We start from the raw sequence: 113940 nt of genomic DNA, 5'->3' as shown, positions 1-113940 counted from the left end.
AGAGAACTGCACTGATGGCCCTGGCAATTTTTGATCTGGACGAAACCCTGATCCACGGCGACTGCGCCACCCTCTGGAGCGAACAGATGGGCCGGCTGGGCTGGGTCGATCCCGAATCGTTCATGCGCAAGAACAACGAACTGATGGATGCCTATAGCCATGGCAAGTTGCGCATGGAGGAGTACATGGACTTCAGCCTGGAGCCGATGATCGGGCGCACACCGGAAGAGCTCGATCATTTGGTCGGGCCCTGGGTGGAAGATTTCATCGAGCCGATCATTTTCAGTGACGCCACCAAAGCCATCGCCGCCCACCGCAAGGCGGGTGACCGCATCCTGGTGATCTCGGCGTCGGGCACACATTTGGTCAAGCCGATTGCCGACCGTTTGGGCATCGACGAGATTCTGGCCATTGAACTGGAAGTGGCGCACGGCGTGTACAGCGGCAAAACGGTTGGCACCCTGACCTACCGCGAAGGCAAGATCACTCGCTTGCTGGAATGGCTGGATGCGGAAGAGGAAAACCTGGAAGGCGCGAGTTTCTATTCCGACTCACGCAATGATCTGCCGCTGCTGCTGAAGGTGGATTTTCCGCATGTGGTGAACCCGGACCCGGTGCTGCTCGAACACGCCAAAAAAGCCGGCTGGCCAATTCACTCCTGGAAATAACCGAGACCCCATGTGGGAGTGGGCTTGCTCGTGAAGGCGGACTTACATTCAACACAGGTGTTGAATGACACACCGCATTCGCAAGCAAGCCCGCTCCCACAAGTTTCAGGTCAGGCTCTCGTCTATCACCAACACCAACTTGCCCGACACTTTATTGGTCGCCAGTTCCGCAAACGCCGCTTCGGCATCCTTGATCGGGAAGGTCCTGGCCAGTTGCGGGCTCAGGCGTCCTTCGGCAAACAGCGGCCAGACATGCTGGCTGAGATCACTGAACAGATCCGCCTTGAACTGCTCGTCGCGACTGCGCAGGGTCGAACCCAGCAATTGCACGCGCTTGGTCAGTACCTGCGCCAGATCCAGCTGCGCCTCACGACCGCCCATCAGGCCGATCAACACCCACCGGCCATCGCGGGCCAGCAGCTTCAGATTCAGCGCGGCATAGTTACCGCCAACCGGGTCGAGAATCACATCGAACGGGCCCAGGTCGTTCAGACTGTCCAGATCGCCGTTGCGCACCACCCCACCCTGCGCCCCCAGCGCTTCGCAGTATGCCAACCGCTCGGCGGAACCAACGCTGACCCAGCACGGGTTGCCAAACGCTTTGCAGAGCTGAATGGCGGCTGAACCGATTCCACTTGCTCCGGCGTGCAGGAGAACTTTCTCACCCGGCTTGAGCGCAGCCAGTTGAAACAAATTCAGCCAAACGGTCGCATAGACTTCCGGCAGCGCGGCGGCTTCGGCCAGGGACAAACCTTCGGGTACCGGCAACACGTGCCGTCCGTCGACAACCACCTCTTCGGCCATCCCACCCCCGGCCAGCAAGGCGCAGACCCGATCACCCACCTGCCAGGACGACCCCGGGCCGACCTCGCTGATCACCCCCGAACACTCAAGACCCAGTACCTGACTGGCCCCCGGCGGTGGCGGGTAAAGACCTGCCTTCTGTAACAAATCGGCGCGATTGAGACCCGCAGCCGCCACTCGAATCCGAACTTGTCCTACATCGCATGTAGGACTCGGCTCTTCAACCCACTCCACTTGACCTTCAACGCCTTGCAATGCTTTCACAGTGCCTCCATAGTGAGTCTGGACTGAGCCCGTAGCTGTAGCGCCGGGCTTTCTTGCATTTTGTGACCGGCCCTTTGTGGAACCGGCGACTTCAAAGACGGCCTAATATGCGTGATCAATTGTCCCCGCGTCGAATCAGCATGAAGCATTTTTTCCCCAGCACCGCCCTCGCTCTAATCATTGGCCTCGGTCTGTTGCCGATGTCTGCCAATTCGTTCGCAGCCAATAGCTGGGACAAGCTTCAGCCTGATCGTGACGAAGTGATCGCCAGTCTGAACGTCGTCGAATTGCTCAAGCGCCATCACTACAGCAAGCCGCCGCTCGATGACGCGCGCTCCGTGATCATCTATGACAGCTATCTCAAGCTGCTGGATCCGTCGCGCAGCTACTTCATGGCCAGCGACATTGCCGAATTCGACAAGTGGAAAACCCAGTTCGACGACTTCCTCAAAAGCGGCGACCTGAACGCCGGGTTCACCATCTACAAGCGCTACCTGGACCGCGTCAAAGCGCGTCTGGACTTTGCCCTTGTCGAGCTGAACAAAGGCGTCGACAAGATTGACTTCAACGCCAAGGAAACCTTGCTGATCGATCGCAAGGACGCCCCTTGGCTCAAGTCCACCGCCGAACTTGACGACCTGTGGCGCAAACGCGTCAAGGACGAAGTGCTGCGGATGAAGATCGCCGGCAAAGAGCCCAAGCAGATTCAGGAAACCCTGACCAAGCGCTACAAGAACCAACTGGCGCGCCTGGACCAGACCCGTCCGGAAGATATCTTCCAGGCGTACATCAATACTTTCGCCATGTCCTACGACCCGCACACCAATTATCTGTCGCCAGATAACGCGGAGAACTTCGACATCAACATGAGCCTGTCCCTCGAGGGCATCGGTGCTGTGTTGCAGAGCGACAACGACCAGGTGAAAGTCGTGCGCCTCGTGCCGGCAGGCCCGGCCGACAAGACCAAACTGGTCGCACCGGCCGACAAGATCATCGGCGTTGCCCAAGGCGACAAAGAAATAGTCGACGTGGTTGGCTGGCGCCTGGACGAAGTGGTCAAGCTGATCCGTGGTCCGAAAGGCACCGTGGTGCGTCTTGAAGTCATCCCGGCCAGCAATGCGCCGAACGACCAGACCAGCAAAATCGTCCCGATCACCCGCGAAGCGGTGAAGCTTGAAGACCAGGCAGTGAAGAAGTCGGTCCTCAAGCTCAAACAGGACGGCAAGGACTACAAGCTCGGCGTCATCGAGATCCCCGCCTTCTACCTGGACTTCAAGGCCTTCCGTGCCGGCGATCCGGACTACAAGAGCACCACTCGCGACGTCAAGAAACTGCTGACCGAGTTGCAGAAAGAAAAAGTCGACGGCGTGGTCATCGACCTGCGTAACAACGGCGGCGGTTCCTTGCAGGAAGCCACCGAGCTGACCAGTCTGTTCATCGACAAAGGCCCGACCGTTCTCGTGCGTAACGCCGATGGCCGGGTCGATGTGCTGGAAGATGAAAACCCGGGTGCGTTCTACAAAGGCCCGATGGCGCTGCTGGTCAACCGCTTGTCGGCCTCGGCTTCGGAGATTTTTGCCGGCGCCATGCAGGACTACCACCGTGCGCTGATTATCGGTGGCCAGACCTTCGGTAAAGGTACCGTGCAGACCATTCAGCCGCTCAACCATGGCGAACTGAAACTGACCCTGGCCAAGTTCTACCGGGTTTCCGGCCAGAGCACCCAGCATCAGGGCGTACTGCCGGACATCGACTACCCGTCGATCATCGACACCAAGGAAATCGGCGAAAGCGCCCTGCCTGAAGCCATGCCGTGGGACACCATCCGTGCGGCCATCAAGCCTGCGCTTGACCCGTTCAAGCCATACCTCTCGCAGCTCAAGTCCGAGCATGACGTGCGTACGGCCAAGGACGCGGAGTTCGTGTTCATCCGCGACAAGCTGGCCCTGGCGCAGAAGCTGATGACTGAAAAAACCGTCAGCCTCAATGAAGCCGACCGTCGTGCCCAGCACGCCGACATCGAAGCCAAGCAGCTTGCCATGGAAAACCTGCGTCGCAAGGCCAAGGGCGAAGAGCCGCTCAAAGAGCTGAAGAAAGAAGACGAAGACTTGATCGCGGCCGAGCCGGACAAGACCAAGCCAGAAGACGATGCCTACCTGAGCGAGACCGGTCGGATTCTGTTGGATTACCTGAAACTCAACACCGCGGTAGCCAAGCACTAAGTTGCTACTAGCAAGATGATGGCAATTTAATGCTGACGCTCTCTGGAGCGTCATCAAACAGTCATCATTCTGTCGTGAAATAAAGGACTGGGAGCCTCTTTAACCAAGAGTGCTCCCAGTCCTTTTTTTATCGCCAGAGATCGCCATGACCACAACCGAACAGCTGAGTGCCTTGAGTTCAATACTGACTCAAAGCGGTTTGCACAGCCTGTTCCAGCCGATCATCTCCCTCTCTGAACGACGAATTATCGGCTACGAAGCCCTCAGTCGCGGCCCTTCCAACAGTCCGCTGCATTCCCCCATCGCCCTGTTCGCTGTCGCCCGCCAGGCCGGTCGACTGAGCGAGCTGGAAATCGCCTGCCGTGAAAGTGCGTGCCGGCGCTTCAACGAACAACAACTGCCGGGGAAACTGTTCCTCAACGTCTCCCCGGAATCCCTGCTCGAAGCCGCTCATCAGCCCGGTCGTACCCTGCAGCTTCTGCAGGATTTCGGCATACCACCCAGTCAGGTGGTGATCGAGTTGACCGAACAAACTCCGACCGACGATTTCCAGCTACTGCAAACCGCCCTGCATCACTATCGGGCAATGGGGTTTTCCATTGCGCTGGATGACCTGGGCGCGGGCTATTCGAGTTTGCGACTGTGGTCCGAGTTGCGGCCGGACTACGTGAAGATCGACCGGCATTTCATCGATGGGATTCACCAGGATGCTCTCAAGCGTGAGTTCGTCGGCTCGATCCTGCAAATCGCCAAAGCCTCGCGGGCGCAAGTGATCGCCGAAGGCATCGAACTGCCGGAAGAACTCGCCGTGTTGACCGAGATGGGCGTCGATCTGGTCCAGGGCTATTTGCTCTGTCGACCTCAAGAACACCCGCCCCGGGATGCCCGAACCTTGATGCCCAAACACGACAGCTCCGCCGTGGCGCTGAACGATGAAGCGAGCGACCTCAGCGCCCTGCTCAACGATCAATCGGCGGTGGCCCGTGATACACCGACCGCCACGGTTCTGGAGGCGTTCCGCCGCCAGGCCAACCTGAACTCGCTGGCAGTGCTCGACGAGCAAGGCCAGCCATGCGGCATCGTCCACCGACATTCGCTCTCTGACGCCCTGCTCAAGCCCTTTGCCACCGACCTGTTTGCCCGCAAGCCGATCAGCCGCTTGATGAACGACGACTTCCTCGCCGTTGAACTGAGCCAGTCGTTGCAACAGGTCAGCCGCCTGATCACCAGCCGCGCTCGGCAGCGCATCGAGGAGGACTTCATCATCACCCTCAACGGCGGCTATCTGGGCTTGGGTCGGGTCATCGATGTGCTCAAGCTGATTACCGAATTGAAGATCCAGCAAGCCCGCTACGCCAACCCGTTGACCCTGCTACCGGGCAACGTGCCGATCCAGCAATGCCTGACGCGGTTGCTGCAACAGCAACGGGAGTCGGTGATCTGCTACGTGGACATCGACAGTTTCAAACCCTTCAACGACATCTACGGCTACGGACGCGGGGATGAAGTCCTACTGTGCCTGGCGCAATGCCTGAACGATCGCGTCGACCCGTCCCGCGACTTCGTCGGCCATATCGGCGGCGATGACTTCCTGCTGGTGCTCGGTCCGGAAGATTGGCGTAAACGTTTGAACCTGCTGCTCGACGACTTCCAGAGCCAATGTCGTCGTTTCTATCGCAGCGAACACCTGGAGGCCGGCTGTTTCATCGCGCCGAACCGTCAGGGGGTGCGGCAGGAGTTTCCATTGTTATCGCTATCCATCGGCGTGGTGCATTTACATCCACAGGCCTGTGGACAACTCGATGCCAGCCAGTTGGCGGAGATGGCGTCGCAGGCCAAACACCACGCGAAGAATGTGCCGGGGTATAGCGTGCATGTGATTGATAGTTTGGCGGTGCCTGGGCTGGAAGAGGAATTACTGGTTGGGGAACAGTGATTGATCTGACGCCTTCGCGGGCAAGCCCGCTCCCACGCTGGATCGGCTGGGTACATACAATCCGCGTGACGCAACATAACCCCTGTGGGAGCGGGCTTGCCCGCGAAGGCGTTAGCTCAAGCAACACAATTCTTCAGTGCTGAAAACTCATCAGGAAGGTCGCGCCCGCAACTGCCGGCCAAACATTTCGTCAATAAAACGCAAACGTGGCGGGAGGTTTCCCTCACGCCACGTTCGTTTGCCGCACACGCAATTGTTTAATCCACAGAACCGCGGGACGCCAACTCTTTCAATTTGAGTTCAGCCAGCGGATGCCCGGCCTTCGCGGCCATGCCCCACCATTTCGCAGCTTCAGCGGCATCCGGCGCCTTGCTCGGCGTGCCCGCCAAACTAATCACACCCACCTGATACGCCGCCTTGCCATCGCCCGCCAACGCCGCCAGGCGCAGCAAGCGCACACCTTCCTCACGCGCCCCAAGGCCGACACCACGAAAGGTCAGGATGTGGCCATAGAAGCTCTGAGCGTCGACATCACCCAGGTTCGCCATGCGTGCGAATTGGCCCTCGAGCCAACTCCAGCCGCGCGGCTGGCGCACAAACCATGACCAGTGAAACATCCTACGAGCCAACCAGTAACCGGCCCGCGCCTTGAGTCGTAAAAACACTCAGGCTTCCGCCGATTCGGGGTATTCGTATTCGAACACTCGCACCACTTCAGAGGCATGCCAGGACGCGGCTGCGACACCATCGGACGGCCCGGAGAAACGCCCCAGACGCTCGACGCATTCGAAGAAACCGGTGCGCGGCAGGCGGCTGGCGCCCTGACTGATCACCAGCGAACTGCGCAAGGGCTGTTCGGCCTTGGCGTCCAGCGCGGCCAAGTGCTCAAGGGCAGCAGTCAGGGTTTGCATAGCCGGTGTCGGGAGCTGTAGACGCTCCAGCAACGCTCGATAAGTCAGAAGATGACGCTGACGGCGCGCCTGATCCAGTTCCCCCAGCAATCCGTCCCAATGTTGACGACTGATGCGTACGCTCACGATTCATCCCTCCACCCTGGCACCGTCAATTCCCAGGCCAGGCTGCGGCGAATCGCAGCGTCGGGTTGACGCTCGCCACTTTCGATCAAGGCCAGATAAGACGGGCTGATGCCTACCGTGCGGGCTAGCGCCTCGATGGCGATGCCCTTCCCTTCGCGCAAACTGCGTAGTTGATCCAGACCCGGAAGAATCTGGTCTGGTGTGGCCGCGGGAGGCACTGTGGCCTGGCGCGGCGGTTGTTCGATGATGCCTGCTGCTTTCAGTAGAGCCTGATACTGAGCCCATGGCAGAACCGCATATTCGGGTTCGCCTTCGCGTGTGATTATCTGAATATCCATGACTTCCCCGTAGGACAACGACACTTAGCGAGTCGGCACTTTTCCCTAGAAGTGTAATCCTAACAGCGGCCAAGGTCGCGGGGGGTTTGAATATAAGGATGATCTTGAATCGGCTCAGCTTTTTTTCGGCTTTTGAAGCTTCAGCTGCTCAGGGGTGTCGGGCAGGCGTTCGACTCTGGCGAGCTTCTCCGGCACCTGCCGATTGCGCCAGGCGCGGAAGGCGTTGAGTTCGTCGTCGAGGATCTTCATCAGCCAGGCCAGTACGGCAATATCGTCCAGCATGCCGAACATCGGAAGGAAATCCGGAATGGCATCCAGCGGGCTGAGGAAATACATCAAGCCGGCCACGACAGAGATGATCGCTTTGGGGCTGATGGCCCGATATTCGCCGCGCCAGTAAGCCAGGCAAAGCGCCTGCAGCAACCGTAGATCATCCTTGAGTTTGCCAAGTCGGTTGCCCTGACTGGCACCTTTGCTGGCCACCGCGAACAGCAGTGTCGGTAAACGTCCACGGGCGAGCAGCCGTCCGGCCAGTGGCAGGAAACGTGCAAAATTCCAGGGTGCTTTCATGATGCCTCCCGCTGAAATGTTATCCACACAAGTTGTGGATAACCTTGTGAACAGACCTACTTTTCACGCCTGAAAGCCCCGTTTCATAAGGGCTCAACTCAGATCGGGCGTTTTTTACTCACATAAAAAAACCCAAGATTTCATTGACTTGGCGCTCTGGCGCGGATAGCACAGGCGCCTTCAATGGCTATGACTCCAGCCTACAGCATCCGTTCGCATTGTTTACCCGTGCCGTACGCCAGATGCAACAACGCCCCGCATAAGCGAGGCGTTGTTTTCAGAGCAGACGCTGATTACTTGGCGGCGTCGTCTTGTTTCGCTGGATCCTTGATCGCCAGCAGTTCCAGGTCGAATACCAGCACCGAGTTGGCTGGAATCGCCGGGCTTGGGCTTTGCGCGCCGTAAGCCAGCTCGCTAGGGATGTACAGTTTGTACTTCTCGCCAACGTGCATCAGTTGCAGGCCTTCGACCCAACCCGGAATCACACCGCTGACCGGCAGATCGATCGGGCTGCCGCGCTCGACGGAGCTGTCGAAAACGGTGCCGTTGGTCAGGGTGCCGGTGTAGTGAACAGTCACTACGTCGGTCGGCTTAGGCTGTGCGCCTTCGGCTTTTTTGACCACTTCATATTGCAGGCCCGAAGCGGTGGTCGTTACACCGGTTTTCTTGGCGTTGTCTTCGAGGAATTTCTTGCCGGCGGATGCCGACTCTTCGCTCATTTTGGCCATACGCTCTTCAGCACGCTTCTGCAGTGCTGCGAAGGCTTCGACCAGTTCTTCATCCTTCAGCTTCTGTTCTTTCTTGCCGACGGCATCTTCGATGCCTTGGGCTACGGCTTTGGAATCCAGATCATCCATGCCTTCCTGAGCCAGGCTCTTGCCCATGTTCAGGCCAATCCCGTAGGAAGCTTTTTGCGCCGGGGTTTTCAGCTCTACGCTGGTCTGCGAATCACAACCCGCAAGTACCAGGCTAACCAGGGCCACCGCCGCCGCCAACCGATGCTGTTTCATGCTATTTCCTTGTTCATGCGCCTAAAGGGCAATCGAGTAAAGCCGCGAGCTTATCAGGCGGCCACGACCAATGGCTACCGGCATGAGAGCAGGAAACTTCTGATAAGTTCAGGTGTTTTAACGCATTTCCGGAATAGGAGGATGAAGCTTCTGTCATCTTCACCCCACAGAGGCAAATGCCGTATCCCACAACATCTGGCGTAATGGCCACTTGCCGCACCTTTGTGGCTAGGGCATAAGAGAGCGATAAATCGACAAGGATGTTTATCTTGCGCCTCTTAATCCGCTTTCTGGTTTTGATCGCAGTGCTGCTCGGGTTGGGCCTGGCCGTCGTTCTGTACTACGTTGCCAACCCGAAACTGCCCGCCTGGTCTCCTGCGCAACAGGTGCATTACCTTGAGCAATGGAGCGCTGCCGACCGCCAGACTTATTACTTCACCCCTCAGGGCACTCAGGTCAAAGGCTTGCGCTATGACTGGTTCAACGCGCTTGAACTGCCCTTCTCCCAACAACGATTTGCCGCCCCCGACTACCTTGCGCGTTTCGGTTTTCTGATCGATCCCAACCAGAAAGCCACGCCGAACAACCCCGGTAATCTGCCGGTGGGTTTTGCCCGGCATCAGAATCCGGGCAGCCAGGATGAATTTCTGGACATCACCTGCGCCGCCTGCCACACCGGCGAACTGCGCTTCAATGGCCAGGCTGTGCGGATCGACGGCGGTTCGGCGCAGCACGTTCTGCCATCCAGCGTTCCTACGCTGCGCGGTGGCAGTTTCGGACAAGCGTTGGTAGCCAGTCTGACGTCGACTTACTACAACCCATGGAAATTCGAACGTTTCGCACGCAACGTGTTGGGCTCGGACTACGACGCTCGTCATCAACAATTGCGCAAAGACTTCAAAGGCTCTCTCGATACCTTCTTGAAAGTGGCCTGGAACGACACCCATCGCGGACTCTACCCAACCGAAGAAGGCCCCGGCCGCACCGACGCGTTCGGGCGCATTGCCAACGCCAGTTTCGGCGACGCCATTTCCCCCGCCAACTATCGGGTGGCCAACGCTCCGGTCGATTATCCGCAGTTGTGGGATATGTGGACCTTCGACTGGGTGCAGTGGAACGGCTCGGCCCAGCAACCCATGGCTCGCAACATCGGCGAGGCCTTGGGCGTAGGCGCCACTCTGAATTTCTTCGACAGCAGCGGGCAACCACTCAAGGGCGACAACCGTTATCCGTCCAGCGTCCGGGTGCGTGATTTACACCTGATCGAAGAAACCCTGCAGCGACTCAAACCACCCGCCTGGCCGGAAGAACTGTTGGGCGTGGTCGACAAATCATTGGCTGCCAAAGGACGCGCGCTGTTCACCGAGAACTGCGCGGGCTGCCACGTGCCGCGCGTGACCCAAAGCGACGGGCGATCCGTGCAGCACCTGAGAATGCTCCCGGTGGATGTCATTGGCACAGACCCGGGAGCCGCCAACAATATTGCCGACCACCGTTTCGATCTGACCGCCTTGCAGTGGGACCCGGCCGAACTGGCGCAACTTGATGTTCAATTGCATCCAACACCCGCCGAACCTCTGGATCTCAGCAAGCTGTCGGTCGCCAAAGGACTGGCCTACGTCACGGCACTCGTCGAGAACCGGGCGTATCGCGACGCGGCTATCACGTCGGCCGAACGACCGGACATGGATGGCTTCGGCCTCCCGATCGGGGTCCGCGAACTGCGTGCCTACAAGGCCCGGCCGTTGGCGGGTGTATGGGCAACGGCGCCGTTTCTGCACAACGGTTCGGTGCCGAGTATTTATCAACTGCTCTCACCCCAGGATGAACGCTCAACCACCTTCTACAAAGGCACACTCGACTACGACCCGAGGCACCTCGGCTATCGCACCGAAGCCTTTACCAACGGATTCGTATTCGATACTCGCATCACCGGCAATCACAACAGCGGCCACGAATTCCGCGCAGGCAAGCGGAGCAATGGCGTTATTGGCCGATTACTGCAACCCGAAGAGCGCTGGGCGCTGCTGGAATATTTGAAAGTGTTGGGTGGACCCCTGGAATCACAACTGCCATGACCGTCGCTCCGGCTAAAAGGACTTATCCATGTTGATCACGCTATGGCTGCGATTAGGCGCTTTCCTCGGCAAGTTGCTGCTTGGGCTGCTGGGTCTCGGATTGCTCGGCTGGGCGCTGTCCACCGCGTGGTTCGCCTGGCAGCACCGTGGACCGGTGTCGGCTGAAGAACTGATCCCCGACGGCGAAGCCGCAATGACCCAGGCCATCATCCAGACAGCCGTGCGTATCGTCGACCAGCACCGCGAAAGCACGCGCTACCTGCGCGATGCCCACGCCAAGGCCCATGGTTGCGTGAAAGCCGAGGTTCAGGTGTTGCCGGATCTTGCGGGCGAGCTGCGTCAGGGCGTGTTCAGCGAACCCGGTAAAACCTGGCAAGCAACGATGCGCTTATCCAACGGTAACGCTTACCCTCAGTTCGACAGCATCCGCGATGCTCGGGGCATGGCGATCAAGTTGCTCGATGTTCCGGGTAAACAACTGCTCGACAATCAACAGGGTCGCGGCGAACAGGACTTCGTGATGTTCAGTCATCCGAACTTCTTCGTCAGTGATGTGGCCGAGTACCGTCAGAATGTAGGTGCACAGGCTGATGGCAAAAAGCTGATGGCGTTCTTCCCGGGTTGGGACCCGCGCAGCTGGCAGGTTCGCCATTTGTTTATTGCGCTGGCGACACTGGCGCCCACCCCTGAAAGTCCGACGCAGACTACTTACTTTTCAGTTTCGCCCTACAAATTCGGTGAGGCCAATGCGAAGTTCCGCGTCATGCCCGATCCGGCAAGTTGCCCGACTTACACCCTGCCCGTGCAAAACCAGAAGTTACCGAACTTCCTGCGCAACGCATTGAACCAGCAGTTATCGACTGACCGGATGCCGGCATGTTTCGTCCTGCAGATTCAGCGGCAGGCCCCTGCCAAGTACATGCCGATCGAAGACACCAGTATCGAGTGGAGCGAACGCGATGCGCCATTCCAAACCGTGGCCCGGATCAAACTGCCCGCGCAAGACTTCGACACCCCGGCGCTGAACCTGCAATGCGACAACCAGTCATTCAATCCGTGGTTTGGCCTTGAGGCTCATCGCCCTATTGGCGGCATCAACCGGTTGCGCAAAGCCGTGTACGAAGCGGTCAGCGACTACCGACACAGCCGGAACGCCGAACAGTAAACAGGCAGAAACGAAAACAGCGCCCAGAATAGGTGAATACCCGTCAGCGAAGTGCGGAACCAGTGGGAGCGGGCTTGCTCGCGTAGACGGCGGCACAGGCAATACTGATGTCGCCTGACACACCGCTTTCGCGAGCAAGCCCGCTCCCACAGGTTTTGCGCTTAACTTGGCATTACCCTAAGAGGCAGCTTTTTCAGTGAGAGGCCAGCACAACGCCAAACCCCAGACAGCAAAAAGCCCGCATTAAGCGGGCTTTTTCCGTGGTGACCTGGCGTTCAGCGTTCCAGGTTACCGAATATGGCGCAGCGGACGGGACTCGAACCCGCGACCCCCGGCGTGACAGGCCGGTATTCTAACCGACTGAACTACCGCTGCGCGTAACATTGAAAGTAGTGGTGGGTGATGACGGGATCGAACCGCCGACATTCTGCTTGTAAGGCAGACGCTCTCCCAGCTGAGCTAATCACCCTTTACCTTCGTTGCGGGGCGCATTGTGCCACAGATTTTCATAAAGTGTTGATTTAATTGATAAATTTATCAAAAAAATCTGAAAACCAGTAAAACGACACACCCTGCAGGAACTACGGACAGAAAAAAACCCGCCTAAGCGGGCTTTTCCGTGGTGACCTGGCGTTCAGCGTTCCAGGTTACCGAATATGGCGCAGCGGACGGGACTCGAACCCGCGACCCCCGGCGTGACAGGCCGGTATTCTAACCGACTGAACTACCGCTGCGCGTAACACTGAATGCGAATGGTGGGTGATGACGGGATCGAACCGCCGACATTCTGCTTGTAAGGCAGACGCTCTCCCAGCTGAGCTAATCACCCTTCACGTTCGGTGTGGCGCGCATTCTACGGAGCGCTCCAACCTCTGGCAAGCACTTTTTTAAATAATTTTTTCAGGCCTTCCAAAGGCTTAGGGAAGGGTTGGCCTATGGCGCCACGAAGAGAATAATGCCCCCCTTTGTATAAAGGAGAGACTCACCCCATGTGGTTCAAAAACCTGCTTATCTATCGCCTGACCCAAGATCTGCCTTTTGATGCCGAGGCGTTGGAAACTGCACTGGCCACCAAACTGGCGCGTTCATGTGCAAGCCAGGAGTTGACCACCTACGGTTTCGTCGCGCCGTTCGGCAAGGGCGAAGATGCACCGCTGGTGCACATCAGCGGGGATTTCCTGTTGATCGCCGCGCGTAAAGAAGAACGTATTCTGCCGGGCAGCGTCGTGCGTGACGCTGTGAAGGAAAAGGTCGAAGAGATCGAAGCCGAGCAAATGCGCAAGGTCTATAAGAAGGAACGGGACCAGATCAAGGATGAGATCATCCAGGCCTTCCTGCCTCGCGCCTTTATCCGTCGCTCGTCGACCTTCGCCGCCATCGCGCCGAAACAGGGCCTCATCCTGGTGAACTCGGCCAGTCCAAAACGTGCCGAAGACCTGTTGTCCACCCTGCGCGAAGTGATCGGTTCGCTGCCGGTACGTCCGCTGACCGTGAAAATGTCCCCGACGGCGACCATGACTGAGTGGGTGACCACTCAGAAAGCCGCGGACGATTTCTTTGTGCTGGACGAGTGCGAACTGCGTGACACCCACGAAGACGGCGGCATCGTGCGTTGCAAGCGCCAGGACCTGACCAGCGAAGAAATCCAGCTGCACCTGAGCACCGGCAAAGTGGTCACCCAACTGTCGCTGGCCTGGCAGGACAAGCTGTCTTTCGTCCTCGACGACAAGATGGTAGTCAAGCGCCTGAAGTTCGAAGACCTGCTGCAAGACCAGGCGGAACAGGACGGTGGCGAAGAAGCCCTCGGCCAGCTCGACGCCAGCTTCACCCTGATGATGCTGACCTTCGGCGACTTCCTGCCGGCGCTGGTTGAAGCGTTGGGCGGCGAAGAGACTCCGCAAGGCATTTAAGCTGACACGCGGTTTTCATGTGGGAGCGGGCTTGCTCGCTCCCACATTTGAGCTGTGTAATTTCGGAAGATTAATAACAAGGATCAGCCCATGCGCGCACTGGCTGCATTGAGTCGTTTTGTCGGCAATACCTTCGCTTATTGGGTACTGATATTCGCCGTCGTGGCGTTCCTGCAACCGGCCTGGTTCATCGACCTGAAGGGCGCGATTGTGCCGTTGCTGGGGCTGGTGATGTTCGGCATGGGCCTGACCCTCAAACTCGAAGACTTCGCCGAAGTCGCTCGCCATCCGTGGCGCGTGGCCTTGGGCGTGGTTGCGCATTTCGTGATCATGCCGGGTGTGGCGTGGCTGCTCTGCCAGGCGTTCCACTTGACGCCGGAAATTGCTGTCGGCGTCATCCTGGTCGGCTGTTGCCCAAGCGGCACCTCGTCAAACGTGATGACCTGGCTGGCCCGTGGGGATCTGGCGCTGTCAGTGGCCATCGCCGCCGTCACCACCCTCCTCGCTCCGCTGCTGACGCCGGCACTGATCTGGCTGTTGGCCTCGGCCTGGCTGCCCGTTTCTTTCATGGAGTTGTTCTGGTCGATCCTGCAAGTGGTGCTGCTGCCGATCATGCTCGGCGTGGTTGCCCAGCGCCTGCTGGGGGATCGGGTTCGCCACGCGGTGGAGGTGCTGCCGTTGATCTCGGTGGTGAGCATCGTGATCATCGTCACGGCGGTGGTGGCCGCCAGTCAGGCGAAGATTGCCGAGTCCGGCCTGCTGATCATGGCCGTGGTGATGCTGCACAACAGCTTCGGCTATCTGCTGGGTTACTTCACCGGGCGGCTGTTCAAGTTGCCATTGGCTCAGCGCAAATCCCTGGCCCTGGAAGTCGGCATGCAGAATTCCGGGTTGGGCGCCGCGCTGGCCAGTGCGCACTTCTCGCCACTGGCGGCAGTGCCGAGCGCGCTGTTCAGTGTCTGGCACAACATTTCCGGGGCTCTGCTCTCGACTTATTTCCGTCGGATGAGCGAGAAAGAAGATCGGGAAATAGCGGCTCGGCAGGCTACCGACTGATCCATAAACTTGATCCCCAGGTTAATGATGGGCACTATACTGCGCAACGCGAGGACGACCTTGCGGCTCGATCGAGTCATTAATCTGGGGACGACCCCGTCAATCGATGGAGGTCATTCATGTCCTGGATCATTCTGTTTTTCGCCGGCCTGTTCGAAGTGGGCTGGGCCGTCGGCCTGAAATACACCGATGGTTTCAGCCGCCCTCTCCCCACCGCATTGACCGTTGCCGCCATGGCCATCAGCCTTGGCCTGCTGGGCCTTGCCATGAAGGAACTGCCGCTGGGTACGGCCTATGCGATCTGGACGGGTGTGGGTGCCGTCGGGACGGTGATTGCCGGGATCATTCTGTTTGGTGAATCCATGGCACTGTTCAGGCTGGCCAGTGTGGCATTGATCATTGCCGGGTTGATTGGGCTCAAGATCAGCGCTTAAGCCTCAGTCGCCTTCGCGAGCAAGCCCGCTCCCACACTCGATTTGTGAACGACACAAAAACAATGTGGGAGCGGGCTTGCCCGCGAAGGGGCCATCAAAGACAACGACTATCTAACGGTCCCACGCAAATCCCCCACCAACGCCTGCAACTTAGCAGGCTCCGCCACCTCCACGGCGACCGCCGGCCCCGCCACCAACGTCACCCGCGACCACAACCGACGAAACATTCCCTTGCCCGGATCGCGGCTAAAGAAACTCCCCCACAACCCCTGCAAGGCCAACGGAATCACCGGCACCGGTGTCTCTTCGAGAATCCGCCTCACACCGCCCTTGAACTCGTTGATCTCGCCATCAGCCGTCAACTTGCCCTCAGGGAAAATGCACACCAATTCGCCGTCCTTCAGGTACTGGGCAATCCGGGTGAAGGCCTTTTCGTAAATCTGAATGTCTTCCTGACGTCCTGCGATCGGAATCGTCCCAGCCGTGCGAAAGATGAAGTTCAGCACGGGCAGGTTGTAGATTTTGTAATACATCACAAAGCGAATCGGCCGACGCACCGCGCCACCAATCAACAACGCATCAACAAACGAAACATGGTTGCAAACCAGCAGCGCCGCGCCTTCATCGGGAATCAGTTCCAGATTGCGATGCTCCACGCGGTACATGGAATGGCTGAGCAGCCAGATCATGAAACGCATGCTGAACTCGGGGACGATCTTGAAGATGTAGGCGTTGACGCCGATGTTCAGCAGCGACACCACCAAGAACAACTGCGGGATCGACAGTTCGACCATGCTCAGCAGGACGATCGACACAATCGCCGAGACCACCATGAACAGCGCGTTAAGAATATTGTTGGCAGCGATCACCCGCGCCCGCTCGTTCTCGGGGGTGCGCGACTGGATCAACGCATACAGCGGCACGATATAGAAGCCGCCGAAAATGCCTAGGCCGAGGATGTCGATCAACACCAGCCAGGTGTGGCCAAAACCGAGAATCTCGGTCCAACCATGGCCCTCAACGCTGACCGGAATTCCGCCGGAATGCCACCACAGCAACAACCCAAATACCGTCAGGCCAAAAGAGCCGAATGGCACCAGGCCGATTTCCACTTTGCGTCCGGACAGTTTCTCGCAGAGCATCGATCCCAGTGCGATACCGACCGAGAACACCGTAAGAATCAGCGTCACCACGGTTTCATCGCCGTGCATCCACTCCTTGGCATATGCCGGAATCTGCGTCAGATAAATCGCCCCGACAAACCAGAACCACGAGTTACCGACAATCGAGCGCGACACTGCCGGGGTTTGCCCCAGGCCCAACTTCAAGGTGGCCCAGGACTGGCTGAAGATGTTCCAGTTCAGACGCATTTCCGGCGAAGCGGCCGCAGCCCGTGGGATGTTGCGACTGGCCAGGTAGCCGAGCACGGCAATCGCGATGATCGCTGTGGAAACAACGGGGGCGTAATGACTGGACGACATCATGATCCCGGCACCGATGGTCCCGGCGAGGATCGCAAGGAAAGTGCCCATTTCCACTAGCCCGTTGCCACCCACCAACTCCTCTTCGCGCAGGGCCTGGGGCAGGATCGAGTATTTCACCGGCCCGAACAGCGCCGAATGAGTGCCCATGGCGAATAGCGCCAGCAGCATCAGCGACAGGTGATCGAACATGAAGCCGACAGCGCCCACCGCCATGATGGCGATTTCGCCAAGCTTGATCAGACGGATCAGCGCGTCCTTGGCGAATTTTTCCCCGAACTGACCGGCCAGCGCCGAGAACAGAAAGAACGGCAGGATGAATAGCAACGCACACAGGTTGACCCAGATCGAACGGTCACCGTCGATCGTCAACTTGTACAAAATGGCGAGGATCAACGACTGCTTGAAGATGTTGTCGTTGAACGCACCGAGGGACTGCGTAATGAAGAATGGCAGGAAGCGCCGGGTGCGAAGCAAGGTGAACTGTGAGGGGTGACTCATCTTCCGTGTGTCCCTGAGTTTGGGTAGAGAGTGGCTTGGATACAGTGATTGGAATATCAGATGTCGATCCAGGCCACACATTACCTAATCTTTGCAGGTTTACTTCTTTAATCCTGCTATGCACGGCGACACAAACAACTCTCCCCGCCAGGCACCCTGCACAGTCCGTTTGGCGACGATCAGCCACATCACCGCCAGCAACGCCACCAGTGCGCAGCCGAAGACACTGAAAAATGTCAGGTGCAACGTGCCGGCCAGTTTCAACGTCGCCAAAGCATAGACGCCCAACGGGAAGGTGAACCCCCACCAGCCCAGGTTGAAAGGAATGCCGGCGCGCAAGTAACGCACGGTGATCAGCACCGCGATCAGCATCCACCACAGGCCAAAGCCCCACAACGTAATCCCGGCCACCAGCCCTATTCCAGCGGCGATTTCACCCATACCTGGCAGGCCGTTGGCAGCAAAGATCGCCGGCGCTTCGGCACCAAGCAACAACATGCCCAGCGCACCGGTACCGATCGGGCCAAGTGCAAGCCAACTGGAAGCCGCCATGTTTTCGTGGGGCAATTTATGCAAGGCCATGCGCAGCAGCAGAATAGTCAGAATGCTGAACGCTACCGGTAGGGAAAATGCCCAAAGCACGTAGCTTGTCACCAACACCACCAGTTGCGAGTGGGCATCGGCCAGGTGCGGTGCCAGCAGCCCGCCACTGGCCGCCGCCACTTCGGCGGCCACCACCGGCAGCAGCCAGACGGCCGTCATCTGGTCAATGCTGTGCTCCTGACGGGTGAACATCATGTAGGGAATCAGCACGCCGCAGGCGAGAGACATCGCCACATCCAGCCACCACAACACCTCGGCGACCTGTATCACCCCTTCCCCCCAACGCGGCAGACCAAACAACAGAACACCGTTGATGATCGTCGCCAGGCCCATGGGGATGGTGCCGAAGAACATCGAGACCGTGGAGTGCCCGAAAATCCGCCGAGCCTCATCGAAAAACAGTATCCAGCGCGCCGCGTATACGGCCGTGAACAAAACGAACAAAAGGATATTGAACAGCCAGAGCGCTTCGGCAATCCCGTACAAAACGGGACTCGCCACAGGCAACTGCGCGAGCGCCAACGCAAGCACGCCGGTGCCCATGGTGGCGGCAAACCAGTTGGGCGTGAACTGGCGAATGACTTCGCGTGGATGCTGCAAATGAGTGAAAGGTTTAAAACCGCCTGCGGCGTTGTTGGGGCATGTCATGGCGAACTCCTGTCCTCTGGTGAGGTGGAATTCATGGTAGATCTGAATCGAATATCTATATAACGGGTAATATCTCTAACTGTTATCTGTTTTGCCGATATGCCTTTATACGCTTCCTTCCGACTCGATCACCAATATCCTCGCCGCGCCCAGCGGATGGGCCACATGTTCGGTGCCCACTGACGCGTAAAAAATGTCGCCGACGTCCAGCAGCGCTTCCTTTTCAATGCCTTCCTCGCGGTAACGCATCTGCACTTGGCCATCGAGCACCACGAACACTTCCTGACCGTCGTTGATGTGCCATTTGTACGGCTGATCGGTCCAGTGCAAACGCGTGGTGATGCCGTTCATATTGGCGATGTCCAGCGCCGCCCAGGCACGGTCACCGGTGAAGGATTTGCTGCGAATTATTTTCATGGTCTGTCCGTCGAAAAAACAGGCGAGGACAAGGCTAGCGGTCATCGAACATCAACGCCACAGACTTCGACAGAACGCTGACGCATCAACGCCCATAACGCACCGAGGGAAAGGAGAATCAGCACAGCGCCGTAACCATCGGTCGTCGCCACCAGGCCAAAGGTCCGCGTCAGGTTCCCGGCCAACAGCGATGGCAAGCAGAACGCCAGATAACTGAGCACATAAAACGCCGACATCAACCCCGCTCGTTCATGGGGTAACGCCAGCGGCACGATACTGCGCAAGGCGCCGAGGAAACCGGCACCGAAGCCGCAACCGGCCACCAGCGTGCCGACGAAAAACAACGGCAGGCTAGCGCTGTGCACAGCCATTAGAATCAGTGCAACGCCGGTGGGCAGCAGACTGGCGCCTATCTGCAAGACCTTGTTGGCCGGCCGATTACGCAAGGTATAGATCGCCAACGCCCCGGTTACCGTCAACACCGCCACGGTCGCACCGCCAATCAGATTCGACGTCGATCCGGTGGCCGTGCGCACCAGAGACGGCGCCAGGGAAGCGTAAAAACCACCGAGTGCCCAGGCCGCGATATTGATCGGCAACACCAGCCACAAAGCTCGACGCGCCTGGGCCGGCACATGCAAGGTCGGGCGCAGCGATGCCCAGGCTCCCGATTGACGACTGACCGTTTCCGGCAGACGCCAGACGTACAACGCTTGCATCACAAACAGCGTGAGCAGCACCCAATAGGTCAACTGCAACGGCAGCGGCGCAAACTCGGCCAACAATCCGCACCCCATGGCGCCCGCCGCCATGCCAAGCAACGGCGCGACACTGTTGATCAGCGGCCCTTGCTGACGATCGGTGTCCAGCAACGCAGCACTCAAGACGGCAGTGGCCATCCCCGTCGCAAATCCCTGAAGCACCCGCGCACTGATCAACCAGGCGACGCTGTCGGCATTGATAAACAGCAACATTGCCAGCATGTTCAGCAACACGGCGGTAAAAATCACCGGTTTGCGCCCCAGGTAATCCGAAAGCGAACCGACCGTGAGCAGCGCCGCCAGCAAGCTGATGGCATACACGCCGAAAATCAGGGTCAGGGTCGCGGCCGAGAACTGCAGGTGTTCCTGGTACAAGTGATACAACGGCGTCGGCGCGGTGGAAGCAGCGAGAAAACTGAGCAAGGTGATCGCCAGAAACCACAGCGTGGGACGGTTTGAACGAGCATTGGACATAAGCATACTCCGCAAAAGCTAACTTTTTGCTTTTGCGGAGTGTGCTACTGGCTTGCACTTAAAGCAAATTCTTTGTGTTAAGGTCCGATACATGGCTTTTCAGGACCGGACTTGCCCAGCAGCAATCACCGGCGCGATACAGGAAACAAGTAATGACAGCTCCCACTTTACGCCCCGGCGGCCGCAGCGCCCGGGTGCAAGAATCGGTTCATTCGGCCGTACGCGCGCTCCTTGAAGAGCAGGACCGCACCACCGTGACCGTGCCGCAAATCGCCACGCGCGCGGGGGTCACGCCATCGACCATTTACCGGCGCTGGGGCGATTTGTCCGCGCTGCTGGCCGACGTTGCCCTCGCGCGTATGCGCCCCGACAGCGAGCCGGCCAATACTGGCAGCCTGCGCGGTGACGTGCTGGCCTGGGCCGAGCAGTATCTGGACGAAATGAGCTCTGAACCCGGCCGCAATATGCTGCGCGATGTGCAATCGAGCACCACACCGGGCTTTTGCGTGACGATCATTGGCGGGCAGTTGCAGACGATTCTGGATCGCTACCCCGATCAGCCCAAGCCGAGCATTGATCGGCTGATCAACCTGCTGGCGGCGCCAACGGTGTTTCGCATTCTGTTTTCGCCGGTGCCGTTGGAAATTGAAGAGTTGCATCGGTTGATCGAGATTGCGTTGAGTCCGTAAGGCCGCCTTCGCGAGCAAGCCTGCTCCCACATTTGATCTGTGTTCACCTGGGTCCAATGTGGGAGCGGGCTTGCTCGCGAAGAGGCCCGCCCAGACACCAAAAAATTTAACTGACAACCAACCCGCGACACCCCGCCACGCCACGACCTTGGTCGACACTGACTAACTCGGGCGGTCGTGCGAGACTGTCTGACCGGGAGGGAGTCCCGGGTGTCTTTTGTCTGGAGTTCCCATGTCGCTGTCCAGCGGGCTGATCGCCGTCGTCGCCCTGGCCTATATGGCCATTCTGTTCGCCATCGCCTTCTACGGCGACCGTCGCAGTGCGCCGTTGCCGCCGCGGGTGCGTGCCTGGGTGTACAGCCTGTCGCTGGCGGTCTACTGCACCAGCTGGACCTTCTTCGGCGCCGTGGGCCAGGCCGCCGAACAACTCTGGTCTTTCCTGCCGATCTACCTCGGGCCGATCCTGCTGCTGGTCTGTGCGCCGTGGGTTCTGCAAAAAATGGTGATGATCAGCAAACAGGAGAACATCACCTCCATTGCCGACTTTATCGCCGCGCGTTATGGCAAATCCCAGTCGCTGGCGGTGGTCGTGGCGTTGATCTGCCTGGTCGGCGTGCTGCCTTACATCGCCTTGCAACTCAAGGGTATCGTGCTCGGGGTTAACCTGCTGATCGGCGCCGGTGCCGACGCCACGGGCACGCGTGCCCAAGACACGGCGCTGGTCGTGTCGCTGGTGCTGGCGTTGTTCACCATCGTCTTCGGTACCCGCAACCTCGACGCCACGGAACACCACCGCGGCATGGTGCTGGCGATTGCATTCGAGTCGCTGGTCAAGCTGTTCGCGTTTCTCGCCGTCGGCGCGTTTGTCACCTATGGCCTGTACGACGGTTTCGACGACTTGTTCAACCAGGCCATGCTGGCACCCCGCCTGGAACAGTACTGGAAGGAAACCATCAACTGGCCGTCGATGGTGGTGCAGACCGGTGTGGCGATGATGGCAATCATCTGCCTGCCCCGGCAGTTCCACGTGACTGTGGTGGAAAACATCGACCCCCAAGACCTACGGCTAGCCAAATGGGTGTTCCCGGCTTACCTGGCGTTGGCGGCGTTGTTTGTAGTCCCAATCGCTCTCGCCGGTCAGATGCTGCTGCCCAGCTCGGTGCTGCCGGACTCTTTCGTCATCAGCCTGCCGCTGGCCCAATCCCACCCTGCCCTCGCGATGCTGGCATTTATTGGTGGCGCATCGGCAGCGACCGGCATGGTGATCGTCGCCAGCGTGGCGCTGTCGACCATGGTCTCCAACGACATGCTGTTGCCGTGGTTGCTGCGCCGGAACAACGCCGAGCGGCCGTTCGAAGTGTTCCGCCAGTGGATGCTCTCGGTGCGCCGGGTGAGCATCGTGGTGATTTTGCTGCTGGCCTATGTCAGCTATCGCCTGTTGGGCTCGACCGCGAGTTTGGCAACCATCGGCCAGATCGCCTTCGCCGCCGTGACCCAACTGGCCCCGGCCATGCTCGGCGCGCTGTACTGGAAACAAGCCAACCGTCGAGGCGTGTTCGCCGGCCTCGCTGCGGGCACGTTCATCTGGTTCTACACCCTGATCCTGCCCATCGCAGCCAACAGCCTCGGTTTGTCCCTGAACAGCTTTCCGGGCCTGGCCTGGCTGCACGGCAACCCGCTGGACCTGCCGATCACCCCGTTGACCCAAGGTGTGGTGCTGTCGCTGGCAGGCAACTTCACGCTGTTTGCCTGGGTGTCGGTGCTGTCGCGCACTCGGGTTTCGGAACACTGGCAGGCCGGTCGCTTTATCGGTCAGGAAATCAGCGCTCGCCCCAACTCACGTTCAATGTTGGCGGTGCAGATCAATGATTTGCTGGAACTGGCCGCGCGGTTCGTCGGTGAAGAACGGGCCCGTCAGAGCTTCATCCGCTTTGCTTACCGTCAGGGCAAAGGCTTCAACCCGAATCAGAATGCCGACGGTGAATGGATCGCCCACACCGAACGTTTGCTGGCCGGTGTTCTCGGCGCTTCGTCGACACGTGCGGTGGTGAAAGCCGCCATCGAAGGTCGGGAGATGCAACTCGAGGATGTAGTCCGAATCGCCGACGAAGCGTCGGAGGTGCTGCAATTCAACCGCGCGCTGTTGCAAGGCGCGATCGAGAACATCACCCAGGGCATCAGCGTGGTCGACCAGTCTCTGAAACTGGTGGCCTGGAATCGTCGCTACCTGGAACTGTTCAACTATCCGGACGGCTTGATCAGCGTGGGTCGACCGATTGCCGACATCATTCGCTACAACGCCGAGCGCGGCCTGTGCGGCCCCGGCGAAGCCGAAGTGCATGTCGCCCGCCGACTGCACTGGATGCGCCAGGGTCGCGCCCACACCTCTGAGCGCCTGTTCCCCAATGGGCGGGTGATCGAGCTGATCGGCAACCCGATGCCGGGCGGCGGCTTCGTCATGAGTTTCACCGACATTACTGCGTTCCGCGAAGCCGAGCAGGCGCTGACCGAAGCCAACGAGGGCCTGGAGCAGCGGGTCACCGAGCGAACCCACGAACTGTCGCAACTCAACGTTGCCCTGACCGAAGCCAAGGGCACTGCCGAATCGGCCAACCAATCGAAAACCCGTTTCCTGGCTGCCGTCAGTCATGACTTGATGCAACCGTTGAACGCGGCGCGGCTGTTCTCGGCCGCCCTCTCCCACCAGGACGACGGATTGTCCGGTGAAGCGCAGAAACTGGTCCATCATCTGGATTCTTCACTGCGCTCGGCCGAGGATCTGATTAGCGATTTGCTGGACATTTCCCGCCTGGAAAACGGCAAGATCAACCCCGATCCCCAGCCGTTCGTGCTCAATGAACTGTTCGACGCCCTCGGCGCCGAGTTCAAGGCGCTGGCCCGGGATCAGGGGCTGAAATTCCGCGTCAGGGGCAGCACGCTACGCGTCGACAGCGACATCAAGTTGTTGCGGAGGATCTTGCAGAACTTCCTGACCAACGCCTTCCGCTACGCCAAGGGGCCGGTACTCCTGGGCGTTCGGCGTCGCAAGGGCGAGCTGTGTCTGGAGGTCTGGGACCGGGGGCCGGGGATTCCGAAAGATAAACAGCAGGTGATTTTCGAAGAGTTCAAACGCCTCGACAGCCACCAGACCCGTGCCGAGAAAGGCCTGGGCCTGGGCCTGGCGATTGCCGATGGCTTGTGCCGCGTGCTGGGCCACACGCTACAGGTACGTTCCTGGCCGGGACGCGGCAGTGTATTCAGTGTCAGTGTGCCGTTGGCCCGGTCGCAAACCGTTATCCCGGCCAAGGTCGCCGACCTCAACGGCAAACTGCTGAGCGGCGCGCAAGTACTGTGTATCGACAACGAAGACAGCATTCTGATCGGCATGAACAGTTTGCTGACCCGTTGGGGCTGTCAGGTCTGGACGGCGCGCAATCGCGATGAATGCGCGGCACTGCTCAGTGATGGGGTACGTCCGCAACTCGCGCTGGTGGATTACCACCTGGACAATGGCGAAACGGGGACCGAACTGATGGCGTGGCTACGGACCCGACTGGGCGAGCCAGTACCCGGCGTGGTGATTAGCGCCGATGGACGACCGGAGATGGTGGCCCAGGTGCATGCGGCAGGCCTGGACTACCTGGCCAAACCGGTGAAACCGGCGGCGTTGCGGGCGTTGTTGAGTCGGCATTTGCCGTTGTAGCGCGCCAGGGTTGAGCCTTGCGGTGGCGCAACGGTCGCCCTCGCGGGCAAGCCCGCTCCCACAGGGATCTTGTGAACACCTCGAATCCAATGTGGGAGCGGGCTTACTCGCGAAGCTTTTCGGCTACTCCGGCAACTCGGCCAATCCATCCACGTCGGTCATCGCCCGTTCCAGCAGATCCGCCGGCAGGCTCTTGCTGGCTCGCGCCCCGAGCAACTTGAGCTGCTCACTGCGGCTGACCAGGTTGCCCCGCCCTTCTGTCAGCTTGTTACGCGCGGAGCTGTAGGCCTTATCCAGTTGCTGCAAGCGATTGCCGACTTCATCCAGATCCTGAATGAACAACACGAACTTGTCGTACAGCCACCCGGCGCGCTCGGCGATTTCCCGGGCGTTCTGGCTCTGACGCTCCTGCTTCCACAGGCTGTCGATGACTCGCAACGTCGCCAACAAGGTGGTCGGGCTGACGATCACGATATTGCGGTCGAACGCCTCTTGGAACAGCGTCGGCTCAACTTGCAACGCGGCAGAAAACGCCGCTTCGATCGGTACAAACAGCAAGACGAAATCCAGACTGTGCAAACCGTCGAGACGTTTGTAATCCTTACCGGCCAGGCCTTTGACGTGATTGCGCAGGGACAGCACGTGCTGCTTGATGGCGATCTGGCCGATGGCATCGTCTTCGGCAGCGACGTATTGCTGGTAGGCGGTTAGGCTGACCTTGGAGTCGACCACCACCTGCTTGTCGCCCGGTAGATAAATGATCACGTCCGGCTGGAAACGCTCACCGTCCGGGCCTTTGAGATTGACCTGAGTCTGGTACTCACGTCCCTTCTCCAGCCCCGCGTGTTCAAGCACCCGTTCAAGAATCAGCTCGCCCCAATTGCCCTGGGTTTTTTGCCCTTTCAAGGCGCGGGTCAGGTTGGTGGCTTCATCGCTCAGACGCAGGTTCAGTTGTTGCAGCCGTTCCAGCTCCTTGGCCAGGGAAAAACGCTCCCGCGCTTCAGCCTGATAGCTTTCCTCGACGCGTTTTTCGAAAGACTGGATGCGCTCCTTCAATGGATCGAGCAACTGCCCCAGTCGCTGCTGACTGGTTTCGGCAAAGCGCTGCTCACGCTCGTCAAAGATCTTGCCCGCCAGCTCCGCGAACTGCGCACGCAGCTCGTCTCGCGAGCCTTGCAGGTCGTTGAGGCGCTGCTGATGGCTTTCCTGCTGTTCGCGCAGCTCCGCGTTGAGAGAAGCGGCCTGGGCGTCCAGGCGGCGCAACTCAGCCTCTTTGCCGGCGCGCTCGAGATTCCAGGCATGGGCGGCATCGCGGGCGTCGTCGCGTTCGATCTGCAACAGTTCGACTTCACGGCGCAGGGCGGCCAGGTCTGCTTGCCTGGCGGCGTTGGCCTGCCCCAGATCGGCGATTTCATCGCGACAGGCTTCGAGCTGGATGTTCAATCCATCCTGGGCCAGACCGGCTGTGGCCAGTCGCTCTTGCAACAGCGCAACCTCTGACTGCGCGGTGCTCGCTCGGCGCTGAAGTTGCCAGGCCAGTATCAGCAACGGCAGCGCAGCGCCCGCCAGACCGAGCAATGCGCTGGTCAAGTCCATAGCCATAGCCACTCCTGCCAATCAAATAAAGCTTGAAGGTTAACCAAGGCGTCAGGTCTTGGACAGCTCAGTCTTCGATCAGACCGAGTTCCTGCTGGGCGCGCCGATCCCCAGCGCGCGCGGCCTGACGCAAAAGGTCCTGGCCAATGCGGCGATCCCGGGCGTTGCCACATTCGCGGCACATCAACTGGCCAAGACGGCTTTGCGCGGCCACGACCCCGTCACGGGCCGGCTGCTTGAGCAAATGCCCGGCCAAGTGTTTGACGTTGACGTTTTCGCCCAGGCGCGGGCTGTCCAGCAACCATTCGGCCACGCGCATTGAGAAGCGCTTGGGCGGGGTAACACTGGAGGGTGTAGAGGTTACAGAAACTGATACTGAGCGAAACTTCATAAAGCACTGTGGGGCAGATCGGAAGGCGCGCAACTCTACTCTTTTTTTCTTACAGGTAAAGCCTAAAAAAACCCTGCACGCCCGTCCTAGAGCAAGCGCTCGGGACAATCCACAGAAGCTGTGGATAACTCAGTGGACAACCCCACTTGAACTCTCGCAAACCCCTATGGAATGGGGCTCGCAGTCAAACTGACGATTTTTTCACCAGTAAAAAAAAGCGATGTTTTTCATTGACTTAAATTTTCGTTACAGGCACCCACTATGCTTGAAGCGAAGATGACAGTGGGGTGACAACCCGCGCAACTTATGTGCACAAGTACCTTCGAGGCAGTTATATCGATGCGCTTTTTCGGCGCATTTTGTCACCTGATTCTGGGGATAAACCTGGCAAACCCATGATTCAGGCCGGACCAGGCTGGATGTACTTCGACGACCAGCGGTCGAATTTTGTGCTATTACGGCGCGGGTCTGCGGATCATGACCGTGTCCAGCCGCCAAACCGTTAGCTTTTGGCAGGCACTTCATGGATCTATTTTGCTAACACACTTCCTTTCTGCAATTCAATCCGTTAGTATCCGCGGCGTTAGTACCAAGCTGAAAGTCAATTCTGGTCGAACAAATCCCCCCGGTCTGCCTTCCCAACGGAAGCCTCCACCGACAAAGCGGGATCGACCACCTCGATGGTTTCCAGGTAAATCTTGCGTCAACACTGCCTTTGAATCGAAAGCAAAGGGTGTTGCGAAGCTCACTTACTCTGACCGAACCAACCTGCAAATTGATCAGGATCTTCACCCCGGGCCCAGAACCTTTGCCCTTGATGTGTTGCCTGCCCTCCTAAGTACCTACCTGCCAGCCCAAGCGCGCCAACTTATCAGCGCTTCAAACTGGCTGCTTTGTTCCAGTCGGGTTCTTCGTTCGACCAACGGTGGTCGGCGTCACTGGAACGTTTTAATTTTGCACGGTTCTTATCCGTGTCGCTTGTAGGAACACCCAATGACTATGTCTACTCAAATCCATACCCAGGATGCCATTCGCACCCTAACCAACGCTTTTGCACCAATGAACTGCTTGATCATGGCCGCTCGCAAAGGCTGCTTCAGCTTCACCCTGGTCAACGAACACGGTATCGCTCGTCACAGCGAACGCCTGTACCCCGATCAATACTCCAGCGCCGAGCCGCTGCAGGCCGTGATCGATCGTACCCGTCAGGCACTGGTTGCCTGATACGCCAGAAAGACTGAAAACCTCAAAAGCCCTGCTCAAAAAGCGGGGCTTTTTATTGCCCGATGTTTCTCTTTTCGCTGCACTCGCTTAAGCACAAACCGATATAACGGTTATAACTCGAAGCCGGAAATATTTTAAAAACAGGCCTTTACATCGCGAATATGACACTACACTTCAACTCAAGCGGCCAAATCCGCTTCCGGCGAGCCTGAGTCGATCCACTGCTGCCAATGCCCTTCAGGTGTCGCCGCCCATTTGATGGTTTCGAGGGTTTTATGGGTATCGCTGCCAGCGAACTGTGTCGTTATGTGATCCGTCCGACCTTGATCTACCTCGGACGCCATAGCGCAACTGCCGAATCCCTGCTGCTGGGTGTCGCCGCCAGTCAGTCAGCCCTTGGTTCCGCCCTGCATGACCGCCGTGGACACGGCCTGTACCGAATCGCCGAACCTCGCCACCAGGCACTCTGGGACCACTACCTGGCACTTGACCCGGAACGCGCGAGCCTGGTCCGCGGACTGGCCAGCCAGCATGCTTTCCTGAGTGGTCCGCACCTCGAATTGACCGTCAACCTGCGTTACGCCACCGCCATCGCCTGGCTGCTGATCGAAGAACAGAACACTCCCCTCCCCGAAGCAGACGACCTGCTGGGAATGGCCCGCATCTGGCGCCAGACCTTCCAGCCCCAAGGACGCCTGAGAGACTTCACCTCCGCCTGGCAAATCTGTGTTTCACCGCTGAATCAAGTCGCCTGCTGATCCCCCACTTTCAGAAGATCGCACAACACGTCGCGATTCTGGTCTGATTGTCCTACAAAACCGCTCTAAATCAAGGCATACAGGCTATAGCGCTGGGACGAAAATGTTGGTAATTTTCGCCCCGGTGATCACCAGGAGTTCTAATAATGAAAAAAGTAATGCTCAAAACCACCCTTAGTCTCGCCGTTGCCTTGGCATCCACCCAGATTTTCGCAGCTGGCTTTGCCATCAACGAACAAAGTATCAGCGGGATGGGTACAGGTTTTGCCGGGCGATCTTCATCTGCCGATGACGCAAGCACCATTTTTGGCAACCCTGCCGGCATGTCGCGCCTCAAGCGTGAACAAGTCACCGGCGGTGCTGCACTGCTCGACGCACACACCGACATCAGCGATGCCAGCTCCCGCCCGAACGGCGGTACCAACGACGGCGACATGGTTCCATTCATTGCCGTGCCGATGGGCTACTACGTCAAGCCTATCGATGAGCATTGGGCATTCGGTGTCGGCATCTACGCTCCGTTCGGCCTGGTGACCGACTACGAAAACGGCTTTGCCGGCCGTTATTTCGGCAGTAAGAGCGAAGTGACCGTTGTCACCGTTCAGCCAACCGTCAGCTACGCCTTCAACGACAAGGTGTCGATCGGTTTCGGTCCGACCATCAACCGCATTGACGGCACCCTCGAATCGAAACTGTCGCTGAACCCGCTCGCACCGGACGGCAACGTCAAGATCAAGGGTGACGACACCGCGCTCGGCTACAACATCGGTATCCTGGTTCAAGCCACCGACAGCACACGCGTCGGCCTGACCTACCACTCGAAAGTGAAGTACAAGCTCGAGGGCGACACCAAGGTCGACTACGCACTCCTCGGGGCCTTGGGTCAAAACCCAAGCCAGAAATACGACGCGTCGCTGGACCTGACCACTCCTGAATCGGTCGACTTCTCGGTAACTCATCAGCTGGACGACCAGTGGACTCTCTACGCAGGCAGCACCTGGACTCGCTGGAGCCGCCTGAAAGAGATCACCGTCGAAAACAGCGGCGTGCCAGCTGTCCTGAACGGTCAGTTCGGTCACATCACCGAAGATCAGAACTGGCATGACACCTGGGCTCACGCCATCGGTGCTTCCTACCAGTTGAACAAGCAATGGGTACTGCGTACCGGTCTGTCCATCGACCAGGCGCCGACCAACAACGTCGACCGCTCCCCACGCATCCCGACGGGCGATCGCAAGATTTTCAGCCTGGGCGCTGGCTGGAGCCCGACCGACGACCTGACCATCGACGTAGCGTATTCGTACCTTCGCGAGGAGTCGGTCAAGGTCAACAACAGCAACAACCGTGGCCAGAACTACAACGCCAAGTACGAAAACTATGCGAACGGCTTTGGTGTTGGCGCGACCTACCGCTTCTGATGATTCACGGCGAGCCTCAACCCTCGCCGCCTGAACTGAAAAAGCCCCGCTCTCTTGTACAGAGGCGGGGCTTTTTAGTGAGCGTCGATCAGGGTGTCGAAGCCAGGGGTTGTGAAGCCAGGGCTTTCTCCACGGCTTCGATGAACTCGGGATCGTCAGGCTTGGTCAGGCTGGAAAAATTGGCGATCACCTTGCCTTGGCGATCGACCACATATTTGTAGAAGTTCCACTTCGGTGCGCTGGTCTGCTTGGCGAGGATCTTGAACAAGTGCGTCGCACCGTCACCACGGACTTTTTGCGGTTCGGTCATGGTGAAGGTCACGCCGTAATTCACGTAGCAGACCTTGGCGGTCTCTTCGCCGTCCTTGGATTCCTGCTTGAAGTCGTTGGACGGAACGCCGATCACCTCCAAGCCCTGATCCTTGTAACGCTGATTCAGCGCCTCCAGGCTTTTGAACTGCGGGGCGAAGCCGCAAAAGCTCGCGGTATTGACCACCACCAGCGGTTTGCCAGCGAAGCGCTGGCACAGGTCGATGGATTCCTTGGCGCGCAGCTTGGGCAACGAACCTTGCAAAAGGTCCGGGCACTCTGCCGCTTGAGCCAATCCGGTAAACGCGACCAGTAACGCGGGAACTGCCAGCCAGCGCATCAGCATGTCGGTGATCCTTCAGTCATCGTCAACGTGAAGTTACTCGCCCTCGCCACCCGCTAGCAAGCACCCATGCCCAGCTGCATCAAGGCCAGCCCGCCTTGATGCCAGCCCCACCACGCCAGGCCGAGCAACAAGGCGCCGCCAGCAACAATGGCGATCCGCGGCCAGAGACTGTTCATGTCGCGCTCAACCGGGTTTCCAGGCGCGCCACGGGCTGTTCACGCACCGGCCAGTTCAGGGCGGCGGCCACTAGACTCAAGAGAATTGCTACCTGCCAGATCAAGTCATAGCTCCCGGTTCGGTCGTACACCACCCCGCCCAACCAGCCGCCGAGGAACGATCCGAGCTGGTGAAACAGGAAAACAATCCCACCGAGCATGGACAAATTTCGCACACCGAACAAGGTCGCGACGGTGCCGTTGGTCAAGGGTACTGTCGACAGCCACAAAAAGCCCATCGCCATGCCGAACAGATACGCGGTTGTCGTCGTCACCGGCGCCCACAGGAACAGCGCAATCACCACCGCTCGCAGCAGATACAGACCGGTGAGTAAGCGCGGCTTGGACATCCGCCCACCGAGCCAGCCTGCGGTGTAAGTACCAAAAATATTGAACAGCCCGATCAACGCCAGCACCGTGGTGCCGACGGTCGCCGGCAGATGCTGATCCACCAGATAGGCCGGCAAGTGCACGCCGATGAATACCACTTGGAAACCGCAGACAAAAAAGCCGAACGACAGCAGCCAGAACCCCGAATGGGAGCAAGCCTCACGCAGCGCTTCGGACAGGGTTTGTTCATGGCCGAGCACCGGTAATGGCTTGTCCTTGAGCATGCTCACCAACGGCACGATCAATGCCACCAGCAGGCCCAGCACCAGCAACGCCGCGGACCAGCCAAGCCAGCCGATCAACCCCAGCGTACCCGGCAACATGGCGAACTGGCCGAAAGAACCGGCGGCACTCGCGATGCCCATGCCCATGCTGCGTTTCTCCGGCGGCACCGCGCGTCCGACCACCCCGAGAATCACCGAAAACGACGTGCCCGACAGACCGATACCGATCAACAGGCCGGCACTCAGGGACAAGGTCACCGCCGAGTCAGACAGGCCCATGAACACCAGGCCCAGCGCGTACAGAACGCCACCGATCAACACCACTTTCGCCGCGCCGAAGCGGTCGGCCAGCGCACCGGTGAAAGGTTGGGCCAGGCCCCAGATCAGGTTCTGCAGGGCGATGGCGAAAGCGAACACCTCACGCCCCCAGCCGAACTCGGCACTCATCGGTGCCAGAAACAGCCCGAAGCCATGGCGTATACCCAGAGACAACGCAAGGATCAGCGCACTCCCCAACAGAACCCAACCGCACGTACGCCACATCGATGTCATTCTTGTTCTCCGGTAGCGGGTATATACCCGCTTAAGGTCGAACAAACCGGCATCAAGCCAGTTCGTCCAGCAACTTCAGTAAGGTTTCGCGTTTCTCGGCCCCCAGACGGTCAACCAGCCGCTGTTGCGCTGCTTCCCAGGCTGGCAAGGCTGCCGCCAGCCGCTCGGCACCGGCCTCGGTCAACCGGACGATGCGATTGCGCATGTCCTCGCCCTCGACCAGCATCACCAGGCCTTCGCCCTCCAGCACACGCAGATTGCGCCCCAGGGTGCTGCGATCCAGCCCCATCGCCTCGGCCAGGGTGGAAATGCTTGGTTGATCCAGACGCTGCAAATTACACAGCAGAGAATACTGGGCAACGTTGATCCCGAAGCCGTCGAGAGCGCCGTCATAGTGCCTGCTGACGCCACGGGCGGCGCGACGCAGGTTGATGCATAAACATTGGGATTCGAGCATGATGCGTGTATATACCCGCGGTTAAATGAATGCAAGTTTCAAAAATTATTTTGTAGGGTAGATCGCCTTCGCGGGCAAGCCCGCTCCCACAGGTTTTTTGCATTGTTCACACAATAGCGGCATACCACCACCCTACTGTGGGAGCGGGCTTGCTCGCGAAGGCGCCAGAACATCCACATCATAAATCACCTGACCAACACAAGCCCCACCAGCACCGCAGCCTCCAGCAATTCCAGCATCGCCCCCGCCGTATCACCCGTCGTCCCGCCCAACCGGCGCAGCATCACCTGTCGCAACCAAACGAATACCAGCGTCGCCAGCACCACAGCAAAAACACCACTGAAGCCAGCCATCAGCACACAAGCCAACGCACTGACCGCCAATACCTGCTTACCCGCCAAACGCGGCAAATGATCGGCCAACGCCTGCCCTAACCCACCGGCTCGCACATAAGGCGTCGTCAGAAACAGCCCCAACAGCGCAGCACGGCCAATCAATGGAACGACGATCAGGACAGCCGCGTGCTGTTGCTCGATCAATGCCACTAATGCCGCGAATTTAAGCAGCAACACCAGCACCAGCGTCACGACCGCAATCGGCCCGCTGCGAGGGTCTTTCATGATGGTCAGCGTGCGCTCTCGGTCGCCGAAGCCTCCGAGCCACGCATCGGCGCTATCGGCCAGACCGTCCAGATGCAGCGCACCGCTGAGCAACACCCAAACCGTCAGCAGCAGCGCCGCGTGAAGCAGCAACGGCGTACCGAGCAACAACCAGTTCAACGCCCACAAAATCCCGCCGAACAACAGCCCCACCAGCGGATAAAACAGCAGCGAACGACCCAGCTCTTGAGGCGCCGGCATGCCTGGCAGGCGAATCGGCAGACTGCTCAGAAATTGCAGGGCGATCCAGAACGGCAACATGGTCAAAGCGATTCCTTTAACAGTCCGCCAGCCTCGATTGACAGCGAAAACAGCGCGCCGTGACCGACTTCAACGTTGAGCAACTGCTCCCGTGGCAATCCCCGCGCCTGCGCCAGCAGCAACCGCATGACGCCGCCATGGCTGACCAGTAACACCCGCTCGCCCGCACACACATCATGCAAACGCTCAACCGCCGCCAGCACTCGCGTGGAAAAATCCTCAACCCGCTCGCCGTCGGGCGGCGTGTACGAATAAGGGTCGGCCCAGAACAATCCCAACGCCTCGGCATCGGTTTCCATCAGTGCCGCCGCGCTCTGCCCTTCCCAGGCGCCGAAGTGCAGCTCCTGCAGATCTTTATCCAACTGCACTGGCAATCCCAGTTGTGCACCGAGTTCTTCTGCGAACTGCGCACAGCGCTGCAATGGCGAACTGACCAAGCGATCCCAAGGCCCCTGCTGGATCACCGCCGCGTGCATCTGCTCCCAACCCTTTTCGGTCAGCGCATCGTCGAGACTGCCGCGCAGGCCACCGCCGAGTTCGGTTTCGCCGTGGCGTAATAGATCGAGACGCAACGTCATGCCGGGCGATCCGCCACGGCCGCTTCGGCGAAGGTCGCCATCTGCCCGTGAAGATCACAGGCCAGACGCAGCAACGGCACCGCCAACGCCGCCCCGCTGCCCTCGCCCAGACGCAGGCCGAGGTCCAGCAACGGTTCGGCGTTGAGGGTTTCCAGCACATGACGATGACCCGGCTCGGCACCGCGATGACCAAACAACAGCCACTGGCGGCACTCAGGATTCAAGCGCACGGCCACCAACGCGGCAACGCTGCAGATGAACCCGTCCACCAGCACCGCGACACCTTCCTGGGCACACGCCAGATAGGCGCCGACCAGCGCGGCGATTTCGAAACCGCCGAGGTTGAACAGGGTTTGCAACGCATCGCCACGCTCAGCGCCATGCACTGCCAAGGCGCGCTCGATAACCTGCGCTTTATGACTGACACCCGCCGCGTTCAACCCGGTTCCCGGACCGGTCAGATACACCACCGGGCAATCCAGCAGCGCACACGCCAACGCGCTGGCAGCCGTAGTGTTGCCGATGCCCATCTCACCGCCGATAAACAATTGAGCACCTGCCGCGATGGCGCGAAGCGCACTGGCGCGGCCAGCCTGCAAAGCGAGTTCGCCCTGAGCCTGAGTCATGGCCGGACCTTCGACAAAGTTCGCAGTGCCCGGCCCGATGTTCAGGTGACGCACGCCCGGCAGATTCAACGAAGGCGTAACCGTGCCAAGGTCAACCACTTCAAGGGATGCCCCGAGCTGCCGCGCCAGCACGCTGATCGCCGCACCACCGTTGACGAAGTTGTGCAGCATCTGCCCGGTGACTTCCTGGGGAAATGCCGACACCCCTTCGGCGACCACACCATGGTCACCGGCAAAAATCGCGATCCACAACTGATCCAGACTCGGTTTGACCCGTCCCTGCAACCCGGCCAATTGCACCGCCACCGATTCGAGCCGACCGAGAGAGCCGGCAGGTTTGGTCAACTGCTGTTGACGCGCCTCGGCCTGCTCGACCGCTTGGGCATCGATCGGCTGGCACGGGTTCAGCCACCAGGATTGAGTCATAACGCAGTTCCTTTCAAAGTCAGGGGCAGGCCGGCAACGGTCAGGACAACTCGCTGACAGCGTTCAGCCAAAGCTTGATGCAGCCAGCCGGCTTCATCGACATAGCGGCGAGTCAATTCGCCCAGCGGCACGACACCCATTCCGGTTTCATTGCTGACGAAAATGATTTCACCCGGCAACGATGCCAGGCAGTCCAGCAAGGCATCACGCTCGGCGATCAGGCGCTCGGTGTTGTCGAGCATCAGCAGATTGGTCAGCCACAGGGTCAGGCAATCCACCAGCAGGCAGCGTTCGGTGCTGGCGTTTTCACGAAGGATGCGGGCGAGCTCCAGGGGTTCTTCGATCAACCCCCATTCGGCTGGACGCCGGGCGCGGTGATGGGTGACCCGTTCTTTCATTTCGCCGTCAAGGGGTTGGCTGGTGGCGATGTAGGTCACTGCCAGACCACTGTCGCAGGCGAGTTTTTCAGCCAGGCGACTCTTGCCGGAGCGGGCGCCGCCGAGGATCAGTTGCAGCATGGTTCATTCCTTAAAATCTTCTGTGAGACGACTGACGCCTTCGCGAGCATGCAACCACCTCAAAACCCGCAAAGTTCACGCAACAGCCGGGTATCCAGATGCTGCTCCACCAGATCCGCCAGCCGCTCGATATCCCGCTCACGCAACCCGTGGTAATCCACTTCCTGCACATCCTGCAAACCCGCCCAGCGCAACAGCGCACTGCACGCCTCTGGCGATTCAAACAGGCCATGTAGATACGTGCCGAATATTTGCCCATCGACACTTTGCGCACCATCACAGCGACCGTCATCCAACTGCACGGCGGCGTTTTCCAGCGCCGGCCCGGTGGTCACGCCAGCATGGATTTCATAGCCGCTGACCGGTGCGTCTTCCAGCGCCAGGCGCCCGCGCACGTTGCGCAATTGCTTCTCTTCTTCGAGCTGCGTCTCGAACGCCAGCAAACCCAAACCTGCACTGGAACCCGGTGCGCCTTCGAGGCCCAACGGGTCATGCACCTGCTCGCCAAGCATTTGCAGACCACCGCAGATGCCCAATAACTTCCCGCCGTAACGCAGGTGACGAGAGATGGCGGTGTCCCAACCATTGGCTCGCAGATACGCGAGGTCACCGCGCACGCTTTTCGATCCGGGAAGAATCATCAGGTCGGCGGGAGGAATCGGCTGTCCGGGGCCGATGAATTGCAGATCCACTTGCGGGTGCAGGCGCAGCGGGTCGAAATCAGTGTGGTTGCTGATGCGTGGAAGCACCGGCACGAGCACTTTCAGCACCTGGTCGGCCTTGTCGGTCTGGCGTTGATCGATGCCATCCTCGGCTTCCAGATGCAGGTCCATCACGTAAGGCAACACGCCAATCACTGGTTTGCCGGTGCGCTCTTCCAGCCAGTCGAGGCCCGGTTGCAGCAAGGCAATGTCACCGCGAAAGCGGTTGATGATGAACCCTTTGACTCGCGCTTGTTCGGTGGACGACAGCAGTTCCAGGGTGCCCACCAGATGCGCGAAAACCCCGCCGCGATTGATGTCGGCGATCAGCACCACCGGGCAGTCCACCGCTTCGGCAAAACCCATGTTGGCGATGTCGCCGGCGCGCAGATTGATCTCGGCCGGCGAGCCTGCGCCTTCGACCATCACCAGCGGATAGGCCGCGCTCAATCGTTCATGGGAAGCGAGCACCGCTTGCATGGCGATGGCTTTGTAGTCGTGATAGGCGACGGCGTTCATCGTCGTGACGGCGCGACCATGGATGATCACTTGGGCGCCGGTGTCGCTGTTCGGTTTGAGCAGCACCGGGTTCATGTCGGTGTGCGGTTCAAGGTTGGCGGCCTGGGCCTGCACGGCTTGCGCCCGGCCGATTTCGCCACCGTCGGCGGTCACGGCACTGTTGAGCGCCATGTTCTGCGGTTTGAACGGCACCACGCTAACGCCCTGGCGCGTGGCCCAGCGACACAACGCCGTCACCAGCGTGCTTTTGCCGGCGTCCGATGTAGTGCCTTGCACCATCAATGTGGTCATTGGGATTCCTTGGCGTAGGCGTCGAACGCTTGCGCGAGACGTGTCCAGTCAGCTTCATCGGCGGGCAAGCCAAAACGCAGGCTGCTGTTGAGCGTGAACAACCGCAGCAGAATGCCGCGCCGGGCCATGAAATCATGCAGTTCTTCGGCGCGTTCGGTGGTAATCCATTGAAATAGGGCGCAACCGCCCTGGGGTTTAAAACTGTGTTGCTCAAGCAGCCGTGCCAGTCGCTCGCTGGCCACTTCGGTGCGCTCCCGTTGACGGGCATGCCCTTCGATATCCTGCAGGCAGGCTTGCCCCACGACTCGGGTCGGCCCGCTGACCGCCCATGGCCCCACTTGTTCGGCCAGTAACTTGAGCAACTTGCGCTCCGCCAGCACAAACCCTAGCCGCACACCGGCCAGGCCGAAAAACTTGCCGAAGGAACGCAGCACGACCAAACCGACCTGATGAGCAAACGGCGCCAGGCTCAGCTGCGGCGTGTTGTCCATGAACGCCTCGTCCACCACCAGCCAGCCACCGCGCTGGGCCAGTCGTGAATGCCAGTCGAGCAAGCGACTCGGGGTCAGGCTAAGGCCCGTGGGATTGTTCGGATTGACCACCACCAGCACGTCGAGGCTGTCGAGAAAGAAGTCAACTTCCTGCTCCAGCACTTCACGCACGATGTAGCCGCTGCGGCGCCAGGCTTCGGCGTGCTCGGCGTAACACGGCGACAGTACGCCGACCTTGCCGACCCGACGCAAACGCGGCAGCAACTGGATCGCCATTTGCGAACCGGCCACCGGCAGCACCTGGGCAGCACCGTAGTAATCGCAGGCCGCCTGCTCCAGACCGTCATCGGTTTCCGGCAATCGCGCCCAGGCTCGCAACGAAATGTCCGGGACCGGAAACGGCCAAGGCGCGAGGCCGCTGGACAGGTCCAGCCAATCGGCTTCGGCGATGCCGTATTCGAGCGCAGCCTTACGCAACCGCCCACCGTGCTCAAGCATAGAATTCAGCCCCCACGCAGAGAATCAGCAGCCATAACCATACGCCGCGCTGGACCAATTGCCAGCCACGGTCGATGGAGTCAGCATCCGCCGGCACGCCCTCGCCCAGTGGCGGACGCTGATGCAGTTCACCGTGATAAATCGCCGCCCCGCCCAACTCGACGCCCAACGCACCGGCGCCCGCCGCCATCACCGGGCCGGCATTCGGGCTGTCCCAGGTCGGGCCCTGTGTACGCCAGCACTTCAATGCCAGTCGGGTTTTGCCCAGGAGCGCGTAGGTCAACGCCACCAGACGTGCAGGAATGTAGTTGAGCACGTCGTCGACCTTTGCCGCCGCCCAACCGAAACGCTCGAAGCGTTCGTTGCGATAGCCCCACATGGCGTCGAGGGTGTTGCTCAACCGGTAGAGCACCACACCGGGCGCTCCCGCCACGGCGAACCAGAACAGGGCGGCAAACACCGCGTCACTGCCGTTCTCCAGGACCGATTCGGTCGCGGCGCGAGCGACTTCGGTTTTATCCAGTTCGCTGGTCTGGCGGCTGACCAGATAGCCCACGCGAGTGCGGGCTTCGTCCAGATCATCACTGCGCAAGGCTTTGGCCACCGGCTCGACATGCTCGCCGAGGCTGCGCATGCCGAGCGCGCAGTAGAGCACGAGAATTTCGACGATCCAGCCGACATAAGGCGCCCAGGAAAACGCCGTGGCCAGTAAAGTCAGCGGCAACACGGCGATCACCCAGGCGGTGACGCCATGACTGCGCCAGCCGCGCCCTTCACCGTTAAAACGTTGCTCGATGCGGTCGGCAAAACGGCCGAATGCCACCAGCGGATGCCAGCGTTTGGGTTCACCCAGCAGCGCATCCAGCGCAACCGCGGCGACACTCAATAACGCCACACTCATTGACTCACTCCCCAGTAATTCTCATACAACAATTCGCTCAGCGGCCGCGCCTGCGCCCAGCCTTCGAGCACCAGCATCGGCGCCGGATAGAATTCCTTGACCGGACCGAGGCAAAGAATCGCCATCGGCTTGGCTCCGGCGGGCAAACCCAGCAGGTCCGCCAGCGCTTGTGGCTCGAACAGCGACACCCAGCCCATGCCCAGTCCTTCGGCGCGGGAGGCCAGCCACAGGTTCTGAATCGCACAGGACAGCGACGCCATGTCCATTTCCGGCAAGGTGCGACGGCCAAAGATATGCCGCTCGCGATCGTCCATCAGCGCGGCGACCAGGACCTCGGCGCAATCGTTGATGCCTTCGACTTTGAGCTTCATGAACTCGTCGGAACGCTCACCGAGGGCTTCGGCGGTGCGGATGCGTTCTTCTTCCACCAGTCGCTGGATCTTGCCGCGCAGGGTTCGATCGCTGATGCGGATGAATCGCCAGGGCTGCATCAGGCCGACACTCGGTGCCTGGTGCGCGGCTTCGAGCAGGCGTCGCAGCAGTTCGGGTTCGACCGTACCGCCGCTGAAGTGGCGCATGTCGCGGCGCTCGGCGATCGCGCGATAAACCGCTTCGCGTTCGGCTTCGGAGAAGGCGTTGTCGGTCATGGCCTCTTCGCGAGCAAGCCCGCTCCCACAGGGTTTGGATGATCCATTGTGGAAGCGGGCTTGCTCGCGAAGGCGGCCTGAAGATCAGGCGTAAACAGCGCGGCAATCGCCGTTGGATTGGACGGAAAATAAAAGTGCACATAAGAGGCCGTCATCCGCCCCTGACGATAAACCGCCTCCGCCCCACGTCCGCCGTTAGGGCTCAAGCCTCGGGCAATCGGCTCAAGCTCTGTGCTGGTCAGGGAATGGTGATAGGTGTGCCCGCGCAACGAACCTTCAGGCAGCTCGACCGCTTGCAAGGCCAGTGCGGCAAGACGTTTTTGCATCACCGCATCCCCTGCCAGCAGACCGACCAGTTCAGCGCGAGTGCCCTCGACGTCGGTCAACGAATCGAGCAGATAAAGCATGCCGCCACACTCGGCCAACAACGGTTTGCCAGCGCCATGGTGCGCGCGGATCTCGGCCAGCATCGTGATGTTCTGTGAAAGCGCCACGTGGTGCAATTCGGGGTATCCGCCCGGTAAGTACAGGCTGTCTGCCTCCGGCAAACTTGCGTCACGAATCGGCGAGAAAAACAGTAACTCGGCGCCCATGGCCCGCAGCAAATCCAGGCTCGCGCCATAGGTAAAGGCAAACGCCTCGTCACGGGCCACGGCAATCCGTACGCCGGCCAACAAGGGCTCTGCCGCGATCACATCAGGGGCGGCGAATTCCACCGCTGGTGGCAGCGCGACCTCGCAGCTGCTGGCCAGGGCATCGGCCGCCGCATCCAGACGCACGTCCAGATCATTCAACTCGCTGGCCTGAACCAGCCCCAAGTGACGGCTCGGTAATTCGATCCCGGTTTCTCGGGACAAGGCGCCGTACCAGCGCAGGCCTTCAGTCAGGCTGCCTTCGAGCAACTGCGCGTGACGCAACGTGCCAACGCGATTGGCCAACACCCCGGCAAACGGCAAATCCGGCTGATAGCGCGCCAGCCCCAACGCCAGTGCGCCAAACGTCTGCGCCATGGCGGTGCCGTCGATCACAGCAAGCACCGGCACACCGAAGTGTCGCGCCAGGTCAGCACTGGACGGCGTACCGTCGAACAGGCCCATGACGCCTTCGATCAGGATCAGATCGGCTTCGCCCGCCGCTTCCCACAACAACCGGCGACTTTCCTGCTCGCCAACCATCCACATGTCCAATTGATAGACCGGCGCACCGCTGGCGCGCTCGAGAATCATCGGATCGAGAAAGTCCGGGCCGCATTTGAATACGCGGACCTTGCGCCCCTGATTGCGGTGCAAACGGGCCAGCGCGGCAGTCACGGTGGTCTTGCCCTGACCGGAGGCCGGCGCGGCAATTAATACCGCCGGGCAATGACGTGGTTGATTCACAGCTCAACGCCTTTTTGCGCTTTGATACCGGCCTGAAACGCGTGCTTGATCACGCCCATTTCAGTGACGGTGTCAGCCAGTTCGATCATTTCCGGTTTGGCGCCGCGACCGGTCACAACCACGTGCTGCATCGGCGGACGCGCCTGCAGATCGCTAAGGACTTGATCGAGGTCGAGGTAACCGTGTTTCAGAGCGATGTTCAATTCATCGAGCACCACCAGGCCGATGGACGGATCGCGCAGCAGTTCCTGGGACACAGCCCAGGCGGCTTCGGCAGCGGCGATGTCACGCTGGCGGTCCTGGGTTTCCCAGGTAAAACCCTCGCCCATCACATGAAATCGCACTTGCTCCGGGAAGCGGCGGAAGAACAATTCTTCGCCGGTGCTGTTGCGGCCCTTGATGAACTGCACCACGCCGCACTGCATGCCGTGCCCCAGGGACCGGGCGAGCATGCCGAAGGCCGAGCTGCTCTTGCCTTTGCCGTTGCCGGTCAGCACCAGCAGCAGGCCGCATTCATTCGGGGAGTTGGCGATGCGTTCGTCGATCACGGCTTTTTTGCGCAGCATGCGCGCCAGATGGCGTTCGTCACGATCGGGGGTATCAGTCATGGGGAGCTCTCCGTTGAGGCTGGATAACGGCGGGCAGGCACAAGAATAGACGGCAAGAAGCCTGGCATCGCCCACCGTGATGCCGCTGGATGAATCAGGCCGGTCTCCGGGCTCATGAGCGGCGTTAAGCCTGACTGCGCGCCTTCCCATGTCGACAGTCGACACAGTGGCTCAAGGCGCAATCTTTACTCATTTACCGTTGCGGGGGCAGCGTCGGGATCATGACTCTTCGTCGCTTGAAGATAGCCACTCACCGACTTCCCTGTTTCACTCTGTCGACCTCAGCCACAGAGCACCTGAAACAAGCCGCGAAGGTTAGAGGGTTGGGGGTGGAGCGTCAATTGAAGACAGGACGTCGCTGAGTGAATAACTGCCGTCGATCACCTGATTGATGTCAATCTTGTGCCACACTCTCGGCAGTGATATCAAAGAGCCACAAACCTACACCACAATAACAAGGGTAAGCCACATGCAAGGCATGATCATCAGCAATCCGAAGCTGGAATTCCTGCGCCCGGTGCTGGAACGCTGGTTTGACTGTATCGACCGTTACAACGCCGTTCGCGGTGATAACGACACGCCTTACTGGTTCGACGAAAAAGCCAACCTGGGCCTGCTCTCCGCCGCAGCCTGGATGGCGGAAATGGTCACGCTGCAACAATCGCCGACCCGCAAACAGACCGAAGAAGGCGAGCGTAACAGCCGTGCCGACCTGTTTATCGCCACTGCCGAACAACGCGCTTACCTTCAAACCACACAGCGCTGGCCACGGGTCAACAGCCTGAACCTGACCCAAGCCCTGGTCGACATCACCAGCGACGCGAAGAGAATCAGCTACGCCAGCGACCTGAAACTGGGCTGCCTGTTCGTCGCACCGCAAAAAGCCCAGCAAAGCGCCACACCGGAAGAGCTTCAGGACATGGTCGACGACCTGCAAAAGGAAAATTCCTGCGCGGTGGCCTGGTATTTCCCCTACGCCTACCGCAAGTTGCGCAACGAAGCCGGCAACTACCACCCCGGCATCGCCGTGCTGATCAAGGAAGCCCGCGGCTGACCGGTTGAACCATCGCGTCTTCATGCTTCTCTATTGATCAGGTCACTGCATTCATAGGGAAGATCAGCATGCGCAAGCCTCAGTTCGTTTTTGTTATCGCGCTCGCCGGAGGGCTCGCCGCCTGTGGTGAAACCTCCAGCCTGCAAGTCTCCGACGGCACCGGACCGTCGCCCAAGCTGCCAGAACCGAACAAGACCCTGATCCCGACGGTGAACATCGCCCCGGCGATCGGCTGGCCGGACGGCACGAAACCCACCGCCGCCACAGGGACTCAGGTGGCGGCATTTGCTGAAGGCCTTGATCACCCGCGCTGGCTCTACGTGCTACCCAACGGTGACGTGTTGGTCGCCGAAACCAACGCACCGCCCAAACCCGATGACGGCAAAGGCATTCGCGGCTGGGTCATGGACAAAGTCATGAGCCGCGCAGGGGCCGCCGTCCCCAGTCCGAACCGCATCACACTGTTGCGGGACAAAGACCACGACGGCATCGCTGAAACCCGCACGGTGTTCCTGGAAAACCTCAACTCGCCTTTCGGCATGACCCTGGTCGGCAATGACCTGTACGTCGCCGACACCGACCGCTTGCTGCGTTTCCACTATGAAAATGGCGATACGGCGATCAAGTCGCAGCCGATAAAAGTGGTCGACCTGCCGGGTGGGACGCTGAATCACCACTGGACCAAAAACGTCATCGCCAGCAAGGACGGCAGCAAGCTGTACGTCACGGTCGGCTCCAACAGCAACGTCGGCGAAAACGGCATGGATCAGGAAGAAGGTCGCGCGGCGATCTGGGAAGTGGACCGCGCCACCGGCAACCATCGGATCTTCGCTTCGGGAATTCGCAACCCGAATGGATTGGCCTGGGAGCCTCAGAGCGGCGCATTGTGGACGGCCGTCAATGAGCGGGACGAAATCGGCAGCGACCTGGTACCGGACTACATCACTTCAGTGAAGGACGGCGGGTTCTACGGCTGGCCTTACAGCTACTACGGCCAACATGTCGATGTCCGCGTGACGCCGCCGAATCCGGAGCTGGTGGCCAAAGCCATTGCGCCGGACTACGCGGTCGGCCCGCACACCGCGTCACTGGGCCTGACATTTGCTGAAGGCAACACATTGCCGACGCAGTTCAAGGAGGGCGCATTCATCGGCCAGCACGGCTCCTGGAATCGCAAACCACACAGCGGCTACAAAGTGATTTTCGTGCCGTTCAGCGCCGGCAAACCGACCGGGCAGCCGGTGGATGTGCTCACTGGCTTCCTCACTGACGACGAAAAAGCCATGGGTCGTCCGGTGGGTGTAGTGATCGATCAGCAGGGTGGCCTGCTGGTGGCGGATGATGTGGGGAACAAGGTGTGGCGCGTGTCTGCGACTAAATAAACCGTCCCGGCGAAACACATCACCCTGTGGGAGCGGGCTTGCTCGCGAAAGCTGTTTCACATTCAACAATGATGTTGGCTGAAAGACCGCTTTCACGAGCAAGCCCGCTCCCACAACGGATCAGCGCTTAGCGTTTGCGGCAAAGCGTCAACCCATCACCCAGTGGCAACAACGACAGATCCACTCGCACGTCATCCTTCAAGGCGCAATTGAGCGCCTGGATGGCTCGGGTGTCTTCGCTGTCAGAATTCTCCTCAAGCACCCGCCCGCTCCACAGCGTGTTATCGAACACCGCCAGACCGCCGACCCGCAGCAAGCGCAATGCATGTTCCAGATAGGTCGGGTAATTGGCCTTGTCGGCATCGATGAAGATCAGATCGAACTGTCCGCCCTGCCCTTGCTGTTCAAGCTCCGCGAGTGTGTCCAACGCGGGGGCCAGACGCAGTTCAATCCGCTCGGCAAGCCCCGCCTCCTGCCAATAACGGCGCGCGGTGGCGTTGTAGTCGCCGGGAATATCACAGCAGATCAGCGAGCCGTCATCCGGCAATGCAGCCGCCATGCACAAGGCGCTGTAACCGGTGAAGGTGCCGACTTCCAGCAGACGCCTGGCGCCAGTGAGCTTTACCAGCAAAGCGAGAAATTGCCCCTGCTCCGGCGCCACCTGCCAGCGCGCCATGGGCAGCGCCTGGGTTTCGTCGCGCAAGCGCTTGAGCAGCGGCGTTTCCCTTAGGGAAACGTCGAGCAGGTATTGATACAGGGAATCGTCGAGATTGAGCGTGCGAGCGGTCATGACAACCTCCGCGGTCTACGGGTTATGTGCCAAGTGCTCAGGTTGCAGGACGCGCTTGGCGCTCAGATAGGCTTTCTGCCAGTAGGCTTTGGACAAGCTGTCGAGCTTGACCGTGCCACCGGTGGCTGGCGCATGGACGAAGCGGCCTTCGCCGACATAGATCCCTGCATGACTCACCTGGGAGCCGCCATTGGTGGCGAAGAAGATCAGGTCACCGGTTTGCAGGCCTTCCTTGCCCACACTGGCTGCCTGCATGCTGATCATCTCGCGCGTGGTGCGCGGCAGGGCAATACCTGTGACGTCGCGGTAGACGTAGCCGATCAGACCGCTGCAATCGAAGCCCGAATCCGGCGTGTTGCCCCCCCAGCGATAAGGCGTACCCACCAGGCCGAGCGCACGAAACAGCACGTCTTCCGCCGCCGGGGAAAAGGCTTGGGAAGGACCGAAAACAAGGGGAGCGCGAACCACCGGGGCAGGTGGCGGTGTGCGGCTGGCGCACGCGCTGAGCAGCGCTGCGAAGAACATGATTGCGAGGCGGGCCGACGTCGTCATAAGCAGAACATCCTGATCTGGCTGCGGCTTTTTCTGCCGGGAGGACAGAAAAGAAAACCGCCTGCGCGTGACGCAGGCGGTTTGCCATCAATAATAGATCAGGATTCTAGCGGCTACGCGGCAAACTTCAAGTAAGACTTTAAGTTCACCTTACAAACTGTCCGCTTACTTGCGTGCCGTGACGATCGCCGGGGACGTATTCGGGGCCATCGCGAGTGCGCGCTTGGCTTCGATGAAGGTCTTGCTCCAGTAGCTGTCGCCCAGGCTATCGATCCGGACACCACCGCTGCGGCGGCTGCTGGAGTGGATGAACTGGTTGTCACCGAGGTAGATCCCGGCGTGACTGACACGACCGCGACGACCATTGGTAGCGAAGAACAACAGATCACCTGGTTTCAGATCGCTTCGAGTCACCAACGGGGCGTCCACGTTGATCATTTCGCGGGTAGAGCGTGGCAGATTCATGCCGGCTTCTTCACGAAACAGATAACCGATAAAACCGCTGCAATCGAAACCGGCTTCGGAGGTGCCGCCGAAACGGTAACGGGTACCGATCAGGGACATGCCACGTTCGAGGATGCTGTCAGCAAGAACCGGAAGCTGGTACGACTTGCCATCGGCGAAGTCTGCCAGTTCTTTATCGGTTGCGAGTTCTTCCTGGAAAAGAACGGAAGATGACTGTGCGGTAACTGGAGTTTTAACCTGCTGTTGTTGCTCTTGCTGGGACACTGGGGAGTGGGCAGCGCAACCGAACAACAGGGTAACGAGTGCGAGGGGCACGAGGGGTGCAAAGCGATTTAGCATGGGCACGACCGTGGCTGATAGTTTTAAAGAAGCCGCGACTATGCCCGCTATCAAACTCATTTGCAAATTCAATCGAACTTTATGTGACTTATCGGTTTCTCGTTTCCATCTAAGCGCTCAAGCCCGTTTTAGACGTTCGCGCAGCCTGCAACCTTGTAGGAAAGTGGATTTTCTTACGCCCGAAATATGCCGAAAGCCGCAAGGAATAGGGACTTTACCAGCCCAACGTTTCCTTAAGGAAAGGGATTGTCAGCTTGCGCTGAGCTTGAAGGGAGGCCTGATCGAGACGTTCAAGCAGCTCGAAAAGCGCACTCATGCTGCGAGTACCGCGAGTCAGAATAAAATGCCCGACTTCGTCGGTCAGGTGCAGGCCACGACGGGAAGCGCGCAGTTGCAAGGCACGCAATTTGTCTTCGTCGGAAAGCGGACGCATCTGAAAGATCAGCGCGAGGGTCAGGCGGGATTTGAGGTCCGCCAGCTTGACTGGCAGTTCACGCGGTGAGGTCGAAGCGGCAATCAGCAGGCGCCGACCGCTATCACGCAGACGATTGAACAGATGAAATAACGCCTCTTCCCAATCCGCCCGCCCGGCAACTGCCTGCAAATCATCCAGGCAGACCAGTTCGTATTGTTCGAGGTTGTCGAGAATTTCGATGCCGCGATCCAGCAGCTCGGCCAACGGCAGATAAACCGCCGGCTCCCCCAGCTGTTCGAAGCGCAGGCAAGCCGCCTGCAACAAGTGCGTACGCCCTACCCCGTCCTTGCCCCAGAGATAAATCAGGCTTTCGGTCCAGCCGGCGTCGGCTTCGCATAGCCGCTCGACATAGCCGAGTGCAGCGGCATTGGCGCCTGGGTAGTAATTGATAAAGGTAGCGTCATCACGCAGACGCACACCTAGGGGCAGCTGAATCGGTTTCATGCTGACTGAACAGTTCCAAAGGAACCGTTAGTGGCCTCTGTGTAAAGTTTGCGAAGTTTATACCCGTGAAGCGGGTCGCACAATGCGACAGACCACAAGCAAAATCAAAGGTTTGCGTTAACGCACTGGTTTTGTGACAGTTTCTTTGGCGCCATCGCTGATGGTCGTGCGAACGAGACGGGTCAACCTGACCCTGAACCAGGTCGCCCGCTACGCGCCCTCAGCGAACCTTACAGCTCAGGTTCGTCGACACCGCTGTACATACCAGAATCCTTATATAAATCATGCACATGGCGCACCAGCACCATGATCACCGCTGCCACCGGCAACGCGAGCAGCACGCCAGTAAAACCGAACAGCTCGCCACCGGCCAAGATCGCGAAGATCACGGCCACCGGGTGCAGACCGATCCGATCCCCCACTAACAACGGCGTCAGCACCATGCCTTCCAGTGCCTGGCCGATCATGAACACTGCAACGATGCCGATCATGGGATACAGATCACCACCGAACTGAAACAGACCGGCAATCAACGCCGCGCCAATCCCGATCACGAATCCCATGTACGGCACGATCGCGGCCAGCCCGGCAATCAGACCGATCAACAGCCCCAACTCCAGCCCCACCAGCATCAAGCCCGCCGCGTAAATCACGCCCAGCGCCACCATCACCAGCAACTGACCGCGCACAAATGCCCCCAACACTTCATGGCACTCACCGGCCAGGGTCACGACGCGCTCTTCGCGATCACGGGGCAGCAGGCTGCGGATCTTGGCCATCATCAGGTCCCAGTCCCGCAGTAGGTAGAAACTCACTACCGGAATCAGCACCAGATTGGCCAGTAAACCGATCAACGCCAGCCCGGAAGCTGTCGCCTGACTCAGCACCACGCCGACGATGTCAGTGGTCTGGCCCATGTGTTCGCTGATTGCCGCCTTGAGCTTGTCGAATTTCCAGAAACCATCCGACAGCCCGAATTTCGATTGCGCCCACGGCAGTGCGCTGTGCTGCAACCAGTCGAGCATCTGCGGCGTCAGCTCGTACAAGCGAAACAATTGCTTGGCGAGCATAGGCACCAACACCAGCAGCAATGTTGTGAAGATCAAGGTGAACAGCGCAAACACCGCCACCACGCCCCAGGTCCGTGACAGGCCGGCCTTCTCCAGCCGATCCACCAGCGGATCAAACAGATAGGCCAGCAGCAACGCCACCAGGAAGGGTGTGAGGATCGGATGCAACAGCCAGACAAACACGCAGAGCAGAACCACCCCACCCAACCAGAACCAACGCCGCGTATCGGCCATGTACCGCTCCTGCTTCTATATAAGGAAAGAAAAACTTACCAACGAAAACGTAACTGTGGCGTCGGTTTCGGCGTGGGCGCGACCGCAGGCACCGAACCGTCAGCGGCAGGCTGAACAGGCGTCGCGGGGGCTGACGCCTGATCGGCAGGAACCTCCTGCAACCTGGCCAGCGACAATTGCGCCTTCAACTGCTCGACGCTGCCATTGACCCGATAGAGAATCCGGTCGCCGTCGACGCTTTGCAGACGCCCGCCAAAGGGCTCCAGCAAACGCCCAAGCGCCGCATAGCGCTCCAGGTTCATGCCTTGCACTTCGAGCAATTGCTCGCTCGAAGCACCTGGCTTGACGACAAACCGCGGCGCCAGACGCTCACTGACCGCCAGCATCACCGCATCGGCCACGGCGGCCTGATCCGCGCCCTGCACGCTGCCCGCCTCCTTCTGATCGCCCAACCACAAGCGCCACTTGGCTTGCCATTGGCCGCCCTCTTCAGCGGCATGCACCGCCAGCAGGGCATCGGCGTTGTAGCGCTCCGACGCACCACGCAACGGCGCCGGGTCCGCGCCCTCCAGATTCGGCGCGGTGGCGACGATCTGCTCATTCAGATCGGCCAGCGGCAGACGCAACGGCAGACCCCGGTGTTGCGCCGCGCGGCGCAGAGGCGCAGCGCTGGCCTGGCCATCGCCTACCAGACTCGAACCTTCGGCGGAGTCGTTCAACCACCAGCTGAGGATCGACGGCCGATTCGCGCCCCACAGAGAGAGCCCGGCACGGCGCAATGCCTGTTCGGTGCTCGCCGGATCGAAATCGACTTTTAGTACTTCCGGCGGACCGGCCTCAAACCCGTACTGACTGATGATCTGCTGCGGGTCCTTGCGGATCGCCGCCAGCCCAGGACTTTGCGCCGACTTGGGGTCGCCGGTCAGGCGCAATACCAGCGTATCCAGCGCTTGCTGGGTCGCTTGATCGCGCACCTCCGGGGATTGCCCGCTGACAGGCTGACGCACCTGGTACAAATTTTTGACGGTTTCGGCATGACTCGCCAGGCTGAACAATGACAAACAGCCCATAAATAAACATTTAGAAAGAAAACGCATGGAGGATTCCTGACGACAAGAGCGGCTGGAACAGACCGCATGAAGACAATCGAGCAAGGCTGTGACCATCGCCCGGCGTAAAACATTCACACGTTCTGGGTAGTTTTTCGCACTGTCATAACGATAGACGGTTACTAGCGATACCTTTATACAGCCATGTGGGAGGCTACCAACACGAGCAATAAAGGTTTTTTTGAGCCGATATGCCCCTGCTGTCGGCCTGAGGATGGCCGCTGCCCTTCAAGCCTGATAAAATCGCGCGCCTTCGCAGACCGGCAACAGCCGGGCTCCCTGAAACATGCGCTCGGCAATTGCCCTCGCCTGTTCAAGTGGTCCCACTGAACTCGGTCGTTACCCCTGAATCCCCCCTAAAGGCCTGGATCATGAGCAAGCAACCCTCCCTGAGCTACAAGGACGCCGGTGTAGACATCGACGCCGGTGAAGCATTGGTCGAACGCATCAAGAGCGTCGCCAAGCGCACTGCGCGCCCGGAAGTCATGGGCGGCCTGGGCGGTTTTGGCGCCCTCTGCGAAATCCCGGCCGGCTACAAGCAGCCAGTGCTGGTTTCCGGTACTGACGGCGTCGGCACCAAGCTGCGCCTGGCGCTGAACCTGAACAAGCACGACAGCATCGGCATCGACCTGGTTGCCATGTGCGTGAATGACCTGGTGGTTTGCGGCGCCGAGCCGCTGTTCTTCCTCGACTACTACGCCACCGGTAAACTGAACGTCGAAACCGCGACCCAGGTCGTGACCGGCATCGGCGCAGGCTGCGAACTGTCCGGCTGCTCCCTGGTCGGCGGCGAAACCGCTGAAATGCCTGGCATGTACGAAGGCGAAGATTACGACCTGGCCGGCTTCTGCGTCGGCGTCGTGGAAAAATCCGAAATCATCGACGGTTCGAAAGTTGCTGCCGGCGATGCCCTGCTCGCCCTGCCGTCTTCCGGCCCGCACTCCAACGGCTACTCGCTGATCCGCAAGATCATCGAAGTGTCCGGCGCAGACATCGAAAACATCCAGCTCGACGGCAAGCCGCTGACCGACCTGCTGATGGCTCCGACCCGCATCTACGTGAAGCCGCTGCTCAAGCTGATCAAGGACACCGGCGCCGTCAAGGCCATGGCCCACATCACCGGTGGCGGCCTGCTGGACAACATCCCGCGCGTTCTGCCAAAAGGCGCCCAAGCGGTGGTTGACGTTGCGAGCTGGACCCGTCCTGCCGTGTTCGACTGGCTGCAAGAAAAAGGCAATGTCGACGAAAACGAAATGCACCGTGTGCTGAACTGCGGCGTGGGCATGGTTATCTGCGTGGCTCAAGAGCACGTTGAAACCGCGCTGAACGTCCTGCGTGAAGCTGGCGAGCAGCCTTGGGTCATCGGTCAGATCTCCACCGCTGCCGAAGGCGCGGCTCAGGTTGAACTGAAGAACCTCAAGGCTCATTGATGTCCCAGACCTGTGATGTGGTGGTGCTGTTGTCCGGCACCGGCAGTAACTTGCAGGCCTTGATCGACAGCACGCGGACCGGCGACAGCCCGGCCCGTGTTGCTGCGGTGATTTCCAACCGCGCCGACGCCTACGGCCTGCAACGCGCCAGGGACGCGGGTATCGACACCCGCTCCCTGGATCACAAGGCTTTCGAAGGCCGCGAAGCCTTCGATGCCGCGCTGATCGAACTGATCGACGCCTTCAATCCAAAACTCGTGGTACTGGCCGGTTTCATGCGCATTCTGAGCGCTGACTTCGTGCGCCACTACGCGGGTCGCCTGCTCAATATCCATCCCTCGCTGCTGCCCAAATACAAAGGGTTACACACTCATCAGCGCGCGCTGGATGCCGGAGACACTGAACACGGCTGCTCCGTGCACTTCGTCACCGAGGAACTCGATGGCGGACCACTGGTCGTACAGGCAGTAATACCGGTAGAGTTGGGTGATTCGCCGCAGAGTCTGGCGCAGCGAGTCCACACCCAGGAACACCTGATCTACCCGATGGCTGTGCGCTGGTTTGCCGAAGGCCGTTTATCACTCGGCGAGCAAGGTGCTTTACTGGATGGGAAGTTACTCGCGGCCAGCGGCCACTTGATTCGAACCTAGGAGATTTTATGCGTCGCGCCCTGCTCTTCGCTTGCGCTCTGCTCGCCCTGCCCTTTGCGCAGGCTGCAGAACTTCAACCTTTCTCCGCCAGCTACACCGCCGACTGGAAGCAGCTGCCCATGAGCGGCACCGCTGAACGAAGCCTGACCAAGCAAGCCAACGGCGTCTGGAAGCTCAGCTTCAAGGCGTCGATGATGATTGCCAGCCTGACCGAAGAAAGCACCCTGACCCTGGACAAAGACACTTTGCTGCCGCAGTCCTACCACTTCGAACGTGGCGGCCTGGGCAAAGCCAAGAAAGCCGACCTGGACTTCGACTGGACCAACAAGCTGGTCACCGGCACCGATCGCGGCGACCCGGTCAAGATCCCGCTCAACCGCGGCATGGTCGACAAATCCACTTATCAGCTGGCTCTGCAACACGACGTGGCCGCCGGCAAAAAAAGCATGAGCTATCAGGTTGTCGATGATGGCGAAGTCGATACCTATGACTTCCGCGTGCTGGGCTCGGAAAAAGTCGACACCAAGGCTGGCCAGATCGATGCGATCAAGGTCGAGCGCGTGCGCGACCCGACACAAAGCAAACGCATCACCGTGCTGTGGTTCGCCAAGGACTGGGATTACCTGCTGGTCCGTCTGCAACAGGTTGAAACCGACGGCAAGGAGTACAACATCATGCTCCTCGACGGTACGGTCAACGGCAAGGCTGTCAAAGGCAGCTGATCCGGACCGACATGAAAAAGCCCCGCAATGCGGGGCTTTTTTTCGTCTGGCGGAACAGAACCTGCGCAATTTTTGTGGTCACCTTGAGACAGTGCGCGGCAAGATCGCCAGGAAATTATCCCGCGCGACTTTCCGGGCAACATCCTCAGGCAAGGCATCGAGAAACGGGTCGAAGCTGCGCATTTCCTTACCGAGCTTGTTGAAACGTCCCACCACATCGGACCCGAGCATGAAGCGATCCGGGAAGCGCTCCACCAGCTTCACCCACTCATCCCGAGGCTTGCCCTGCTCATCCAACAGGTAAGGCGTCAGCATGCTCCAGGACAGGTCGACGAACAGATTGGGGTAGGCTTCCAGCATTCGCGTCAGGGTCGGCAACAAAAAATCGAGCCGGGTCTGGTGCCGATGAATCTCTGCACTGGTGCCGGCATGAGCCCAGATGAAGCGTGTATGGGGATGATTACGCAGCGGCTCTTCGACTTCCGACAGATACAGCGGATTTTTCTCACGCTTGGAGGTGATGTTGGAGTGCAGCATCACCGGCAAGTCGTTCTCGGCCGCGAGGTGATAGATCCGCGTCATGGCCTCGTTGTTGGCCCGCGGCGTGTCGCCCGAAGTCAGGGCGGTCAGGTCATCATGGCGAGTGAAGACTTCGCCAATGCCCTGCCACAGGCCCGGATTGAGGTCGAGCATGCGCTGGATATGCGCCACGGAGTTTTTGTCGTTGGGGTTGAAGCCTGACAGGAACGGGTGAAAGTACTGACGCTGTTCGGGAGTGAGTGTGTTCACGGCACCGGCGACGATGACGTCTGTCGCGCTGAACCAGTAGGCATCGGCGTCATCACCCGCGTAATAGCGCGGGCGCTTGGGTTCGTCTTCGTGCCATTTCTTGGCCACCGGAATGCCGGAAATCATCACATGCTCGATGCGATTGTCCGCCATGGCCTGGAGCAGCTTCGGCATGCCCGCCGTTTCCTGGAAAAAATCCACATAATGCAGATGCGCGTCGCTGTAGGCGTACTCGCGGGCGTTGGCGCAAGCACTGGACAACACCAACAGCCAAGCGAGGCTCAAGCGATTCAAAGGCACGGGCAATCTCCAACGGGTAGGAACAGCGTAGACCCCTGCCAGCGGTCCAGGGTTCACCGGATAAGAAAGTGGAACGCGTAACAGTAGGAATGCTCTATAACTTCAAGGTCTTTTTTGATCGACCGACTTTCCACTGCCTGCGAGGTTTCCCATGACTGTCACCGTCAATACCGTCTCCGCCGAAGGTTTTCGCCACACCGTACAGATCGACGAGCACGAACTGTTCGCCGATGTACCCAAAGATGTCGGCGGCGAAGGCACTGCGCCGGAGCCCCACGATTACTTCGACGCCGCCCTCGGTGCCTGCAAGGCGCTGACGCTGAAGATGTATGCAAGGAAGAAAGACATTCCGCTGACCGGTGTCACGGTCGAGGTCAAACGCGACAACAGTGAAGAGCAAAAAGGTAAATATGCACTCCACGTCAAACTGACGCTCAAGGGTGTGCTCACCGACGACCAGCGTGACGAGCTTCACCGGGTGGCCGATCGTTGCCCGGTCCACAAGTTGATGACCAGCACTGAAATCAGCATCGAAACCCATCTGTCTGAAGGTGCGTTCAGCCAATAGCGGCAAGGGCTGCGCAAGCGGGTTATGCTCGACCGCATCACCCGCTCAGTCTGGAATGCACCATGAACACTCCGCTCGTGATTCGTCCCCGCGCCGAAGATGTCGAAGGCCAGCCGATTCTTCGCCCGTTGCCGTCGGCCAAATGCCGCAGCGTCGGACCTTTCGTATTTTTTGACCACATGCTCGAAACCCGCTATCCGGAGGGTAAAGGCATGAACATCCGACAGCATCCGCACATCGGCCTGTCCACCCTCACCTACCTGTTCCAGGGGCAGATCCAGCACAAGGACAGCCTCGGTTCCGATCAACTGGTGGATGCCGGTGATGTGAGCTGGATGACGGCAGGCAGCGCGATTGCTCACGTCGAACGCACACCTGAGGCGTTGAAGGCCAGCGGCTTCACGATGCACGGCTTGCAGATCTGGCTAGCCTCACCGAAAGATAAAGAGCAGGGCCCGGGATATTACAGCCATCACCCGGCCGCCACATTGCCAGTCAGCGAAAACCTTGGGGTGAAGATCCGGATGATCGCAGGGTCAGGCTTTTGCCTGGAATCACCGGTGCCGGTGCTTTCTCCTACGCTTTATGCCGAATTGCACCTGCAAACAGCGACGACGCTGCTGATTCCCACCGAGCATGAAGAACGTGCGTTGTACGTACTGGACGGCGAGGTGCAACTGGAGGGGGAGCTGATAGAGCCGCATTCGCTGGTGGTGTTGCCGGCCGGGGAAGAAATGACTTTGTACGCCGAGAGCGACAGTCATGCCGTGCTGTTTGGTGGTGCGCCACTGGACGGGCCGCGACGGATCAACTGGAACTTCGTGGCCAGCGATCCCGCGGCGATCGATGAAGCGCGCCGGCGCTGGGCAGCCGGGGATTGGCCGACGGTGCCAGGGGAAAGTGAGCGGATCGAACTACCCTAAGATCTTCGGTATCAGTTCCACCGCTTTCGCGAGCAAGCCCGCTCCCACAGGAGAATGCATTCCATTGTGGGAGCGGGTTTGCTCGCGAAGAGGCCGGCACTATCACAGAAAGTGCCAGGCCAAAAAAAACAGTAATCAGCCCTTAAACACTTCATCCAGCAAGTTATGCATCGACGTAAACGCCCGAGCAGCGATTTTCGCGTCATACATCATCATGCCCGGCACATTGGCATGCGGATCGGTGAACGAATGCACCGCGCCACCGTAGCTCAGCAGTTGCCAATCCACGCCCGCCGCATTCATTTCAGTTTCAAATGCCGGCAATTGTTCTTTCGGAACCAATGGATCGGACGCACCGTGCAGCACCAGCACCGAGCCTTTGATATTCCTGGCATCAGCAGGATTCGGTGAATCCAGAGTCCCGTGAAACGAAACCGCCGCTTTCACGGATGCACCCGTACGCGCCAGATCCAGCGCGCAGCAACCGCCGAAGCAGAAACCGAACGTCGCCAGTTTCGACGTATCGACCGCTGCTTCGCCCTGGCTTTGCAGCTGTTCGAACGCCGCTTGCATGCGCTTGCGCAGCAACGGACGGTCATGCTTGAGCGGCATCATCGCCGCGCCTGCCTCGTCGCCATTCTGCGGACGAACCGATTGGCCATAGATGTCCGCAATCAGCACCACATAACCCTTGGAGGCCACCGACTTGGCGATCTCCTCGGCACCGGCGCTCACGCCCATCCAGTTCGGCGCCATCAACAGTCCTGGACGCGCGCCTTGATGGTCGGGATCGAAGGCCAGGCGGCTTTCATACGACTGGCCATCAATCTGATAAGCGACGGAACGAACAGTGATTTGGCTCATGACTAACTCCCAGTAAAAGACACCAGAATGAAAAAAACCCGCCGAAGCGGGTTTTTGTACAACGCAGTTAAACCGACAGTTCAACCAACAGCTTGTTGAGGCGGCGCACATACGCGGCCGGGTCTTTCAAGCTGTCGCCGGCCGCCAAGGCCGCCTGATCGAAGAGGATGTGCGACAGGTCGCCGAAGCGCTCGTCGCTCTGCTCGTTGTCGAGTTTCTCGATCAGCGGGTGAGCCGGGTTGAATTCGAAGATCGGCTTCGAATCCGGAACCTTCTGACCGCTGGCTTCCAGGATCTGACGCATCTGCATGCCCAGGTCCTGCTCGCCGATGGCCAGAATCGCCGGAGAGTCGGTCAGACGGTGGGAAACCCGCACTTCAGCGACGGAATCGCCCAGTGCAGTTTTCAGGCGCTCAACCAGACCCTCTTTGGACTTGGCGACTTCTTCCGCGGCCTTCTTGTCCTCTTCCGAGTCCAGGTTGCCCAGGTCCAGGTCACCGCGCGCCACGTCGACAAAGCTCTTGCCGTCGAAATCGCTCAAGTAGCTCATCAGCCACTCGTCGATGCGGTCGGTCAGCAGCAGCACTTCGATGCCTTTCTTGCGGAAGACTTCTAGGTGCGGGCTGTTTTTGACTTGCGCGTAGGTTTCGCCGGTCAGGTAGTAGATCTTGTCCTGACCTTCTTTGGCGCGAGCCAGGTATTCGGCAAGGGCAACCACTTGCTCGCCTTCTTCGCCCTGAGTGGAGGCGAAACGCAGCAGGCCAGCGATTTTCTCTTTGTTGGCGAAATCTTCTGCCGGGCCTTCTTTCATGACCTGGCCGAAGTTTTTCCAGAAGCTTTTGTATTGCTCTGGTTCGTTCTTCGCCAGTTTTTCCAGCATGTCCAGAACGCGCTTGGTCAGCGCCGACTTCATGGAGTCGATGATCGGGTCTTTCTGCAGGATCTCCCGCGACACGTTCAACGACAGGTCGTTGGAATCGACCACGCCTTTGATGAAGCGCAGGTACAGCGGCAGGAACGACTCGGCTTGGTCCATGACAAATACGCGCTGCACGTACAGCTTCAGGCCTTTCGGCGCTTCACGCTGGTACAGATCGAACGGAGCACGGGCCGGCACGTAAAGCAGCGAGCTGTATTCGAGCTTGCCTTCGACCTTGTTGTGGCTCCAGCTCAGCGGGTTCTCGAAATCGTGAGCGACGTGTTTGTAGAACTCCTGGTATTCCTCGTCCTTGATTTCGGTACGCGGACGGGTCCACAGGGCGCTGGCGCGGTTGACGGTTTCCCATTCAACGGCCGGTTGCTCTTCGCCTTCAACGGCTGCCACTTCTTTCGGCAATTCGATCGGCAAAGCAATGTGGTCGGAGTACTTCTTGATGATATTGCGCAGACGCCAGCCATCGGCGAATTCGTCTTCACCAGATTTCAGGTGCAGGACGATACGGGTGCCGCGCTCGGCTTTATCAACGGTGGCAACTTCAAAATCGCCTTCACCCTTGGACGACCAGTGCACACCTTCGCTGGCAGCAGCACCGGCACGACGGCTGAACACGTCGACTTTATCGGCAACGATGAATGCAGAGTAGAAACCCACACCGAACTGACCGATCAGGTGCGAGTCTTTTTTCTGATCGCCGGAGAGATGTTTCATGAAGTCGGCAGTGCCGGATTTGGCGATGGTACCCAGGTGGGTGATCGCATCTTCACGACTCATGCCAATGCCGTTGTCTTCGAGGGTGACGGTTTTAGCGTCCTTGTCGAAGCTCACACGGATTTTCAGTTCGGCGCCACCTTCCAGCAAATCAGGCTTGGACAGGGCTTCAAAACGTAATTTATCGACAGCGTCAGAGGCGTTCGAGATCAATTCGCGAAGGAAAATTTCCTTGTTGGAATACAGCGAATGGATCATGAGGTGCAGCAGTTGCTTCACCTCGGTCTGGAAGCCCAGGGTTTCCTTTTGAGTTTCCACACTCATGGTCATCAAACTCCAATCAGATGGCATAAGCCGCGACCTTGAGGGTCGGCGGCGGGTTGTCATCAAAGTTGGGGGCTGAGTTCAGGATTTCAAGGGCTCTTCGATTTTGAAATGGCCCCGGGCCGTGGCAATGGGTTCGGCTTCGGTGGTTTGCCAGGCCGTAATGGCCACATTGGCGACCCGTCGCCCCTGACGGCAAACCTGGCATCTGGCCCAGGTGTCGCGAAACTGCCCCGCGCGCAGGTAATCGAGGGAGAAATCGATAATCTTCGGCACTCCCGGCGAACCGGTAAAAATCAGCAGGTGCAGCGCTGCGGACAGCTCCATGAACCCGGCAATCACCCCGCCATGGATCGCCGGCAATAAAGGGTTACCAATGTTGTCCTTGTTGGCCGGCAGCCGGAACAACAGTTCATCCCCCACCCGAGAACACTCGACACCAATCAGCTTGGCGTAGGGAATCAGGTGCAGCAGCGAGGCGTAGTCTCCCTGCTCATGGGCCTGTTGAAGTTGTTCCTTGAAGAGGTCGGTCATTTCGTACCTCCGGCGATCGCACCACCAAAGCCTTTGGTGCCTTTGATGCCCTTGCCCATGCGCATGAAAGTGCCCACCACATGGGCGATGGGTTGGTCAGGGTCGTCCTGATAGGCAAAGCCGCGCGCGAAGATCACATCGGTGGTGACGCGGTAGCACTGGGCGAAACCGTAGACATCTTTATGAGGCTCGGCGGCGTGCATGTAGTCGATGCGTAGATCCAGAGTCGGACAGACTTCGAATTCAGGTAAAACGCAGAGGGTCGACATGCCGCAGGCCGTGTCCATCAGCGAGGTCAGGGCACCGCCGTGGATCACGCCGGTTTGCGGGTTGCCAACGATTTGTGGGCTGTACGGCAGAATCACCGTCAGGCCTTCGCTGCTGGCGCTGTGAACCCGCAAGCCAAGTACCTGACAATGTCGCAGCGCGGATAGAAAGCGCGTCGCACGCTCAAAAACGGGGTTTTCGGCCATTTGATAAATACTCTTGTTAGAGTCCAGACAAAGTATCGGGCGAAAGGGCAAAAGTTCCGCCGTAAAACAAACTTATATATCTGAGCGAATTGAGGAACTTAACGCTGCGGGCTGTGCTCGAAAGGCCAGTAGATATTTTCCATAAGGAGAAACACCCCATGCGTAAGACTTTAGCTATTGCCTTGATGTTGACCGCTTCCCTCGGTCTCGCTGCTTGCGATAAAAAATCCGAGGACAAAGCTCAAGATGCTAACCAACATGCTGAGCAAGCTCAGCAGGACATGAACAAAGCTCAGGATAAAGTGAACGACGCGGCGAAAGAAAACGCTGAAGCTGCCAAAGCTCAGGCTGAATCGAACGAAGCAGCCGCAAAAGAAGCCGCTCCAGAAGCACCTAAAAACTAAAACAGTTTTTAGCGTGATAAAAGAAAACCCGCCAAGTGCGGGTTTTCTTTTGTCTACGACTTTTGGTTACACGGCATGCGTTACAGCAAAATCGTTCTAAAAGTCGGACTAATCATCAGCAACAGCGAACAAACTAGACCGATGAACCACACCAGACTGCGCTGCCAGGCCAAATCTGCCCAGTAGCACAACAAGTAAAGAATCCGCGTAATCACAAAGATAATGGCCAGTGAGTCGATCAGCCATCCTGCCGTCTGCGTGGTGTGCGCCATCAACACCCCTACCGCAAACACTATGAATGCTTCGAAGCAGTTCTGATGGGCCGCCAGCGCTCGGGCGCCGAAACCTGTGAGTTGCGCCTGTTGCTGGCGTGGCAGGTGATTGTCGTAACCACCCTGCTCGTTCATGGCCTTGGCCAACGGAATCTTTGCCACGTAAATCAACAGCGCACTGATAAACACACACCAGAACGGAATACTCATCAAGCAGCCTCTTTGTTCGCGTCAGGCAATGGCGCCTCTGTAGGGGTATAGACCATTACGTCGAGAACATCGGAGTGAAATTCCCGCCGATACAACACCAGCACTACGCCGGCACTCATCAACATGAACAACCAGGGGCTGACAAACCAGGCCAGCATGGTCATGCCGAAGTAGTAAGCGCGCAGGCCAAAGTTGAACTGGTTCGCGGCCATCGAGATAACACGGGCCGCACGGGCCGCAAACGCCTTACGCTCCTGTTCGGACACATGGCGCTCACCGACCATCGGCGCCGAGCCCACCAGAATCGCCGCGAAGTTGTACTGCCGCATGCACCAACTGAAGGTGAAGAACGCATAGACAAACACTAAGGCCAGGCACAATAACTTGATCTCCGACATGCCTTGGGATGCCTGTTGCACCATCGGAATATCCGCCAGCAACGACACCGCCCTTTCGGAAGCACCCAGTACCGTGAGGATACCGGCCAGGATGATCAGCGTACTGGAGGCGAAGAACGAGGCATTCCGTTCCAGGTTACCGATCACGCTGGCGTCTGCGATACGGTTGTCCCGCAGCAGCATGCGGCGCATCCAGTCTTCGCGATACAGGTGCAGGACACTGGCCAGGCACGCGGTATCGCGGCCCTTCCACGTCGCGTAACGGGTATAGCCGCCCCAGCAGATGACAAACCAGACTGCGGCGAGAATGTGAATCAGGTTGGCGTGGATGAACGACATGCAGGTCCTTGTGATGTGAGAACGGTATACCGAAACCCTGTGGGAGCGGGCTTGCTCGCGAAGCCGGCTGATCATTCAACATTGATGTCGCCTGACACTCCGTTTTCGCGAGCAAGCCCGCTCCTACATCAGATCTTCGCAGTGCTTCGACGTTAGCTCACAAAAAAAGACACCGCATCACGCCCATAAAAAATGCCCCGTATCGATTGATACGGGGCATTTCCATTTTTTAGAGCGCTGCTTGAGGCCCGCTTGTGGCGGGCCTTGAGGCGGCTTAAGCCAGCGCTTCGGCCCGCTTGCCCAGCAGACGATCACAGACCACGGCGACCACCAGGGTCATGACCGATGGCACCAGCCATGCCAGGCCTTGCTCGCTCAACGGCAGGTGAGTCAGTTGCGTCGGCATCCAGTCCGCCAGGCCCGCGCCCTTGAGCGCGTCGATCAGACCGAAGATGAACGACACCAGCATCACCGGACCGACTATGCGGCCCTGCTCGTGCCAGAAGTCCTTGCAGAAGCTCAGGGCTACCAGGGCGATGCACGGCGGGTAGATCGCGGTCAGTACCGGAATCGAGAACGCAATCAGCTTGGTGAGGCCCAGATTGGACACCAGCAGGGAGAACGCGGCGAGGATGATGACCAACGTCTTGTAGGACAGTGGCAGCACACGGCTGAAGTACTCAGCGCAGGCGCAGGTCAGACCGACCGCAGTCACCAGACAGGCCAGCGAGATCAGTACCGCAAGGAATCCGCTGCCCAACGAACCAAAGGTGTGTTGAACGTAAGCATGCAACACCACCGCGCCATTGGTAGCACCAGCGGCCACTTCATGGCTGCCCGAACCGAGGCGGAACAGGCTGACGTACACCAGCGCCAGGCCCACGCCGGCAATCAGGCCGGCAATGATCGCGTAGCGGGTGATCAGCACCGGTGACTCGACACCGCGGGAGCGGATGGCGTTGACGATAACGATGCCGAATACCAGCGCGCCCAGGGTATCCATGGTCAGGTAACCATTGATAAAGCCTTGGGAGAACGGTGCCGCCACATACTCAGGCGTGGCCACGCCGATATCACCGGCCGGCAAAGCGAATGCAGCAATGCCGAGCACGGCCAGGGCGATGATCTTCAGCGGAGCGAGGAAACGTCCTACGGTATCCAGCAAACGGCCCGGATAAAGCGAGATGAAAAACACCAGCAGGAAGTACACCGAGCTGTAGAGGAACAGCGCCAGCGGGCTCTCGCCGGTCAGCGGTGCCAGGCCGACTTCGAACGATACGGTCGCGGTACGCGGCGTCGCAAACAGCGGGCCGACCGCGAGGTAGCATGCGGCCGCCAGCAGGCCACCAGCAACTTTGCCGATCGGGCTGCTCAAGGCATCCATTGCGCCGCCAACCTTGGCCAGGGCTACAACGGTGATCACCGGCAGGCCGACCGCGGTGATCAGAAAGCCCAGCGCCGCCATCCAGACATGAGGCCCGGACTGCAAACCGACGATAGGCGGGAAGATGATGTTGCCAGCCCCGACAAACAGGGCAAATGTCATAAAACCAAGTGCCAGGATGTCCTGGCCTTTCAACACTTTCATTAAGGAAATACCACACTACTGAATCGGAATTTAGAGAGGGATTTCCCTTATGGGTGAGGGAAATGCTGTCGGTCTGCATAGGACTGACCCGTTTAGCGCGTAGCGGCCTTGTGGGCTGCGGACGCAAAAATGGCGGCTAGCCTAACGAATTTGGCTGACAAACGCACTGTTAGGGGGCGAACTATCCGATCTACGACAGATTCGTGTCGCGTTTTTGCATGTAATTGGTTGGCGTCTGTAAGTCCGTATTCGCGAGCAAGCCCGCTCCCACCCTTGATTTCGGGTGTTCACGAACGGTGTGTCCACAGATGGTCCCCCGTGGGAGCGGGCTTGCTCGCGAAGAGGCCGGTCCTGCTTGAGCAAATCTCGGAAACGACAAAGGCCACCCGAAGGTGGCCTTTGTTTGGTGAAGCGTCAGTTAAGCGCGAGGCTTACTTGATCGCCCAACCGGTCAGCTCGGACAAAGCCTTGCCGATGTCTGCCAGCGAACGCACGGTTTTAACGCCTGCGTCTTCCAGGGCCGCAAACTTCTCGTCTGCAGTGCCTTTGCCGCCAGAGATGATTGCGCCAGCATGGCCCATGCGCTTGCCCGGAGGAGCAGTCACACCAGCGATGTAGGAAACAACCGGCTTGGTCACGTGTGCCTTGATGTAGGCAGCCGCCTCTTCTTCAGCCGAACCGCCGATCTCGCCGATCATCACGATCGCTTCGGTCTTCGGGTCTTCCTGGAACAGCTTCAGGATGTCGATGAAGTTCGAACCCGGGATCGGGTCACCACCGATGCCGACGCAAGTCGACTGGCCGAAACCGGCGTCAGTCGTCTGCTTCACAGCTTCGTAGGTCAGGGTGCCGGAACGGGAAACGATACCGACCTTGCCTGGCAAGTGAATGTGACCTGGCATGATGCCGATCTTGCATTCGCCTGGAGTGATCACGCCTGGGCAGTTAGGGCCGATCAGGGTGATACCCAGCTCGTCGCACTTGACCTTGGCATCCAGCATGTCCAGGGTAGGAATGCCTTCAGTGATGCAAACGATCAGCTTGATGCCGCCGAATGCTGCTTCCAGGATGGAGTCCTTGCAGAAAGGAGCTGGAACGTAGATCACGCTGGCGGTGGCGCCAGTGGCAGCTACAGCGTCTTTCACGGTGTTGAACACTGGCAGACCCAGGTGCTCGGTGCCGCCTTTGCCCGGAGTTACACCGCCAACCATCTTGGTGCCGTATTCGATGGCTTGCTGGGTGTGGAAACTACCTTGCGAACCGGTAATACCCTGGCAGATAACTTTGGTGTCTTTATTGATCAGGACGCTCATTATTTGCCCTCCGCAGCTTTAACGACTTGTTGAGCAGCGTCGGTCAGGCTGGTAGCAGCGATGATGTTCAAACCGCTTTCTGCCAGTACTTTAGCGCCCAGCTCAGCGTTGTTGCCTTCAAGGCGAACAACAACCGGGATTTTCACGCCGACTTCTTTCACAGCGCCGATGATGCCTTCGGCAATCATGTCGCAGCGAACGATGCCGCCGAAGATGTTGACCAATACTGCAGCGACGTTAGTGTCGGACAGGATGATCTTGAACGCTTCGGTAACGCGTTCTTTGGTAGCACCGCCGCCCACGTCGAGGAAGTTGGCTGGTTTGCCGCCATGCAGGTTGACGATGTCCATGGTACCCATGGCCAGGCCAGCACCGTTGACCATGCAACCGATGTTGCCTTCCAGTGCTACGTAGTTCAGTTCGAACTTGGCAGCGTGCGCTTCGCGCGGATCGTCTTGCGACGGATCGTGGAAAGTCTTCAGCTTAGGCTGACGGTACATGGCGTTGGCGTCGATGTTGATCTTGGCGTCGAGGCAATGCAGATCGCCGTCAGCCTTGATCACCAGCGGGTTCACTTCCAGCAGAGCCAGGTCGTGATCCTTGAACAGCTTGGCCAGACCTACGAAGATCTTGGCGAACTGAGCAACTTGCTTGCCTTCCAGACCCAACTGGAATGCCAGCTCGCGACCCTGGAATGGCTGAGCGCCAACCAGTGGATCGATAGTGGCCTTGAGGATTTTCTCAGGGGTGTCGTGAGCGATTTTCTCGATGTCCACGCCACCTTCGGTGGAAGCCATGAACACGATGCGACGGCTCGAACGGTCAACGACAGCGCCCAGGTACAGCTCTTTAGCGATATCAGTGCACGATTCAACCAGGATCTTGGTGACTGGCTGGCCATTGGCGTCAGTCTGGTAAGTCACCAGACGCTTGCCCAGCCACTGCTGTGCGAAGGCTTTGGCGTCTTCTTTGCTGCGAACCAGCTTTACGCCGCCCGCTTTACCGCGACCACCGGCGTGAACCTGGGCTTTGACAACCCATTCAGTGCCGCCGATTTTGTCGCAAGCTTCTGCTGCTGCTTCCGGGGTGTCTACTGCGTAACCGGTGGAAACTGGCAGGCCGTATTCAGCGAACAGCTGCTTACCCTGATACTCGTGAAGATTCATGCTTATTACCGTCTTCGTTAGGTACTGCGCATTCGGTGCTGCACTTGTTCAAGTGCCGCACCACCTGTGACTGCTGCTTGCGTAGCTGGGCTACGCAAGACTGCGTCCAGCGGATATTCCGCGGTGAGTCTTGCATGCAAGGCTCACGACGGGCCATACCGCCGTGGTTTCTTATTGTCTTAACGCTTCTTGCGGTTGGCGATGTGAATGGCGCCGCCATTCACTGCCAGAGCAGCTTCGTGCAAGGCTTCGGACAGGGTCGGATGGGAGAAAACCATCATGCCCAGGTCTTCAGCGCTGGTGCCGAATTCCATACCGATCGCGCCCTGCTGAACCAGTTCTGCAGCGCTCGGGCCAATCACGTGGACGCCCAATACGCGGTCAGTCTTGGCATCAGCAATGACTTTCACGAAACCGCCGGTGTCGTTGGCTGCCATGGCACGGCCACTGGCTGCGAACGGGAAAGTGCCGACGTTAACTTCAACGCCTTCTGCTTTCAAGGTCTGCTCGGTTTTACCGACCCACGCGATTTCCGGGTGAGTATAAATAACAGACGGGATCAGGTCATAGTTGATTTGGGCTTTGTGGCCCTTGATGCGCTCGACAACCATGATGCCTTCTTCGGACGCCTTGTGCGCCAGCATCATGCCGCGAACCACGTCGCCGATTGCGAAAACGCCCGGAACGCTGGTGGCGCACTGGTCGTCGACGAAAACGAAGCCACGTTCGTCGATGTTCACGCCACTGTCAGCTGCCAGCAGCTCGGTGGTCACCGGACGGCGACCAACGGCAACGATCAGTTTGTCGAAGGTGATGTTCTGTTCGCCATTGGCATCGGTGTAGTTCACAACGACTTCGTCGCCATTCACTTTCGAACCGGTGACGCGAGCGCCCAGCTTGATGTCCAGACCTTGTTTGGTCAGGGTTTTGTAGGCTTCCTTCGAGACCGCGTCGTCAGCGGCTGGCAGGAACTTCTCCAGCGCTTCCAGAACCACGACTTCGGAACCCAGACGGGACCATACCGAACCCAGTTCCAGACCGATCACGCCAGCGCCGATCACGCCCAGACGCTTAGGTACGGATTGGAATTCCAGCGCGCCGGTCGAATCGACGATCACGTTCTGGTCAACAGGAGCCGGTGGAATGTCGATCGGACGCGAGCCCGAAGCCAGGATCACGTTCTCGGCTTCGATGATTTCGACGGTGCCGTCAGGCTTGGTCAGTTCGACTTTCTTGCCGGCCAGCAGTTTGCCGTGGCCTTGCAGGGAAGTGACGCCGTTAGCCTTGAACAGGGTCGCAACGCCGGAGGTCAGGCCTTTGACGATGGTGGCCTTGCGGCCAACCATTGCAGCCACGTCCATGGTGACGCCAGCGTGATTGATACCGTGGATCGCGAAGCCTTCTTTGGCTTCCTTGTACTTCCAGGAGCTGTCCAGCAGCGCCTTGGATGGAATGCAGCCGACGTTCAGGCAAGTACCGCCCAGAGCCAGTTTGCCTTCCTTGTCGGTGTATTTCTCGATGCAGGCAGTGGTGAGGCCCAGTTGCGCTGCTTTGATGGCAGCCACGTAGCCGCCAGGGCCCGCGCCGATCACTACTACGTCAAATTTCTGCGACATTCAAAAAATCCTCTTTTGGCAACAAGCTTGAAGCCGCAAGCCTCAAGCCAAGCTGCACGTTCATGCAGCTTGTCCCTTGAAACCTGCAGCTGCTTCTATCAGATATCCAGCAGCAAACGAGCCGGGTCTTCCAGCAGGTTCTTGATGGTAACCAGGAAGGTCACAGCTTCTTTGCCATCGATCAGACGGTGATCGTAGGACAGAGCCAGGTACATCATCGGACGGATAACGACCTGACCGTTGATCGCCATAGGACGCTGCAGAATGTTGTGCATGCCCAGGATGGCCGCTTGCGGCGGGTTGACGATCGGAGTCGACATCATCGAACCGAAGGTACCACCGTTGGTGATGGTGAACGTGCCGCCGGTCATTTCGTCCATCGACAGTTTGCCATCACGAGCCTTCTTGCCGAAGGTGGCGATGCCGCCTTCGATTTCAGCCAGGCTCATCAGTTCGGCGTTACGCAGAACCGGTACAACCAGGCCGCGGTCGCTGGAAACAGCGACACCGACGTCAGCGTAGCCGTGGTAAACGATGTCTGCACCGTCGATCGACGCGTTCACGGCCGGGAAGCGTTTCAGCGCTTCGGTAGCTGCTTTGACGAAGAACGACATGAAGCCCAGGCGCACGCCGTTGTGGGACTTCTCGAACAGGTCCTTGTACTTCGAACGCAGGGCCATGACTTCGGTCATGTCGACTTCGTTGAAAGTAGTCAGCATCGCCATGTTCGATTGAGCTTCAACCAGACGCTCGGCAACCTTGGCGCGCAGACGGGTCATCGGAACGCGTTTTTCAACGCGGTCACCGGCAGCGAACACCGGTGCAGCAGCGGCAGGAGCAGCAGGCTTGGAAGGTGCAGCAGCCGGAGCGGCTTTCTTGGCAGCAACAGCCGCTACCACGTCTTCCTTGGTCACACGACCGCCTTTGCCAGTGCCGGCAACGGAAGCGATGTTGATGCCGTTTTCTTCAGCCAGCTTGCGAGCAGCCGGTGCAGCAACAGGATCGTCTTCGCCTTCGGCGGCCGGAGCGGCAGCTTGTGCAGCGGCCGGAGCAGCGCCAGCCGCTGGAGCGGCAGCAGCGCCGCCCTCACCGATGGAGCCCAGGACTTCGTCGGACAGAACGGTGTCGCCTTCGTTCTTGACGATAGCGCCCAGCACGCCGTCAGCGGTGGCCAACACTTCCAGTACGACTTTATCGGTCTCGATGTCGACGATCAGCTCGTCGCGCTTGACCGCGTCGCCCGGTTTTTTGTGCCAGGTGGCAACGGTGCCATCGGCAACCGATTCCGGGAAAGTGGGGGCTTTGATTTCGATAGCCATTATCTGTGGGTCCTTAAATTCGGTTTCAGGTGCGCGAAGGCGTTAAACAGTAAAGGCGTCTTGCAGCAGTTGTTCCTGCTGCTCAGCGTGCATCGATGCATAACCACAAGCAGGTGCAGCAGAAGCCTCACGGCCCGCGTACTCGAGTACGAGAGACTTGTTGTGATTGCCAACGATGCGGCGCATGTGGTGTTGACTGCAGTACCAGGCACCCTGGTTCATCGGCTCTTCCTGACACCAAACGATATGTTTGAGGTTGGTGTACGGAGCCAGGACTTCGTTCAAGTCGTCCTCAGGGAATGGGTACAGCTGCTCGATACGCACGACGGCGATGTCGTCACGACCTTCGGCACGGCGTTTTTCCAACAGGTCGTAGTAGACCTTGCCGCTACACAGAACAACGCGCTCGACCTTTTTCGGGTCTTGGGCATCGATTTCCGGGATCACGGTCTGGAACGAACCTTCGGCCAGATCTTCCAGGGTCGAGACTGCGAGTTTGTGACGCAGCAGCGACTTTGGAGTCAGGACTATCAATGGCTTGCGCAGCGGGCGAATCACCTGACGACGCAGCAAGTGGTAGATCTGGGCTGGCGTGGTCGGTACGGCTACCTGAATGTTGTGCTCGGCGCACAGTTGCAGGTAACGCTCCAGACGAGCCGACGAGTGCTCCGGCCCCTGACCTTCATAACCGTGTGGCAGCAGCATGGTCAGACCGCACAGACGGCCCCACTTGTGCTCGCCACTGGTGATGAACTGGTCGATAACGACCTGGGCACCGTTGGCGAAGTCGCCGAACTGGGCTTCCCAGATCACCAGCGCCTCAGGCGTGGTGGTCGAATAACCGTATTCGAACGCCAAAACCGCTTCTTCCGACAGGAACGAATCGTACAGGTCGAAGCGTGGCTGACCTTTGTACAGGTTCTGCAACGGAATGTAGCTGCCGGTGTCTTTCTGGTTGTGCAGGACGGCGTGACGGTGCGAGAACGTACCGCGACCGATGTCCTGACCCGTCATGCGAATCGGGTGACCTTCGAACGCCAGGGTCGCGTACGCCATGGTTTCGGCATAACCCCAGTTGATCGGCAGGCCGCCGGCTTGCATCTTCTGACGGTCTTCGTAGATTTTCGAGACCTGGCGCTGAACCACGAAGCCTTCCGGAATTTCCAGCAGCTTGGCGGACAGTTCCTGCAAGGTTTTCAGGTCGAAGCGAGTGTCGTGACGTGCAGTCCAGGCGTGGCCCAGATACGGACGCCAGTCCACGAACAACTCTTTGTTCGGCTCTTTGACCAGGCTTTTTACAACATGCAGACCGTTGTCCAGCGCGTTGCGGTATTCATCGATTTTCGCCTGAACACGCTCAACGTCCAGTACACCGCTCTGGGTCAGACGATCGGCGTACAGCTCACGGGTCGTGCGCTGTTTGGCGATCTGCTGGTACATCAGAGGCTGGGTACCGCTTGGCTCGTCGGCCTCGTTGTGGCCGCGACGACGGTAGCAGACCAGGTCGATCACCACGTCGCGCTTGTACTGCATGCGGTAGTCGATGGCCAGCTGGGTCACGAACAACACGGCTTCCGGATCATCACCATTCACATGGAGGATCGGCGCCTGGATCATCTTCGCGACGTCGGTGCAGTACTCGGTGGAGCGCGAGTCTTCCGGATTGCTGATGGTGAAACCGACCTGGTTGTTGATCACCAGGTGGATCGTGCCGCCAGTCTTGAAGCCGCGGGTCTGCGACATCTGGAAGGTTTCCATGACCACGCCTTGACCGGCGAATGCCGCGTCACCGTGGATGGAAATCGGCAGAACCTTTTCACCGGTAGGGTCGTTACGACGATCCTGACGGGCACGAACCGAACCCTCTACCACTGGAGAAACGATTTCCAGGTGGGACGGGTTGAAGGCCATGGCCAGGTGAACTTCACCGCCGGTGGTCATGACGTTGGACGAGAAGCCCTGGTGATATTTAACGTCACCGGAACCCAGCTCGACCTTCTTCTTGCCTTCGAACTCGTCGAACAACTCGCGCGGGTTCTTGCCGAAGGTGTTGACCAGTACGTTCAGACGGCCACGGTGGGCCATGCCGATAACGATTTCCTTGGTCCCGTAGGAACCGGAACGCTGGATCAGCTCGTCGAGCAGCGGAATGAGGCTCTCGCCACCTTCCAGACCGAAACGCTTGGTGCCCGGGTATTTGGTACCCAGGTATTTTTCCAGGCCTTCAGCGGCAGTGACGCGCTCAAGCAAGTGGCTCTTGATGTCGGCGGAGTACGTCGGACGGCCGCGCACGCTTTCCAGACGCTGCTGGAACCACTGGCGCTGCTCGGAATCGACGATGTGCGTAAATTCAGCGCCGATGGTGCGGCAATATGTCTGCTGCAACGCTTCGTGAATTTCGCGTAGGCTCGCTTCCTCTTTGCCGATGAACAGGTCTCCGGCACGGAAGGTCGTATCAAGATCGGCATTGGTCAAGCCGTAATGATTGATCGACAGGTCTGCAGGTGCAGGACGCTGCCACAGCCCCAGCGGGTCAAGCTGGGCTGCCTGGTGGCCACGCATACGGTAGGCCTGGATCAATCGCAGCACTTCAACTTGCTTCTTCTCGTGCTCACTGCTCACGCTGCCGGCGGAAACCGGTTGAGCGCGGCGCTGGTTCTTTGCCAGCAAGACGAAATGATCGCGAATTGTGGAGTGCGAAACATCGGTGGCAGTGTTGCCGTCAGCAGGCAACTTCTGGAAGTAGGTGCGCCACTCTTCTGGCACAGCGTTAGGGTCGTGCAGGTAGAGCTCATAGAGCTCTTCCACATAGGCAGCGTTACTACCGGATAGGTAGGCGCTGTTCCACATGCGCTGCATCACGCTTTCTTGCATGCTTGGTCACCCTCGGTTAGGGGAACACCACCGGCGTCGACACCGAGCAAACTTGCAGAAGTCCGAATGCAGCGACCAAAACAAGCCACCTAGGATCACGCTGATAGTCCGGGTACCAGCCCGGATGCCCCTGCTTGTCTCATTTCTTCAAAATAAGAGCCGCAGCCTTATAAGCTGCTGCTCAGGTTAAAACTACGGCGCCGGTTGAAGCCTGCGCCGTAGCATCTACGGGTACAGCGGTCCTACAGGTACTGCTGAATCACACGCCGCTTTGCAGCAACATGTGACGTACGTGACCGATGGCCTTAGTCGGGTTCAGGCCTTTCGGGCATACGTTGACGCAGTTCATGATCCCGCGGCAGCGGAATACGCTGAACGGGTCATCCAGTGAAGCCAGACGCTCGGCAGTCTTGGTGTCGCGGCTGTCTGCCAGGAAGCGGTACGCTTGCAGCAGAGCAGCTGGACCCAGGAACTTGTCCGGATTCCACCAGAAGGACGGGCAAGAGGTCGAGCAGCAAGCGCACAGGATGCACTCGTACAGACCGTCGAGCTTTTCACGCTCTTCCGGAGTCTGCAGACGCTCGATGGCCGGAGCCGGCGTGTCGTTCTGCAGGAATGGCTTAACCTTCTCGTATTGCTTGTAGAAGATGCTCATATCGACGACCAGGTCACGGATAACCGGCAAACCTGGCAGCGGACGAACAATCAGCTTGTTACCTTTTACGACAGAAGACAGTGGCGTGACGCATGCCAGAGCGTTTTTGCCGTTGATGTTCATGCCGTCGGAACCGCAAACGCCTTCACGGCAAGAGCGACGATAGGAGAAACCTTCGTCCTGCTCTTTGATCAGGGCCAGCACGTCCAGCACCATCAGGTCTTTACCACCGGTATCGACCTGGAATTCCTGCATGAACGGCGCAGCGTCCTGATCAGGGTTGTAGCGATAAACACTGACTTTCAACATGGCGGCCACCCTTAATAAGTCCGAATCTTAGGTTCAAAAGTCGGAACAGTCTTCGGCGAGAAGTTCACAGCACGCTTGGTCACGCGCTTGTCACCCGGGAAGTACAGGGTGTGGCACAGCCAGTTTTCGTCGTCGCGATCTTCGTAGTCTTCACGGGCGTGAGCGCCGCGGGACTCTTTGCGGATCTCTGCAGCGATGGCGGTGGCTTCGGCCACTTCCAGCAGGTTTTGCAGTTCCAGGGCTTCGATACGAGCAGTGTTGAACGCCTGGCTCTTGTCGTTGATCTTGACGTTGGCGATGCGGCCACGCAGATCAGCCAGCTGAGCGATACCCTTCTGCATGTATTCGCCGGTACGGAATACACCGAAGTAGTTCTGCATGCAGCTTTGCAGCTCTTTACGCAGGGTGGCTACGTCTTCGCCTTCAGTACGCGAGTTCAGGCCATCGAGACGTGCCAGGGCAGCGTCGATGTCGGACTGGCGAGGACGGGCGTAGTCGACGCCTTCTTTCAGGGTCTGTTCCAGGAACAGGCCGGCTGCACGACCGAATACCACCAGGTCGAGCAACGAGTTGCCGCCCAGACGGTTGGCACCGTGAACCGATACGCAAGCCACTTCGCCTACTGCGAACAGACCAGGAATGATCTGGTCAACGCCATCGGCGTCCTGGGTGATTGCCTGACCATGAATGTTGGTGGCAACGCCGCCCATCATATAGTGGCAGGTTGGAACGACCGGAATCGGCGCCACGGCTGGATCGACGTGGGCGAAGGTCTTGGACAGCTCCATGATGCCTGGCAGACGGCTGTGCAGAACTTCTTCACCGAGGTGATCGAGTTTCAGCATTACGTGGTCGCCATCCGGACCGCAACCGTTGCCGGCGATGATTTCTTTAACCATCGAACGGGCAACAACGTCACGACCAGCCAGGTCTTTGGCGTTCGGAGCATAACGCTCCATGAAACGCTCGCCGTGCTTGTTGATCAGGTAACCGCCTTCACCGCGGCAGCCTTCGGTAACCAGTACACCGGCGCCGGCGATGCCGGTCGGGTGGAACTGCCACATTTCGATGTCTTGTACCGGCACGCCAGCACGCAGAGCCATGCCGACGCCGTCACCGGTGTTGATCAGGGCATTGGTGGTGGACGAGTAGATGCGACCTGCACCGCCAGTCGCCAGAACGGTGGCGTTAGCGCGGACGTAGGAAGTTTCGCCAGTTTCGATGCAGATCACGATCATGCCGACAAAGGCACCATCTTCGTTCTTCACCAGGTCGACGCCGTAGTATTCATTGAGGAATACGGTGCCGGCCTTCAGGTTGGCCTGGTACAGGGTGTGCAGCAGCGCGTGACCGGTACGGTCGGCAGCGGCGCACGTACGAGCAGCCTGGCCACCTTTACCGAAGTCTTTCGACTGACCGCCGAACGGACGCTGATAGATGCGGCCCTGTTCGGTACGGGAGAACGGCAAGCCCATGTGCTCGAGCTCGAAGACCGCTTCCGGGCCTACGGAACACATGTATTCGATAGCGTCCTGGTCACCGATATAGTCGGAACCCTTGACGGTATCGTACATGTGCCAGCGCCAGTCATCGTTCGGGTCTGCCGAGGCGATGGCGCAGGTGATGCCACCCTGGGCGGATACAGTGTGCGAACGAGTCGGGAAAACCTTGGTGACTACGGCAGTCTTGTGACCGCCCTGTGCCAGCTGCAGAGCAGCGCGCATGCCAGCACCGCCGCCGCCAATGATGATGGCGTCGAACGAAAGCGTATTAACTGTATTAGACATGAATCAGATACCCCAAAGAATCTGCACACCCCAGACGAAGTACGCGAACATCGCGACGCCGCATACTGCCTGGAAGAGGAAACGTACTGCAGTCGCGGACTTGCCCAGCGCCATCGGCGTCAGGTAGTCGGTCGCGATGGTCCACATGCCGACCCAGGCGTGAGCGCCAAGGGCAACGAGGGCCAGCAGACTGAAGATACGCATTCCGTTGTGGGCGAACAGGCCATGCCATTGGGCGTAGTCAATGCCAGGGTTCGCAACGAGGTATCCGATCAGGAAGATGAAATAAGCCGCGAGAACGACCGCAGACACACGCTGTGCCATCCAGTCATAGAGGCCTGAACGCGACAGGTTCGTAACGCTGGTTACCATATCCAAACTCCCGCCAGAACGATCAACACCGCAGACACGGCGATAATGATTTTCGAGCCCAGCGTGCCGCCTTCCAGCGTCTCACCGATGCCCATGTCCATAATCATATGGCGCACACCGGCTACCAAGTGATACAGAAGAGCGGACAGGAGGCCCCATGCTACGAACTTGGCCAGAGGGCTGGTCAAGGTTGCCTTCACGTCGGCAAAACCTTCCTCGGAACCCAGGGAATTGCTCAATGCATACAGCATGAAGCCAAGGCCCAGGAAGAGGATGATGCCGGAAACACGGTGAAGAAACGACGTAACGCCGGTGATGGGGAGTTTGATGGTCCTTAGGTCTAGGTTTACAGGTCGTTGGCTTTTCACGGCTTTTTTCACACTGAAGAGCCCCTAACAATCAGGGCAAAGTTGTTGGGGAGTGCACTGGTCAGGTAACCACCACCCAGGGATGCGACCCCCAATAAAGCGGGCCCAAAAGCCCCTGGCGGTCGGTGGCCGAGTATAGACAGTTAGGCTACTAATGACAACGCGTTCGCCTTCCCCTAATAGCTCATTGCACAAGTCGTATAAAAGGCGTAAATGGCAGTCAATTTCGAGGAAAAAGTCCGGTTAAAGCCTTCTGGAGCAAGACTTTAGGCAAATTGACATTCGAATTTATCTCACTATAGTGGTGCGGGCCCTGCGTGGGGGGTCTGTCTGATGATTTCAAGCATAAATAGGAGGCCACATGGCTGACAAAAAAGCGCAGTTGATCATCGAGGGCGCAGCCCCCGTCGAGCTGCCCATTTTAACCGGCACCGTTGGTCCCGATGTAATCGATGTTCGGGGCCTGACGGCCACGGGCCGTTTCACCTTTGACCCTGGTTTCATGTCGACCGCCTCCTGCGAGTCGAAGATCACCTATATCGACGGCGACAACGGCATTCTGCTGCACCGCGGCTACCCGATCGAACAGCTGGCTGAAAAGTCGGACTACCTGGAAACCTGCTATCTGCTGCTCAACGGCGAATTGCCGACCGCAGAACAGAAGGCCCAGTTCGTCAGCACCGTCAAGAACCACACCATGGTTCACGAGCAGCTGAAGACCTTCTTCAACGGCTTCCGCCGCGACGCCCACCCGATGGCCGTCATGTGCGGTGTAGTCGGCGCTCTCTCGGCCTTCTACCACGACTCCCTGGACATCAATAACCCGCAGCATCGCGAAATTTCCGCGATCCGCCTGGTTGCCAAGATGCCGACCCTGGCAGCGATGGTTTACAAGTACTCCATGGGCCAACCCATGATGTACCCGCGCAACGACCTGACGTACGCGGAAAACTTCCTGCACATGATGTTCAACACCCCGTGCGAGATCAAACCGATCAGCCCGGTGCTCGCCAAGGCCATGGACCGGATCTTCATCCTCCATGCCGACCACGAGCAGAACGCATCGACTTCCACCGTACGCCTGGCCGGCTCTTCGGGTGCCAACCCGTTCGCCTGTATCGCCGCCGGCATCGCTGCACTGTGGGGCCCTGCCCACGGCGGCGCGAACGAAGCTGTTCTGACCATGCTTGACGAAATTGGCGATGTCTCGAACATCGACAAGTACATCGCCAAGGCCAAGGACAAGAACGATCCGTTCAAACTGATGGGCTTCGGTCACCGGGTTTACAAAAACCGCGACCCACGCGCCACAGTGATGAAGCAGACCTGCGACGAAGTGCTGAAGGAACTGGGTATCACCAACGATCCGCAACTCGAACTGGCCATGCGCCTGGAAGAGATCGCCCTGACCGACCCGTACTTCATCGAACGCTCGCTGTATCCGAACGTCGACTTCTACTCGGGGATCATCCTCAAGGCGATAGGCATTCCGACCAGCATGTTCACCGTCATCTTCGCCCTGGCGCGGACTGTCGGCTGGATCTCCCACTGGAAAGAAATGCTCTCCAGCCCGTACAAGATCGGCCGCCCGCGCCAGTTGTACACTGGCTACGAGTCGCGTGATATCACCAATCTGGAAGACCGCAAATAAGACCTGTCTTGCGATAATGTCTTGAGCTGCACCGGAAACGGCCTCTATTTATATAGCGGCCGTTTTTGTTTGTGCACTTTGAGGGCTCTTTGGTTGGGTACATATCCGTTTCTGCGGTAACGGCGGCTGTCGGTTTCGCTTTTACAGCGAGTCACTTTCGAAAAGCGTGTATGGGCCGGGGGCCCGCCGCCACCCCTGCCGTAGAGGCCCCTGCGCAACGCCTGCGTTCGGCCCTGGGAAAGGGGCGTGCAGATCCAAAGCCAAAGCAAAGCAACGGCAACGGCAACGGCAACGGCAACGGCAAGATCAACCGCTTCGCGAGCAAGCCCGCTCCCACAGGAGATCTGGGGCATCCACAAGTCTTTGGCAGACCGCCAGGCTGCCATCGCGAGCAGGCGGCTCACCCCCACAATTGAACGGCGTATATCCATAACAAACGAATCGATCATGAGACCACTTTCGCGGAAAAGCGTCGCCCCTATAGGTTTCGGGCGATCAGCGCACAAAAAAATGCCCCGATCTCTCGATCAGGGCATTTCGTGTTAACGCAGCTTACAAATAGATCTGTGAAGCCTTAGTGCGAAACCGCCCCACTCGCTCCCAACCCAGTCTGCGAGCGAACGAATTGCGGGAAGAACAGCGCCCGCTCATTGTCTGCCGCTTTGGACTTGTCAGTGATCGAGAAGAACCAGATCCCTACAAACGCAATGATCATCGAGAACAGCGCCGGGTACTCATACGGGAAGATAGCCTTCTCGTGATGCAGGATCTGCACCCAGATGGTTGGCCCAAGGACCATCAAGCCAACAGCACTCACCAGACCCAACCAGCCACCGATCATCGCACCGCGAGTGGTCAGGTTCTTCCAATACATGGAAAGCAGCAGCACCGGGAAGTTACAGCTCGCCGCGATGGAGAACGCCAGGCCGACCATGAACGCGATGTTCTGGCTTTCGAACAAAATGCCCAGACCGATCGCCAGCACCGCCAGGGCGATGGTGGTGATTTTCGAGACGCGAATCTCGTCCTTCTCGTTGGCCTTGCCCTTCTTGATCACACTGGCATACAGGTCATGAGACACCGCCGAAGCACCGGCCAGGGTCAGACCGGCAACCACCGCCAGAATGGTCGCGAACGCTACCGCCGAGATGAAGCCCAGGAAAATACTGCCACCGACCGCGTTGGCCAGGTGCACCGCCGCCATGTTGTTACCGCCCAACAGCGCACCAGCCGCATCTTTAAAGGCCGGATTGGTGCTGACCAGCAGGATCGCGCCGAAGCCGATGATGAAGGTCAGGATGTAGAAGTAGCCGATGAAGCCGGTTGCATACAGCACGCTTTTGCGAGCTTCTTTCGCGTCACTCACGGTGAAGAAGCGCATCAGGATGTGTGGCAGGCCAGCGGTACCGAACATCAGCGCCAGGCCAAGGGAGAACGCGGAGATCGGGTCTTTCACCAGACCGCCCGGGCTCATGATCGCCTCACCTTTAGGGTGAACCTTGATCGCCTCGGAGAACAGCGCGTTGAAGTCGAAGTTGACGTGCTTCATGACCATCAGCGCCATGAACGAGGCACCAGACAGCAGCAGCACCGCCTTGATGATCTGCACCCAAGTGGTCGCCAGCATGCCGCCGAACAGCACGTACATGCACATCAGGATACCCACCAGGATCACCGCAATGTGATAGTCGAGACCGAACAGCAGCTGGATCAGCTTGCCGGCACCGACCATTTGCGCGATCAGGTAGAACGCCACCACTACCAGCGAACCGCAAGCGGACAGCGAGCGAATCTGGGTTTGCCCGAGGCGATAGGACGCCACGTCGGCAAAGGTGTACTTACCCAGGTTACGCAGGCGCTCGGCGATCAGAAACAGAATGATCGGCCAGCCCACCAGGAAGCCGATCGAGTAGATCAGGCCGTCGTAGCCGGAGGTGAACACCAGGGCAGAAATACCCAGGAAGGACGCCGCGGACATGTAGTCACCGGCAATCGCCAGACCGTTCTGGAAACCGGTGATCTTGCCGCCAGCCGCGTAGTAGTCGGCGGCCGAGTTGTTTTTCTTGGAGGCCCAGTAGGTGATATACAAAGTCGCGCCGACGAACGCCACGAACATCAGGATCGCGGCGACGTTAAGCGGTTGTTTCTGAACGGCGCCAGTCAGGGCGTCAGCCGCCCAGGCACCAGGTGCGAATGCTGCAACGCTCAATAGAGCCAATAGACGCCGGATCATTGCTGAGCCTCCTTGAGAATCGCATTGTTCAGGTCGTCGAATTCGCCGTTGGCGCGTCGCACGTAAACACCGGTCAGGATAAAGGCCGAGAGAATCAGCCCGACACCGATCGGTATGCCCCAGGTAATCGAAGACTCGGGGCTGATTTTCGCGCCCAGAATATGCGGCCCGTAAGCAATCAAAAGGATGAATCCGGAGTAAAGCCCAAGCATGATCGCCGAAAGAATCCAGGCGAATCGTTCCCTCTTACTAACCAGCTCCTTGAAGCGCGGGCTGTTTTGAATCGAGAGGTAAATGCTGTCGTTCATTGTTTTTATCCTCGCAGCACAGATGAAGTTAGAACGTTATCCACTCTATGCGGCTGCGGAACTGGTTCCAGACGACCTTAGTATTAGAACGACATGACGGTAACGCCATTTTCCAGCAACTATTAATTAGCCTGCTTTGTATCCATCTTCACCCAGCAGTAATACCAAAATGCAAAAAGCCGCTTGGCGATGATGCCAAGCGGCCCTGGGAGGTGCTGAACAGACGCTTCAGCTCAAATCATTTGATCCAGTCTGCAACGCGTTCCGGGTGTTTTGCTACCCAATCCTTCGCTGCGGCTTCTGGTTTGGCGCCGTCCTGGATCGCCAACATGACTTCGCCGATTTCGTCTTTCGATGCCCACTGGAAGTTCTTCAGGAACTTCGCAACTTCCGGTGCTTTGGTTGCCAGTTCTTTGCTGCCGATGTTGTCCACGGTTTCAGCCGCGCCATACACGCCTTTCGGGTCGTCCAGGAAACGCAGTTTCCACTTGGCGAACATCCAGTGCGGCACCCAACCGGTGACGGCAATGGATTCGTTTTTCTTCTCCGCACGGGTCAGTTCGGCAATCATGCCGGCGCCGGAACTGGCCTTGAGGGTGTAATTGGTCAGGCCGTAATCCTTGATCGCCTGATCAGTCTTGAGCATCACGCCTGAACCGGCGTCGATGCCGACGATACGACCTTTGAAGCTATCGTCGGTCTTAAGATCGTCAATGGATTTAGCCTTGACGTACTCCGGCACGATCAAGCCGATTTTCGCGTCCTTGAAGTTCGAGCCGTAGTTGACGACTTGATCCTTGTTCTTGGTCCAGTATTCGCCGTGAGTCACCGGCAACCAGGCCGACATCATGGCGTCGAGTTTGCCAGTGGCCACGCCCTGCCACATGATCCCGGTGGCAACGGCTTGCAGTTTCACGTCATACCCGAGTTTCTGCCGGATCACTTCAGCGGCCACGTTGGTCGTGGCGACGCTGTCGGACCAGCCGTCTACATAACCAATGGTCACTGCCTTGTCTGCGGCGCTGGCCACGGTAGAACTGATCGCCAGCACCAAAGCGGCACCTGCGCCCAAGAGTCGTCGCATCTTCATCGTTACTTCCCCGAAAGTGCTGCGCTCGACGAAGGCCGAGTCGCGTCAACGTATTGTTATGGTGCACAGCGCCCCCATCACGCCTCACCGCAAACTCGTTCGAACATCAGCGATTTATCTATGAGAGCACTGATGCGTCGATAATCAACCTGACGCCAAGAGCGACCTGCTCTGCCAGCGACCTCAAGGCATCGAGAAACGACATCAGAACGCCATTAATCTAGACCACCGAAAGTCCGCCCGCCAATCCGCCCGGACTTTGCATGTCAAAATCATGCGGGACACCAAGCGCGGGGCAAATGCAGGTAACATGCGCGGCTTTGCTCCCAGACGTCCTGACCATGCCCGCGACATCCCGCTTTCCTTTTTTTGCTTATCTTTTTGCCTGCCTGCTGGGGCTTTTTGCCCTCGGCGGCTTCTGGTATGGCCTCGGCAAACCGGTGATTCTGCCGGATGTCGCCAGCGCGACGCACAAGCTGCAGTGCGCCTCCTACACCCCGTTTGATAAAGACCAATCACCGTTCGATGTGCCGTTCAAGTTGCGCCCCGAGCGCATGGACGCCGACCTCGCGCTGCTGGCCAAAAGCTTCGAATGCATCCGCACGTATTCCATGACCGGCCTCGAGGCCCTACCCGAATTGGCGCGCAAGCACGGTCTGAAGTTGATGATCGGTGCCTGGGTCAACAGCAACCCGGTGGACACCGAGAAAGAGGTGAACCTGCTGATCGCCTCGGCCAACGCCAACGCGGACGTGGTGACGTCGGTGATCGTCGGCAACGAAGCTTTGTTGCGCAAGGAAATCACCGGCACGCAACTGGCCAAGCTGATTAACAAAGTCAAAGGCCAGGTCAAACAGCCTGTCACTTATGCCGACGTCTGGGAGTTCTGGCTCAAGCACCCGGAAGTCGCGCCGACGGTGGATTTCCTGACCATCCACTTGCTGCCGTACTGGGAAGATGACCCGTCGAACATCGATGCCGCCCTGCAGCATGTGGCCGAAGTGCGTCAGGTGTTCGGCAACAGGTTCGCACCCAAGGACGTGATGATTGGCGAAACCGGTTGGCCGAGCGAAGGCCGTCAGCGCGAAACCGCCCTGCCGAGCCGGGTCAATGAAGCCAAGTTCATACGCGCTTTTGTCATCATGGCCGAGCAACAAGGCTGGCATTACAACCTGATCGAAGCCTTCGACCAGCCATGGAAACGCGCCAGCGAAGGTGCGGTCGGTGGCTACTGGGGGCTGTTCGATGCCGATCGCCAGGACAAGGGCGTGCTGGCCGGGCCAGTATCGAACGTGCCGTACTGGTCGCAATGGCTGGTGGTGGGTGGCTTGATCTTCCTCGGCACGCTGATCCTTGGCGGTCGCGTTCGCAGCACTCGCGCTGCGCTGGTTCTACCGCTGCTGGGTGCCCTGGCGGCTTGCTCGATTGGCGCCTGGGGCGACCTGGCACGAGTCACCACCCGGTTTGCCAGTGAATGGCTGTGGGTCGCTTTGTTGACGGCTTTGAACCTGTTGGTCCTCGCCCACGCGGCACTGACGCTGAGCGCTCGCAAAGGCTGGCGTGAACGAGCGTTCAATGCGCTGGAGCGTCGGGCGGGCTGGCTAGTGGCGGTAGCAGGCTTTGCCGCGGCAGTGACGATGCTGGAGCTGGTGTTCGACCCGCGCTATCGCAGCTTCCCGAGTGTCGCGTTCATCCTGCCGGCACTGGTTTATCTGTGCCGGCCGGTGAGCGTGCCGCGCCGTGAGATTGCGCTGCTGACGTTCATTGTTGGTGCCGGGATTGCGCCGCAACTGTATGTCGAAGGTTTGCAGAATCAGCAGGCTTGGGGTTGGGCGCTGGTGAGTGGGTTGATGGTGGCGGCGTTGTGGCGCTGCTTACGGGTTCGCAAAGGCTAATCTTCAGCGTCGCTGCCGGCCTCTTCGCGAGCAAGCCCGCTCCCACATTTGACCGCATTCTCATCATAGATGCGGTCGAGTGTGGGAGCGGGCTTGCTCGCGAATACTGACTATCAAGCGCTACGGGAAGCCCGGACCAACCGCAAAGCAGCAATCACCACCGCAAACACCGCCAAAGTTGTGTTGTACAACGCCAGCGCCGGAAACCCGAACACCAGCGCCAGCACTGCCAACCACCACCCTGCCCGACCCGGCAGTACAAAACTGGTCACCGCAGCAGCCAACGCCGCCCAGCCCAATACCTTGAAATGAATCATCAAGCCCAGGCTCGACCGGACCTGGCATTCCCAGCGACTCGCTTCGTCCACGCAGATGCCGACCCACTGCGCATCCTCCATGAAGCCATAACGCGCGCCATAACTGGCGGCCAGCCATAAAGGCAGCAAAACAAGCAGCAGAATCACGGGCAGACGGCGGGACATGAAGCACTCCAATAAACGAAAACGGCGGCCAGCTTAATCCTCCGACAGCGGTTAGCAAACGCACGAAACAGATAATTGGTCACGAAACAGCTGCAAAGTGTATCGTCCAGCTACCATTGCTCTGAAATTAGGCCTGTTTGGTGCCGCTGCATGGCACTTTGGCGCAAATCCGGTGGTCATACCTGCGAACTTTATTCGGCACCTTCCTCTAAGGGATCTAGTCATGCTCCGTTCCTTGCGCTTCGCCGCCCTGTTTGGCGGCCTTATTTTGAGTGCGTCTGCACTGGCGGCCGACATCGACGCCGCCAGCTATGGCTACCCCTTGACCAACCCGTTCGAGGCGACCATCGCCACGACACCGCCGGACTTGCGCCCGGAGTTGCCGCTGGACGACGACATTAATCAGGAGACCCGCAGCGTCACGTTGCGCCCGGAGCGTGAATTCGAATTGCCGGACAACTTCTGGCCGGTGAAGAAACTCACCTATCGCATCGCCACCCAGGATAAAGCAGCACCGCTGATCTTCCTGATCGCCGGCACCGGCGCGCGCTACGACAGCACCCTCAACGAATACCTGAAAAAGCTCTACTACAAGGCTGGCTATCACGTGGTGCAACTGTCGTCGCCCACCAGCTTCGACTTCATGAGCTCCGCCTCACGCTTTGCCACACCCGGTATCACCAAGGAAGACGCCGAAGACATGTACCGGGTGATGCAGGCCGTGCGCGCGCAAAACCCTGATGTGCCGGTCACCGATTACTACCTGACCGGTTACAGCCTGGGCGCACTGGATGCGGCATTCGTCGCACACCTCGATGAAACCCGCCGCAGCTTCAACTTCAAGAAAGTCTTGTTGCTGAACCCGCCGGTCAACCTCTACACCTCGATCACCAATCTGGACAAGCTGGTGCAAACCGAGGTCAAGGGCATCAACAACACCACCACTTTTTATGAACTGGTGCTCGACAAACTGACCCGCTACTTCCAGCAAAAGGGCTACATCGACCTCAACGATGCGCTGCTCTACGACTTCCAGCAGTCCAAGCAGCACCTGAGCAACGAACAGATGGCCATGCTGATCGGCACCTCGTTCCGCTTCTCGGCGGCCGACATTGCCTTCACCTCGGACCTGATCAACCGTCGCGGCCTGATCACCCCACCGAAATACCCGATTACCGAAGGCACCACGCTCACGCCGTTCCTCAAGCGCGCGCTGCAATGCGACTTCGATTGCTACATCACTGAACAGGTCATCCCGATGTGGCGTGCCCGCACCGACGGCGGCAGCCTGCTGCAACTGATCGACCAGGTCAGTTTGTATGCGCTGAAGGATTACCTGCGCGACAGCCCGAAAATCGCCGTCATGCACAACGCCGACGACGTGATCCTCGGCCCCGGCGACCTCGGTTTCCTGCGCAAGACCTTTGGCGATCGCTTGACCGTTTATCCGCTGGGCGGCCATTGCGGCAACCTTAATTACCGCGTCAACAGCGACGCCATGCTGGAGTTCTTCCGTGGCTAAATATCTCCTGCTAATCGCAGCGTTACTCTGTGCAGGCGTCGCCAATGCCGACAACAGCAAAGCCAACGCCCCTGTCGTGGTCGACAGTGACGGTTTCAAGGAACCGCTGAGCAAACTCAAATTCAACCCGGGGCTGGATCAGCGCGAGTTCGAGCGCTCGACGCTCAACGCGCTGAACGTCTACGACCCGTTGGAAGAGTGGAACCGCCGCGTCTACCACTTCAACTATCGCTTCGACCAATGGGTGTTCCTGCCCGTAGTCGACGGCTATCGCTACATCACGCCGAGCTTCCTGCGCACGGGCGTGAGCAACTTCTTCAACAACCTCGGCGACGTGCCGAACCTGATGAACAGCTTGCTGCAGTTCAAAGGCCAGCGTTCGATGGAAACCACCGCGCGCCTGCTGCTCAACACCACCGTAGGCATCGCCGGCCTGTGGGACCCGGCCACCGCCATGGGCCTTCCGCGCCAGGCCGAAGACTTCGGCCAGACGCTGGGCTTCTACGGCGTACCGAGCGGCGCCTACTTCGTATTGCCGATCCTCGGCCCCTCGAACATCCGCGACACCGGCGGGCTGGCGGTGGACTTCACCGCAGAATCGGCGATCAACTTCCTGAACGTCGCGGAAGTCAGCTCCAACCATCCGGAGGTCTGGCTATTGCGCGCCGTCGACAAGCGCTACCAGACCGGCTTCCGCTACGGTCAGCTGAACACGCCGTTCGAGTACGAGAAAGTGCGTTACGTGTACACCGAGTCGCGCAAGTTGCAGATTGCCGAGTAATTTCGGCGGCAATAAAAAAGGCCATTCGATGCGAGTCGAATGGCCTTATTCATGCGTGGCGGATCAGACACCACGAGTCAACTGTGGGAGCGGGCTTGCTCGCGAAGAGGCCATAACATTGAGCATCTATGTTGACTGATACACCGCTTTCGCGAGCAAGCCCGCCCCCACATTTAGATCGTGTTCGACTTCAGCCTTTCATAGTTTTCCAGATTTTGCTGACAGCCATCACACCCGCCAACACCACCGCCCCAGCGACAATCCCCGCCACCGCATTCAGCAACGTCGGCACGATAAATCCGGCACCACCGACACCCGCGCTGACGCTTTCGATCCAGTGATGAACCACCGGCACGCCATGGGTGAGAATCCCGCCGCCTACCAGGAACATTGCCGCCGTGCCGATCACCGACAGGCTTTTCATCATGTACGGTGCCGCACGCAGAATGCCGCCGCCGATGCTTTTGGCCATTTGCCCAGGCTTCTGGGTCATCCACAAACCCAGGTCGTCGAGTTTGACGATGCCCGCCACCAGGCCATAGACGCCTATGGTCATGACGATGGCGATGCCCGACAGCACCATGACCTGCTGGGTCAGAGACGCATCAGCCACGGTCCCGAGGGTGATGGCGATGATTTCCGCCGAAAGGATGAAGTCGGTGCGGATGGCCCCCTTGATCTTGTCTTTCTCGAACGCCACCAGATCGACCGCCGGATCGGCCACAGCTTCGACCAGCTCGGCATGCTCGGCCTGCTCTTCAGCCTTGCTGTGCAAAAACTTATGGGCGAGTTTCTCGAAACCTTCGAAACACAGGTAAGCACCACCGACCATCAATAGCGGCGTGACCATCCACGGAATGAACGCACTGATGGCCAAGGCCGACGGCACCAGGATCAGTTTGTTGAGAAACGAGCCCTTGGCGACCGCCCACACCACCGGGATTTCCCGCTCGGCACGCACGCCGGAGACTTGCTGGGCGTTGAGCGCCAGGTCATCGCCGAGCACGCCGGCCGTCTTTTTCGCGGCCATTTTGGTCATCAACGCCACATCGTCGAGGACCGCGGCAATGTCGTCGATCAACAACAGCAAACTGCTTCCTGCCATGAATCTGGTTTCCTTCGAATAGTGAATGCTGCGCAGCATAGCGCGGCCCAACGTACTGCGGGGCATTCTTGAGCGTCGCGCGAGGCCGGTGCTACCATGCGCAACCGCCAGAACAGGCAAGGAACCCCCTGGTTTATGAGCACTATCCGCGAGCGCAACAAAGAACTGATCCTGCGTGCCGCCAGTGAAGAATTTGCCGACAAGGGCTTCGCTGCGACCAAAACCAGTGACATCGCAGCCAAAGCGGGATTGCCCAAGCCCAACGTCTACTACTACTTCAAATCCAAGGAAAACCTCTACCGCGAGGTCCTGGAAAGTATCATCGAGCCCATCCTGCAGGCCTCGACGCCGTTCAACGCCGATGGCGTGCCCAGCGAAGTGCTGAGCGGCTACATCCGCTCGAAAATCCGCATCTCCCGGGATTTACCGTTTGCGTCCAAAGTGTTCGCCAGCGAGATCATGCACGGCGCGCCCCACCTGAGCGCCGACCTGGTCGAACAGCTCAACGGCCAGGCCCGGCACAACATCGACTGCATCCAGACCTGGATCGATCGCGGCCAGATAGCCCCCATCGACCCGAACCACCTGATGTTCAGCATCTGGGCCGCCACCCAGACCTACGCCGACTTCGACTGGCAAATCACCGCCATCACCGGCAAGGCCAAGCTGGATGAAAGCGATTACGAAGCAGCGGCGCAGACGATTATCCGGTTGGTGTTGAAGGGGTGTGAGCCGGATCGGTAGACCGCAGCGCGGCTGTTCGCGAGCAAGCCCGCTCCCACTCTGGATTTTTGGTGCTCACAAATCCCCTGTGGGAGCGAGCCTGCTCGCGAAGAAAGCAACTCTATTTCAATTCAAACCCAAATCGCATCCCACAACGGATAGTCGCCCAGCTTTTCAACTAGTCCCGCCCGCAATGGGTTGGCAACAACATACCGCGCCATCTTCACTAAGTCCTCTTCTCTCCTTAACGCTCGGTCGTGATAACCCTGCTGCCAGAGTGGCCCATTCCTATTACTGAAAAGGTTCACCTCTCGAGTAATCAATGATTTGGTTTGACGCATCAATTTACTGAGCGAACATTTTTCCAATTCGACCAGCCAGTGAAAGTGATCAGGCATAACTACCCAAGCCAGTGAATTCACCAACCCCAGATTCTGTGCTTGGCGAAATTGATGCACTACCAATCTGCCCAAAGCGAAATCCTCAAAAACCGGTTCACGATTTAGCGTATTGGTGGTGAGTAAATAGATTCGGTTGGGCTCGGCATAGCGACCCGTTCTCAGACGATGTGAAGCGGGTAAATCAGGCATTCCTTTGCCTCTCTCATGATTCATCCATTAGAAAAGCTAGACCTGGAAATGGCGGGTGGTGATAGAGACTATTAGCTGGATGTGTCTGGTAGATAGCCATCGCGGGCAAGCCCGCTCCCACAGGGTCTGTTGGTGTACACAAAATATGTGAACGCCGCCGATCCTTGTGGGAGCGGGCTTGCCCGCGATGGCAATTGCTCAGACGCTGAAGATCAAGCAGTAACCCCCGCATCCGCCCGCAACCCCAACGCCTCAATCGCATTGATCGCACACTGCTCATCGACATCAGACAGATCACCGCTGATCCCGACAGCCCCCAGCACGTTCCCGTCCTGATCCCGAATCAATACACCACCCGGTGCCGGCACGACGCTGCCCTGCCCCAAACTGTTCAACGCGGCGATAAACGCCGGGCGTTGTTGTGCGTCCAGCGCCAGCAGGCGTGACCCCTTGCCCAGGGCAATGGCGCCCCAGGCTTTGCCGATGGCGATCTGCGGGCGTAGCAGGCTGGCGCCGTCTTCGCGTTGCAGGGAGATCAGGTGCCCACCGGCGTCCAGTACCGCGATGGCCAAGGGAGCCGCGGAGATTGCACGCCCTGCGGAGATGGCCTGACTGGTCAGGTTGACTGCAACTTTCAAGGTTAAAGCGCTCATGGTGCCGTCCTCATTTTGTTATAGGGAAAGCTGTTGGCCTTCTTTTTGTTCAGAAGTCCGATGCAACAAATAGAACACAATGAGTTATTTTTTTGTATACAATAATTCTCGAAAAGCGCCACATGCGACGAAAAGCCACAGTAGAACGGGCTTCCGACGAATGAAACGGGCGCTTGAGAAAATGGATTGACCTGCGCCGTCCGCCGTGAATACACTCTGCGCAAAGCAACTTGTATACAATTACAAAACGTAAGAGGCACCAAAACCATGAGCAAAATGAGAGCAATCGAAGCCGCCGTTCTGGTGATGCGCCGTGAAGGGGTTGATACCGCTTTTGGCATCCCGGGCGCCGCGATCAACCCGCTGTACTCCGCCCTGCAGAAGGTCGGTGGCATCGATCACGTCCTCGCTCGCCACGTTGAAGGCGCCTCGCACATGGCCGAGGGTTACACCCGCACCAAGGCTGGCAACATTGGCGTGTGCATCGGGACTTCGGGCCCTGCCGGTACTGACATGGTCACCGGGCTCTATAGCGCCTCGGCCGACTCGATCCCGATTCTTTGCATCACCGGGCAAGCACCCCGCGCCCGTATGCACAAGGAAGACTTCCAGGCCGTCGACATCACCGCCATCGTCAAGCCAGTGACCAAGTGGGCAACCACCGTCATGGAACCGGGCCAAGTGCCTTATGCATTCCAGAAAGCCTTCTACGAAATGCGCTCCGGCCGTCCGGGCCCGGTGCTGATCGACCTGCCGTTCGACGTGCAGATGGCTGAAATCGAATTCGACATCGACGCCTACGAACCACTGCCGCTGGCCAAGCCAACCGCTAACCGCGTGCAAATCGAGAAGGCCCTGGCCATGCTCGATCAGGCCGAGCGTCCATTGCTGGTCGCCGGTGGCGGCATCATCAATGCCGACGCCAGCGAGTTGCTGGTGGAATTCGCCGAGCTGACCGGCATTCCGGTCATTCCGACCCTGATGGGTTGGGGCACCATCCCGGACGATCACCCGTTGATGGTCGGCATGGTCGGTCTGCAAACTTCGCACCGCTACGGCAACGCGACGATGCTCAAATCCGACGTCGTGCTGGGCATCGGTAACCGTTGGGCCAACCGTCACACCGGTTCGATCGACGTGTACACCGAAGGTCGCAAGTTCATTCACGTCGACATCGAGCCGACGCAAATCGGCCGTGTGTTCAACCCGGACTTGGGCATCGTGTCCGACGCCGCTGCCGCGCTGACCGTGTTCATCGAAGTCGCTCGCGAATGGCAAGCCGCCGGCAAGTTGAAAAACCGCAGCGCCTGGCTGCAAGACTGCCAGCAGCGCAAAGCCAGCCTGCAACGCAAAACCCACTTCGACAACGTGCCGGTCAAGCCGCAGCGCGTGTACGAAGAGATGAACCAGGTGTTTGGCAAAGACACCTGCTACGTCAGCACCATCGGTCTGTCGCAGATTGCCGGCGCGCAGTTCCTGCACGTCTACAAACCGCGTCACTGGATCAACTGCGGTCAGGCCGGCCCGTTGGGCTGGACCATTCCGGCGGCGCTGGGCGTGGTCAAGGCTGATCCGAGCCGCAAGGTCGTAGCGCTGTCGGGCGATTATGATTTCCAGTTCATGATCGAAGAATTGGCGGTAGGCGCGCAGTTCAAACTGCCGTACATCCACGTTGTGGTAAACAACTCGTACCTGGGGCTGATTCGTCAGGCCCAGCGCGGTTTCGACATGGACTACTGCGTGCAGCTGTCCTTCGATAACCTGAACGCGCCGGAACTCAACGGTTACGGTGTCGATCACGTCGCGGTGGCCGAGGGCCTCGGTTGCAAGGCGCTGCGGGTGTTCGAACCGGGTCAGATCCAGCCTGCCCTGCGCAAGGCTCAGGAACTGATCGAAGAGTTCAAGGTGCCAGTGATCGTCGAGATCATCCTGGAGCGCGTGACCAACATTTCCATGGGCACCGAGATCAACGCCGTCAACGAATTCGAAGACCTGGCGCTGGTCGGCAACGATGCGCCAACGGCGATTTCGTTGCTCGATTAACTGCTGATCGTTCCCACTGTAGACGCGGGCTTGCTCGCGAAGGCGGCTTCACATTCAACAGAGATGTTGACCGACACACCGCTTTCACGAGCAGGCCCGCTCCCACAGGGGACCTCACACACTTACGGGAGACCACCATGCCGCGTTTCGCAGCCAACCTGTCCATGCTGTTCACCGAACAGGATTTTCTTGCCCGTTTCGAAGCGGCCGCCAAGGCCGGCTTCAGTGGTGTCGAATACCTGTTCCCCTACGACTTCAGCTCTGCCGAGATCAAGGCCAAGCTCGATGCCAACGGTCTGACCCAGGTGCTGTTCAACCTGCCGGCCGGTGACTGGGCCAAGGGCGAACGCGGTATCGCGTGCCTGCCGGATCGGGTTGAAGAGTTCCGCGCCGGTGTCGATCTGGCAATCGCCTACGCGCAAGTGTTGGGCAATACCCAGGTCAACTGCCTGGCAGGTATCCGCCCACAGGGCGTCGACGATGCCACCGTGGAAAAAACCTTTGTCGCCAACCTCAAGTACGCAGCCGACAAGCTGCAAGCGGCGGGCATCAAACTGGTGATGGAAGCGATCAACACCCGCGACATTCCGGGTTTCTACCTGAACAACACGGCGCAAGCCCTGTCGATTCGCGAACAGGTCGGCAGCGCCAATCTGTTCCTGCAATACGACATCTATCACATGCAAATCATGGAGGGCGACCTGGCCCGCACACTGCAATCGCACCTGAGCGAAATCAATCACGTGCAGTTGGCGGACAACCCAGGACGCAACGAACCGGGCACCGGTGAAATCAATTACCGCTTCCTGTTCGAACACCTGGACCGCATCGGTTATCAGGGCTGGGTCGGTTGCGAGTACAAGCCGCTGACCACCACTGAAGCGGGCCTGGGCTGGCTGAAAACCCATAACGCGATTTAACGCAATCCCCTGTGGGAGCGGGCTTGCTCGCGAATGCGGAACGACATTCAACACCCCTGTCGACTGATCCACCGCTTTCGCGAGCAAGCCCGCCCACACAAAGCGCTTCTCTATTTGCTTGCGAGCAACACAAAAACAAGAGGATTTTCTCATGGCTAAAATCGGATTTATCGGCACCGGCATCATGGGCCACCCAATGGCGTTGAACCTGCAGAAAGCCGGTCACAGCCTGTTCCTGTCGGCGCACCACGACCCCGCTCCTGCTGATCTGGTTGCCGGTGGCGCCGTCGCTCTGGCGAACCCGAAAGAAGTCGCCCAGGAAGCCGAATTCATCATCGTCATGGTGCCGGATACCCCGCAGGTCGATGACGTGCTGTTCCGCGCCGACGGCGTTGCGGCCGGTGTTGGCAAAGGCAAAGTCGTGATCGACATGAGCTCGATCTCGCCGACCGCCACCAAAGCTTTCGCCGCCAAGATCAACGAAAAAGGCGCCCAGTACCTCGACGCGCCAGTGTCCGGCGGTGAAGTCGGCGCCAAGGCTGCGAGCCTGAGCATCATGGTCGGCGGCGATGCCGACGCCTTCGAACGCGTCCTGCCGCTGTTCCAGGCCATGGGCAAGAACATCACCCTGGTCGGTGGCAACGGCGACGGTCAAACCGCGAAAGTGGCGAACCAGATCATCGTGGCGCTGAACATCCAGGCCGTGGCCGAAGCCCTGCTGTTCGCTTCGAAAAACGGCGCTGACCCAGCCAAAGTGCGTGAAGCGCTGATGGGTGGTTTCGCTTCGTCGAAGATCCTCGAAGTGCACGGTGAGCGCATGATCAAAGGCACCTTCGACCCGGGCTTCCGCATCAGCCTGCACCAGAAGGACCTGAACCTGGCCCTGCAAGGTGCCAAGGAGCTGAACATCAACCTGCCGAACACCGCCAACGCGCAGCAAGTGTTCAGCACCTGCGCAGCCATCGGTGGCAGTAACTGGGACCACTCGGCGCTGATCAAGGGCCTGGAACACATGGCGAATTTCTCGATTCGCGATAAGTAAGCCCTGCACCAAAACCTGTGGGAGCGGGCTTGCTCGCGAAAGCGGCCTTACATTCAACTGATAGGTTGACTGACACACCGCCTTCGCGAGCAAGCCCGCCCCCACAGGACCGAGTTGCCCTCCAAATAACAAGAAATCCGGGAGCCCGCCATGTCGGTCAATCCGCAACAATTCCTGCGCGAGCTGTTTGCCACAGCCATTGATGCGGCCCATCCGCAGCAAGTCCTCGAAGCCCATTTGCCCAAAGATCGCAGCGGTCGGGTGATCGTCATTGGCGCCGGCAAAGCCGCAGCGGCCATGGCCCAGGTGGTCGAGCGCTGCTGGCAGGGTGAAGTCACCGGTTTAGTGGTGACCCGTTACGGTCACGGCGCCCCGTGCGAAAAAATCGAAGTGGTCGAAGCCGCGCACCCGGTGCCGGATGCAGCCGGTCAGGCAGTCGCCAAACGTGTATTTGAACTGGTCAGCAACCTGACCGAAGACGACCGCGTGATCTTCCTGCTTTCGGGCGGTGGGTCGGCGTTGCTGGCCCTGCCCGCCGCCGGTATCACCCTGGCCGACAAACAGTCGATCAACAAAGCCCTGCTTAAATCCGGCGCGACCATCGGCGAGATGAACTGCGTGCGCAAGCACCTCTCGGCGATCAAGGGCGGCCGTCTCGGCAAGGCCTGCTGGCCTGCCACTGTTTATACCTATGCGATTTCCGATGTGCCGGGCGACCTCGCCACGGTCATCGCCTCCGGCCCGACCGTGGCCGACCCGAGCACTTCCACCGAAGCCTTGGCGATCCTCAAGCGCTACGGCATCGACGTTCCGGCCTCGGTGCGCAACTGGCTGCAAAGCCCGGAATCGGAGACGGTCAAACCCGGTGATCCGAGCCTGGCGCGCAGCCACTTCCAGTTGATCGCACGCCCACAACAATCCCTGGAAGCGGCTGCGGTGAAAGCCCGTCAGGCCGGTTTCAGTCCGCTGATTCTTGGCGACCTGGAAGGTGAATCCCGCGAAGTAGCCAAGGTTCACGCCGGCATCGCGCGGCAAGTGGTCCTGCATGGTCAGCCGTTGGCGGCGCCGTGTGTGATTCTTTCTGGCGGCGAAACCACCGTGACCGTGCGCGGCGATGGCCGTGGCGGACGCAACGCCGAATTCCTGCTGAGCCTGACCGACAGCCTCAAGGGCCTGCCCGGCGTCTACGCCCTGGCCGGCGACACCGATGGCATCGACGGCTCCGAGGACAACGCCGGCGCGATCATGACGCCGGAGAGCTACGCCCGTGCCGCCGCACTGGGCCTGAGCGCCAGCGACGAGTTGGACAACAACAATGGCTACGGCTATTTCGAGGCGCTGGACGCACTGATCGTCACCGAGCCGACCCGCACCAACGTCAACGACTTCCGCGCCATCCTGATCCTCGAGAGCCCTAAAAATGACGCCTGATAAAAAGGTCAAAATCCTCGCCACCCTCGGCCCGGCCACCGACGGCATCGATGACATCCGTGAGCTGGTGCAGGCCGGGGTCAACATCTTTCGCCTGAACTTCAGCCACGGCGATCACGCCGACCACGCCCAGCGCTACCAGTGGATTCGTGAAGTCGAACGCCAGCTCAATTATCCACTGGGCATTCTGATGGACCTGCAAGGCCCGAAACTGCGGGTCGGCAAATTCGCCGAAGGCAAGGTGCAACTGCATCGCGGTCAGGCGTTGCGCCTGGACCTCGACCCGACGCCGGGCGATCAACGCCGGGTCAACCTGCCCCACCCGGAAATCATCGCCGCGCTGGAGCCAGGCATGGACCTGCTGCTGGACGATGGCAAGCTGCGTCTGCGGGTGGTGACCAAGTACTCCGACGCCATCGACACCACCGTGCTCAACGGCGGCGAACTGTCGGACCGCAAAGGTGTGAATGTGCCGCAAGCGGTGCTCGAGTTGAGCCCGCTGACTGCCAAGGATCGCCGCGACTTGAGTTTCGGTCTGGAGCTGGGTGTGGACTGGGTCGCGCTGTCGTTCGTGCAGCGTCCGGAAGACATTCGCGAAGCCCGCGAACTGATCGGTGATAAAGCGTTTCTGATGGCCAAGATCGAGAAACCATCGGCCGTCACTCAACTGCAAGAAATCGCCGAATTGAGCGATGCGATCATGGTCGCGCGCGGTGATCTTGGCGTGGAAGTGCCGGCCGAAAGCGTGCCGCAGATTCAGAAGAACATCATCACCATCTGCCGCCAACTGGGCAAACCGGTGGTGGTGGCGACCCAGATGCTGGAGTCGATGCGCTTCTCCCCGGCGCCGACCCGTGCCGAAGTGACTGACGTTGCCAACGCCGTGGCGGAAGGTGCCGATGCGGTCATGTTGTCGGCGGAAACCGCGTCCGGCGAGTACCCGCTGGAAGCCGTGCAGATGATGAGCAAGATCATTCGCCAGGTGGAAAACGGCCCGGATTATCAGGCGCAACTGGATGTGAGCCGGCCGAAGGCTGAGGCGACTGTTTCCGACGCCATCAGCTGCGCGATCCGCCGCATCAGCAATGTGCTGCCGGTGGCGGTGCTGGTGAACTACAGCGAGTCCGGCACCTCAAGTCTGCGTGCGGCACGGGAACGGCCGACGGTGCCGATCCTGAACCTGACGCCGAACCTGCAGACCGCTCGCCGCTTGACCGTGGCGTGGGGCGTGCACTCGGTGGTCAATGATCGGCTGCGGCAGGTGGATGAGGTGTGCTCGACGGCGCTGGAGATTGCTCAGGCACAGGGCATGGCTCAGCGTGGCGACACCTTGCTGATCACGGCGGGTGTGCCGTTCGGGCAGCCGGGGTCGACGAACTCGCTGCGTATCGAGACGTTGATCTAGCGCCTGCACCGGCCTCTTCGCGAGCAAGCCCGCTCCCACATTTAATTTGTGATCGACACAAAACTAATGTGGGAGCGGGCTTGCTCGCGAAGCAGGCAACACGGTTTAACTGAAACACCAAAGACTTCATCATGCCTGCCAACCACTTCAACACCCACTGCCCCGATTGGGCCACTGCCCTGCTCAACGGTTTCAGCCAGATCTTTCTCCAGCGCCATCCGCTGTGCGGTCTGCTGTGTCTGTTGGCGATTCTTTTTACGGCCCCGGTCTTGCTCGGCGGTGCGCTGCTGGGCGGTGTCGCCGGATTGCTTACCGCGCAACGTCGCGGCTATGCCAAGGCCGATCGTCAGGCCGGGCTCTTCAGCTACAACGGTGTGTTGCTCGGCTTGCTGCTGAGCCTGTATTTCCCATGGTCGGCTATGTTGCCGCCGCTGATCATCGCGTGTGGCGGTCTGAGCGCAATGCTGACCCAGCAATGGCTCAAGCGTGCCCGCGATCACCAATGCCTGCCCGCCTACACCGCGCCCTTCGTCGGGTTGAGCTGGTTGCTGCTCTCATTTGCCGCGCCCCAACAGCCTGCGCCGCTGATCGAAATGAACACCCTCAACCTGATCGCCGCCTCATTGAAAGGCCTGGGTCAGGTGATATTTCTCGGCCATCCACTGGCCGGCGCGCTGATCGCCGTGGGTTTGCTGATCGCTGATCGCCGTGCTTTTTTGTGGGCGCTGCTCGGTTCGGTTGCCGGTCTCGGCTTCGCGCTGCTGCACCACGAAACCTCCAGTGCCCTGCTCGGCTTGAGCGGCTACAACCCGGTACTGGCCGCGCTCGCTTTCAGCCAGGTTCGCCGCCAACCGTGGCTGCCGCTGCTGGGCATTGTGCTGGCGGTATTGCTCACACCGGGCTTCGCCGCGCTCGGTCTAGCCACGCTGACCGCGCCCTTCATCCTTGCCTGCTGGCTGATCCGCGCCGGCATTCGCGTGCTGCGCCAGGCCGCCGTGGACAGCGCGCCTTGCACTCTTGGGGAGAATCAACCTAGGCTGCGCTGATCATTGGTTCAGGCGTTTTCCATGGACAGCAGCAAAAACTGGCGCGATCGCCTCTACGTCATGATTTTCCAGAGCGACACAGTGGCCGGCCGGCGCTTCGACGGCATTCTGCTGTTGATCATCCTCGCCAGCCTGGTGATCGTGATGCTCGACAGCATCGACACCATTCACCAGAACTACGCCAACGTGCTGGCGTATATCGAATGGGGCTTCACCGTCATTTTCGCCATCGAGTACGGCCTGCGCCTGTACTGCTCCCCCAAACCCTTGCGTTATGCCTTCAGCTTTTACGGATTGGTGGATTTGCTAGCGATCGTGCCCGGCATCCTTGCGCTGTATTACGCCGATGCGCAGTACCTGCTGATCATCCGGATCATTCGGATGCTGCGGATTTTCCGCGTACTCAAGCTCAGTCCGTATCTGAAACAAGCCAATTATTTAATGTCAGCCCTGCGGGGCAGCAAGCAGAAGATCGTGGTGTTTCTGGTCAGCGTCTGCACGCTGGTGACGGTGTTCGGCACGTTGATGTATGTGATCGAGGGCCCGGAACATGGCTTCACCAGCATCCCCAAAGGCATCTATTGGGCTATCGTGACGCTGACCACCGTGGGCTTCGGCGACATCGTGCCCAAGACCCCCTTGGGGCAGGTGATTTCGTCGCTGGTGATGATCACCGGTTATTCGATCATCGCCGTACCGACGGGGATTTTCACCGCCGAACTCGCCAACGCCATGCGCGGTGAACAACTGCAAACCGATTGCCCGGTGTGCAAGAAAAACAGCCACGAAGCCGGCGCGGCCTTCTGCTCGCGGTGTGGCAATCAACTGTTTAAAAAACTGGAATAAGCAAAGCACTTTTTAATCTTTAAAGGACTATGCGAGCCCGGCTATAGTCGCTGGCAAATTGCCTCACTTTTAAATAAAAATTTCTAGTACAAGGAATGCGCAGTGAAAAAACTCTTTGGCGCCTCACTTCTGGCCGCTGGCCTGGCACTGACCAGCGTGGCTCACGCCGCACCGACTCTGCTCAACGTTTCCTACGACGTGATGCGAGATTTCTACAAGGACTACAACACTGCGTTCCAGAAGCACTGGCAAGCCGAGCACAACGAAAACATCACCTTGCAGATGTCCTTCGGCGGCTCCAGCAAGCAAGCGCGTTCAGTGATCGACGGCCTGCCGGCTGACGTCATCACCATGAACATGGCCACCGACATCAACGCCCTGGCGGATAACGGCAAACTGGTCCCGGATAACTGGGTCACCCGCCTGCCGAACAACAGCGCACCGTTTACGTCGGCCACCGTGTTCATCGTCCGCAAGGGCAACCCGAAAGCCCTGAAAGACTGGCCGGACCTGCTCAAGGACGGCGTGCAAGTCATCGTGCCGAACCCGAAAACCTCGGGCAACGGCCGCTACACCTACCTCTCGGCCTGGGGTTATGTGTTGAAAAACGGCGGTGACGAAAGCAAAGCAAAAGACTTCGTCGGCAAGCTGTTCAAACAAGCACCCGTGCTGGATACCGGTGGCCGCGCAGCGACCACGACGTTCATGACCAACCAGCTCGGCGACGTGCTGGTGACCTTCGAGAACGAAGCGGAAATGATCGCCCGTGAGTTTGGCCGCGACCAGTTTGAAGTGATCTACCCAAGCGTTTCCGCCGAGGCTGAGCCACCGGTGTCCGTGGTCGACAAAACGGTCGACAAGAAAGGCACCCGCGCTGCGGCAGAGGAATACCTGAAGTATCTGTGGTCGCCACAAGGTCAGGAAATTGCGGCAGCGAACTACCTGCGTCCACGTGACCCGGCGGTGCTGGCCAAGTACACCGACCGCTTCCCGAAGGTGGACTTCCTGTCGGTCGAGAAGACCTTTGGAGACTGGCGCACCGTGCAGAAAACTCACTTCAACGATGGCGGGATCTTTGACCAGATTTACAGTGGTCAGTAACTCCTGAGCCCACTAAAAAAGGCGACCTACGAGGGTCGCCTTTTTATTGGGAGCGGGCAGTCAGGCGAATAAATGCTGGCTGGACCGCCATCTTCGCGAGCAAGCCCGCTCCCACATGGGTTTGCAGCGTGCCATTACATCGGCGGTGTCACGCCGTCCTTGCCCGCCGAAATCGACTGCGCCGTCAACGTCCCATCCGCACTCTGGGTCACAAACGTCACGATCTTCACCCCCACCTTCAGCAAGCTGCGATCGCCCGGCACCAGGTTGACGATCGGTACATCCTCCGGCACCAGGATCTTCTGCTGGCCGCCCTTGTAGTTGACGGTCAAGACGCGGCCATTGCTGACCACCAGATCGCCGACGCTGCCATTGGTCATGCTGCTGCCCTTGGCCAGATCAAAAGGTCGATGGCCGTCGCCGCTGCCTGCCAGTTCCGGCGGGAAGACGTGGACTTCCAGCGCCTTGAGGGTGCCGTCTTCCTGCGGCACGGCAGCGGAGCCGATGTAGCTACCGGGCTTGATGTCTTCGATATTGGCCAGGGTGACGGCCCGGACTTTGGTGTCTTTGTTCAGGTTGATGACCACGTTTTCACCGCTGTTGACGTGGACTTTCAACACGTCGGCGCTCACCCCGGTGATCTCCCCCCGCACGCCGATGCGCATGCCTGGCGCGTCCTGGGCCTGAGCCAGGCCTGTGGTGAAAAAAGTGATCAATGTAACGGCTGAAGCACCGCGAATCAGGTGACGGAACATCGCATTCATGGAAGTGCCTTCCGGTAATGAAACGTGAAAGAGAACATAAGCACGCTATCGAACAAGATGTAAGTGAATGTATCATCGGGCCTCAATGTTCTGACGCAAGGCTCGTCGATGAACATCCTCACGTCTGTCACTCATTCCGCAACGGAATGATTGCTATCACTCCGATCCCTCTTCCGCGGTTCCGGTCAGCCCATTAGCCTGCGCGCATTCCCATTTGTTCAGCGAGACTTCGTGATGAATCCAGCGACTCAGGTGCCCCACGGCACCGCGACAATGACCCGAGGCATGGTGCTGCTGTTTGCCTTCTGCTGCGGCGCCATCGTTGCCAATATTTACTATGCGCAGCCGATCATCGGCTTGATCGCGCCGGACATCGGGCTGACCAGCACCATGGCCAGCCTGATCGTTTCGCTAACCCAGATCGGTTATGCGTTGGGTCTGTTTTTCCTGGTGCCGTTGGGTGACTTGCTGGAAAACCGTCGACTGATGATCATCACGACCGTGGTGGCTATTGCCAGTCTGTTGGGCGCGGCGTTCACCGATCAGCCGAATGTGTTTTTGCTGATTTCACTGCTGGTGGGGTTCAGTTCGGTGTCGGTGCAGATCCTGATTCCACTGGCCGCGCACCTGGCGCCGGAAGAATCTCGCGGCCGTGTGGTCGGCGGGATCATGGGCGGTTTGCTGCTGGGGATTCTGCTGGCGCGGCCGGTGTCCAGCGTGGTGGCCGACCACTTTGGCTGGCGGGCAATGTTTGTGATTGCAGCGGTATTGATGGCGGCCATCAGCATTGTGCTGGCCCTGACCATCCCCAAGCGCCAGCCTGATCACAGTGCTTCTTATGGCCAGTTGCTGGGTTCACTCTGGACGCTGTTGCGCCAACAGCCGGTGTTGCGTCAGCGCGCGTTTTATCAGGGTTGCATGTTCGCCACCTTCAGCCTGTTCTGGACTGCGGTGCCGCTGGAACTGGCGCGCAATCATGGCTTGTCGCAAACCCAGATCGCGATCTTCGCGCTGGTCGGCGCCATTGGCGCCATCGCTGCGCCCATCGCCGGTCGACTGGCCGATGCCGGCCACACCCGCATTGCTTCACTGCTGGCCCTGTTGTTCGCCAGCCTGAGCTTTTTGCCCGCCTTCATCCATCCGGTCTACAGCGTCATCGGCCTGGCAGTGACCGGCGTGGTGCTCGACTTCTGCGTACAGATGAACATGGTCCTCGGTCAGCGCGCGGTCTACGCCCTCGACGCCAAAAGCCGTAGCCGCCTGAATGCGCTGTACATGACCAGCATCTTTATCGGAGGCGCATTCGGTTCGTCGGTGGCCAGCGCGGTGTATGAGCACGGTGGCTGGTTGTGGATCGTCATTATCGGCAGTGCATTTCCGTTGTTGGCGTTGGTGCGGTTTTTGAGTGCGTCAAAAGAACCCTCCCTGGCAACGGCATAAATCGCTGAAAGCTTCGCGGGCAAGCCCGCTCCCACAGGTCATTCGCTAACCCTGTGGGAGCAGGTATGCCCCCGATGACGATGTGACTGAAATCACTCACTGGCGAACCAGCTTCTCCATCGCCGCGTCCGCCAGAAAGGAAGAGCGGCTTTTGACATTGTGTTCACGCACATACCGGTCAATGCGCTGAATCACATAGCCAGGCAGCGTCACGTTGACCTTCTCGGTCTTGCCCATATACGGCGAGATGTCGATTTCCAGCATGCCCCAGCCCATCTCGACGAAGTCGGGATTGCCGAGATGTCCGGCTGTCGACGTTGGCATCGGAATCTCTTGGCCTTCGGCGGCGATTTCTTGAAGCAATATGTGGGCAATTTCCACTGCCGCGTTGTAGGCATCTTCAAAGCTATCCCCAGCCGTGACTGCGCCAGGAATATCGGGGATCTGAATACCGATGGCAGTGTTCTCGTCGCCCCATTCGATACAGATGGGATATTGCATTATGGACCTCCTGCGTAACTGGCTAGCGGGCAAATCAGCCCGGCTCGCCTCCTGATGCTTTTGACCGTCCCGATCGGCAAATCCTTTTTCGGGTGGGGGACGGGAATCGTGTATGGGTTGTAACGGTGAGTGAAGATGTGATGACTGCCGGTGACCCGATCCAGTGTCCAGCCCGCCTCCTCCAGCTCCTTGATCAATAACCTGCTCTGCACCACCAGCCTCCTTGCTCCGGCCAAACAAAAGTAACCCTAGAGTTATCTTTACTCAAGCACAAAAATCCGGATCACGACGTTTGGTTGTTTTACAGGGTGTGATTGAAGCTAAGGAGTGGACGCTACGTCTCACGTCCGCACCTGATCAAACTGCTGGAGTCCGGCGAGTTGTCCTACCATAAAACCGGCAAGCACCGACGTGTGCGCTTTGCCGACTTGAAGGTGCAAGCCATACCAGCTGACGGGAACGATCGCTCCCACAGGGTATTGGGTTGAATCCACAACCATGGACTCCCCAGTTCTTTTTAGTGGCACAAAAAAGGCGACCCGAAGGTCGCCTTGTTCTGTACTTGCTTTTACTGCCCGAACTGCCGTCCCAACCCGCCCGGTACGCCTTGGATATCCGTCTCTTCCCATGGCCCGTTCGGGCTGATCGAGCGGCTCCAGCCGTTATTCCAGCGGTAATAGGTGCGCTGGCGGTAGAAGGTGTTGGTCTGATCATCCAGGACGTAAACACCGAGCTTGGCGTCCCAATGGCTGTTGCCACCCGGTGGTGGCGCGAAGCTAGCGGAGGTGCGAGGCAGTGGTTTGGCAGGTTTGGCCGGAATACTCGGCTTGCTCGGTGTGGGTGCGGTAGAGGGCGTGGGTTTGGGCTGCGAGGGCGGGATCGGCGGCAGCGGCGTCGGCTCGGGCCGCTGGACCGCACAAGCGCTCAGCCCCAAAACCATACTGAGCAGGGTGATACGAGCGATGGCGGTCATAATGGCGTTTCCTGTTATTTATCCGGGCTGTCGATGGTCAGTTGTTGCTGCGCTGTCGTGCTGCTGGCCAGAGGCTGGCTGCGCCCGATCCATTCGCCGGCCGTCGGTTGGCCGGCGCGGGAGATGCGTGCAACCAATTGGACTTCAGGGAAGTTCGACAGTTTCAACTGCGGCATCATGGCATCGGCATCGCCCAGTTCGACGGTTGCCGGCAAGTCGGCCACGGTCAGGCGTTTGGCGGCCAGCGGCGCCGGAGGACCAGAAGTAGCGCGGGCGAAGATGAACACGCTGTCGCCCGGCTGGACTTTGGCTTTCAGGTCTGGCGCCAGATCCACACGCACCTTGAGCAGCGCCGCGACCTTGGCCGCAGGTGCCTGGGCAACCTTGCCTCCGCTGGTTTCGAGTTTTTCGGCGGCCCGGTTGATCCCGCCTTGCAGCGCGGCGCGGGAATTGTCGTCTGGCGGCAGTTGCGCCAGCAAGCGATTCCAATAGTCGATGGCATCCTGATAACGCTCGCTTTCGAAAGCGGCGATGCCGAGCAGACCGAGGCTGGTGACTTCCTTCGGATCGGCTTTCAGCGCTTCGTCGGTCAAAGACTGAATTTTGTCCGACCACTTCTTGCCGTCGGCAAAGTACTGGGCCTGGGCCCATTGTCCGAGCAATTCTGGTTGACGACCGGCCACGTTAGCCGCACGTTCAAAGATCTTCGCCGCATCACCCGGACGATCCTGCGCCATGTAGGTACGACCGAGGAAGTACAGGCCTTCTGCCGAATCCGGTTGAGCCTCGACCGCGCGCTCCAGGCGACGGGTCATTTCTTCAATCGACTGCGGTGCCTGGGCGAACTCCCGGGTCAGTTCGACCTTGTCGCTGGCCCCGAAATGCAGGTACAGCCCAAGACCCAACACTGGCACCAAAATCGCCGCCAGCAATGGCCACGGCTTGCCCAGGCGGGACACGCGCGGCGCCTCGACGCCTTCGGTGTCGGCCAGCAATTCACGGGCGGCTTCGGCACGACCGGTGTCCATCTGCGCAGCGTCGAGAACACCCTCTTCCTGCTGAGTTTGCAACTCAGCCACGCGCTCCTGATAGAGCGCGACGTTCAGGGCAGTACGATCCTCTTCCAGCTGAGCGCGACGGCCACGCAGAACGGGGATCAGCAGAAAACTCAGGGCAACCAGAAGTAGCAGACCTGCAGCGAGCCAGAAATCAATCATTCTTGGTTTTATCCAACAGGTGGTCGAGGCGCTCACGCTCCTCGGCAGATAGCGTGTCCGGGGTGTCAGCGCGTTGCACGCGACGACGGCGGACGATCACGGCGATGATCACGAAACCGCCCAGCAGCAGGCCGGCAGGGCCGAACCAGAGCACAGCAGTCTTGGCGTTCAGAGCAGGTTTGTATCGGACGAAATCACCGTAGCGATCGACCATGAAATCGATGATCTGCTGATTGTCCTTACCCTCGCCCAACATGCGGAAAATCTCTTTGCGCAGGTCGGCGGCGATCGGTGCGTTGGAATCGGCGATGTCCTGATTCTGGCACTTGGGGCAACGCAGCTCTTTGGTCAACTCGCGAAAACGCTCGCGGTCGCCTTCTTTGGCGAACTCGTAGGTGTCGATGGCGGCATGGGCCACTCCGGCCATGCTCAAGCCCAATATTGCGGCGGCGATCCAGCGCTTCATGGCTTGGCCTCGTCGACCAGCGCCTGGTACTTGGCCGCCAGTTTTTCACGCCAGACCTGTTCGTCGATCACGCCAACGAACTTGTCGCGGATGATGCCCTTGGCGTCGATGAAAAACGTTTCCGGGGCACCATAAACACCCAGGTTCAGGCCCAGGGTGCCCGCATCGTCACGGATGTCCAGTTGATACGGGTTGTGGAATTCGTCCAGCCACTTCAAGGCATCAGCGTTGATGTCCTTGTAGTTGATGCCGTAGATCACCACGCCTTGCTTGGCCAGTTTGTTCAGCACCGGGTGCTCGACCCGGCAGGAAATGCACCAGGTGCCCCAGACGTTGACCAGTGCCGGTTTACCCAGGATATCCGCCCGGGTCAGGGTCTTGTCGCCCTGCACCGCTGGCAAGGAAAACTCCGGGAACGGCTTGTTGATCATCGCCGAAGGCAGCTCGGCCGGGTTCAGGTACAGACCGCGATAAAGGAAAACAGCGACCACCAGAAAAATCGCCAGTGGCAAGAGCATCAACCAACGTCTCATGCAGTCGCCCCCGTCATGCCCAGTGCTTCACGCACGCGGCTTTTCACTTTGACTCGATAACGGCGATCCAGCGCCGCCAGCAACCCGCCCAGTCCCGTGAGCAAACCACCGAACCAGATCCAGCGCACGAACGGTTTGACGTGAACCCGAACGGCCCAGGCGCCATCGCCCAACGGTTCACCCAACGCAACGTAAAGGTCGCGGGTGAAACCGGCGTCGATCCCAGCTTCGGTCATCACCGAGTTTTGCACGGTGTAGAGACGTTTTTCCGGGTGCAGCACGCTGATTTCCTTGCCGTCGCGGATCACCCGGACGGTGCCCTTGTCGGAGGTGAAGTTCGGGCCTTCGAAGTGTTTGGCGCCTTCGAACACGAACTGGTAACCGCCCAGGTCCATGGATTCTCCCGGCGCCAGGCGCAGGTCGCGCTCGGCACTGTTCTGGCTCGACAGCACGACGCCGAGGGCGCACACGGCGATGCCGAGGTGAGCAACCTGCATGCCCCAATAGCTGCGGGTCAGGGTTGGCAGGCCTTTGATCAGGCCTTTGTGGCGCGTCTTGTCGAAGATGTCACGCACACCGGCCAGCAACACCCAGGCCGCGAGCATGAACGTTGCGATCACTGCCCAGTTGAAATCGCCGTAAGCGACACCGGCCACCACCGCCAACGCAGCGCTGCCGAGCAATACCGGGGTGAGCATACTCAGCAGCCATTTGACCGGGGTGTCTTTCCAGCGCACCAGCATGCCGACCGCCATCACCATCATCAGCAATGCCATCAAGGGAATGAACAACGCATTGAAGTACGGCGGGCCGACCGACAGCTTGGCGCCGGTCATCGCATCGAGAATCAACGGATACAAGGTGCCGAGCAAGATCATCGAAGCCGCCACCACCAGCACCAGGTTGTTGCCCAGCAGCAGGGTTTCCCGGGACCAGAGGTTGAAGCCCACCTGACTCTTTACCACCGGTGCACGCAGGGCGAACAGCGTCAGCGAGCCGCCGACCACGAACAGCAGGAAGATCAGGATGAACACGCCGCGCTCAGGGTCGGACGCAAACGCATGCACCGACGTCAGCACACCGGAGCGCACGAGGAATGTACCCAGCAGGCTCAACGAGAATGCCGCGATGGCCAGCAACACAGTCCAGCTCTTGAACACGCCACGTTTTTCCGTGACCGCCAACGAGTGAATCAGTGCCGTACCCACCAGCCATGGCATGAACGAGGCGTTTTCCACCGGGTCCCAGAACCACCAGCCGCCCCAGCCGAGTTCGTAATAGGCCCACCACGAGCCCAACGTAATGCCGATGCCGAGGAACGCCCAGGCCACGATGGTCCACGGACGAGACCAGCGTGCCCACGCCGCATCAAGACGACCGCCCAGCAGCGCGGCGATGGCAAACGCGAAGGCCACGGAGAAACCGACGTAACCCATGTACAGCATCGGCGGATGAACGATCAGGCCGATGTCTTGCAGCAAGGGGTTGAGGTCGCGACCGTCCGCAGGAATTTGCGGCAGGATGCGTTCGAAAGGGTTGGAGGTGAGGATCAGGAACAACAGGAAACCGATGCTGATCATGCCCATGATCGACAGCACGCGAGCCAGCATCACTTGCGGCAATTGCCGGGAGAATACCGAGACCGCGAAGGTCCAGCCGCCGAGGATCAACGCCCACAGCAACAACGAACCTTCGTGGGCGCCCCACACCGCGCTGAATTTGTAGTACCACGGCAAGGCGCTGTTGGAGTTGCCGGCGACATAGGCGACGGAGAAGTCATCGGCCATGAAGGCGTAAGTCAGGCAACCGAACGCGAACAGCAGAAAAGCGAACTGCCCCCAGGCGGCCGGCTGGGCCAGGCTCATCCACAAGCGGTCACCGCGCCAGGCACCGAGCAATGGCACCACGGCTTGAACCAGCGCGAAACACAGCGCCAGAATCATGGCCAGGTGGCCTAATTCGGGGATAAAGATTCCAGACATCATCAATCAACCCTCTTTCGCAGGTGCAGGCGCCGACAGACCACTGTCTTTCAAAGCCTTGGTCACTTCCGGCGGCATGTACTTCTCATCGTGCTTGGCCAGCACTTCGTCGGCCACCACCACGCCATCAGCGTTGAGCTTGCCCAAGGCAACGATGCCCTGCCCTTCGCGGAACAGGTCCGGAAGGATGCCGCGATAGCTGATGGTCACGGACTTGTTGAAATCAGTGACGATGAATTTCACGTCCAGGGAATCGCCGGACCGTTGCAGCGACCCTTGCTCGACCATCCCGCCCGCGCGAATGCGTGTGTCTTGCGGGGCTTCGCCGTTGGCGATCTGGGTCGGGGTGTAAAACAGATTGATGTTCTGCTGCAGGGCACTCAGGGCCAGGCCGACGGCAGCGCCGACACCGACCAGGATCGCGAGAATGATGACAAGACGCTTTTTGCGCAGCGGATTCACTGACCGTTCTCCCGGCGCAGACGTCGCGCCTCTTGTTGCAGATACCGCTTGCGGGCCAGGATCGGCGCCGCCACGTTGAGGGCCAGCACCGCCAGGCAGATGCCATAGGCGGACCAGACATACAGGCCGTGATGGCCCATGGCGAGGAAATCGCCGAATGAAGCAAAACTCATCGAGCGACCTCCAGGCTGTTCTGCACTTCGGCCTTGACCCAACTGGCGCGCGCTTCACGCTTGAGCACTTCAAGACGCATGCGCAGCAGCAACACTGCGCCGAAGAAACAGTAGAAACCCAGCACCGTCAGCAGCAGTGGCAGCCACATTTCGGCGGGCATCGCCGGTTTTTCGGTGAGGGTGAAGGTCGCGCCCTGGTGCAGGGTGTTCCACCACTCCACCGAGTACTTGATGATCGGGATGTTGATGACGCCGACAATCGCCAGCACCGCGCAGGCCTTGGCCGCGCTGTCACGATTGCTGATCGCGTTGCCCAGCGCAATGAGACCGAAGTACAGAAACAGCAGAATAAGCATGGACGTTAGTCGCGCATCCCAGACCCACCACGAGCCCCAGGTCGGTTTGCCCCAGATCGCGCCGGTGACCAGTGCCACGGCGGTCATCCAGGCACCAATGGGTGCCGCGCATTGCAGGGCGACGTCGGCCAGTTTCATCTTCCACACCAGCCCGACGATGCCGCACACGGCCAGCATCACGTAGATGGACTGCGCGAGCATGGCGGCCGGAACGTGGATATAGATGATGCGAAAGCTGTTGCCTTGCTGGTAGTCGGGCGGCGCAAAGGCCAGGCCCCAAACTACGCCGACGCCGATCAGCAGCAACGCCGCGACGCTCAGCCATGGCAGCAGTTTGCCGCTGATGCCATAAAACCATTTGGGTGAGCCGAGCTTATGAAACCAGGTCCAGTTCATTACTGTTTCCATCACGGTTGCTCTTCGCTTTGAAGAGCCAAGGGTCTTTACTGGTTAAAAAATAACCAGACCTCATTATTCGCCGACGCTGATCTTCAGGCCAGCAGCTATTGCAAACGGTGTCAGGGTTATCGCCAAGGCGGTCAGGCTACCAAGCCACAAGAGATAACCGGTCGCCGGCATGCCTTGCAATGCCGCCTGCAAGGCGCCACTGCCAAGAATCAACACCGGGATGTACAGCGGCAGAATCAGCAGCGCCAGTAACAGGCCGCCACGCTTCAATCCGACCGTCAGGGCCGCGCCCACCGCACCGAGCAGGCTCAGCACCGGTGTACCCAGCAATAAAGAAACCAGCAACACCGGCAGACAGGCGGTTGGTAAACCGAGCATCAATGCCAACAGTGGAGCGAGCAAAACCAGTGCCAGGCCGGAGAAGGCCCAGTGTGCCAGTACCTTGGCCAAAACCAGAAGAGGCAGGGGGTGCGGCGAAAGGACCCACTGCTCAAGCGAACCGTCTTCGAAATCACTGCGGAAAAGCCCGTCCAGCGAGAGCAAAACCGATAAAAGCGCCGCCACCCAGACCAGTCCCGGGGACAAGGTTTGCAACAATTGAGACTCGGGACCGACCGCCAACGGGAACAGCGCAACCACGATGGCGAAGAATACGAGCGGATTGGCCAGTTCCGCAGGACGGCGGAACAACAGACGAGCCTCGCGGGCGACCAGCAGGCCGAAAACACTCATGCGGCCCAGTTCCCCAAATCAATGTCGCGATAGCTGGCCGGCATCCGGCTCAACGTGTGGTGGGTGGTCAACACCACCATGCCGCCGCGCTCACAGTGAGCGGCCAGATGTTCTTCGAGTTGCGCCACGCCTTGTTTGTCGAGGGCGGTGAACGGCTCATCGAGAATCCACAGCGGCGGGCTGTCCAGGTATAACCGCGCCAACGCCACGCGGCGTTGCTGACCGGCGGACAGGGTGTGACAAGGAACATCCTCGAAACCGCGCAGGCCGACCGCCGCCAGTGCCTGCCAGATGGCCTCATGGGACGCGGGTTGATGCAGGGCGCAGAGCCAGCTCAGGTTTTCTTCCGGCGTCAGCAGATCCTTGATGCCGGCCGCATGGCCGATCCACAGCAGGTTGCGCGCCAGCTCGCTGCGTTGCTGGTTCAATGGCTGCCCGTTCAGCAGCACTTGACCGGCGGTCGGGTGCATCAGGCCTGACAACAGGCGTAATAAACTGGTTTTGCCACTGCCGTTGGGGCCGCTGATTTGCAACATTTCGCCACTGGCCAGTCTCAATTCGAGATTTTCGAAGAGCAGCCGAAGGTCTCGCTCACAGGCGAGGGCAACGGTTTGCAGGACAGGACTGGTCAAGAGATCACGGGCCTTTTTACGGTTCAAGTCGGCAGTAGAGCGGCCGTTAAAGATATGCAGGATAAATGCATTGGCGGCCCGTTCTAAGGAGCTGGATCAAGTTTTTGAAATGTTTTCAGCGCCCTGGATACAACGGGGCGGCATTATACATGCCACGCCCTACTCTAAAGAGGGCAATTTCCTCAGGTTGTGACCGCGTATGACAGGCGAAATGAACATCCTCCCGCTACCGCAGCCGACGCCCGCGACTTCACGTCCGCTGGCTATCAGCAGCGAGTTGCTCAAGCTGCTGACGCCAATGGAGGGCCTGATCACCGCCGGCCAGACCGCCAAGGCTGAAGTGCTGTCGCTCAAGCAGGCGGATCAGACCTTTCAACTGCTGCTCAAGGTCACCCTCGACAGCGGTCGTCAAACCACGGTCCAGGCGACCAGCAACCAACCGTTGCCCCAAGGCACCAACCTGGCGATCACTCAGCCCTCGGCGAGCAGTCTGGCGATTACCGTGCAACAGGCCATCGCGTCCAGCGTCGCCACCCTCACCCGCCTCGACACGGCGCAGTTACCGGTCGGCACCCTGCTGCAAGGTAAAGTGTTGACCTCGCAGGCGATGCCGCCAGTGCCGGGCCAGCCAGCGGTCTTTCGCTCGATGGTGAGCCTGCTCAATACCGCGTTGAGCGGCAGCACCCTGAGTATCGACAGCCCGCAGCCGCTGCGCATCGGCACCTTGCTCAGCGCGCTGGTGCAGGACAGCCAGACGTTGAAATTCGTGCCGCTGAGCAGCCGTCAGGAGCAATTGGCGGTGACCCAGCAACTGGTCAGCCAACAGAGCCGCCAGGGCTCGCTGGATGGGTTGATCAAGCTTCTGCAAAACCTGCCGCCCTCGGATCAGACTTCCGGCGATCTGCGTGCAGCGGTGGACAAGCTGCTCGCCGGCCTGCCGGATGTTCATCAATTGAGCACGCCCAAAGGCCTGGCCCTGGCGTTGGCCAACAGCGGAATGTTCCTGGAAAGCAAACTGGTCGCCGGACAAAACCCGACCCTGGCCCCAGACATGAAGGCCGATTTGCTCAAGCTGATCGCGCAACTGCTGCCGGCCAACACCAATCTCAACGCGATCATTGCCGCCAACACCATGGCTCAGGCGATGCCGAATTTCGTGCGCAGCGCCCTCGGCATGCTCGGGCAGGTCAGCGCCAAACCGTCGCCGACCAGTTTCCCGCTGCCTGAACGCCTGCTGCAAAGCACAGATGACGAAGGCGATCTCGAGCACCTGCTGCGTCTGGCCGCCGCCGCGGTTTCTCGCCTGCAAAGTCATCAGCTGTCGAGCCTGGAACAGACTGGCGTCACCAGCGACGGGCGGTTGATGAGTACCTGGCAAATGGAAATCCCGATGCGCAACATGCAAGACATCGTGCCGTTGCAGGTCAAGTTCCAGCGCGAAGAAGCGCACGAAAAAGAACAACCCCACGAACGGCGCGACGAGCGCGAGCCAAAACAGCAACTGTGGCGGGTCGAGCTGGCGTTCGATATGGAGCCCCTGGGGCCATTGCAGATTCAGGCGCAATTGATCAAGGGCAGCCTCTCCAGTCAGCTCTGGGCCGAACGGCCCTACACTGCCAGCCTGATCGAAAGCAATTTGGCCGCGCTGCGCCAACGCTTGCTGGCGTCCGGCCTGAACGTCGGCGATCTTGATTGCCATCTCGGCACACCGCCACAAGGGCCCCAAACCCGCCTCGAACAACGCTGGGTCGACGAAACCGCATGAAAAACCCCAACACCCCGCGCCAGGCCATCGCCCTCAAATATGACGGTACGCACGCCCCTACCCTCACGGCAAAAGGCGACGAAGAACTGGCCGAAGCCATTCTGAAAATTGCCCGCGATTGTGAAGTGCCCATCTACGAAAACGCCGAACTGGTGAAACTGCTGGCGCGGATGGAGTTGGGGGACAGTATTCCGGAGGAGTTGTACCGCACGATTGCCGAGATCATCGCGTTTGCGTGGAATCTGAAGGGCAAGTTTCCGGCGGGGGATGATCCGGATGCGGTGATGGTGGAGAAGGATGTCACTGCACGCGGGGATGATTACTGAGTTTTCGAGGCCGCCTTCGCGAGCAAGCCCGCTCCCACAGGGGATTGGAGGTGGACACAAAATATGTGAACACCACCAATCCCCTGTGGGAGCGGGCTTGCTCGCGAATGACTATTCCAGCCGAATCGCAAAAATCAGCTCTTGTGCAACTTGCTCATCAACTCCGCCTCGGCCTGGGTCAGGCCGCAGGACTGGGTCAGTTCGTCGACGCTCGCGCCCATCCCGACCAATCGCGCCGCCTGGGCAAACGACAGACTCGACGGATCGCGTTGTTCCAGTTGAGCCAGTTTGTCCGGCAAAGGCCCCACGACCGCGCGCAGTTCATGCAGGTCTTCCCCCATGCGCACGCTGCCGCTCTGGTAGTTGTCGACGCGCTTGGCCAGGTCCTTGATGCGCTGATCACGCAGCGCATCGCCCTCGGCCTGTTGCGCGGCGATCTGCTTTTGAGCGCGAATGTACGCCAGAAACATCGCCAGCGTGCCTGCCCAGAAGAGGAACAGGACAATGACCGCCACCTCAAGAATCAATCAGATGTTCTCCAGGTCCGACCATTCTTCTTCGCTCATCATCTTGTCCAGTTCGACCAGGATCAGCAATTCGTTGTTCTTGTTGCACACGCCTTGAATGAACTTGGCGGACTCTTCGTTACCGACGTTCGGCGCGGTTTCGATTTCCGACTGACGCAGGTAAACCACTTCAGCCACGCTGTCGACCATGATCCCGACAACCTGCTTGTCGGCTTCGATAATGACGATACGGGTGTTGTCGCTGATCTCGGCATTCATCAGGCCGAAGCGCTGACGGGTGTCAATTACGGTGACCACGTTACCGCGCAGGTTGATGATGCCCAGCACGTAGCTCGGGGCACCCGGGACCGGGGCGATTTCGGTGTAGCGCAGGACTTCCTGAACGCGCATCACGTTGATGCCGTAGGTTTCATTGTCCAGCTTGAAGGTTACCCATTGCAGGATCGGATCTTCGGAACCTTTTGCAGACGACGCCTTATCATTCATACCCTGACCCCTCGAAAAACCGCCCTAGCGGTGTGTGTTCGGTGCGTCGGCAGTCACTGCCATCGCATGTTTTTATGTTGGTTTGTGAGTCGGCTTGCTGCCGCCCATATGCTTGGCCCCGCCACTGGCGATCAACTCGGCCAGCGCGGCAACGTCGAGCAACGCACACATGTGTTCAATCACCGTGCCCGCCAGCCATGGCCGTTGACCACGGTGGCTGCGCCATTTGATTTCGTTCGGGTCCAGGCGCAACGAGCGACTGACCTGATGCACCGCCAGCCCCCACTCGTAGCCCTGAACCGAAATAACGTATTGCAGGCCCTGGCGGAAGTCATCGCGATAACGATCCGGCATGACCCAGCGCGCCGTATCCAGGACCTTCAGGTTGCCGGCCTGGCTCGGCAGGATGCCGAGGAACCATTCCGGCTGACCGAACAGCGGCGTCAGCTCGTGACCCGCCAGGGAGTAAATCGAACCCAGGCACACCAGCGGTACCGCGAGGGTCAAACCGGCGACATCGAACAACAGGCATTCGAAGGGCTCCGCCGCCCATGCCGGACGACCGTCGGTTGCTACCGGTGGCGGCGTGTTGCTCGGTGGCAGATGGACTTCGACGACCGGCGGCACCAAGGCTTGCAGCAGGGGGGCGATGGTCGAGACCGGCGCCAGGATGGGGGCCGGTGCTTCAATCACAGCCAGCGGAGTTTGCACAGCCACTGGCGCAACCACTGGCGCGGCGACGGCGGCAGGCTTCTGCGCATCCCGGGCCTGCTCTTCGAGCACAGCGGCCTGGAACTCGTCCAGCGCCGCTTCAACTTCAGGCACCTCGGGAAGTGCTTCGATTTCCGCCGGCAACTCTTCGGTCGCATCCATCAGCAAGCTGTCCAGGTAGGACTGCAACGCCAGTTGCGGACGCGAAGTGATTTTCACCGGCCGATTCATGGGCGCACCACGCAAGGAATGCTCATTCACGCCACCTGCGGAACAAGTTGTGCCGCCAGCAAATGCTTGAGCAGTGCGCGGTAAGCGAGAACGCCACGGCTTTTGCCATCGAATTGCGAAGGTGTCACGCCGGCACGGCTGGCGTCACGCAAGCGGGTGTCGACGGGAATGTAGCCTTGCCAGATTTCTTCCGGGTACTTGTCGCGCAATACCCGCAGGGTCCCGAGGGACGCTTGCGTGCGGCGGTCGAACAACGTCGGCACGATACTGAATGGCAATGCCTGTTTGCGTGAACGGTTGATCATCGCCAGGGTGTTGACCATGCGCTCCAGGCCTTTGACCGCCAGGTGTTCGGTCTGCACCGGGATCACCAACTGCTGGCTCGCCGCCAAGGCATTGACCATCAGCACGCCGAGCAACGGCGGGCTGTCGATCACCGCGTAATCGAAGTCCTGCCACAATTGCGCCAGGCTCTTGGCAATCACCAGGCCCAGGCCACTCTGGCCCGGCGACTGGCGCTCAAGGGTCGCCAGCGCCGTGCTCGATGGCAGCAGGGAAATGCTTTCGTGACTGGTGGGCAACAACAACTGGCCGGGCAAGCCTTGGGGCACGCTGCCCTTGTGCAGGAACAAGTCGTAGCTGCTGTGTTCCAGGCTGTCGGGGTCGTATCCGAAGTAACTGGTCATGGAGCCGTGGGGGTCGAGATCGACCACAACCACGCGCTTGCCCGCCTCGGCCAGTAAACCGGCTAAAGCGATAGAGGAAGTGGTTTTACCGACACCACCCTTTTGATTGGCGACTGCCCAGACTCTCATTCGGATTGTTCCTCCCGGTCGAACCGGTCGACCGAGAAATAGCTCAACGTATTAATGCGGGTGACGGAGAATTGACGGCGCTCTCTCGTACCGGCGACTTGACCGGGGTCGGTGCAGTTTGTGTGCCAGCACGCTTCAACGCGGCATCCGGTTTGGTATGAGCGGTTCCGGTACCCGTGAGGCTGCGACGTACATCGAGATTTCGTGACACCACCAGCACCACGCGACGGTTGCGCGCCCTGCCCTCGGCCGTGGCGTTGTTGGCCACGGGCTGGAATTCGCCGTAACCCACCGACGCCAGCCGACCGGGGTTCACACCCTGCATCGCCAGCATGCGCACGATGCTGGCCGAACGGGCCGAGGACAGCTCCCAGTTAGTCGGATACTGCGCGGTGCGGATCGGTTGATCGTCGGTGAAACCTTCGACGTGAATCGGGTTGTCGAACGGCCTCAGAATCGCCGCGACCTTATCAATGATGTTGAACGCGATGTCGCTGGGCATGGCGTCGCCGCTGCCGAACAACAGGCTGGAGTTGAGCTCGATCTCGACCCACAACTCATTGCCGCGCACGGTCATCTGGTTGGAACTGATCAGGTCGCCGAACGCCGCGCTGATGTCATCGGCGATACTTTTGAGCGGATCGTTGGCAGCCTGGGCAATACCGGCGTCGATCTGCTCGCTGTCCTTGACCAGCGGCTTGGCCGGGGTCACGGTCTTCGGTCGCTCATCGCCGATCGGGATTGGCTTGAGGGCACGATCCGAATCAGTGAACACACCGATCAGCGCTTCAGAAATGACCTTGTACTTGCCTTCGTTGATCGAAGAAATCGAATACATCACCACGAAGAAAGCGAACAACAACGTGATGAAGTCGGCGTAGGAAACGAGCCAACGTTCATGATTGACGTGTTCTTCAGGTTGGCGACGACGTGCCATGGTCCATGTCTCCCATCAATCCATGAAGCCCTGAAGCTTCAACTCGATAGAGCGAGGGTTTTCACCTTCGGCGATCGACAAAATGCCTTCCAGCAACATTTCGCGATAACGCGATTGGCGCATGGCAACGGATTTGAGTTTGGCGGCAATCGGCAGCAGCACCAGGTTGGCACTGGCCACGCCGTAGATGGTGGCGACGAAGGCGACGGCAATGCCGCTGCCCAGTTGCGACGGATCGGCCAGGTTACCCATGACGTGGATCAGGCCCATCACCGCACCGATGATGCCGATGGTCGGCGCGTAGCCACCCATGCTTTCAAAGACTTTGGCAGCTTCGATATCGCGACTTTCCTGGGTGTAGAAATCCACTTCCAGGATGCTGCGAATCGCTTCCGGCTCGGCGCCATCAACCAGCAGTTGCAGGCCTTTTCGCGAGTAGTTGTCGGGTTCGGCGTCGGCCACTCCTTCCAGACCGAGCAGGCCTTCCTTGCGTGCGGTCAGGCTCCAGTTCACGACGCGATCGATACCACCGGCCAGGTCCACGCGAGGCGGGAACAGGATCCAGCCAAGAATCTGCATGGCACGCTTGAAGGCGCTCATTGGCGATTGCAGCAGCGCCGCACCGACGGTCCCGCCGATGACGATCAACGCCGCCGGGCCGTTGGCCAGGGCGCCGAGGTGACCGCCTTCAAGGTAGTTGCCGCCAATGATGGCGACGAACGCCATGATGATCCCGATGAGGCTTAGAACATCCA

Annotated in this window: 112 protein-coding genes, 4 tRNA genes, 1 pseudogene and 1 riboswitch (1 of these 118 cut by a window edge); of the genes and pseudogenes, 38 read left to right on the top strand and 79 right to left on the bottom strand. The window is 59.2% G+C overall.

Features of this window, described 5'->3' with window-relative positions; genetic code table 11:
• Positions 1-14 precede the first annotated feature (14 nt).
• Positions 15-668, top strand: coding sequence for an HAD family hydrolase (locus tag ACA055_RS08415; RefSeq protein WP_497683206.1), 654 nt, complete (start codon positions 15-17; stop codon positions 666-668).
• Positions 669-773: 105 nt separating this feature from the next.
• Here the strand turns inward: ACA055_RS08415 and ACA055_RS08410 are convergent, their stop codons facing one another.
• Positions 774-1736, bottom strand: a complete 963-nt coding sequence (locus ACA055_RS08410) for a zinc-binding dehydrogenase (RefSeq protein ID WP_497683205.1) — start codon at positions 1734-1736, stop codon at positions 774-776.
• A gap of 140 nt (positions 1737-1876) precedes the next feature.
• On the opposite strand from ACA055_RS08410, the gene ACA055_RS08405 reads away from it, so the two are divergent.
• The gene (locus tag ACA055_RS08405) at positions 1877-3958 is read left to right on the top strand and encodes a carboxy terminal-processing peptidase (protein WP_497683204.1); all 2082 of its coding nucleotides are present in this window, start codon (positions 1877-1879) and stop codon (positions 3956-3958) included.
• A gap of 145 nt (positions 3959-4103) precedes the next feature.
• Positions 4104-5894: a bifunctional diguanylate cyclase/phosphodiesterase gene (locus ACA055_RS08400; protein ID WP_497683203.1), complete on the top strand. Its 1791-nt coding sequence runs from the start codon at positions 4104-4106 to the stop codon at positions 5892-5894.
• Positions 5895-6151: 257 nt separating this feature from the next.
• On the opposite strand, the gene ACA055_RS08395 is transcribed toward ACA055_RS08400, so the two are convergent.
• The 5 genes from ACA055_RS08395 to bamJ all read right to left on the bottom strand — a co-directional run bounded on the left by ACA055_RS08395 (position 6152) and on the right by bamJ (position 8849).
• Positions 6152-6559 (bottom strand): SEL1-like repeat protein, encoded by a 408-nt coding sequence (locus tag ACA055_RS08395; protein WP_497683202.1) that lies wholly within the window; start codon positions 6557-6559, stop codon positions 6152-6154.
• The gene (locus tag ACA055_RS08390) at positions 6560-6931 is read right to left on the bottom strand and encodes a hypothetical protein (RefSeq protein WP_003223109.1); all 372 of its coding nucleotides are present in this window, start codon (positions 6929-6931) and stop codon (positions 6560-6562) included.
• Positions 6928-7269: a helix-turn-helix domain-containing protein gene (locus tag ACA055_RS08385; RefSeq protein ID WP_497683201.1), complete on the bottom strand. Its 342-nt coding sequence runs from the start codon at positions 7267-7269 to the stop codon at positions 6928-6930. Before ACA055_RS08385 ends, ACA055_RS08390 begins: the two co-directional genes overlap by 4 nt.
• Positions 7270-7383: 114 nt before the next feature.
• Entirely contained in the window at positions 7384-7839 is a 456-nt protein-coding gene (locus ACA055_RS08380; RefSeq protein ID WP_497683200.1) for a YkvA family protein, read from the bottom strand.
• A 293-nt stretch (positions 7840-8132) separates the two neighbouring features.
• A complete protein-coding gene (gene bamJ, locus ACA055_RS08375; protein ID WP_497683199.1) occupies positions 8133-8849 on the bottom strand; it encodes a BamJ family beta-barrel-assembly machinery protein in 717 nt (238 codons plus the stop codon).
• Between the two features lie 269 nt (positions 8850-9118).
• On the opposite strand from bamJ, the gene ACA055_RS08370 reads away from it, so the two are divergent.
• Both ACA055_RS08370 and ACA055_RS08365 read left to right on the top strand, forming a co-directional pair.
• The gene (locus tag ACA055_RS08370) at positions 9119-10927 is read left to right on the top strand and encodes a di-heme-cytochrome C peroxidase (RefSeq protein ID WP_497683198.1); all 1809 of its coding nucleotides are present in this window, start codon (positions 9119-9121) and stop codon (positions 10925-10927) included.
• A 28-nt stretch (positions 10928-10955) separates the two neighbouring features.
• The gene (locus ACA055_RS08365; RefSeq protein WP_497683197.1) at positions 10956-12092 is read left to right on the top strand and encodes a catalase family protein; all 1137 of its coding nucleotides are present in this window, start codon (positions 10956-10958) and stop codon (positions 12090-12092) included.
• 298 nt (positions 12093-12390) lie between these two features.
• On the opposite strand, the gene ACA055_RS08360 is transcribed toward ACA055_RS08365, so the two are convergent.
• The 4 genes from ACA055_RS08360 to ACA055_RS08345 form a co-directional block, all read right to left on the bottom strand.
• Positions 12391-12467 (bottom strand) — tRNA-Asp (locus ACA055_RS08360).
• Positions 12468-12485: 18 nt separating this feature from the next.
• A tRNA-Val gene (locus ACA055_RS08355) sits at positions 12486-12561 on the bottom strand.
• Positions 12562-12749: 188 nt separating this feature from the next.
• Positions 12750-12826 (bottom strand) — tRNA-Asp (locus ACA055_RS08350).
• A 19-nt stretch (positions 12827-12845) separates the two neighbouring features.
• A tRNA-Val gene (locus ACA055_RS08345) sits at positions 12846-12921 on the bottom strand.
• A 160-nt stretch (positions 12922-13081) separates the two neighbouring features.
• On the opposite strand from ACA055_RS08345, the gene rdgC reads away from it, so the two are divergent.
• The 3 genes from rdgC (at position 13082) to sugE (ending at position 15492) form a co-directional block, all read left to right on the top strand.
• On the top strand, positions 13082-14002 hold the full coding sequence (gene rdgC / locus ACA055_RS08340) for a recombination-associated protein RdgC (protein ID WP_497683196.1): 921 nt from the start codon (positions 13082-13084) through the stop codon (positions 14000-14002).
• Between the two features lie 90 nt (positions 14003-14092).
• A complete protein-coding gene (locus ACA055_RS08335) occupies positions 14093-15058 on the top strand; it encodes a bile acid:sodium symporter family protein (RefSeq protein ID WP_497683195.1) in 966 nt (321 codons plus the stop codon).
• A 119-nt stretch (positions 15059-15177) separates the two neighbouring features.
• Complete coding sequence (gene sugE / locus ACA055_RS08330; RefSeq protein ID WP_497683194.1) at positions 15178-15492, top strand: quaternary ammonium compound efflux SMR transporter SugE; 315 nt, start codon at positions 15178-15180, stop codon at positions 15490-15492.
• A gap of 107 nt (positions 15493-15599) precedes the next feature.
• Here the strand turns inward: sugE and ACA055_RS08325 are convergent, their stop codons facing one another.
• The 4 genes from ACA055_RS08325 to ACA055_RS08310 all read right to left on the bottom strand — a co-directional run bounded on the left by ACA055_RS08325 (position 15600) and on the right by ACA055_RS08310 (position 20377).
• Positions 15600-17474 (bottom strand): MFS transporter, encoded by a 1875-nt coding sequence (locus ACA055_RS08325; RefSeq protein WP_497683193.1) that lies wholly within the window; start codon positions 17472-17474, stop codon positions 15600-15602.
• 99 nt (positions 17475-17573) lie between these two features.
• Positions 17574-18725 (bottom strand): TDT family transporter, encoded by a 1152-nt coding sequence (locus ACA055_RS08320; RefSeq protein ID WP_497683192.1) that lies wholly within the window; start codon positions 18723-18725, stop codon positions 17574-17576.
• Positions 18726-18830: 105 nt separating this feature from the next.
• Positions 18831-19142 carry a cupin domain-containing protein gene (locus ACA055_RS08315; RefSeq protein ID WP_497683191.1) on the bottom strand — a complete coding sequence of 104 codons (312 nt, stop codon included), beginning with the start codon at positions 19140-19142 and terminating at the stop codon, positions 18831-18833.
• Between the two features lie 41 nt (positions 19143-19183).
• Positions 19184-20377, bottom strand: a complete 1194-nt coding sequence (locus tag ACA055_RS08310) for an MFS transporter (protein WP_497683190.1) — start codon at positions 20375-20377, stop codon at positions 19184-19186.
• A gap of 152 nt (positions 20378-20529) precedes the next feature.
• Between ACA055_RS08310 and ACA055_RS08305 the strand changes: the two genes are divergently transcribed.
• Together ACA055_RS08305 and ACA055_RS08300 are read left to right on the top strand one after the other, a co-directional pair.
• The gene (locus ACA055_RS08305; protein WP_497683189.1) at positions 20530-21066 is read left to right on the top strand and encodes a TetR/AcrR family transcriptional regulator; all 537 of its coding nucleotides are present in this window, start codon (positions 20530-20532) and stop codon (positions 21064-21066) included.
• A 232-nt stretch (positions 21067-21298) separates the two neighbouring features.
• Positions 21299-24769, top strand: a complete 3471-nt coding sequence (locus tag ACA055_RS08300; RefSeq protein WP_497683188.1) for a hybrid sensor histidine kinase/response regulator — start codon at positions 21299-21301, stop codon at positions 24767-24769.
• A 123-nt stretch (positions 24770-24892) separates the two neighbouring features.
• Here the strand turns inward: ACA055_RS08300 and ACA055_RS08295 are convergent, their stop codons facing one another.
• Both ACA055_RS08295 and ACA055_RS08290 read right to left on the bottom strand, forming a co-directional pair.
• On the bottom strand, positions 24893-26257 hold the full coding sequence (locus tag ACA055_RS08295; RefSeq protein WP_497684372.1) for a DNA recombination protein RmuC: 1365 nt from the start codon (positions 26255-26257) through the stop codon (positions 24893-24895).
• A 175-nt stretch (positions 26258-26432) separates the two neighbouring features.
• Positions 26433-26756: a sel1 repeat family protein gene (locus ACA055_RS08290; protein WP_497683187.1), complete on the bottom strand. Its 324-nt coding sequence runs from the start codon at positions 26754-26756 to the stop codon at positions 26433-26435.
• 999 nt (positions 26757-27755) lie between these two features.
• Here ACA055_RS08290 and ACA055_RS08285 point away from each other — a divergent pair.
• The 3 genes from ACA055_RS08285 (at position 27756) to ACA055_RS08275 (ending at position 30156) form a co-directional block, all read left to right on the top strand.
• Positions 27756-27980: a hypothetical protein gene (locus ACA055_RS08285; protein ID WP_003214941.1), complete on the top strand. Its 225-nt coding sequence runs from the start codon at positions 27756-27758 to the stop codon at positions 27978-27980.
• A 275-nt stretch (positions 27981-28255) separates the two neighbouring features.
• Entirely contained in the window at positions 28256-28738 is a 483-nt protein-coding gene (locus tag ACA055_RS08280; RefSeq protein ID WP_497683186.1) for a hypothetical protein, read from the top strand.
• 146 nt (positions 28739-28884) lie between these two features.
• Entirely contained in the window at positions 28885-30156 is a 1272-nt protein-coding gene (locus tag ACA055_RS08275; protein ID WP_497683185.1) for an OmpP1/FadL family transporter, read from the top strand.
• 88 nt (positions 30157-30244) lie between these two features.
• Here ACA055_RS08275 and ACA055_RS08270 read toward each other — a convergent pair whose 3' ends face one another.
• The 14 genes from ACA055_RS08270 to cobO all read right to left on the bottom strand — a co-directional run bounded on the left by ACA055_RS08270 (position 30245) and on the right by cobO (position 41752).
• A complete protein-coding gene (locus ACA055_RS08270; RefSeq protein WP_497683184.1) occupies positions 30245-30811 on the bottom strand; it encodes a glutathione peroxidase in 567 nt (188 codons plus the stop codon).
• A gap of 53 nt (positions 30812-30864) precedes the next feature.
• Positions 30865-30987: a hypothetical protein gene (locus tag ACA055_RS08265; RefSeq protein WP_497683183.1), complete on the bottom strand. Its 123-nt coding sequence runs from the start codon at positions 30985-30987 to the stop codon at positions 30865-30867.
• Positions 30984-32192, bottom strand: a complete 1209-nt coding sequence (locus tag ACA055_RS08260) for an MFS transporter (RefSeq protein ID WP_497683182.1) — start codon at positions 32190-32192, stop codon at positions 30984-30986. The genes ACA055_RS08265 and ACA055_RS08260 overlap by 4 nt, the downstream gene beginning before the upstream one ends.
• 52 nt (positions 32193-32244) lie before the next feature.
• Entirely contained in the window at positions 32245-32649 is a 405-nt protein-coding gene (locus tag ACA055_RS08255) for a MarR family winged helix-turn-helix transcriptional regulator (RefSeq protein WP_497683181.1), read from the bottom strand.
• Positions 32650-32834: 185 nt separating this feature from the next.
• Entirely contained in the window at positions 32835-33569 is a 735-nt protein-coding gene (locus ACA055_RS08250; RefSeq protein WP_497683180.1) for an adenosylcobinamide-GDP ribazoletransferase, read from the bottom strand.
• A gap of 2 nt (positions 33570-33571) precedes the next feature.
• Positions 33572-34147 (bottom strand): alpha-ribazole phosphatase family protein, encoded by a 576-nt coding sequence (gene cobC, locus ACA055_RS08245; protein ID WP_497683179.1) that lies wholly within the window; start codon positions 34145-34147, stop codon positions 33572-33574.
• Positions 34144-35199, bottom strand: coding sequence for a nicotinate-nucleotide--dimethylbenzimidazole phosphoribosyltransferase (gene cobT, locus ACA055_RS08240; RefSeq protein ID WP_497683178.1), 1056 nt, complete (start codon positions 35197-35199; stop codon positions 34144-34146). The genes cobC and cobT overlap by 4 nt, the downstream gene beginning before the upstream one ends.
• The gene (gene cobU / locus ACA055_RS08235; protein ID WP_497683177.1) at positions 35196-35717 is read right to left on the bottom strand and encodes a bifunctional adenosylcobinamide kinase/adenosylcobinamide-phosphate guanylyltransferase; all 522 of its coding nucleotides are present in this window, start codon (positions 35715-35717) and stop codon (positions 35196-35198) included. Before cobU ends, cobT begins: the two co-directional genes overlap by 4 nt.
• A 59-nt stretch (positions 35718-35776) precedes the next feature.
• A complete protein-coding gene (locus tag ACA055_RS08230; RefSeq protein WP_497683176.1) occupies positions 35777-37228 on the bottom strand; it encodes a cobyric acid synthase in 1452 nt (483 codons plus the stop codon).
• Positions 37225-38217 carry a threonine-phosphate decarboxylase CobD gene (cobD, locus tag ACA055_RS08225; protein ID WP_497683175.1) on the bottom strand — a complete coding sequence of 331 codons (993 nt, stop codon included), beginning with the start codon at positions 38215-38217 and terminating at the stop codon, positions 37225-37227. The genes ACA055_RS08230 and cobD overlap by 4 nt, the downstream gene beginning before the upstream one ends.
• Positions 38210-39118 carry an adenosylcobinamide-phosphate synthase CbiB gene (gene cbiB / locus ACA055_RS08220; RefSeq protein WP_497683174.1) on the bottom strand — a complete coding sequence of 303 codons (909 nt, stop codon included), beginning with the start codon at positions 39116-39118 and terminating at the stop codon, positions 38210-38212. Before cbiB ends, cobD begins: the two co-directional genes overlap by 8 nt.
• Complete coding sequence (gene bluB, locus ACA055_RS08215; protein ID WP_497683173.1) at positions 39115-39765, bottom strand: 5,6-dimethylbenzimidazole synthase; 651 nt, start codon at positions 39763-39765, stop codon at positions 39115-39117. The genes cbiB and bluB overlap by 4 nt, the downstream gene beginning before the upstream one ends.
• A complete protein-coding gene (locus ACA055_RS08210) occupies positions 39762-41144 on the bottom strand; it encodes a cobyrinic acid a,c-diamide synthase CobB (protein ID WP_497683172.1) in 1383 nt (460 codons plus the stop codon). The genes bluB and ACA055_RS08210 overlap by 4 nt, the downstream gene beginning before the upstream one ends.
• Positions 41141-41752: a cob(I)yrinic acid a,c-diamide adenosyltransferase gene (gene cobO / locus ACA055_RS08205; RefSeq protein ID WP_497683171.1), complete on the bottom strand. Its 612-nt coding sequence runs from the start codon at positions 41750-41752 to the stop codon at positions 41141-41143. Before cobO ends, ACA055_RS08210 begins: the two co-directional genes overlap by 4 nt.
• Positions 41753-41832: 80 nt before the next feature.
• Positions 41833-42067, bottom strand: a riboswitch (cobalamin riboswitch).
• Between the two features lie 154 nt (positions 42068-42221).
• On the opposite strand from cobO, the gene ACA055_RS08200 reads away from it, so the two are divergent.
• Positions 42222-42806 carry a hypothetical protein gene (locus ACA055_RS08200; protein WP_497683170.1) on the top strand — a complete coding sequence of 195 codons (585 nt, stop codon included), beginning with the start codon at positions 42222-42224 and terminating at the stop codon, positions 42804-42806.
• A gap of 68 nt (positions 42807-42874) precedes the next feature.
• On the top strand, positions 42875-44188 hold the full coding sequence (locus tag ACA055_RS08195) for a PQQ-dependent sugar dehydrogenase (protein WP_497683169.1): 1314 nt from the start codon (positions 42875-42877) through the stop codon (positions 44186-44188).
• 127 nt (positions 44189-44315) lie between these two features.
• On the opposite strand, the gene ACA055_RS08190 is transcribed toward ACA055_RS08195, so the two are convergent.
• From ACA055_RS08190 to ACA055_RS08165, 6 genes are all read right to left on the bottom strand, one after another.
• A complete protein-coding gene (locus ACA055_RS08190) occupies positions 44316-44978 on the bottom strand; it encodes an O-methyltransferase (RefSeq protein ID WP_497683168.1) in 663 nt (220 codons plus the stop codon).
• A gap of 15 nt (positions 44979-44993) precedes the next feature.
• Positions 44994-45530, bottom strand: coding sequence for a C40 family peptidase (locus tag ACA055_RS08185; protein ID WP_497683167.1), 537 nt, complete (start codon positions 45528-45530; stop codon positions 44994-44996).
• A gap of 165 nt (positions 45531-45695) precedes the next feature.
• Entirely contained in the window at positions 45696-46334 is a 639-nt protein-coding gene (locus ACA055_RS08180) for a C40 family peptidase (protein WP_497683166.1), read from the bottom strand.
• 214 nt (positions 46335-46548) lie between these two features.
• On the bottom strand, positions 46549-47253 hold the full coding sequence (gene hda / locus ACA055_RS08175; protein ID WP_008033543.1) for a DnaA regulatory inactivator Hda: 705 nt from the start codon (positions 47251-47253) through the stop codon (positions 46549-46551).
• 230 nt (positions 47254-47483) lie between these two features.
• Entirely contained in the window at positions 47484-48557 is a 1074-nt protein-coding gene (locus ACA055_RS08170; RefSeq protein ID WP_497683165.1) for an AI-2E family transporter, read from the bottom strand.
• 35 nt (positions 48558-48592) lie between these two features.
• On the bottom strand, positions 48593-49654 hold the full coding sequence (locus ACA055_RS08165; RefSeq protein WP_497683164.1) for a DUF2066 domain-containing protein: 1062 nt from the start codon (positions 49652-49654) through the stop codon (positions 48593-48595).
• Between the two features lie 383 nt (positions 49655-50037).
• On the opposite strand from ACA055_RS08165, the gene purM reads away from it, so the two are divergent.
• The 3 genes from purM to ACA055_RS08150 are packed head-to-tail and all read left to right on the top strand — an operon-like array spanning position 50038 to position 52468.
• Positions 50038-51096, top strand: a complete 1059-nt coding sequence (gene purM / locus ACA055_RS08160) for a phosphoribosylformylglycinamidine cyclo-ligase (RefSeq protein ID WP_133836547.1) — start codon at positions 50038-50040, stop codon at positions 51094-51096.
• Positions 51096-51746, top strand: a complete 651-nt coding sequence (gene purN / locus ACA055_RS08155) for a phosphoribosylglycinamide formyltransferase (RefSeq protein WP_497683163.1) — start codon at positions 51096-51098, stop codon at positions 51744-51746. Before purM ends, purN begins: the two co-directional genes overlap by 1 nt.
• An 8-nt stretch (positions 51747-51754) precedes the next feature.
• Entirely contained in the window at positions 51755-52468 is a 714-nt protein-coding gene (locus ACA055_RS08150) for a DUF3108 domain-containing protein (RefSeq protein ID WP_497683162.1), read from the top strand.
• A gap of 78 nt (positions 52469-52546) precedes the next feature.
• Here ACA055_RS08150 and ACA055_RS08145 read toward each other — a convergent pair whose 3' ends face one another.
• Positions 52547-53557, bottom strand: coding sequence for an amidohydrolase family protein (locus ACA055_RS08145; RefSeq protein ID WP_497683161.1), 1011 nt, complete (start codon positions 53555-53557; stop codon positions 52547-52549).
• 151 nt (positions 53558-53708) lie between these two features.
• Between ACA055_RS08145 and ACA055_RS08140 the strand changes: the two genes are divergently transcribed.
• Positions 53709-54125 carry an OsmC family protein gene (locus tag ACA055_RS08140; RefSeq protein ID WP_497683160.1) on the top strand — a complete coding sequence of 139 codons (417 nt, stop codon included), beginning with the start codon at positions 53709-53711 and terminating at the stop codon, positions 54123-54125.
• Positions 54126-54187: 62 nt separating this feature from the next.
• Entirely contained in the window at positions 54188-55048 is an 861-nt protein-coding gene (locus ACA055_RS08135; protein WP_497683159.1) for a pirin family protein, read from the top strand.
• Between the two features lie 135 nt (positions 55049-55183).
• On the opposite strand, the gene ACA055_RS08130 is transcribed toward ACA055_RS08135, so the two are convergent.
• The 4 genes from ACA055_RS08130 to ACA055_RS08115 form a co-directional block, all read right to left on the bottom strand.
• Entirely contained in the window at positions 55184-55912 is a 729-nt protein-coding gene (locus ACA055_RS08130; protein WP_497683158.1) for a dienelactone hydrolase family protein, read from the bottom strand.
• A gap of 67 nt (positions 55913-55979) precedes the next feature.
• Positions 55980-57884: a molecular chaperone HtpG gene (gene htpG, locus ACA055_RS08125; protein WP_497683157.1), complete on the bottom strand. Its 1905-nt coding sequence runs from the start codon at positions 57882-57884 to the stop codon at positions 55980-55982.
• A gap of 81 nt (positions 57885-57965) precedes the next feature.
• Positions 57966-58418, bottom strand: a complete 453-nt coding sequence (locus ACA055_RS08120) for a PaaI family thioesterase (RefSeq protein ID WP_497683156.1) — start codon at positions 58416-58418, stop codon at positions 57966-57968.
• Positions 58415-58891 (bottom strand): PaaI family thioesterase, encoded by a 477-nt coding sequence (locus ACA055_RS08115; RefSeq protein WP_497683155.1) that lies wholly within the window; start codon positions 58889-58891, stop codon positions 58415-58417. Before ACA055_RS08115 ends, ACA055_RS08120 begins: the two co-directional genes overlap by 4 nt.
• A gap of 158 nt (positions 58892-59049) precedes the next feature.
• Between ACA055_RS08115 and ACA055_RS08110 the strand changes: the two genes are divergently transcribed.
• Positions 59050-59295, top strand: a complete 246-nt coding sequence (locus ACA055_RS08110; protein ID WP_497683154.1) for a hypothetical protein — start codon at positions 59050-59052, stop codon at positions 59293-59295.
• Positions 59296-59375: 80 nt separating this feature from the next.
• On the opposite strand, the gene ACA055_RS08105 is transcribed toward ACA055_RS08110, so the two are convergent.
• The 12 genes from ACA055_RS08105 to sdhC all read right to left on the bottom strand — a co-directional run bounded on the left by ACA055_RS08105 (position 59376) and on the right by sdhC (position 73893).
• Positions 59376-59777 carry an MAPEG family protein gene (locus ACA055_RS08105; protein WP_497683153.1) on the bottom strand — a complete coding sequence of 134 codons (402 nt, stop codon included), beginning with the start codon at positions 59775-59777 and terminating at the stop codon, positions 59376-59378.
• A complete protein-coding gene (locus tag ACA055_RS08100; protein WP_497683152.1) occupies positions 59777-60514 on the bottom strand; it encodes a DUF599 domain-containing protein in 738 nt (245 codons plus the stop codon). Before ACA055_RS08100 ends, ACA055_RS08105 begins: the two co-directional genes overlap by 1 nt.
• A gap of 274 nt (positions 60515-60788) precedes the next feature.
• The gene (gene brnQ / locus ACA055_RS08095) at positions 60789-62102 is read right to left on the bottom strand and encodes a branched-chain amino acid transport system II carrier protein (RefSeq protein WP_497683151.1); all 1314 of its coding nucleotides are present in this window, start codon (positions 62100-62102) and stop codon (positions 60789-60791) included.
• A 431-nt stretch (positions 62103-62533) separates the two neighbouring features.
• Positions 62534-63415, bottom strand: coding sequence for a succinate--CoA ligase subunit alpha (gene sucD / locus ACA055_RS08090; protein ID WP_095051818.1), 882 nt, complete (start codon positions 63413-63415; stop codon positions 62534-62536).
• A complete protein-coding gene (gene sucC, locus ACA055_RS08085; RefSeq protein ID WP_007898980.1) occupies positions 63415-64581 on the bottom strand; it encodes an ADP-forming succinate--CoA ligase subunit beta in 1167 nt (388 codons plus the stop codon). Before sucC ends, sucD begins: the two co-directional genes overlap by 1 nt.
• Positions 64582-64760: 179 nt before the next feature.
• A complete protein-coding gene (lpdA, locus tag ACA055_RS08080) occupies positions 64761-66197 on the bottom strand; it encodes a dihydrolipoyl dehydrogenase (protein ID WP_497683150.1) in 1437 nt (478 codons plus the stop codon).
• A gap of 98 nt (positions 66198-66295) precedes the next feature.
• The gene (gene odhB, locus ACA055_RS08075; protein WP_497683149.1) at positions 66296-67516 is read right to left on the bottom strand and encodes a 2-oxoglutarate dehydrogenase complex dihydrolipoyllysine-residue succinyltransferase; all 1221 of its coding nucleotides are present in this window, start codon (positions 67514-67516) and stop codon (positions 66296-66298) included.
• 42 nt (positions 67517-67558) lie between these two features.
• Positions 67559-70390 carry a 2-oxoglutarate dehydrogenase E1 component gene (locus ACA055_RS08070; protein WP_497683148.1) on the bottom strand — a complete coding sequence of 944 codons (2832 nt, stop codon included), beginning with the start codon at positions 70388-70390 and terminating at the stop codon, positions 67559-67561.
• 259 nt (positions 70391-70649) lie between these two features.
• Positions 70650-71354, bottom strand: a complete 705-nt coding sequence (locus tag ACA055_RS08065; RefSeq protein WP_497683147.1) for a succinate dehydrogenase iron-sulfur subunit — start codon at positions 71352-71354, stop codon at positions 70650-70652.
• A gap of 11 nt (positions 71355-71365) precedes the next feature.
• A complete protein-coding gene (gene sdhA, locus ACA055_RS08060) occupies positions 71366-73141 on the bottom strand; it encodes a succinate dehydrogenase flavoprotein subunit (RefSeq protein ID WP_497683146.1) in 1776 nt (591 codons plus the stop codon).
• Positions 73142-73144: 3 nt separating this feature from the next.
• Positions 73145-73513, bottom strand: coding sequence for a succinate dehydrogenase, hydrophobic membrane anchor protein (sdhD, locus tag ACA055_RS08055; protein ID WP_095130072.1), 369 nt, complete (start codon positions 73511-73513; stop codon positions 73145-73147).
• Positions 73507-73893 (bottom strand): succinate dehydrogenase, cytochrome b556 subunit, encoded by a 387-nt coding sequence (gene sdhC, locus ACA055_RS08050; RefSeq protein ID WP_497683145.1) that lies wholly within the window; start codon positions 73891-73893, stop codon positions 73507-73509. The genes sdhD and sdhC overlap by 7 nt, the downstream gene beginning before the upstream one ends.
• A gap of 349 nt (positions 73894-74242) precedes the next feature.
• On the opposite strand from sdhC, the gene gltA reads away from it, so the two are divergent.
• On the top strand, positions 74243-75532 hold the full coding sequence (gene gltA / locus ACA055_RS08045) for a citrate synthase (RefSeq protein ID WP_497683144.1): 1290 nt from the start codon (positions 74243-74245) through the stop codon (positions 75530-75532).
• A gap of 574 nt (positions 75533-76106) precedes the next feature.
• Here the strand turns inward: gltA and ACA055_RS08040 are convergent.
• The 3 genes from ACA055_RS08040 to ACA055_RS08030 all read right to left on the bottom strand — a co-directional run bounded on the left by ACA055_RS08040 (position 76107) and on the right by ACA055_RS08030 (position 79163).
• Positions 76107-77765, bottom strand: coding sequence for a cation acetate symporter (locus ACA055_RS08040; protein WP_497683143.1), 1659 nt, complete (start codon positions 77763-77765; stop codon positions 76107-76109).
• Positions 77762-78073: a DUF485 domain-containing protein gene (locus ACA055_RS08035; RefSeq protein ID WP_497683142.1), complete on the bottom strand. Its 312-nt coding sequence runs from the start codon at positions 78071-78073 to the stop codon at positions 77762-77764. Before ACA055_RS08035 ends, ACA055_RS08040 begins: the two co-directional genes overlap by 4 nt.
• 238 nt (positions 78074-78311) lie before the next feature.
• Positions 78312-79163 (bottom strand): glycine betaine ABC transporter substrate-binding protein, encoded by an 852-nt coding sequence (locus ACA055_RS08030; protein ID WP_497683141.1) that lies wholly within the window; start codon positions 79161-79163, stop codon positions 78312-78314.
• Between the two features lie 299 nt (positions 79164-79462).
• Between ACA055_RS08030 and ACA055_RS08025 the strand changes: the two genes are divergently transcribed.
• The gene (locus ACA055_RS08025) at positions 79463-81058 is read left to right on the top strand and encodes a glycoside hydrolase family 17 protein (RefSeq protein ID WP_497683140.1); all 1596 of its coding nucleotides are present in this window, start codon (positions 79463-79465) and stop codon (positions 81056-81058) included.
• Positions 81059-81171: 113 nt separating this feature from the next.
• On the opposite strand, the gene ACA055_RS08020 is transcribed toward ACA055_RS08025, so the two are convergent.
• Positions 81172-81540 carry a hypothetical protein gene (locus ACA055_RS08020; RefSeq protein ID WP_497683139.1) on the bottom strand — a complete coding sequence of 123 codons (369 nt, stop codon included), beginning with the start codon at positions 81538-81540 and terminating at the stop codon, positions 81172-81174.
• A gap of 223 nt (positions 81541-81763) precedes the next feature.
• Between ACA055_RS08020 and ACA055_RS08015 the strand changes: the two genes are divergently transcribed.
• Positions 81764-83062 carry a serine/threonine protein kinase gene (locus ACA055_RS08015; protein WP_497683138.1) on the top strand — a complete coding sequence of 433 codons (1299 nt, stop codon included), beginning with the start codon at positions 81764-81766 and terminating at the stop codon, positions 83060-83062.
• The gene (locus tag ACA055_RS08010; protein ID WP_497683137.1) at positions 83055-83843 is read left to right on the top strand and encodes an MlaA family lipoprotein; all 789 of its coding nucleotides are present in this window, start codon (positions 83055-83057) and stop codon (positions 83841-83843) included. The genes ACA055_RS08015 and ACA055_RS08010 overlap by 8 nt, the downstream gene beginning before the upstream one ends.
• Before the next feature lie 190 nt (positions 83844-84033).
• Here ACA055_RS08010 and ACA055_RS08005 read toward each other — a convergent pair whose 3' ends face one another.
• Positions 84034-84948: a DUF808 domain-containing protein gene (locus tag ACA055_RS08005; protein WP_497683136.1), complete on the bottom strand. Its 915-nt coding sequence runs from the start codon at positions 84946-84948 to the stop codon at positions 84034-84036.
• A gap of 135 nt (positions 84949-85083) precedes the next feature.
• Here ACA055_RS08005 and ACA055_RS08000 point away from each other — a divergent pair, with 135 nt between their 5' ends.
• Entirely contained in the window at positions 85084-85692 is a 609-nt protein-coding gene (locus tag ACA055_RS08000; RefSeq protein WP_497683135.1) for a TetR/AcrR family transcriptional regulator, read from the top strand.
• 110 nt (positions 85693-85802) lie between these two features.
• Here ACA055_RS08000 and ACA055_RS07995 read toward each other — a convergent pair whose 3' ends face one another.
• Positions 85803-86261, bottom strand: a complete 459-nt coding sequence (locus ACA055_RS07995; protein WP_497683134.1) for an REP-associated tyrosine transposase — start codon at positions 86259-86261, stop codon at positions 85803-85805.
• A gap of 212 nt (positions 86262-86473) precedes the next feature.
• Positions 86474-86914 (bottom strand): GlcG/HbpS family heme-binding protein, encoded by a 441-nt coding sequence (locus ACA055_RS07990; RefSeq protein WP_497683133.1) that lies wholly within the window; start codon positions 86912-86914, stop codon positions 86474-86476.
• Positions 86915-87181: 267 nt separating this feature from the next.
• Between ACA055_RS07990 and gcl the strand changes: the two genes are divergently transcribed.
• From gcl to ACA055_RS07950, 8 genes are all read left to right on the top strand, one after another.
• A complete protein-coding gene (gene gcl / locus ACA055_RS07985) occupies positions 87182-88957 on the top strand; it encodes a glyoxylate carboligase (RefSeq protein WP_497683132.1) in 1776 nt (591 codons plus the stop codon).
• 137 nt (positions 88958-89094) lie between these two features.
• Positions 89095-89877 (top strand): hydroxypyruvate isomerase, encoded by a 783-nt coding sequence (hyi, locus tag ACA055_RS07980; protein WP_192226085.1) that lies wholly within the window; start codon positions 89095-89097, stop codon positions 89875-89877.
• Positions 89878-90028: 151 nt separating this feature from the next.
• On the top strand, positions 90029-90919 hold the full coding sequence (locus ACA055_RS07975; RefSeq protein WP_497683131.1) for a 2-hydroxy-3-oxopropionate reductase: 891 nt from the start codon (positions 90029-90031) through the stop codon (positions 90917-90919).
• A 150-nt stretch (positions 90920-91069) separates the two neighbouring features.
• Positions 91070-92350, top strand: a complete 1281-nt coding sequence (locus ACA055_RS07970; protein WP_497683130.1) for a glycerate kinase type-2 family protein — start codon at positions 91070-91072, stop codon at positions 92348-92350.
• Positions 92340-93755: a pyruvate kinase gene (pyk, locus tag ACA055_RS07965; protein WP_497683129.1), complete on the top strand. Its 1416-nt coding sequence runs from the start codon at positions 92340-92342 to the stop codon at positions 93753-93755. Before ACA055_RS07970 ends, pyk begins: the two co-directional genes overlap by 11 nt.
• Positions 93756-93886: 131 nt before the next feature.
• Complete coding sequence (locus ACA055_RS07960) at positions 93887-94801, top strand: urea transporter (protein WP_497683128.1); 915 nt, start codon at positions 93887-93889, stop codon at positions 94799-94801.
• 21 nt (positions 94802-94822) lie between these two features.
• Positions 94823-95647, top strand: coding sequence for an ion transporter (locus tag ACA055_RS07955; RefSeq protein WP_497683127.1), 825 nt, complete (start codon positions 94823-94825; stop codon positions 95645-95647).
• A 102-nt stretch (positions 95648-95749) separates the two neighbouring features.
• Entirely contained in the window at positions 95750-96748 is a 999-nt protein-coding gene (locus ACA055_RS07950; protein WP_497683126.1) for a sulfate ABC transporter substrate-binding protein, read from the top strand.
• A gap of 134 nt (positions 96749-96882) precedes the next feature.
• Here the strand turns inward: ACA055_RS07950 and ACA055_RS07945 are convergent, their stop codons facing one another.
• Positions 96883-97512: a hypothetical protein gene (locus ACA055_RS07945; RefSeq protein WP_497683125.1), complete on the bottom strand. Its 630-nt coding sequence runs from the start codon at positions 97510-97512 to the stop codon at positions 96883-96885.
• A 234-nt stretch (positions 97513-97746) separates the two neighbouring features.
• Between ACA055_RS07945 and ACA055_RS07940 the strand changes: the two genes are divergently transcribed.
• Positions 97747-98952 carry an MFS transporter gene (locus ACA055_RS07940; RefSeq protein ID WP_497683124.1) on the top strand — a complete coding sequence of 402 codons (1206 nt, stop codon included), beginning with the start codon at positions 97747-97749 and terminating at the stop codon, positions 98950-98952.
• Between the two features lie 96 nt (positions 98953-99048).
• Here the strand turns inward: ACA055_RS07940 and ACA055_RS07935 are convergent, their stop codons facing one another.
• Complete coding sequence (locus tag ACA055_RS07935; RefSeq protein ID WP_497683123.1) at positions 99049-99453, bottom strand: type II toxin-antitoxin system HicB family antitoxin; 405 nt, start codon at positions 99451-99453, stop codon at positions 99049-99051.
• On the bottom strand, positions 99453-99665 hold the full coding sequence (locus ACA055_RS07930) for a type II toxin-antitoxin system HicA family toxin (protein ID WP_497683122.1): 213 nt from the start codon (positions 99663-99665) through the stop codon (positions 99453-99455). The genes ACA055_RS07935 and ACA055_RS07930 overlap by 1 nt, the downstream gene beginning before the upstream one ends.
• A gap of 126 nt (positions 99666-99791) precedes the next feature.
• On the opposite strand from ACA055_RS07930, the pseudogene ACA055_RS07925 reads away from it, so the two are divergent.
• Positions 99792-99884 (top strand): annotated as a pseudogene (locus tag ACA055_RS07925) (excisionase family DNA-binding protein); the annotation flags it as partial.
• Between the two features lie 137 nt (positions 99885-100021).
• Here ACA055_RS07925 and ACA055_RS07920 read toward each other — a convergent pair.
• The 10 genes from ACA055_RS07920 to ccmA all read right to left on the bottom strand — a co-directional run bounded on the left by ACA055_RS07920 (position 100022) and on the right by ccmA (position 107387).
• Positions 100022-100426, bottom strand: a complete 405-nt coding sequence (locus tag ACA055_RS07920; protein WP_497683121.1) for a hypothetical protein — start codon at positions 100424-100426, stop codon at positions 100022-100024.
• 14 nt (positions 100427-100440) lie between these two features.
• Entirely contained in the window at positions 100441-101643 is a 1203-nt protein-coding gene (ccmI, locus tag ACA055_RS07915) for a c-type cytochrome biogenesis protein CcmI (protein WP_497683120.1), read from the bottom strand.
• On the bottom strand, positions 101636-102109 hold the full coding sequence (locus ACA055_RS07910) for a cytochrome c-type biogenesis protein (protein WP_497683119.1): 474 nt from the start codon (positions 102107-102109) through the stop codon (positions 101636-101638). Before ACA055_RS07910 ends, ccmI begins: the two co-directional genes overlap by 8 nt.
• Complete coding sequence (locus ACA055_RS07905) at positions 102106-102642, bottom strand: DsbE family thiol:disulfide interchange protein (protein WP_497683118.1); 537 nt, start codon at positions 102640-102642, stop codon at positions 102106-102108. Before ACA055_RS07905 ends, ACA055_RS07910 begins: the two co-directional genes overlap by 4 nt.
• On the bottom strand, positions 102639-104627 hold the full coding sequence (locus ACA055_RS07900; RefSeq protein ID WP_497683117.1) for a heme lyase CcmF/NrfE family subunit: 1989 nt from the start codon (positions 104625-104627) through the stop codon (positions 102639-102641). The genes ACA055_RS07905 and ACA055_RS07900 overlap by 4 nt, the downstream gene beginning before the upstream one ends.
• Positions 104628-104630: 3 nt before the next feature.
• Positions 104631-105086, bottom strand: a complete 456-nt coding sequence (gene ccmE / locus ACA055_RS07895) for a cytochrome c maturation protein CcmE (RefSeq protein WP_497683116.1) — start codon at positions 105084-105086, stop codon at positions 104631-104633.
• On the bottom strand, positions 105083-105259 hold the full coding sequence (gene ccmD, locus ACA055_RS07890; RefSeq protein WP_007939192.1) for a heme exporter protein CcmD: 177 nt from the start codon (positions 105257-105259) through the stop codon (positions 105083-105085). The genes ccmE and ccmD overlap by 4 nt, the downstream gene beginning before the upstream one ends.
• Entirely contained in the window at positions 105256-106011 is a 756-nt protein-coding gene (locus tag ACA055_RS07885) for a heme ABC transporter permease (RefSeq protein ID WP_497683115.1), read from the bottom strand. The genes ccmD and ACA055_RS07885 overlap by 4 nt, the downstream gene beginning before the upstream one ends.
• A 75-nt stretch (positions 106012-106086) precedes the next feature.
• Positions 106087-106755 (bottom strand): heme exporter protein CcmB, encoded by a 669-nt coding sequence (gene ccmB, locus ACA055_RS07880; RefSeq protein WP_497683114.1) that lies wholly within the window; start codon positions 106753-106755, stop codon positions 106087-106089.
• The gene (ccmA, locus tag ACA055_RS07875) at positions 106752-107387 is read right to left on the bottom strand and encodes a cytochrome c biogenesis heme-transporting ATPase CcmA (protein WP_497683113.1); all 636 of its coding nucleotides are present in this window, start codon (positions 107385-107387) and stop codon (positions 106752-106754) included. Before ccmA ends, ccmB begins: the two co-directional genes overlap by 4 nt.
• A 199-nt stretch (positions 107388-107586) precedes the next feature.
• Between ccmA and fliK the strand changes: the two genes are divergently transcribed.
• Positions 107587-109152, top strand: a complete 1566-nt coding sequence (gene fliK / locus ACA055_RS07870; protein WP_497683112.1) for a flagellar hook-length control protein FliK — start codon at positions 107587-107589, stop codon at positions 109150-109152.
• Positions 109149-109478, top strand: a complete 330-nt coding sequence (locus ACA055_RS07865; RefSeq protein WP_497683111.1) for an EscU/YscU/HrcU family type III secretion system export apparatus switch protein — start codon at positions 109149-109151, stop codon at positions 109476-109478. Before fliK ends, ACA055_RS07865 begins: the two co-directional genes overlap by 4 nt.
• A 134-nt stretch (positions 109479-109612) precedes the next feature.
• Here ACA055_RS07865 and ACA055_RS07860 read toward each other — a convergent pair whose 3' ends face one another.
• The 6 genes from ACA055_RS07860 to ACA055_RS07835 form a co-directional block, all read right to left on the bottom strand.
• Positions 109613-110005: a DUF2802 domain-containing protein gene (locus ACA055_RS07860; RefSeq protein ID WP_497683110.1), complete on the bottom strand. Its 393-nt coding sequence runs from the start codon at positions 110003-110005 to the stop codon at positions 109613-109615.
• Entirely contained in the window at positions 110006-110491 is a 486-nt protein-coding gene (locus tag ACA055_RS07855; protein WP_131061597.1) for a chemotaxis protein CheW, read from the bottom strand.
• 72 nt (positions 110492-110563) lie between these two features.
• Positions 110564-111433, bottom strand: a complete 870-nt coding sequence (locus ACA055_RS07850) for a CheW domain-containing protein (protein ID WP_497683109.1) — start codon at positions 111431-111433, stop codon at positions 110564-110566.
• A gap of 26 nt (positions 111434-111459) precedes the next feature.
• Entirely contained in the window at positions 111460-112248 is a 789-nt protein-coding gene (locus tag ACA055_RS07845; protein WP_046046365.1) for a ParA family protein, read from the bottom strand.
• A 43-nt stretch (positions 112249-112291) separates the two neighbouring features.
• On the bottom strand, positions 112292-113185 hold the full coding sequence (gene motD / locus ACA055_RS07840; protein WP_497683108.1) for a flagellar motor protein MotD: 894 nt from the start codon (positions 113183-113185) through the stop codon (positions 112292-112294).
• A gap of 15 nt (positions 113186-113200) precedes the next feature.
• Positions 113201-113940: the 3' portion of a flagellar motor protein gene (locus ACA055_RS07835; protein ID WP_497683107.1), read on the bottom strand. Its footprint extends 1 nt past the window's final position; only the last 740 of its 741 coding nucleotides appear in the window; its start codon straddles the right edge of the window (only 2 of its three bases are visible, at positions 113939-113940); its stop codon occupies positions 113201-113203.

This window comes from Pseudomonas sp. LBUM1657 (genome assembly GCF_059716075.1).
The sequence above is the reverse complement of the archived record's forward strand: the minus strand, read 5'-3'. Positions and strand labels throughout refer to the sequence as shown.

Excerpts from the sequence above, each read along its gene's own strand:
- ACA055_RS08415 (WP_497683206.1), top strand. The coding sequence starts at position 15 with ATGGCCCTGGCAATTTTTGATCTGGACGAAACCCTGATCCACGGCGAC.
- ACA055_RS08405 (WP_497683204.1), top strand. The coding sequence starts at position 1,877 with ATGAAGCATTTTTTCCCCAGCACCGCCCTCGCTCTAATCATTGGCCTC.
- ACA055_RS08400 (WP_497683203.1), top strand. The coding sequence starts at position 4,104 with ATGACCACAACCGAACAGCTGAGTGCCTTGAGTTCAATACTGACTCAA.
- ACA055_RS08385 (WP_497683201.1), bottom strand. The coding sequence starts at position 7,269 with ATGGATATTCAGATAATCACACGCGAAGGCGAACCCGAATATGCGGTT.
- ACA055_RS08380 (WP_497683200.1), bottom strand. The coding sequence starts at position 7,839 with ATGAAAGCACCCTGGAATTTTGCACGTTTCCTGCCACTGGCCGGACGG.
- bamJ (WP_497683199.1), bottom strand. The coding sequence starts at position 8,849 with ATGAAACAGCATCGGTTGGCGGCGGCGGTGGCCCTGGTTAGCCTGGTA.
- ACA055_RS08365 (WP_497683197.1), top strand. The coding sequence starts at position 10,956 with ATGTTGATCACGCTATGGCTGCGATTAGGCGCTTTCCTCGGCAAGTTG.
- rdgC (WP_497683196.1), top strand. The coding sequence starts at position 13,082 with ATGTGGTTCAAAAACCTGCTTATCTATCGCCTGACCCAAGATCTGCCT.
- ACA055_RS08335 (WP_497683195.1), top strand. The coding sequence starts at position 14,093 with ATGCGCGCACTGGCTGCATTGAGTCGTTTTGTCGGCAATACCTTCGCT.
- sugE (WP_497683194.1), top strand. The coding sequence starts at position 15,178 with ATGTCCTGGATCATTCTGTTTTTCGCCGGCCTGTTCGAAGTGGGCTGG.
- ACA055_RS08325 (WP_497683193.1), bottom strand. The coding sequence starts at position 17,474 with ATGAGTCACCCCTCACAGTTCACCTTGCTTCGCACCCGGCGCTTCCTG.
- ACA055_RS08320 (WP_497683192.1), bottom strand. The coding sequence starts at position 18,725 with ATGACATGCCCCAACAACGCCGCAGGCGGTTTTAAACCTTTCACTCAT.
- ACA055_RS08315 (WP_497683191.1), bottom strand. The coding sequence starts at position 19,142 with ATGAAAATAATTCGCAGCAAATCCTTCACCGGTGACCGTGCCTGGGCG.
- ACA055_RS08310 (WP_497683190.1), bottom strand. The coding sequence starts at position 20,377 with ATGTCCAATGCTCGTTCAAACCGTCCCACGCTGTGGTTTCTGGCGATC.
- ACA055_RS08305 (WP_497683189.1), top strand. The coding sequence starts at position 20,530 with ATGACAGCTCCCACTTTACGCCCCGGCGGCCGCAGCGCCCGGGTGCAA.
- ACA055_RS08300 (WP_497683188.1), top strand. The coding sequence starts at position 21,299 with ATGTCGCTGTCCAGCGGGCTGATCGCCGTCGTCGCCCTGGCCTATATG.
- ACA055_RS08290 (WP_497683187.1), bottom strand. The coding sequence starts at position 26,756 with ATGAAGTTTCGCTCAGTATCAGTTTCTGTAACCTCTACACCCTCCAGT.
- ACA055_RS08285 (WP_003214941.1), top strand. The coding sequence starts at position 27,756 with ATGTCTACTCAAATCCATACCCAGGATGCCATTCGCACCCTAACCAAC.
- ACA055_RS08280 (WP_497683186.1), top strand. The coding sequence starts at position 28,256 with ATGGGTATCGCTGCCAGCGAACTGTGTCGTTATGTGATCCGTCCGACC.
- ACA055_RS08275 (WP_497683185.1), top strand. The coding sequence starts at position 28,885 with ATGAAAAAAGTAATGCTCAAAACCACCCTTAGTCTCGCCGTTGCCTTG.
- ACA055_RS08270 (WP_497683184.1), bottom strand. The coding sequence starts at position 30,811 with ATGCTGATGCGCTGGCTGGCAGTTCCCGCGTTACTGGTCGCGTTTACC.
- ACA055_RS08265 (WP_497683183.1), bottom strand. The coding sequence starts at position 30,987 with ATGAACAGTCTCTGGCCGCGGATCGCCATTGTTGCTGGCGGCGCCTTG.
- ACA055_RS08260 (WP_497683182.1), bottom strand. The coding sequence starts at position 32,192 with ATGACATCGATGTGGCGTACGTGCGGTTGGGTTCTGTTGGGGAGTGCG.
- ACA055_RS08255 (WP_497683181.1), bottom strand. The coding sequence starts at position 32,649 with ATGCTCGAATCCCAATGTTTATGCATCAACCTGCGTCGCGCCGCCCGT.
- ACA055_RS08250 (WP_497683180.1), bottom strand. The coding sequence starts at position 33,569 with ATGTTGCCGTTCTGGATCGCCCTGCAATTTCTGAGCAGTCTGCCGATT.
- cobC (WP_497683179.1), bottom strand. The coding sequence starts at position 34,147 with ATGACGTTGCGTCTCGATCTATTACGCCACGGCGAAACCGAACTCGGC.
- cobT (WP_497683178.1), bottom strand. The coding sequence starts at position 35,199 with ATGACTCAATCCTGGTGGCTGAACCCGTGCCAGCCGATCGATGCCCAA.
- cobU (WP_497683177.1), bottom strand. The coding sequence starts at position 35,717 with ATGCTGCAACTGATCCTCGGCGGCGCCCGCTCCGGCAAGAGTCGCCTG.
- ACA055_RS08230 (WP_497683176.1), bottom strand. The coding sequence starts at position 37,228 with ATGACCACATTGATGGTGCAAGGCACTACATCGGACGCCGGCAAAAGC.
- cobD (WP_497683175.1), bottom strand. The coding sequence starts at position 38,217 with ATGCTTGAGCACGGTGGGCGGTTGCGTAAGGCTGCGCTCGAATACGGC.
- cbiB (WP_497683174.1), bottom strand. The coding sequence starts at position 39,118 with ATGAGTGTGGCGTTATTGAGTGTCGCCGCGGTTGCGCTGGATGCGCTG.
- bluB (WP_497683173.1), bottom strand. The coding sequence starts at position 39,765 with ATGACCGACAACGCCTTCTCCGAAGCCGAACGCGAAGCGGTTTATCGC.
- cobO (WP_497683171.1), bottom strand. The coding sequence starts at position 41,752 with ATGACTGATACCCCCGATCGTGACGAACGCCATCTGGCGCGCATGCTG.
- ACA055_RS08200 (WP_497683170.1), top strand. The coding sequence starts at position 42,222 with ATGCAAGGCATGATCATCAGCAATCCGAAGCTGGAATTCCTGCGCCCG.
- ACA055_RS08195 (WP_497683169.1), top strand. The coding sequence starts at position 42,875 with ATGCGCAAGCCTCAGTTCGTTTTTGTTATCGCGCTCGCCGGAGGGCTC.
- ACA055_RS08190 (WP_497683168.1), bottom strand. The coding sequence starts at position 44,978 with ATGACCGCTCGCACGCTCAATCTCGACGATTCCCTGTATCAATACCTG.
- ACA055_RS08185 (WP_497683167.1), bottom strand. The coding sequence starts at position 45,530 with ATGACGACGTCGGCCCGCCTCGCAATCATGTTCTTCGCAGCGCTGCTC.
- ACA055_RS08180 (WP_497683166.1), bottom strand. The coding sequence starts at position 46,334 with ATGCTAAATCGCTTTGCACCCCTCGTGCCCCTCGCACTCGTTACCCTG.
- hda (WP_008033543.1), bottom strand. The coding sequence starts at position 47,253 with ATGAAACCGATTCAGCTGCCCCTAGGTGTGCGTCTGCGTGATGACGCT.
- ACA055_RS08170 (WP_497683165.1), bottom strand. The coding sequence starts at position 48,557 with ATGGCCGATACGCGGCGTTGGTTCTGGTTGGGTGGGGTGGTTCTGCTC.
- ACA055_RS08165 (WP_497683164.1), bottom strand. The coding sequence starts at position 49,654 with ATGCGTTTTCTTTCTAAATGTTTATTTATGGGCTGTTTGTCATTGTTC.
- purM (WP_133836547.1), top strand. The coding sequence starts at position 50,038 with ATGAGCAAGCAACCCTCCCTGAGCTACAAGGACGCCGGTGTAGACATC.
- purN (WP_497683163.1), top strand. The coding sequence starts at position 51,096 with ATGTCCCAGACCTGTGATGTGGTGGTGCTGTTGTCCGGCACCGGCAGT.
- ACA055_RS08150 (WP_497683162.1), top strand. The coding sequence starts at position 51,755 with ATGCGTCGCGCCCTGCTCTTCGCTTGCGCTCTGCTCGCCCTGCCCTTT.
- ACA055_RS08140 (WP_497683160.1), top strand. The coding sequence starts at position 53,709 with ATGACTGTCACCGTCAATACCGTCTCCGCCGAAGGTTTTCGCCACACC.
- ACA055_RS08135 (WP_497683159.1), top strand. The coding sequence starts at position 54,188 with ATGAACACTCCGCTCGTGATTCGTCCCCGCGCCGAAGATGTCGAAGGC.
- ACA055_RS08130 (WP_497683158.1), bottom strand. The coding sequence starts at position 55,912 with ATGAGCCAAATCACTGTTCGTTCCGTCGCTTATCAGATTGATGGCCAG.
- htpG (WP_497683157.1), bottom strand. The coding sequence starts at position 57,884 with ATGAGTGTGGAAACTCAAAAGGAAACCCTGGGCTTCCAGACCGAGGTG.
- ACA055_RS08120 (WP_497683156.1), bottom strand. The coding sequence starts at position 58,418 with ATGACCGACCTCTTCAAGGAACAACTTCAACAGGCCCATGAGCAGGGA.
- ACA055_RS08115 (WP_497683155.1), bottom strand. The coding sequence starts at position 58,891 with ATGGCCGAAAACCCCGTTTTTGAGCGTGCGACGCGCTTTCTATCCGCG.
- ACA055_RS08110 (WP_497683154.1), top strand. The coding sequence starts at position 59,050 with ATGCGTAAGACTTTAGCTATTGCCTTGATGTTGACCGCTTCCCTCGGT.
- ACA055_RS08105 (WP_497683153.1), bottom strand. The coding sequence starts at position 59,777 with ATGAGTATTCCGTTCTGGTGTGTGTTTATCAGTGCGCTGTTGATTTAC.
- ACA055_RS08100 (WP_497683152.1), bottom strand. The coding sequence starts at position 60,514 with ATGTCGTTCATCCACGCCAACCTGATTCACATTCTCGCCGCAGTCTGG.
- brnQ (WP_497683151.1), bottom strand. The coding sequence starts at position 62,102 with ATGAAAGTGTTGAAAGGCCAGGACATCCTGGCACTTGGTTTTATGACA.
- sucD (WP_095051818.1), bottom strand. The coding sequence starts at position 63,415 with ATGAGCGTCCTGATCAATAAAGACACCAAAGTTATCTGCCAGGGTATT.
- sucC (WP_007898980.1), bottom strand. The coding sequence starts at position 64,581 with ATGAATCTTCACGAGTATCAGGGTAAGCAGCTGTTCGCTGAATACGGC.
- lpdA (WP_497683150.1), bottom strand. The coding sequence starts at position 66,197 with ATGTCGCAGAAATTTGACGTAGTAGTGATCGGCGCGGGCCCTGGCGGC.
- odhB (WP_497683149.1), bottom strand. The coding sequence starts at position 67,516 with ATGGCTATCGAAATCAAAGCCCCCACTTTCCCGGAATCGGTTGCCGAT.
- ACA055_RS08070 (WP_497683148.1), bottom strand. The coding sequence starts at position 70,390 with ATGCAAGAAAGCGTGATGCAGCGCATGTGGAACAGCGCCTACCTATCC.
- ACA055_RS08065 (WP_497683147.1), bottom strand. The coding sequence starts at position 71,354 with ATGTTGAAAGTCAGTGTTTATCGCTACAACCCTGATCAGGACGCTGCG.
- sdhA (WP_497683146.1), bottom strand. The coding sequence starts at position 73,141 with ATGTCTAATACAGTTAATACGCTTTCGTTCGACGCCATCATCATTGGC.
- sdhD (WP_095130072.1), bottom strand. The coding sequence starts at position 73,513 with ATGGTAACCAGCGTTACGAACCTGTCGCGTTCAGGCCTCTATGACTGG.
- gltA (WP_497683144.1), top strand. The coding sequence starts at position 74,243 with ATGGCTGACAAAAAAGCGCAGTTGATCATCGAGGGCGCAGCCCCCGTC.
- ACA055_RS08040 (WP_497683143.1), bottom strand. The coding sequence starts at position 77,765 with ATGATCCGGCGTCTATTGGCTCTATTGAGCGTTGCAGCATTCGCACCT.
- ACA055_RS08035 (WP_497683142.1), bottom strand. The coding sequence starts at position 78,073 with ATGAACGACAGCATTTACCTCTCGATTCAAAACAGCCCGCGCTTCAAG.
- ACA055_RS08030 (WP_497683141.1), bottom strand. The coding sequence starts at position 79,163 with ATGAAGATGCGACGACTCTTGGGCGCAGGTGCCGCTTTGGTGCTGGCG.
- ACA055_RS08025 (WP_497683140.1), top strand. The coding sequence starts at position 79,463 with ATGCAGGTAACATGCGCGGCTTTGCTCCCAGACGTCCTGACCATGCCC.
- ACA055_RS08020 (WP_497683139.1), bottom strand. The coding sequence starts at position 81,540 with ATGTCCCGCCGTCTGCCCGTGATTCTGCTGCTTGTTTTGCTGCCTTTA.
- ACA055_RS08015 (WP_497683138.1), top strand. The coding sequence starts at position 81,764 with ATGCTCCGTTCCTTGCGCTTCGCCGCCCTGTTTGGCGGCCTTATTTTG.
- ACA055_RS08005 (WP_497683136.1), bottom strand. The coding sequence starts at position 84,948 with ATGGCAGGAAGCAGTTTGCTGTTGTTGATCGACGACATTGCCGCGGTC.
- ACA055_RS08000 (WP_497683135.1), top strand. The coding sequence starts at position 85,084 with ATGAGCACTATCCGCGAGCGCAACAAAGAACTGATCCTGCGTGCCGCC.
- ACA055_RS07995 (WP_497683134.1), bottom strand. The coding sequence starts at position 86,261 with ATGCCTGATTTACCCGCTTCACATCGTCTGAGAACGGGTCGCTATGCC.
- ACA055_RS07990 (WP_497683133.1), bottom strand. The coding sequence starts at position 86,914 with ATGAGCGCTTTAACCTTGAAAGTTGCAGTCAACCTGACCAGTCAGGCC.
- gcl (WP_497683132.1), top strand. The coding sequence starts at position 87,182 with ATGAGCAAAATGAGAGCAATCGAAGCCGCCGTTCTGGTGATGCGCCGT.
- hyi (WP_192226085.1), top strand. The coding sequence starts at position 89,095 with ATGCCGCGTTTCGCAGCCAACCTGTCCATGCTGTTCACCGAACAGGAT.
- ACA055_RS07975 (WP_497683131.1), top strand. The coding sequence starts at position 90,029 with ATGGCTAAAATCGGATTTATCGGCACCGGCATCATGGGCCACCCAATG.
- ACA055_RS07970 (WP_497683130.1), top strand. The coding sequence starts at position 91,070 with ATGTCGGTCAATCCGCAACAATTCCTGCGCGAGCTGTTTGCCACAGCC.
- pyk (WP_497683129.1), top strand. The coding sequence starts at position 92,340 with ATGACGCCTGATAAAAAGGTCAAAATCCTCGCCACCCTCGGCCCGGCC.
- ACA055_RS07960 (WP_497683128.1), top strand. The coding sequence starts at position 93,887 with ATGCCTGCCAACCACTTCAACACCCACTGCCCCGATTGGGCCACTGCC.
- ACA055_RS07955 (WP_497683127.1), top strand. The coding sequence starts at position 94,823 with ATGGACAGCAGCAAAAACTGGCGCGATCGCCTCTACGTCATGATTTTC.
- ACA055_RS07945 (WP_497683125.1), bottom strand. The coding sequence starts at position 97,512 with ATGAATGCGATGTTCCGTCACCTGATTCGCGGTGCTTCAGCCGTTACA.
- ACA055_RS07940 (WP_497683124.1), top strand. The coding sequence starts at position 97,747 with ATGAATCCAGCGACTCAGGTGCCCCACGGCACCGCGACAATGACCCGA.
- ACA055_RS07935 (WP_497683123.1), bottom strand. The coding sequence starts at position 99,453 with ATGCAATATCCCATCTGTATCGAATGGGGCGACGAGAACACTGCCATC.
- ACA055_RS07920 (WP_497683121.1), bottom strand. The coding sequence starts at position 100,426 with ATGACCGCCATCGCTCGTATCACCCTGCTCAGTATGGTTTTGGGGCTG.
- ccmI (WP_497683120.1), bottom strand. The coding sequence starts at position 101,643 with ATGATTGATTTCTGGCTCGCTGCAGGTCTGCTACTTCTGGTTGCCCTG.
- ACA055_RS07910 (WP_497683119.1), bottom strand. The coding sequence starts at position 102,109 with ATGAAGCGCTGGATCGCCGCCGCAATATTGGGCTTGAGCATGGCCGGA.
- ACA055_RS07905 (WP_497683118.1), bottom strand. The coding sequence starts at position 102,642 with ATGAGACGTTGGTTGATGCTCTTGCCACTGGCGATTTTTCTGGTGGTC.
- ACA055_RS07900 (WP_497683117.1), bottom strand. The coding sequence starts at position 104,627 with ATGATGTCTGGAATCTTTATCCCCGAATTAGGCCACCTGGCCATGATT.
- ccmD (WP_007939192.1), bottom strand. The coding sequence starts at position 105,259 with ATGAGTTTTGCTTCATTCGGCGATTTCCTCGCCATGGGCCATCACGGC.
- ACA055_RS07885 (WP_497683115.1), bottom strand. The coding sequence starts at position 106,011 with ATGAACTGGACCTGGTTTCATAAGCTCGGCTCACCCAAATGGTTTTAT.
- ccmB (WP_497683114.1), bottom strand. The coding sequence starts at position 106,755 with ATGAGTGTTTTCGGCCTGCTGGTCGCCCGCGAGGCTCGTCTGTTGTTC.
- fliK (WP_497683112.1), top strand. The coding sequence starts at position 107,587 with ATGACAGGCGAAATGAACATCCTCCCGCTACCGCAGCCGACGCCCGCG.
- ACA055_RS07865 (WP_497683111.1), top strand. The coding sequence starts at position 109,149 with ATGAAAAACCCCAACACCCCGCGCCAGGCCATCGCCCTCAAATATGAC.
- ACA055_RS07855 (WP_131061597.1), bottom strand. The coding sequence starts at position 110,491 with ATGAATGATAAGGCGTCGTCTGCAAAAGGTTCCGAAGATCCGATCCTG.
- ACA055_RS07850 (WP_497683109.1), bottom strand. The coding sequence starts at position 111,433 with ATGAATCGGCCGGTGAAAATCACTTCGCGTCCGCAACTGGCGTTGCAG.
- ACA055_RS07845 (WP_046046365.1), bottom strand. The coding sequence starts at position 112,248 with ATGAGAGTCTGGGCAGTCGCCAATCAAAAGGGTGGTGTCGGTAAAACC.
- motD (WP_497683108.1), bottom strand. The coding sequence starts at position 113,185 with ATGGCACGTCGTCGCCAACCTGAAGAACACGTCAATCATGAACGTTGG.